The 99,965-nt window shown below is 69.4% G+C and carries 87 protein-coding genes, 1 tRNA gene and 3 pseudogenes; 53 read left to right on the plus strand and 38 right to left on the minus strand.

Annotated features, from left to right (window positions below; genetic code table 11):
* The first annotated feature begins 327 nt into the window (after positions 1 to 327).
* The 6 genes from IG08_RS0124480 (at position 328) to IG08_RS0124505 (ending at position 7,955) form a co-directional block, all read left to right on the plus strand.
* Positions 328 to 1,731, plus strand: coding sequence for an SLC13 family permease (locus tag IG08_RS0124480; protein WP_030606149.1), 1,404 nt, complete (start codon positions 328 to 330; stop codon positions 1,729 to 1,731).
* A 68-nt stretch (positions 1,732 to 1,799) separates the two neighbouring features.
* The gene (locus tag IG08_RS0124485; RefSeq protein ID WP_030606151.1) at positions 1,800 to 3,245 is read left to right on the plus strand and encodes an acyl-CoA synthetase; all 1,446 of its coding nucleotides are present in this window, start codon (positions 1,800 to 1,802) and stop codon (positions 3,243 to 3,245) included.
* Positions 3,238 to 4,566 (plus strand): carboxyl transferase domain-containing protein, encoded by a 1,329-nt coding sequence (locus tag IG08_RS0124490; protein WP_030606153.1) that lies wholly within the window; start codon positions 3,238 to 3,240, stop codon positions 4,564 to 4,566. Before IG08_RS0124485 ends, IG08_RS0124490 begins: the two co-directional genes overlap by 8 nt.
* Positions 4,567 to 4,811: 245 nt before the next feature.
* Positions 4,812 to 5,849, plus strand: a complete 1,038-nt coding sequence (locus IG08_RS0124495) for a rod shape-determining protein (RefSeq protein ID WP_030606155.1) — start codon at positions 4,812 to 4,814, stop codon at positions 5,847 to 5,849.
* A 3-nt stretch (positions 5,850 to 5,852) separates the two neighbouring features.
* Entirely contained in the window at positions 5,853 to 7,301 is a 1,449-nt protein-coding gene (locus tag IG08_RS0124500; RefSeq protein ID WP_030606157.1) for a GAF domain-containing protein, read from the plus strand.
* A 189-nt stretch (positions 7,302 to 7,490) separates the two neighbouring features.
* A complete protein-coding gene (locus tag IG08_RS0124505; protein WP_030606159.1) occupies positions 7,491 to 7,955 on the plus strand; it encodes a hypothetical protein in 465 nt (154 codons plus the stop codon).
* A gap of 51 nt (positions 7,956 to 8,006) precedes the next feature.
* On the opposite strand, the gene IG08_RS0124510 is transcribed toward IG08_RS0124505, so the two are convergent.
* The 3 genes from IG08_RS0124510 to IG08_RS0124520 all read right to left on the minus strand — a co-directional run bounded on the left by IG08_RS0124510 (position 8,007) and on the right by IG08_RS0124520 (position 10,535).
* Positions 8,007 to 8,924, minus strand: a complete 918-nt coding sequence (locus IG08_RS0124510) for a DUF4231 domain-containing protein (RefSeq protein ID WP_030606161.1) — start codon at positions 8,922 to 8,924, stop codon at positions 8,007 to 8,009.
* 301 nt (positions 8,925 to 9,225) lie between these two features.
* The gene (locus tag IG08_RS0124515) at positions 9,226 to 10,185 is read right to left on the minus strand and encodes a sensor histidine kinase (protein ID WP_030606162.1); all 960 of its coding nucleotides are present in this window, start codon (positions 10,183 to 10,185) and stop codon (positions 9,226 to 9,228) included.
* On the minus strand, positions 10,182 to 10,535 hold the full coding sequence (locus IG08_RS0124520; RefSeq protein WP_030606164.1) for an STAS domain-containing protein: 354 nt from the start codon (positions 10,533 to 10,535) through the stop codon (positions 10,182 to 10,184). Before IG08_RS0124520 ends, IG08_RS0124515 begins: the two co-directional genes overlap by 4 nt.
* Before the next feature lie 162 nt (positions 10,536 to 10,697).
* Between IG08_RS0124520 and IG08_RS0124525 the strand changes: the two genes are divergently transcribed.
* On the plus strand, positions 10,698 to 11,393 hold the full coding sequence (locus IG08_RS0124525; protein ID WP_030606166.1) for an ANTAR domain-containing response regulator: 696 nt from the start codon (positions 10,698 to 10,700) through the stop codon (positions 11,391 to 11,393).
* Positions 11,394 to 11,606: 213 nt separating this feature from the next.
* Here IG08_RS0124525 and IG08_RS0124530 read toward each other — a convergent pair whose 3' ends face one another.
* Complete coding sequence (locus IG08_RS0124530) at positions 11,607 to 12,173, minus strand: hypothetical protein (protein WP_052424864.1); 567 nt, start codon at positions 12,171 to 12,173, stop codon at positions 11,607 to 11,609.
* A 267-nt stretch (positions 12,174 to 12,440) separates the two neighbouring features.
* Between IG08_RS0124530 and IG08_RS0124535 the strand changes: the two genes are divergently transcribed.
* Both IG08_RS0124535 and IG08_RS0124540 read left to right on the plus strand, forming a co-directional pair.
* On the plus strand, positions 12,441 to 13,085 hold the full coding sequence (locus IG08_RS0124535; RefSeq protein ID WP_043455039.1) for a TetR/AcrR family transcriptional regulator: 645 nt from the start codon (positions 12,441 to 12,443) through the stop codon (positions 13,083 to 13,085).
* 25 nt (positions 13,086 to 13,110) lie between these two features.
* Positions 13,111 to 13,884, plus strand: a complete 774-nt coding sequence (locus IG08_RS0124540; RefSeq protein WP_030606173.1) for an LmeA family phospholipid-binding protein — start codon at positions 13,111 to 13,113, stop codon at positions 13,882 to 13,884.
* Between the two features lie 154 nt (positions 13,885 to 14,038).
* Here IG08_RS0124540 and IG08_RS0124545 read toward each other — a convergent pair whose 3' ends face one another.
* Positions 14,039 to 14,671, minus strand: coding sequence for a TetR/AcrR family transcriptional regulator (locus IG08_RS0124545; protein WP_030606175.1), 633 nt, complete (start codon positions 14,669 to 14,671; stop codon positions 14,039 to 14,041).
* Positions 14,672 to 14,863: 192 nt separating this feature from the next.
* Here IG08_RS0124545 and IG08_RS0124550 point away from each other — a divergent pair, with 192 nt between their 5' ends.
* Together IG08_RS0124550 and IG08_RS0124555 are read left to right on the plus strand one after the other, a co-directional pair.
* On the plus strand, positions 14,864 to 15,736 hold the full coding sequence (locus IG08_RS0124550) for an LLM class flavin-dependent oxidoreductase (RefSeq protein WP_030606177.1): 873 nt from the start codon (positions 14,864 to 14,866) through the stop codon (positions 15,734 to 15,736).
* A 240-nt stretch (positions 15,737 to 15,976) separates the two neighbouring features.
* On the plus strand, positions 15,977 to 18,370 hold the full coding sequence (locus IG08_RS0124555; RefSeq protein WP_030606180.1) for a M4 family metallopeptidase: 2,394 nt from the start codon (positions 15,977 to 15,979) through the stop codon (positions 18,368 to 18,370).
* 40 nt (positions 18,371 to 18,410) lie between these two features.
* Here IG08_RS0124555 and IG08_RS0124560 read toward each other — a convergent pair whose 3' ends face one another.
* The gene (locus IG08_RS0124560; protein WP_030606181.1) at positions 18,411 to 19,364 is read right to left on the minus strand and encodes an expansin EXLX1 family cellulose-binding protein; all 954 of its coding nucleotides are present in this window, start codon (positions 19,362 to 19,364) and stop codon (positions 18,411 to 18,413) included.
* Positions 19,365 to 19,573: 209 nt separating this feature from the next.
* Between IG08_RS0124560 and IG08_RS0124565 the strand changes: the two genes are divergently transcribed.
* The 4 genes from IG08_RS0124565 (at position 19,574) to IG08_RS0124580 (ending at position 23,869) form a co-directional block, all read left to right on the plus strand.
* Positions 19,574 to 19,873 (plus strand): hypothetical protein, encoded by a 300-nt coding sequence (locus tag IG08_RS0124565; protein ID WP_158812273.1) that lies wholly within the window; start codon positions 19,574 to 19,576, stop codon positions 19,871 to 19,873.
* Positions 19,874 to 20,041: 168 nt separating this feature from the next.
* The gene (locus IG08_RS55945; protein ID WP_030606185.1) at positions 20,042 to 21,220 is read left to right on the plus strand and encodes an FG-GAP repeat domain-containing protein; all 1,179 of its coding nucleotides are present in this window, start codon (positions 20,042 to 20,044) and stop codon (positions 21,218 to 21,220) included.
* Positions 21,221 to 21,330: 110 nt separating this feature from the next.
* Complete coding sequence (locus tag IG08_RS0124575) at positions 21,331 to 22,011, plus strand: class I SAM-dependent DNA methyltransferase (protein ID WP_030606188.1); 681 nt, start codon at positions 21,331 to 21,333, stop codon at positions 22,009 to 22,011.
* A gap of 205 nt (positions 22,012 to 22,216) precedes the next feature.
* Positions 22,217 to 23,869, plus strand: a complete 1,653-nt coding sequence (locus tag IG08_RS0124580) for a SpoIIE family protein phosphatase (protein ID WP_078655737.1) — start codon at positions 22,217 to 22,219, stop codon at positions 23,867 to 23,869.
* Positions 23,870 to 23,936: 67 nt separating this feature from the next.
* Here the strand turns inward: IG08_RS0124580 and IG08_RS0124585 are convergent, their stop codons facing one another.
* A complete protein-coding gene (locus tag IG08_RS0124585; protein WP_030606192.1) occupies positions 23,937 to 24,683 on the minus strand; it encodes a CbtA family protein in 747 nt (248 codons plus the stop codon).
* Positions 24,684 to 24,697: 14 nt separating this feature from the next.
* Positions 24,698 to 24,916 carry a CbtB domain-containing protein gene (locus IG08_RS0124590; protein WP_030606194.1) on the minus strand — a complete coding sequence of 73 codons (219 nt, stop codon included), beginning with the start codon at positions 24,914 to 24,916 and terminating at the stop codon, positions 24,698 to 24,700.
* 244 nt (positions 24,917 to 25,160) lie between these two features.
* Here IG08_RS0124590 and IG08_RS0124595 point away from each other — a divergent pair, with 244 nt between their 5' ends.
* The gene (locus tag IG08_RS0124595) at positions 25,161 to 25,748 is read left to right on the plus strand and encodes a histidine phosphatase family protein (protein WP_043455043.1); all 588 of its coding nucleotides are present in this window, start codon (positions 25,161 to 25,163) and stop codon (positions 25,746 to 25,748) included.
* Between the two features lie 30 nt (positions 25,749 to 25,778).
* On the opposite strand, the gene IG08_RS57370 is transcribed toward IG08_RS0124595, so the two are convergent.
* Positions 25,779 to 26,090: an acyl-CoA dehydrogenase family protein gene (locus tag IG08_RS57370; RefSeq protein ID WP_078655724.1), complete on the minus strand. Its 312-nt coding sequence runs from the start codon at positions 26,088 to 26,090 to the stop codon at positions 25,779 to 25,781.
* Between the two features lie 95 nt (positions 26,091 to 26,185).
* Between IG08_RS57370 and IG08_RS0124605 the strand changes: the two genes are divergently transcribed.
* Entirely contained in the window at positions 26,186 to 26,929 is a 744-nt protein-coding gene (locus IG08_RS0124605) for a sortase domain-containing protein (RefSeq protein WP_030606197.1), read from the plus strand.
* Positions 26,930 to 27,094: 165 nt separating this feature from the next.
* On the opposite strand, the gene IG08_RS0124610 is transcribed toward IG08_RS0124605, so the two are convergent.
* Entirely contained in the window at positions 27,095 to 28,132 is a 1,038-nt protein-coding gene (locus IG08_RS0124610) for a LacI family DNA-binding transcriptional regulator (protein WP_030606199.1), read from the minus strand.
* 195 nt (positions 28,133 to 28,327) lie between these two features.
* Between IG08_RS0124610 and IG08_RS0124615 the strand changes: the two genes are divergently transcribed.
* From IG08_RS0124615 to IG08_RS0124670, 12 genes are all read left to right on the plus strand, one after another.
* On the plus strand, positions 28,328 to 29,287 hold the full coding sequence (locus IG08_RS0124615) for a dihydrodipicolinate synthase family protein (protein ID WP_030606201.1): 960 nt from the start codon (positions 28,328 to 28,330) through the stop codon (positions 29,285 to 29,287).
* A 7-nt stretch (positions 29,288 to 29,294) separates the two neighbouring features.
* The gene (locus IG08_RS0124620) at positions 29,295 to 30,167 is read left to right on the plus strand and encodes an ABC transporter substrate-binding protein (protein ID WP_030606203.1); all 873 of its coding nucleotides are present in this window, start codon (positions 29,295 to 29,297) and stop codon (positions 30,165 to 30,167) included.
* A 19-nt stretch (positions 30,168 to 30,186) separates the two neighbouring features.
* On the plus strand, positions 30,187 to 30,906 hold the full coding sequence (locus tag IG08_RS0124625) for an amino acid ABC transporter permease (protein ID WP_043455053.1): 720 nt from the start codon (positions 30,187 to 30,189) through the stop codon (positions 30,904 to 30,906).
* Between the two features lie 2 nt (positions 30,907 to 30,908).
* Positions 30,909 to 31,658, plus strand: coding sequence for an amino acid ABC transporter ATP-binding protein (locus IG08_RS0124630; protein WP_275937272.1), 750 nt, complete (start codon positions 30,909 to 30,911; stop codon positions 31,656 to 31,658).
* Positions 31,659 to 31,693: 35 nt separating this feature from the next.
* On the plus strand, positions 31,694 to 31,987 hold the full coding sequence (locus IG08_RS54435; protein WP_106981018.1) for a (2Fe-2S)-binding protein: 294 nt from the start codon (positions 31,694 to 31,696) through the stop codon (positions 31,985 to 31,987).
* A complete protein-coding gene (locus IG08_RS0124640) occupies positions 31,980 to 33,347 on the plus strand; it encodes an FAD-dependent oxidoreductase (protein ID WP_052424865.1) in 1,368 nt (455 codons plus the stop codon). The genes IG08_RS54435 and IG08_RS0124640 overlap by 8 nt, the downstream gene beginning before the upstream one ends.
* Positions 33,344 to 34,507, plus strand: coding sequence for an NAD(P)/FAD-dependent oxidoreductase (locus IG08_RS0124645; protein WP_030606213.1), 1,164 nt, complete (start codon positions 33,344 to 33,346; stop codon positions 34,505 to 34,507). Before IG08_RS0124640 ends, IG08_RS0124645 begins: the two co-directional genes overlap by 4 nt.
* A gap of 13 nt (positions 34,508 to 34,520) precedes the next feature.
* The gene (locus IG08_RS0124650; RefSeq protein WP_030606214.1) at positions 34,521 to 34,901 is read left to right on the plus strand and encodes an allophanate hydrolase-related protein; all 381 of its coding nucleotides are present in this window, start codon (positions 34,521 to 34,523) and stop codon (positions 34,899 to 34,901) included.
* Positions 34,902 to 34,930: 29 nt separating this feature from the next.
* The gene (gene hydA / locus IG08_RS0124655) at positions 34,931 to 36,352 is read left to right on the plus strand and encodes a dihydropyrimidinase (RefSeq protein WP_030606216.1); all 1,422 of its coding nucleotides are present in this window, start codon (positions 34,931 to 34,933) and stop codon (positions 36,350 to 36,352) included.
* Between the two features lie 333 nt (positions 36,353 to 36,685).
* On the plus strand, positions 36,686 to 38,302 hold the full coding sequence (locus IG08_RS0124660; RefSeq protein WP_030606218.1) for an MFS transporter: 1,617 nt from the start codon (positions 36,686 to 36,688) through the stop codon (positions 38,300 to 38,302).
* A 408-nt stretch (positions 38,303 to 38,710) separates the two neighbouring features.
* A complete protein-coding gene (locus tag IG08_RS0124665; protein WP_030606220.1) occupies positions 38,711 to 40,111 on the plus strand; it encodes a DUF2252 domain-containing protein in 1,401 nt (466 codons plus the stop codon).
* A gap of 62 nt (positions 40,112 to 40,173) precedes the next feature.
* Positions 40,174 to 40,593 carry an SHOCT domain-containing protein gene (locus tag IG08_RS0124670; protein ID WP_030606223.1) on the plus strand — a complete coding sequence of 140 codons (420 nt, stop codon included), beginning with the start codon at positions 40,174 to 40,176 and terminating at the stop codon, positions 40,591 to 40,593.
* 45 nt (positions 40,594 to 40,638) lie between these two features.
* Here the strand turns inward: IG08_RS0124670 and IG08_RS61530 are convergent.
* Positions 40,639 to 40,767: pseudogene (locus IG08_RS61530) on the minus strand (pyridoxamine 5'-phosphate oxidase family protein); the annotation flags it as partial.
* Positions 40,768 to 40,796: 29 nt separating this feature from the next.
* On the opposite strand from IG08_RS61530, the gene IG08_RS0124675 reads away from it, so the two are divergent.
* The gene (locus IG08_RS0124675) at positions 40,797 to 41,735 is read left to right on the plus strand and encodes a sigma-70 family RNA polymerase sigma factor (RefSeq protein ID WP_030606224.1); all 939 of its coding nucleotides are present in this window, start codon (positions 40,797 to 40,799) and stop codon (positions 41,733 to 41,735) included.
* A gap of 56 nt (positions 41,736 to 41,791) precedes the next feature.
* Positions 41,792 to 42,349 carry a dihydrofolate reductase family protein gene (locus IG08_RS0124680; RefSeq protein WP_030606226.1) on the plus strand — a complete coding sequence of 186 codons (558 nt, stop codon included), beginning with the start codon at positions 41,792 to 41,794 and terminating at the stop codon, positions 42,347 to 42,349.
* A 368-nt stretch (positions 42,350 to 42,717) separates the two neighbouring features.
* Here the strand turns inward: IG08_RS0124680 and IG08_RS54440 are convergent, their stop codons facing one another.
* The 8 genes from IG08_RS54440 to IG08_RS0124720 all read right to left on the minus strand — a co-directional run bounded on the left by IG08_RS54440 (position 42,718) and on the right by IG08_RS0124720 (position 52,816).
* Positions 42,718 to 44,193, minus strand: a complete 1,476-nt coding sequence (locus IG08_RS54440; protein ID WP_052424866.1) for a glycoside hydrolase family 32 protein — start codon at positions 44,191 to 44,193, stop codon at positions 42,718 to 42,720.
* 62 nt (positions 44,194 to 44,255) lie between these two features.
* A complete protein-coding gene (locus tag IG08_RS0124690; protein ID WP_078655726.1) occupies positions 44,256 to 45,182 on the minus strand; it encodes a carbohydrate ABC transporter permease in 927 nt (308 codons plus the stop codon).
* Position 45,183: 1 nt separating this feature from the next.
* Positions 45,184 to 46,119, minus strand: a complete 936-nt coding sequence (locus IG08_RS0124695; protein ID WP_030606232.1) for a carbohydrate ABC transporter permease — start codon at positions 46,117 to 46,119, stop codon at positions 45,184 to 45,186.
* A gap of 104 nt (positions 46,120 to 46,223) precedes the next feature.
* Complete coding sequence (locus tag IG08_RS0124700; protein WP_234342969.1) at positions 46,224 to 47,504, minus strand: extracellular solute-binding protein; 1,281 nt, start codon at positions 47,502 to 47,504, stop codon at positions 46,224 to 46,226.
* Between the two features lie 124 nt (positions 47,505 to 47,628).
* On the minus strand, positions 47,629 to 48,663 hold the full coding sequence (locus tag IG08_RS0124705) for a LacI family DNA-binding transcriptional regulator (RefSeq protein WP_030606236.1): 1,035 nt from the start codon (positions 48,661 to 48,663) through the stop codon (positions 47,629 to 47,631).
* 74 nt (positions 48,664 to 48,737) lie between these two features.
* Positions 48,738 to 49,040, minus strand: a complete 303-nt coding sequence (locus IG08_RS0124710; protein ID WP_030606238.1) for a putative quinol monooxygenase — start codon at positions 49,038 to 49,040, stop codon at positions 48,738 to 48,740.
* Positions 49,041 to 49,069: 29 nt separating this feature from the next.
* Positions 49,070 to 51,631 (minus strand): GH32 C-terminal domain-containing protein, encoded by a 2,562-nt coding sequence (locus tag IG08_RS0124715; protein WP_030606240.1) that lies wholly within the window; start codon positions 51,629 to 51,631, stop codon positions 49,070 to 49,072.
* Between the two features lie 222 nt (positions 51,632 to 51,853).
* Positions 51,854 to 52,816 carry a carbohydrate kinase family protein gene (locus IG08_RS0124720; protein ID WP_030606242.1) on the minus strand — a complete coding sequence of 321 codons (963 nt, stop codon included), beginning with the start codon at positions 52,814 to 52,816 and terminating at the stop codon, positions 51,854 to 51,856.
* A 255-nt stretch (positions 52,817 to 53,071) separates the two neighbouring features.
* Here IG08_RS0124720 and IG08_RS0124725 point away from each other — a divergent pair, with 255 nt between their 5' ends.
* From IG08_RS0124725 to IG08_RS0124740, 4 genes are all read left to right on the plus strand, one after another.
* Complete coding sequence (locus tag IG08_RS0124725; RefSeq protein WP_030606244.1) at positions 53,072 to 54,088, plus strand: sugar ABC transporter substrate-binding protein; 1,017 nt, start codon at positions 53,072 to 53,074, stop codon at positions 54,086 to 54,088.
* Positions 54,089 to 54,224: 136 nt separating this feature from the next.
* The gene (locus IG08_RS0124730; RefSeq protein ID WP_030606246.1) at positions 54,225 to 55,220 is read left to right on the plus strand and encodes an ABC transporter permease; all 996 of its coding nucleotides are present in this window, start codon (positions 54,225 to 54,227) and stop codon (positions 55,218 to 55,220) included.
* Positions 55,217 to 56,053: an ATP-binding cassette domain-containing protein gene (locus IG08_RS0124735; RefSeq protein WP_030606248.1), complete on the plus strand. Its 837-nt coding sequence runs from the start codon at positions 55,217 to 55,219 to the stop codon at positions 56,051 to 56,053. The genes IG08_RS0124730 and IG08_RS0124735 overlap by 4 nt, the downstream gene beginning before the upstream one ends.
* 76 nt (positions 56,054 to 56,129) lie before the next feature.
* Positions 56,130 to 57,161 carry a LacI family DNA-binding transcriptional regulator gene (locus tag IG08_RS0124740; protein WP_030606251.1) on the plus strand — a complete coding sequence of 344 codons (1,032 nt, stop codon included), beginning with the start codon at positions 56,130 to 56,132 and terminating at the stop codon, positions 57,159 to 57,161.
* Positions 57,162 to 57,591: 430 nt separating this feature from the next.
* Here IG08_RS0124740 and IG08_RS0124745 read toward each other — a convergent pair whose 3' ends face one another.
* Positions 57,592 to 58,269 carry an SDR family NAD(P)-dependent oxidoreductase gene (locus tag IG08_RS0124745; protein WP_030606254.1) on the minus strand — a complete coding sequence of 226 codons (678 nt, stop codon included), beginning with the start codon at positions 58,267 to 58,269 and terminating at the stop codon, positions 57,592 to 57,594.
* Between the two features lie 166 nt (positions 58,270 to 58,435).
* Here IG08_RS0124745 and IG08_RS0124750 point away from each other — a divergent pair, with 166 nt between their 5' ends.
* The 10 genes and pseudogenes from IG08_RS0124750 (at position 58,436) to IG08_RS55955 (ending at position 64,677) form a co-directional block, all read left to right on the plus strand.
* On the plus strand, positions 58,436 to 59,140 hold the full coding sequence (locus IG08_RS0124750) for a TetR/AcrR family transcriptional regulator (RefSeq protein ID WP_030606257.1): 705 nt from the start codon (positions 58,436 to 58,438) through the stop codon (positions 59,138 to 59,140).
* Positions 59,141 to 59,233: 93 nt separating this feature from the next.
* Positions 59,234 to 59,438, plus strand: a pseudogene (locus tag IG08_RS61535) (ABC transporter substrate-binding protein); the annotation flags it as partial.
* A gap of 82 nt (positions 59,439 to 59,520) precedes the next feature.
* Positions 59,521 to 60,015, plus strand: coding sequence for a MarR family winged helix-turn-helix transcriptional regulator (locus IG08_RS0124755; protein WP_030606260.1), 495 nt, complete (start codon positions 59,521 to 59,523; stop codon positions 60,013 to 60,015).
* 155 nt (positions 60,016 to 60,170) lie between these two features.
* Positions 60,171 to 60,788, plus strand: coding sequence for a DsbA family protein (locus tag IG08_RS0124760; protein ID WP_030606263.1), 618 nt, complete (start codon positions 60,171 to 60,173; stop codon positions 60,786 to 60,788).
* A 39-nt stretch (positions 60,789 to 60,827) separates the two neighbouring features.
* Positions 60,828 to 61,634, plus strand: a complete 807-nt coding sequence (locus IG08_RS0124765; RefSeq protein WP_030606266.1) for an MBL fold metallo-hydrolase — start codon at positions 60,828 to 60,830, stop codon at positions 61,632 to 61,634.
* A 2-nt stretch (positions 61,635 to 61,636) separates the two neighbouring features.
* Complete coding sequence (locus tag IG08_RS0124770; protein WP_078655738.1) at positions 61,637 to 62,047, plus strand: nuclear transport factor 2 family protein; 411 nt, start codon at positions 61,637 to 61,639, stop codon at positions 62,045 to 62,047.
* An 895-nt stretch (positions 62,048 to 62,942) separates the two neighbouring features.
* Positions 62,943 to 63,158 carry a type II toxin-antitoxin system VapB family antitoxin gene (locus IG08_RS0124775; RefSeq protein WP_030606272.1) on the plus strand — a complete coding sequence of 72 codons (216 nt, stop codon included), beginning with the start codon at positions 62,943 to 62,945 and terminating at the stop codon, positions 63,156 to 63,158.
* Positions 63,155 to 63,565, plus strand: a complete 411-nt coding sequence (locus tag IG08_RS0124780; protein ID WP_030606275.1) for a PIN domain nuclease — start codon at positions 63,155 to 63,157, stop codon at positions 63,563 to 63,565. Before IG08_RS0124775 ends, IG08_RS0124780 begins: the two co-directional genes overlap by 4 nt.
* Positions 63,566 to 63,619: 54 nt before the next feature.
* Positions 63,620 to 64,108 (plus strand): class I SAM-dependent methyltransferase, encoded by a 489-nt coding sequence (locus IG08_RS57385; protein WP_158812274.1) that lies wholly within the window; start codon positions 63,620 to 63,622, stop codon positions 64,106 to 64,108.
* Between the two features lie 248 nt (positions 64,109 to 64,356).
* Positions 64,357 to 64,677: a response regulator transcription factor gene (locus IG08_RS55955; protein WP_052424868.1), complete on the plus strand. Its 321-nt coding sequence runs from the start codon at positions 64,357 to 64,359 to the stop codon at positions 64,675 to 64,677.
* Positions 64,678 to 64,753: 76 nt separating this feature from the next.
* Here the strand turns inward: IG08_RS55955 and IG08_RS0124790 are convergent, their stop codons facing one another.
* From IG08_RS0124790 to IG08_RS0124835, 9 genes are all read right to left on the minus strand, one after another.
* Positions 64,754 to 65,611: a hypothetical protein gene (locus tag IG08_RS0124790; protein ID WP_030606279.1), complete on the minus strand. Its 858-nt coding sequence runs from the start codon at positions 65,609 to 65,611 to the stop codon at positions 64,754 to 64,756.
* 107 nt (positions 65,612 to 65,718) lie between these two features.
* The gene (locus IG08_RS0124795; protein WP_234342970.1) at positions 65,719 to 66,549 is read right to left on the minus strand and encodes a hypothetical protein; all 831 of its coding nucleotides are present in this window, start codon (positions 66,547 to 66,549) and stop codon (positions 65,719 to 65,721) included.
* Positions 66,550 to 67,244: 695 nt separating this feature from the next.
* Positions 67,245 to 68,780: an amidase gene (locus tag IG08_RS0124805; RefSeq protein WP_030606285.1), complete on the minus strand. Its 1,536-nt coding sequence runs from the start codon at positions 68,778 to 68,780 to the stop codon at positions 67,245 to 67,247.
* Positions 68,781 to 68,857: 77 nt separating this feature from the next.
* Positions 68,858 to 69,562, minus strand: coding sequence for an ABC transporter ATP-binding protein (locus IG08_RS0124810; RefSeq protein WP_030606289.1), 705 nt, complete (start codon positions 69,560 to 69,562; stop codon positions 68,858 to 68,860).
* Positions 69,549 to 71,438, minus strand: coding sequence for an ABC transporter permease subunit (locus IG08_RS0124815; RefSeq protein WP_052424869.1), 1,890 nt, complete (start codon positions 71,436 to 71,438; stop codon positions 69,549 to 69,551). Before IG08_RS0124815 ends, IG08_RS0124810 begins: the two co-directional genes overlap by 14 nt.
* Complete coding sequence (locus IG08_RS0124820; protein ID WP_030606295.1) at positions 71,438 to 72,310, minus strand: ABC transporter permease subunit; 873 nt, start codon at positions 72,308 to 72,310, stop codon at positions 71,438 to 71,440. Before IG08_RS0124820 ends, IG08_RS0124815 begins: the two co-directional genes overlap by 1 nt.
* 24 nt (positions 72,311 to 72,334) lie before the next feature.
* Positions 72,335 to 73,585, minus strand: coding sequence for an urea ABC transporter substrate-binding protein (locus IG08_RS0124825; RefSeq protein WP_043455057.1), 1,251 nt, complete (start codon positions 73,583 to 73,585; stop codon positions 72,335 to 72,337).
* 103 nt (positions 73,586 to 73,688) lie between these two features.
* Positions 73,689 to 74,801, minus strand: coding sequence for a phenylacetaldoxime dehydratase family protein (locus IG08_RS0124830; RefSeq protein WP_052424871.1), 1,113 nt, complete (start codon positions 74,799 to 74,801; stop codon positions 73,689 to 73,691).
* Positions 74,801 to 75,898 (minus strand): carbon-nitrogen hydrolase family protein, encoded by a 1,098-nt coding sequence (locus tag IG08_RS0124835; protein WP_199820901.1) that lies wholly within the window; start codon positions 75,896 to 75,898, stop codon positions 74,801 to 74,803. The genes IG08_RS0124830 and IG08_RS0124835 overlap by 1 nt, the downstream gene beginning before the upstream one ends.
* A 180-nt stretch (positions 75,899 to 76,078) precedes the next feature.
* Between IG08_RS0124835 and IG08_RS0124840 the strand changes: the two genes are divergently transcribed.
* Positions 76,079 to 76,828 carry a TrmB family transcriptional regulator gene (locus IG08_RS0124840; protein ID WP_030606306.1) on the plus strand — a complete coding sequence of 250 codons (750 nt, stop codon included), beginning with the start codon at positions 76,079 to 76,081 and terminating at the stop codon, positions 76,826 to 76,828.
* A 190-nt stretch (positions 76,829 to 77,018) separates the two neighbouring features.
* On the opposite strand, the gene IG08_RS0124845 is transcribed toward IG08_RS0124840, so the two are convergent.
* A complete protein-coding gene (locus tag IG08_RS0124845) occupies positions 77,019 to 77,426 on the minus strand; it encodes a PIN domain nuclease (RefSeq protein WP_030606309.1) in 408 nt (135 codons plus the stop codon).
* On the minus strand, positions 77,423 to 77,656 hold the full coding sequence (locus tag IG08_RS0124850; protein WP_030606313.1) for a type II toxin-antitoxin system VapB family antitoxin: 234 nt from the start codon (positions 77,654 to 77,656) through the stop codon (positions 77,423 to 77,425). Before IG08_RS0124850 ends, IG08_RS0124845 begins: the two co-directional genes overlap by 4 nt.
* Positions 77,657 to 78,695: 1,039 nt before the next feature.
* On the opposite strand from IG08_RS0124850, the gene IG08_RS60230 reads away from it, so the two are divergent.
* Positions 78,696 to 79,283 carry a hypothetical protein gene (locus IG08_RS60230; protein WP_158812275.1) on the plus strand — a complete coding sequence of 196 codons (588 nt, stop codon included), beginning with the start codon at positions 78,696 to 78,698 and terminating at the stop codon, positions 79,281 to 79,283.
* A 431-nt stretch (positions 79,284 to 79,714) separates the two neighbouring features.
* On the opposite strand, the gene IG08_RS0124860 is transcribed toward IG08_RS60230, so the two are convergent.
* The 4 genes from IG08_RS0124860 to IG08_RS54450 form a co-directional block, all read right to left on the minus strand.
* The gene (locus tag IG08_RS0124860; protein ID WP_030606318.1) at positions 79,715 to 80,413 is read right to left on the minus strand and encodes a hypothetical protein; all 699 of its coding nucleotides are present in this window, start codon (positions 80,411 to 80,413) and stop codon (positions 79,715 to 79,717) included.
* Positions 80,414 to 80,633: 220 nt separating this feature from the next.
* Positions 80,634 to 80,816: a glycine zipper domain-containing protein gene (locus IG08_RS0124865; RefSeq protein WP_158812276.1), complete on the minus strand. Its 183-nt coding sequence runs from the start codon at positions 80,814 to 80,816 to the stop codon at positions 80,634 to 80,636.
* Positions 80,817 to 81,056: 240 nt separating this feature from the next.
* Complete coding sequence (locus IG08_RS0124870; protein ID WP_234342971.1) at positions 81,057 to 81,563, minus strand: hypothetical protein; 507 nt, start codon at positions 81,561 to 81,563, stop codon at positions 81,057 to 81,059.
* A 48-nt stretch (positions 81,564 to 81,611) separates the two neighbouring features.
* Positions 81,612 to 88,202, minus strand: a complete 6,591-nt coding sequence (locus IG08_RS54450) for an RHS repeat domain-containing protein (protein ID WP_158812277.1) — start codon at positions 88,200 to 88,202, stop codon at positions 81,612 to 81,614.
* Between the two features lie 312 nt (positions 88,203 to 88,514).
* Between IG08_RS54450 and IG08_RS62540 the strand changes: the two genes are divergently transcribed.
* Together IG08_RS62540 and IG08_RS0124890 are read left to right on the plus strand one after the other, a co-directional pair.
* Complete coding sequence (locus tag IG08_RS62540) at positions 88,515 to 93,590, plus strand: LamG-like jellyroll fold domain-containing protein (RefSeq protein WP_030606331.1); 5,076 nt, start codon at positions 88,515 to 88,517, stop codon at positions 93,588 to 93,590.
* A 365-nt stretch (positions 93,591 to 93,955) separates the two neighbouring features.
* Positions 93,956 to 94,165 (plus strand): annotated as a pseudogene (locus IG08_RS0124890) (IS3 family transposase); the annotation flags it as partial.
* A 626-nt stretch (positions 94,166 to 94,791) separates the two neighbouring features.
* Here IG08_RS0124890 and IG08_RS0124895 read toward each other — a convergent pair.
* Both IG08_RS0124895 and IG08_RS0124900 read right to left on the minus strand, forming a co-directional pair.
* Positions 94,792 to 94,860, minus strand: a tRNA-Met gene (locus IG08_RS0124895).
* 1,083 nt (positions 94,861 to 95,943) lie between these two features.
* The gene (locus IG08_RS0124900) at positions 95,944 to 96,348 is read right to left on the minus strand and encodes a three-helix bundle dimerization domain-containing protein (protein WP_158812278.1); all 405 of its coding nucleotides are present in this window, start codon (positions 96,346 to 96,348) and stop codon (positions 95,944 to 95,946) included.
* A gap of 277 nt (positions 96,349 to 96,625) precedes the next feature.
* On the opposite strand from IG08_RS0124900, the gene IG08_RS0124905 reads away from it, so the two are divergent.
* Entirely contained in the window at positions 96,626 to 96,838 is a 213-nt protein-coding gene (locus tag IG08_RS0124905; protein ID WP_030606340.1) for a hypothetical protein, read from the plus strand.
* 176 nt (positions 96,839 to 97,014) lie between these two features.
* On the opposite strand, the gene IG08_RS0124910 is transcribed toward IG08_RS0124905, so the two are convergent.
* Entirely contained in the window at positions 97,015 to 97,509 is a 495-nt protein-coding gene (locus tag IG08_RS0124910; RefSeq protein WP_030606344.1) for an Asp23/Gls24 family envelope stress response protein, read from the minus strand.
* 444 nt (positions 97,510 to 97,953) lie between these two features.
* On the opposite strand from IG08_RS0124910, the gene IG08_RS0124915 reads away from it, so the two are divergent.
* The 3 genes from IG08_RS0124915 to IG08_RS0124925 are packed head-to-tail and all read left to right on the plus strand — an operon-like array spanning position 97,954 to position 99,805.
* A complete protein-coding gene (locus IG08_RS0124915; protein ID WP_030606348.1) occupies positions 97,954 to 98,379 on the plus strand; it encodes an STAS domain-containing protein in 426 nt (141 codons plus the stop codon).
* On the plus strand, positions 98,376 to 99,047 hold the full coding sequence (locus tag IG08_RS61560; RefSeq protein ID WP_234342972.1) for a hypothetical protein: 672 nt from the start codon (positions 98,376 to 98,378) through the stop codon (positions 99,045 to 99,047). The genes IG08_RS0124915 and IG08_RS61560 overlap by 4 nt, the downstream gene beginning before the upstream one ends.
* Positions 99,044 to 99,805 (plus strand): ANTAR domain-containing protein, encoded by a 762-nt coding sequence (locus IG08_RS0124925; protein WP_043455113.1) that lies wholly within the window; start codon positions 99,044 to 99,046, stop codon positions 99,803 to 99,805. The genes IG08_RS61560 and IG08_RS0124925 overlap by 4 nt, the downstream gene beginning before the upstream one ends.
* The last annotated feature ends 160 nt before the right edge of the window (positions 99,806 to 99,965 follow it).

Below are 99,965 nucleotides of genomic sequence, written 5' to 3' on the forward strand. Positions count from 1 at the left end.
GCGGTCGGGTGGGCTGTGGATGAGTGGACGAGTGGCTGAACGGGCGGGTGGCTGAGTGGTCAATTGGTCGAGTGGCTGAGCCAATTTTGCGGGACCTCTTGACGGCTCGCGCGGGCGCAACCACGCTAACCAGCCATCCCCATGTGGCCTAGTGGCTCAGCCAATTGGCAAGTGGCTCAGCCTCTCCGCCACCGCACCACTGACCGACCGCACCACTGACCGACCGCACCACTGACCCACCGCGCCACTGACCCACTGCACCAATGCCCCAATTGCCCCGCTCACCCGCTCACCCAACCGTTCCGGGACCCAACGACGGGAGCCCGTATGTCCCCCGAACTCATCTCGATCCTCGTCCTCGTCGTGGTGTTCGTCATCGCCACGACCCGCTCAGTGAACATGGGCGCGCTCGCCTTCGCCGCCGCCTTCGGGGTCGGCGAACTCGTCGCCGACCTGGACGCGGACGGCATCTTCGCCGGCTTCCCCGGCGATCTGTTCGTCGTCCTGGTCGGCGTCACGTACCTCTTCGCGATCGCGCGGGCCAACGGCACCACCGACTGGCTGGTGCACGCCGCGATCCGGCTGGTGCGCGGGCGGGTGGCGCTGATCCCGTGGGTGATGTTCGCCCTCACCGGCTCTCTCACGGCGATCGGCGCGGTCAGTCCGGCCGCGGTCGCCATCGTCGCGCCGATCGCGCTGAGCTTCGCCGCCCGCTACGGGATCAGCCCGCTGCTGATGGGCGCGATGGTGGTGCACGGGGCGCAGGGCGGCGGCTTCTCGCCGATCAGCATCTACGGCACGATCGTCAACGGCATCGTCGAGCGCGAGAAGCTCCCGGGCAACGAGGTGTTCCTCTTCCTCGCCTCACTCGTCGTCAACATCGTCATCGCGGCCGTCATGTTCGTGCTCTTCGGCGGGCTCAAGCTGTGGAAGCAGGGGGCCGTGACGGCGGAGGACGCGCTCGGGAGCGGAGGCGCCACCGGGAAGACGGAGAAGGGTGACGCTCCGGAGGGCGGCACCGGCACCGAGCCCGACAGCACGAGCGGTACGGGCGCCACGCCCGCCGGAACCGGCACCGGCACCGGCACCGCAACCGCCGTCGCCACCCGCCCCGACGCCCCCGACACCACCCGCCTCACCCCCGCCCGTATCGCCACCCTCACCGCCCTGGTCGCACTCGTCGTCGCCGTGCTCGCCTTCGACCTCGACGCGGGCCTCACGTCGATCACCCTCGCGGTCGTACTGAGCACCGCGTGGCCGGAGGACAGCCGCAGGGCGGTCGGCCAGATCGCCTGGTCCACGGTCCTGCTGATCTGCGGGATGCTCACCTACATCGGCGTGCTGGAGGAGATGGGCACGATCAAATGGGCAGGCGAGGGCGTCAGCGGCATCGGCGTCCCGCTGCTGGCCGCGGTCCTGCTCTGCTACATCGGCGCGATCGTGTCGGCGTTCGCCTCGTCCGTCGGGATCATGGGGGCGCTGATCCCGCTCGCCGTGCCGTTCCTCGCGCAGGGCGAGATCGGGGCCGTCGGCATGGTGGCAGCGCTCGCGGTGTCGGCGACGGTCGTGGACGTGAGCCCGTTCTCGACGAACGGGGCGCTGGTGCTGGCCGCGGCACCGGACGTGGACCGCGAGCGTTTCTTCCGGCAGCTGATGATCTATGGAGGGATCGTGGTGGCGGTGGTACCCGCGGTGGTGTGGCTGGTGATGGTCGTGCCGGGCTGGGGGTAGTCACAGCAGGCGGCAGACAGCGACAGATGCCGACAGTTCGGCAGCTCGACAGTTAAGGAGCACGACGCGTGTCCTCTCTCTTCCCGGCCCTGACCGGCGGCCCGACGGGGCGTACCGCCCTGCGGTTCGGTGACCGCTCCCTGACGTACGGCGAGCTCGGCGCCGCCTCCGGTGCCCTCGCGGCACGGATCGGCGGGGCGGGGAGAGTGGCCGTCTGGGCGACACCGGCGCTGGAGACGGCCGTAGCGGTACTGGGGGCGGTGGAGGCCGGCGTCGCCGCCGTACCGTTGAACCCGAAGTCCGGGGAGAAGGAGCTCGGGCACATCCTGTCCGACAGCGCGCCGACGGTGGTGCTGACGGCACCGGGTGACGAACTCCCTTCGCCCCTGAGGCACTTGGAGCGCATCGACGTCGACGTGCACGCCACCGGACAAGGCCCCGGCGTGCACACCACCGACGCCGACCCCGCCCTCGTCGTCTACACCTCCGGCACCACCGGCCCGCCCAAGGGCGCCGTCATCCCCCGCCGGGCGATCACCGCCACCCTGGACGCGCTCGCCGACGCCTGGCAGTGGACCGGTGCGGACGTGCTCGTGCACGGCCTGCCGCTGTTCCATGTCCACGGCCTGGTGCTGGGCATCCTGGGCCCGCTGCGGCGCGGCGGATCGGTGCGACACCTGGGCCGGTTCAGTACGGAGGGCGTGACGCGCGAGCTGAACGACGGCGCGACCATGCTGTTCGGCGTTCCGACGATGTACCACCGCATCGCCCAAACCCTCCCCGACGACCCGGAGTTGGCGAAGGCGCTGGCCCGTGCCCGGCTGCTCGTCTCCGGTTCGGCGGCCCTGCCCGTGCACGACCACGAGCGGATCACGGCCGCGACCGGGCGGCGGGTGATCGAGCGGTACGGCATGACGGAGACGCTGATGAACACGAGCGTGCGTGCGGACGGGGAGCCGCGGGCCGGGACGGTCGGCGTGCCGCTGCCGGGCGTGGAGCTGCGGCTCGTGGAGGAGGACGGATCGCCGATCACGTCGTACGACGGCGAGACGGTCGGCGAGATCCAGGTGCGCGGGCCGAACCTGTTCACCGAGTACCTCAACCGGCCCGACGCGACGGCCGACGCCTTCACCACGGACGGCTGGTTCCGCACCGGGGACATGGCCGTGCGCGATCCCGACGGCTACGTCCGCATCGTCGGCCGCAAGGCCACCGACCTGATCAAGAGCGGGGGTTACAAGATCGGGGCGGGTGAGATCGAAAACGCGTTGCTCGAACACCCGGGGGTGCGGGAGGCGGCGATCACCGGGGAGCCGGACGCCGACCTGGGCGAGAGGATCGTGGCGTGGATCGTGCCGGAAGATCCCCAATCGCCGCCCTCCACTGATGAGTTGGCGGACCACGTGGCCCGCCGCCTCGCCCCGCACAAGCGCCCCCGCGTCGTCCACCACCTCACCGCCCTCCCCCGCAACGACATGGGGAAGATCATGAAGCGGGCGCTGGGCCGTGACTGAACGCGCGACCGCACGCGAGGTGATCGCCCTCGTCGCCGACGACTTCGGGGAACTCCCGTACCCCGAGCGGCAGTCCAAGCCCGACGGTCCGCTCGCCTGGCGGGGCTACGACGCCTCCCGTGCCCGCGCCGCCGAACGCACCGGCGAGGAGGAGTCCGTGGTCTGCGGCACCGCACACGTCGAGGGCACGCGAGCCGTGCTGATCTCCTTCGAGTTCGGCTTCCTGGGCGGTTCGCTCGGCGAGCGCACGGGTGACCGGCTGGAGGCGGCGTACACATACGCCCGCGAGCACCGGCTGCCGGTCGTCCCACTGGTCGCCACCGGCGGCAGCCGAATGCAGGAGGGCATGCTCGCGCTGACCCAACTCCAGCGCGTGGCAAGGCAGTCCGCACTCACCCGCGAGGCGGGGCTGCCGCAGATCGCGGTACTGCGCGACCCGACCACCGGAGGCGGCTGGGCCACCCTCGGCGCGGGCGCCGACGTGATCCTCGCCCTGCCTGGCGCCCAGGTCGGCTTCGCGGGCTCCCGCGTCCGGCCGCCGGACGCGGACCCGGCGGCGTACAGCGCCGAGGCGCAGGTGGCGGCGGGGGCAGCGGACGCGGTCGTACCGCCTCAGGACCTACGGCGGACCCTGGGCCGGTGGCTACGGCTGCTGACGGCACCATCCAACGAGGCAGCCCCCGTACCCGCGCCCCTCGGCGCGACGGACCTCCCCGCAACGGGCTGGGACGCGGTCCGACGGGCCCGCTCCCCCCAACGCCCGCGCGCCGACGCCTACTTGGACGCCTACTTCACCTATCGGGTCCCGGTCTCGGGCGACCGTTGCGGCGGCACCGACGAGGGCATGCTGTGCGGCTTCGGCGAACACGAGGGCCGTACGGTCGCGTACGCCGCGCAGGCCGGGACGGCGACCCGCCCCGCCGGCTACCGCACCGCCGCCCGTCTGATCCGCCTAGCGGACCGGCTGGGCATCCCGGTGCTGACCCTGGTGGACACTCCCGGCGCCGCCAACGACGCGGAGGCGGAGCGGCAAGGGGCGGGCGCCGCGATCGCCGACCTGTTCGGCGCGGTGGCCTCGGCCCGCACCCCGATCACCACCCTCCTGATCGGCGAGGGCGGCTCGGGCGGCGCCCTGGCCCTCGCCGCCCCCGGCGACACCTGGGCCACCCCGGACAGCTACTTCTCCGTCATCGCACCCGAGCTCGCGGCCGCGATCCTGAAGCGGCCGCCGGAGGAGATCGAGGCGACGGCCGACCAGCTCCGCATCCGCCCCCAGGACTTGGCGGAACTGGGTGTGATCCGAACAGGGGATGGCGTCTGACGTCGGAGAAACCGAGCGACGAGGGCCACCGCTGACCCCACGTCAGACTCTTTACGCTCCTCTTATATATGGATGTAATTCACAAAACCCCCATTCAGCCGCACCCCACCCGGCCCCCCACAAAAGGCGCCCCACCCCCGCCCCCCCGCACGATGCCACTGTGGCCCGCCGCCCGGCGGGCCATGGAACGAGGCCCGCCGGCCCACCGGCGGCCGCCACGGTCTGCGCTCTCGGGAGGACCTGCCATGACCGCCAGTCTGGAGCAGTTGCGTCGCTGCCATTTCGCCGTCGACCTGGGGGCGGCCCGGACCCGCGTCTATGTGAAGGGGGCCGGTCTGGTCGTCGACCAGCCGTCCGTCGCCGCCGTGAACACACGGACCGGCGCGCTGATCGCGGTCGGCGAGTTCGCGGAGAAGATGACGGGGAGGACCCCCGACTACATCCGTGTGATGCGGCCCGTCTCCGGCGGGACCGTCGTCGACATCGAGATGGCGCAGCGCATGCTGCGGCACCTGCTCGGTGACAAGATCCGGCGGACGCTGCGCCGCAAGCCCCGGCTGCGGGCCGCGGCCTGCACACCGCACGACGCCGATCCGCTGGCCCAGCGCGCCGCGATCGAGACCCTCGTCGGGCTCGGCGCCAGGCGCGTCGAACTCGTCGACACGCTCATCGCCGCCGCCGTCGGCTGCGGACTGCCCGTCGAGCGGCCCGAGGCCACCATGATCATGGTGTGCGGGGCCGCAGCGACCCAGGTCGCCGTGCTGTCCCTCGGGTCGATCGTCACCGCGGAGCGGATTCCGGTGGGCGGCGAGGCCGTGGACCACGCGATCGTGCAGCACCTGCGGCACGAGCACGAGCTGATGCTGCCGAGTCAGTCCGTACGACCGCTGCAGCTCGCCCTGTCCGGGAACGGGCTCACGCAGCAGGGGCCCGCCTCCACCGAGATCCACGGACGGGACGTCGCCACCGGCCTCGCCCGTTCCGTGCAGGTCGACACCGCCGCCGTACGGGACGCGATCGAGACCCCGCTGACCGCCGTGCTCGACGGCATCGGCAGGGTGCTGCGCAACTGCCCGCCCGACCTGGTGGCCGACCTCGCCGACCGCGGGATCATGATGGTCGGCGGCAGCGCGCTGCTCCCCGGCCTCGACCAGATGCTGCGGCACGCGACCGGCATGCCGGTGCACATCTCCGAGCGGCCCGACGTGTGCGCCGTACAGGGACTGGGCTACATGCTGGAGGGCAAGATCGAGCCGCTGGTGCTCGACCCGCTGGCCACCTGAGCCATGCCGGAGGAAGCGCCGCTGCCGCCCCTCCTCGAAGCCGTCCTCGGCGTCGGTACCGATCTCGAACTGCGCACCACCCTCCAGCACATCGTGGACAGCGCCGCCGAGCTGACCGGCGCCCGGTACGCGGCGCTGGACACGAAGGACCCCGGGCAGGACGGGCTGAGCGAGATCCTCCCTCAGACGTCGTCCGGGGGGACCCCCCTCTCGCTTCGCTCGCCCGGGGCCGTGCCCCGCTCACCCGACTCCCTCAGCGTGCCGATCCGCGTGCACGACGAGGAGTTCGGCACCCTCCACCTCTCGGGAAAACCCAGAGGCGCCCCCTTCGACGGCGAGGACGAGCAGCTCCTGCACGTCCTCGCCGCGCAGGCCGGCATCGCGATCGGCAACGCCCGGCTCTACGAGGCGGCCCGGCAGCGCGAGCGGTGGATCGAGGGCGCGGCGGCCGTCACGACCGCACTGCTCACCGGGGAGACCGCGGCCGACGCGCTGATGACGGTCGCCGAACAGGCCCGCATCCTCGCCGACGCCGCCGCGGGCGTCATCCTGCAGCGCACCGCCGAGGGCGGCATGGAGATCGTGACCGCCTCGACGTACGAGGATCCGGGCGACGTCGTCGGGACGACCATCGAGCCGGGCAGCCCGGTACTCGAACAACTCCTGGGCGGAGAGCCGGTGTTCATCGACGACTCGGCGACCGACCCGCGCATGACGACGCATGTACGGCACCGGTTCGGACCCAGCATGATGCTCCCGCTGCAGGCCGACGGGCAGCTGATCGGCACCCTCGCACTCCCCCGCCGGCCCGGCGACCGCCCGTACACCTCCGCCGAACGGCTCCTGGCCACCCAGTTCGCCTCCCAGGCCGCACTCGCCCTGGTCCTCGCCGGCACCCGGCACCGCCGCGAACGCCTCGCCGTCTTCGAGGACCGCGACCGCATCGCCCGCGACCTGCACGACCTGGTCGTCCAACGCCTCTTCGCGACCGGCATGATGCTGGAGTCGACGCAGCGCCGGTGCCGGACCGACGACGTCCAGGAGACCCTGGGACAGGCGGTGGACGAGTTGCAGTCCACGATCCAGGAGGTCCGTACGACGATCTTCGCGCTGCAGCAGCCGCCCGCCGACGCACCGGCCACCTTCCGCGGCAGGGTCCTCAAGGAGACGGCGGGCGCGGCCGCCCTCCTCGGCTTCACACCGTCCGCCCTCTTCACCGGCGCCGTCGACAACCGCGTCCCCGACCAGGTCGCCGGCCACCTCCTCACCGCCCTGCGCCGCGCCCTCGCAACCGCCTCCCGCCGCCCCCGCGTCTCCCGTATCGAGGTCGCGGTCGACGCGACGGCGAACCTCCCGGACGGCCGGGACGGGGTACGGCTGACGGTGTACGACGACGGTGCGACCGACGACGGAGGTGCGGGGACGACGGTGACGTGGCAGGCCCCGATGTGAGTACGTGCGCCCCTGCGCGCGCCCCGCGGGCCGACGCTACGGTGTCAGTAGTCCCCGACGGCTATGGGAGGCGTTCTCGTGACGACCGGAACCGCGACGACCCGAAAGGCCGGAACCGATTCCGCCGGAACCCCGCCGGCCCGCACCACCTTCACCCGCACCACTGTCACCCGCACCACCGTCACCCGGATCGGCGTGACCGGGCACCGTTCGATCCCCGTCTCCGCCCTGCCGTCGGTGCTTTCGGAGATGCGCAGGCAACTCGGTGGCGGCGATCTGGAGGCCGTCAGCAGCCTCGCGGCCGGCGCCGACCAGTTGTTCGCGGACATCGCCCTGGACAGCGGCGTCCCGGTGACGGCGGTGATCCCGGGCATGGACCACGAGGCCCACCTCGACGACGACGCGGCTCGGGCCGCGTACCGCAGAATCCTCGGTTCCTGTACGGACCGTGTCGATCTGCCGCCCGAACCGACGCACGAGGAGGCGTACTTGGCGGCGGGCCACTGGATCGTCGACCACTGCGACCGTCTGGTCGCCGTCTGGGACGGCCGCCCGGCCCGCGGCCTCGGCGGCACCGGCGACGTGGTGGCCTATGCGCGCCGCAGGGGTGTCCCGGTGACGGTCGTGTGGCCGAGTGGGATGCAACGGGACTGAACAGCAACACTCCTGACGGTTGATCAGTTACGGGACCGAGCCGGTCTGCCGTCACATCCCGAACCGGACCAGCCATTCCGTGTGCGCCGGGGACACCAGCCGTTCCGTCTCCGCCACCGCGTCGGCCCACCCCGCCTCCGTCACCGTGGTGGACATCGCGATCCGCGCCGTCTCCAGGTCCTGCTCGATCAGGGAGTGCGCGTAGGTGAGCGGCCGGTGCCGGCGTACCTCCTGCCAGGCGACGCCCGCCGCCGCGCCCGCGCTCAACAGCCCCGCCAGGTCCCAGCCTTCGATGAGCCCGATGCTCCTCAGCACGGCGGCGGTCAGGGCGAGCAGGGTCAGCAGCGCGGTGACGGTGGACCAGCGTGCCGAGGCGCGATGGGCCCGCGCCGCACGGTTGCGGTACCACACCGCCTGCTCCAGGAGGCGGTCGCGCAGGTAGATGTCCCGGCGCGTCACGAAGGGCTTCGCCCGCACCGCGCGCATCCGAGGCGTGATCTGGCCCGCGCCCCGTTCTCCGGCCCCGTCCCGGGTGTCCTCCCAGCCACATTTGCGTAACTCCCGCAGCCGCTCCTCGACGCGTTCGGCGAACAGCGCGTCCGGGTCGGCGACGCGGGAGTGGAACGGCCCCCCGTGCACCATGTACTGCCACGCCAGCGACTTCAGCAGTTCGGCGACGGCCCGGTGCGCCTGCCAGTGGGCGCGGGCCCGGCGGCGCGAGGTGTGCAGGCCGATGCCGATCGTCAGCCCGTACAGGGCGGCGGCGCACAGCGCTCCGACGTGACTGGGCACCTGCTCGGCCATGACGGCGGCAGCCGTGGCCAGCAGAAGCACGCTCAGGTGCTTGCGTACGGACTGGAAGGACTCACGCTGATGGCGTAACGCACGTTCGTCGCTCTGCCGGAACAGCGGTGGCAGGTCCTCCTCGCCCAAAGTCGTGCTCGGTACCGGAGTCGTTGCGGCCCCCATCGCGCCCCCCGAATTCATCGCGCGCCCCGTGTCCCAGCGTAGGAAGTCGGGGAAGGGCCGGGAAAGGGGATAGTCGGCCTCGCGTGGAGACGTCTCCACGGGTTGGCTGGTACAGGGTTCGCATCAAACCCACCCGTCCCAGGCCCGTCGGAACGGAGACGGCATCACCGTCCACGGCGGGGGCCGCACCGAGTTCGACGGAACCTTCGGCGGCCCGGTCATCGGCAGGGTCGTCAACCGCGCAGACCCCGAGCGCGATCGGTCCTGACCGGGCGACGGGCCCCGGCACGCCGCCCTCCGGTCAGCGGGCGAACCAGCACCGCACCGTCGTGCCCTCCCCGTCGGTGTGCACCCGCACCAGATCGGCCACGAGGTTGACCATGAGCAGCCCGCGGCCGCCGCGCTGGTCGCGGGCGGCCGGGCGGCGGCCGGCCAGGGGGTCCGCGAGGTGGCCCTTGTCGTGCACCTCGCACAGCACGTACCCGTCCTCGGCCCACACCCGCAGGGTGCCCGAACCGCCGCCGTGCACCACGCTGTTGGTGGCCAGTTCGGCCGTGACGAGGGCCAGGTCCTGCAGCCGGGTGCCGGTCAGGCCGAGACGGGCGGCCTCGTCGGTGGCGAGGTGACGGGCCGGCGCGAGCGAGTCCGCGGCGAAGGAGAGGGAGAGAGCGAGACTCGGCATGCCGAGCAGGGGCGGCAGCGGCTCGTTGTAGCGGGCTACGACGTCCTCGGGGGCGTAGGCCCGGCTGTCCCGTTCCGCTCCGGTGCCGGTGCCGGCGTGGATGACGGTGGGGTGGGTGGCGTACGCGTCGGCGATGACGTGCGGGTCCAGGCGCCGGGTGTCGTACGGGCACAGGATGCTCACCGTGCGCCCCCGGAAGGCCGCGTTGATCAGCGCCTCGTGCTGGACGCAGGCGGGGTACTCGGTCGTCGTGCGGCCCGCCCAGATCGGCTCGCCGATGATCCGCACCCGCCGGCCGTGCGGCTGGGCGTCGGCGAAGGCGCGCAGCACGCCGGGGATGATCCGGCCGGGGTTGCGCCCGGCCTCCCGCATGTCCAGGAGCCGTACGGCGTCGGCGTCGGCCCCGAGTCCGGTGCGGATCAGGTCGAGGTTCTCCCCCGGCACCGCCACGGCCACGGGGTCGCCGGCCGCGAGGCCCGCGCGGACGAAGGAGACGGTGCCGTCGAGGTATTCCTGCTCGCCGGCGTAGAAGAGGGCGGGGTGGAGGAAGGGCTCGAAGGTTTCGGCGACGGCACTCATGACATCGACACCTCGATCGCCGAAAGGTCGGGCCAGAACATGTCCAGCACCCTGCTGAGGGCGGGCGGCGGGCGGTGCAGCACGAGCCGCCGGCCGTCGTCCAGCTGTTGGGCGGCGGCCGCGAGCGCGCCGGTGCCGACGACGTCCACGAAGGTCAGGGCCGACAGTTCGAGGAAGTACACGGCCTCGTCCTCGCGCACGGCCCGCTCCAGCGCGCGTTCCCAGATCAGGTGCGTCGGGAGGACCACCTCTCCGGCCACCCGCAGCCCGTTCCGCTCGGTCAGCGGGAACACTCTCAGCGCCGGAACCGCCTCGGCGGCCCCGGAAGATGCCTGGTCACGGACACTCACACCGTTTCCCCCCCTCGTCCCGGACGAAAGCGCGCATACCCGCGAAGGATCCGGTCATTCCCCGGCACGGTGTGTACTGCGCCGAACGGCGGGCAGGCGCAGTTCCAGCACGCAATGTGATGAAGACGTGATGGAAACTGTCCGAACCCACAAGGCGGGGACATGACCTCAGCAGCTGCACGCACACCTCTCGCGGGGCGGCTGGACGCCCTGGTGATCGACGGCCGGGTGGACGCGGGCCGAGCGGTGCTCACTCCACGCGGCGAGCTCGTCCACGGATGCGCGGGCACTCTGGCCGGGACGCTCGCGGAGCTGCCGGCCGACATCCGTCGGGTCGAGGTGGACATGACCGGGGTGACCTTCATGGACACGGCCGGTCTGCAGTTCCTGGAACTGCTCGACGACTACAGCCGCTACCACCGGACACCGGTCAGGGCCGTGCGCTGGAACGAACAGCCGCGCCGCATCCTGGAGTTGGCCGGCCTGGACCCCACCGATCCGCTGAGCTCCGCGGCCCTCGCCCCCCGCCCGGCCGCCTCCTCCGTGGTGGTCCTGGAGCGGGCGCAGCAGCTGCAGTTGCTGCAGGAGGAGGTCCAGCAGCTCCGGCACGCGATCGCCTCCCGCCCGGTCATCGACCAGGCACGCGGCATCCTCATGGCGACCCACGCCTGTACGTCCGACGAGGCGTGGACCATCCTGCGGGAGGCCTCCCAGCTGTCCAACACCAAGCTGCGCACCGTCGCCGCGGCGGTCACCGCGAGTACCGGGACCGACCCCTCACCGCCGCCGGCCGAGCTCCGCGGCGCGCTGCGCACGGCGATCGCACGCCGCCGGCATGATCCGCCGGGCAGGCCCTAGTACGGCAACAGCCGCCCCGAGGGCGTCCTTCGGTCGATGGTGTCGTCGCGGGGAGGGGTGGGCCGGCGGTTGACTCGAACGCGGACCTGACGGTTCATGACAGCCTCCTCGTGTCGTGTCCGATGCGACCAGCCTCGTCTTCGCGGCATCTGTGCACATCGTGCCCACGGAGGCACTTGTCATGCCTCCGCAGCAGGAGCGATACGGGTCCGGCTACTCCCCGGGGAGGATTCCGGGCCCCTGCACCTTCGCGATGGCCGCGCCGAGCCGCGGCGCCGGCCGTCCCGCCGCCGCCGTGTCCTCACGGTCGGCCGCGTCGCGGGCCGCGTGCAGATCGGCCGTGACGGCGGCGGACGCGGTGGAGTCGTCCCGCAGCCGCTCCCAGGCGAGTTCGAGGCTCGTGACGTCCCCGGCGACCGCTCCCGCGTCACCGGCGGCGGCGTCGATGCCCAACTGCCTTGCCCACATGGAGAACCGCTCCAGGTCCACGGTCCGCACCGGCTCGTAGCGCAGCCGTAGGGCGGTCGTGTTCTGCATGACCCGCAGCGCGGCGCCCTTCGGGTCGGAGGATCCGAGTGCGTCGAGGTCGCGTGTCATCTGCCGCGCCGACAGCTCCGGTACGGCGTCGGAGTCCCGGTACGCCGTCCACGCGCCGCGTACCACGCGGACGTCCGCGTCGGTGACCTCGCCGTCCTGGACAGCGCGCGCCGTCTCGTCGAGGGCGCTGAGGCGGGCCGGCGGCGGGGCCTGCCTCGCGTCGGTGGGGACGGCGAGTGACACCGCCTCCAGGTGGCCGGCCGCGCTCCGACGCGCACCGGTGCACCCGGTCCAGCACGAACCGACGGGCGTTCACCGTGCCGCCGCGATGCGGTACGCAGCTCATCTCGGCGGAGTGACGAGCGGAGTGACGAGCGGAGTGACGAGCGGAGTGACGAGCGGGACGAGTTAATTGCCCATTGATGTGCAGGCTAGTTTATTGCTCATTGATGTGCAAATATCGCAGCGCCTGATGCCGATCCCCCTCCCCCGCCCCAGCGAGGTACCGATGTGACCAGCCCGTCCGCGCCCCACAGCACCCGGCGCCGCGCCTCGCGCACCACCCGCACCCGCATCCTGGAAGCGGCCCGAAGTGAACTCGGCCGCAGCCCCGACAGCAGCCTCGCCGACATCGCGGAGGCCGCCGGAGTGGCCCGTCGTACGGTCTACGGCCACTTCTCCGGCCGCTCCGCACTCGTCGAGGGACTCGCCGCGGAGGCCGGGGAGGCGATACGCCTCGCGGTCGCCGTCACTCGTGGACGGAACCCCGATCCCCCGAGCGCCCTGGCCGGCTTCGTCCTCACCATGTGGCCGGTCGGCGACCGTTACCGCGTGCTGATCGGCCTCGCCCACCAGGACCTCGCCCGCGACCGGATCCGCCGGCTCCTCGCCCCCGCCCGCGACTCGGTCGCCGCGATCCTCGCCGAGGGCCAGCGCCAGGGCGTCTTCCACACCAGCGTCCCGCCCGGCCCGCTCAGCAGAGCCGTCGAAGCCCATCTGCTGGCGCTCCTGGAGAGCGTCAACTGCGGGATCTGGGCGGACGACGGCACGAGCGCCGCCACCGCGGCCCTGATCGCCGCGGGAGTCGACAGCTCCGCCGCGGCCGCCACGGTCCACCGCCTGCACGGCACGGGGCCGACCCGATCACCCCTCTGAATCCCTGACCTCTGAAGGAGAGCTCATGCAGCAGCCCGAGTACATCGGCGACGCCCACCCCTCGTACGAGCCGTACGCCCCGTACCGACCCCGCTGGTACCGGCGGCCGGCGGTCATCGCGGCCGCCGCCCTGTGCGCGCCGGCCCTCGTCCCCGTCGTGGTCGACCGGCTCGCGGCGGCGCGGGTGGAGTCGCGTACCGCCGAGGCCTTCCAGCAGGGCATGGACACGCCCTTGCCGCCCGAGGTCCACGTCCGCGGCTTCCCCGTCCTGACCCAGCTGGCCTCCGACACCCTGCGGCACGTGGACATCACCGCGCACGACATACCGGCGTACGACGCCACCCGCCCTCTCCCGGTGAGCGAACTCTCCCTGAATCTGGACGACTTGACGAAGTCCGACGACGACAGCGAGGCCTACGCACGCTCCGCACAGGCCACCGCCCGGCTGTCCTACACGGACGTGTCGAGCGCCCTCGGCCTGGAGGTCTCGCAGGGCAGCCGCCCCGGGCAGATCCGGGCGAGCGTCCTGCTGCCGCCCGGCAACGAGGTCACGGTGACGACGACCGTCTCGGCGGCCTCCGGCAACCGCATCGCCTTCAAGGACTTCGAGATCACGGGCGGCGTGCTGCCCACCGTCGGCGAGGAGGTGCTGAGCAAGGTCTTCGACAAGCCGATCCAACTGCGGAACATCCCCGAGGGCCTGCACCTGCGCTCAGTCACCACCGCCGCGGACGGACTCACCGCCCGCTTCTCGGGCAAGTCCGTCACCTTCCGGCCCGACGGGGCGTCAGCCGCCTGACCTCAGGCCTCGGCCGCGACCTCCTCGAGGGCCTGCACCTGCGCCCGGTCACCACCACGGCGGACGGACTCACCGCCCGCTTCTCGGGCAAGTCCGTCACCTTCCGGCCCGACGAGGCGTCAGCCACCTGACCTCAGGCCTCAGGCCTCAGGCCTCAGGCCTCAGCAGCCTCGGCCGCGACCTCCCCGACCACGGCGCTCGCCCGCTTCTCCGGCACCCCCGCCGCGACGAGCGTGGCGACGGCGACCCGTGTCCCGTCGTCCTCCAGCGACCCGTCGTTGACCGCCTCCAGGAGGGCGACCGTCATGGCCTCCAGGCCGGCGCTCAGCACGGCGGACGGCAGCTGGGTGTGGAAGACACCGTCCCGCTGGCCCCGTTCCAGGATCGCCGTGGCCTCGGCGCGGGCCGGCGCCAGGACCTCGGCCACGCGCTCGACGCCCAGGTCCCGCCGGGCCAGCGCGAGGAGCATCCGGTAGTGGTCCCCCACGGGCCAGATGGCGAGCACGAAGTACGCGAGCGCCCGCTCGGCCGGCTCGTCCGGCCGCACCCCGGCGGCCACCGTGGTCCGCAGGGTCTCGGCGGCCTCCTCGGCCAGCGCCTCCAACAGCGCCGCGCGCCCGGGGAAGTGCCCGAAGAGAGTCCGTCGTACGACACCTGCGGCCCGCGCCAGCTCCTCCAGCGTGACGTCGGGATTCCGCCCCAGCTCCTGGCGGGCCGTGGCCAGGATGCGTGCCCGGTTGGAGCGCGCGTTGCGTCGCAGCGGCTCGCGGGCGACGGACTTGGTCACGGAGATCGACCTCGGAGGCGGAGGGGGGCGGAAAGGACACGTCCATTTTGACACGGTCGTCCGTCACTCCTGCCGGGCCGGTGACGGGGGTCGGCCGTCCCCATACGGCGTGGATCGCATCGCATTCCGAATACGGCGTTGACCGATATACGGCGTTGATCGGTTCATCGGCCGGAGCATAGGTTCCGACCCATGACGAATCTCCGGATCGGTGTCATGTACGCCCGCGACTGGGACCCGGCGGGGCTGCCCGGGTTCGCACGGCAGGCCGAGGCGCTCGGGGTGGACGACCTGTGGGTCGTCGAGGACCTCGGCTGGAACGGCGGGGTGTCGGCGGCGGCCGTGGCCCTGGGCGCGACGGAGCGGCTGCGAGTCGGCATCGGGATCGCCCCGGCGCCGTTGCGCAGCCCGGCGCTGCTGGCGATGGAACTGGCCACGCTGGCAAGGGTGTTCCCGGGGCGGCTGGTGGCCGGGATCGGGCACGGGGTGCGGGAGTGGATGGTGCAGGTCGGCGTCGCACCGCGCTCCCCGCTCGCCCTGCTGGAGGAGACGATCACCTCCGTGCGCGCGCTGCTGAGGGGGGAGAAGGTCGAGCTGGAAGGCCGCGAAGTGCGCCTGGACGGGGTCCAGTTGGTGCACCCGCCCGCCGAACCCCCGCCGGTGGTCGCCGGCGTCGTACGCCCCCGCTCCCTCGAACTGTCCGGCCGGGTCGCGGACGGCACCCTGATCGCCGAGGGCCACGGACCGCAGGACCTGGAGAACACCCGGGCGCTGATCGCCAAGGGTGGCGCCGGCGCCGATCACACGCTGAACGTGTTCGCCTTCTGCTGCGTGGGCGACGACCCCGACGAGGTGGCCCGGACCCTGCACCCGCACACCGAGGGCCACGGTGCCTGGCTGGGCCGCCCGCAGCAGGAGGTGTTCACCGTCTCCGGCAGCGCCCCACGGGCCGCCGAACAGATCGGCGCCCTGCAGGCGTCCGGCGCCGACACCGTCGTACTCCGCATCTTCGGACCCGAGCCGCTACGGCAGCTGGAAGCCGTCCTGAGGGCCGCCGAACACTGAGCACCTCACAGCAAACCCACAGATGAGAGGGGTCGCAGAGGGATAACCCTTGAATGACTCCCAAGCTCATGACATGACTCGGTCAATTCTGTCACTCTTCCTCCACCCTTTACGCAGGCCTTACACAGCCTGCGCAGGGGCGCGTTCCCGCACCGCCCTGCTCAGCTCGTCCCCGGACTGACGCCCCGTCTGCCCGGTCTGTCACCGGCCGTCGACGCGGCCGTCGCAGTAGGAGCAAGAGTGAGACGTATCCCCCCTCAGGCGGCCGCAGCCGGCGCCCTGGCGGCCACCGCCGCGTTCCTGGCCCTCGGCATACCGGCGATTCCGGCGGTCGCCGCCCCCGCCCCCCACGCCAGCCCCCTCCGCACCGGAGGCCTGGAGGCCGAACTCACCCCGGCCCAGCACACGGCGCTGCTGAAGAAGGCATCTGCGCAGACCGTGTCGACGGCCGACTCCCTGGGCCTGGGCTCGAAGGAGAAGCTGGTCGTCAAGGGCGTCGCCAAGGACAACGACGGCACGCTGCACACCCGTTACGAGCGCACCTACGCCGGTCTGCCGGTCCTCGGCGGCGACCTGGTCGTGCACACCCCGCCGGCCTCCGTGGCCGCCGGCACGGTGAGCAGCACCTTCAACAACAAGCGGACCATCAAGGTCGCCTCCACCGCCCCGACCTTCACCAAGGCGTCCGCCCAGACCAAGGCCCTCAAGGCCGCCAAGGCCCACGACGCCAAGTCGCCCGCCACCGACAGCGCCCGCAAGGTGATCTGGGCCGGCAGCGGTACCCCCAAGCTGGCCTGGGAGACCGTGGTCAGCGGCCTCCAGCACGACGGCACCCCGAGCCGGCTGCACGTCATCACCGACGCCGCCACCGGCAAGGAGCTCTTCCAGTACGAGGACATCAAGACCGGCACCGGCAACAGCCAGTACAGCGGCACCGTCACCATCGGCACCACGCTGTCCGGCTCGACGTACCAGCTGAACGACACCACGCGCGGCGCCGCCAAGACGTACAACCTCAACAACGGCACGTCCGGCACCGGCACCCTGATGACCGACTCCGACGACGTGTGGGGCACCGGCTCCGGCTCCAACACCCAGACCGCCGGCGTCGACGCCCACTTCGGCGCCCAGACCACCTGGGACTTCTACAAGAACACCTTCGGCCGCAGCGGCATCAAGAACGACGGCGTCGCCGCCTACTCGCGCGTCCACTACAGCACGGCGTACGTCAACGCCTTCTGGGACGACGACTGCTTCTGCATGACGTACGGCGACGGGGACGGCGGCACCAAGGCCCTCACCTCGCTCGACATCGCCGGCCACGAGATGACCCACGGCGTCACCTCCAACACCGCGGGCCTCAACTACTCCGGCGAGTCGGGCGGGTTGAACGAGGCGACCTCCGACATCTTCGGCACCGGCGTCGAGTTCTACGCGGCCAACTCGTCCGACGTCGGCGACTACCTGGTCGGCGAGGAAGTCGACATCAACGGCGACGGTACGCCGCTGCGTTACATGGACGAGCCCGACAAGGACGGCTCCTCCTACGACAGTTGGTACTCCGGCATCGGCAATGTGGACGTCCACTACTCCTCGGGCCCGGCGAACCACATGTTCTACCTGCTCTCCGAGGGCAGCGGTTCCAAGACCATCAACGGCGTCACCTACAACAGCCCGACCTCCGACGGGGTTGCTGTGGCCGGCATCGGCCGGGCCGCGGCCCTGCAGATCTGGTACAAGGCGCTGACGACGTACATGACGTCCAGCACCACGTACGCCCAGGCCCGCACCGCCGCCCTCAACGCCGCCACGGACCTGTACGGCAGCAGCTCCACCCAGTACGCCGGTGTCGGCAACGCCTTCGCCGGCATCAACGTCGGCAGCCACATCACCGTGCCGACGACCGGCGTCACGGTCACCAACCCGGGCAGCCAGTCCTCGACCGTCGGCACCGCGGTGAGCCTGCAGATCTCGGCCAGCAGCACCAACAGCGGCTCACTCACCTACGCCGCGACCGGCCTGCCCACCGGTCTGTCGATCAGCAGCTCGACCGGCGCGATCTCCGGCACCCCGACGACGGCGGGCACCTACAGCTCGACCGTCACGGTGACCGACAGTACGGGCGCGACCGGTACGGCGTCCTTCACCTGGACGGTGAGCGCGAGCGGCGGCGGCAGCTGCACCTCGACCCAACTCCTGGGCAACCAGGGCTTCGAGTCGGGCAGCACCACCTGGACCGCGTCCAGCGGCGTCATCACCAACTCCAGCAGCCAGGCGGCCCGCACCGGTTCGTACAAGGCCTGGCTCGACGGCTACGGCTCGACCCACACCGACACGCTGTCCCAGTCGGTGACGATCCCGAGCGGCTGCACGGGCACGACCTTCACCTTCTACCTGCACATCGACACGGCCGAGACCACCACCAGCACCCAGTACGACAAGCTGACGGTCACCGCCGGATCGACCACCCTGGCCACCTACTCCAACCTCAACGCGGCCAGCGGCTACGTCGCGAAGTCCTTCAGTCTGTCGGCCTTCGCCGGCACCACCGTCGCCCTGAAGTTCAGCGGCGTCGAGGACTCCTCGCTCCAGACCAGCTTCGTCATCGACGACACGGCCGTCACGACCAGCTGACCGGCACCGCTCTCCGACCCCGCCGCACCCTGCGGCGGGGTCAGTGCTGTGCGAACTGGACGCGGGTCGACTGCACGACGTCCGGCCGCACCGCGATCCCGTCGACGGTCAGCTGTTCGCCGTAGATGTCGGTGATCCGGATCGCGCCACCGCACCCGCTGCCCTGCTCGGAGAGGAAGTAGTTGTACTCGGTACGGGGCAGTTGGCTCCAGCCGCTGCCGGTGCGCACCTCCAGTCGCGCCACCGGGTTGCGGTGACCGATCACCTGGATTCCGCACCAGTAGGCGCTGGACCCTGTCTTGTACCGGATCGAGAGCGTGTCGGACGTGTCGGGGCTCAGCAGGGTCCAGGTGATCGGGATCCGGCCGGCCACGGGGTCGGCGAGTTTGGCGAACGCCTGGGCGCTGAGGTCGAGTTGACCGGGTGCGCACTCCCCGGGGCACAAGTTGGTGATCCGGACCGTGATGGTGGCGCCGCTCGCCGCCCGGACGCGGACGTACGCCCCGCACGCCTTGGACGTCTCGTAGTCGGTGGTGTTCATCGCCGCGGTCATGACGTTGTCGGTCGGGCCGAACAGACAGGCGCCGTTGCCGTCCGCGGCGTCGTAGAAGGTGGCGACTCCGTCGTAGGTGACGTCGGGCTTGATCCGTCCCGCGAGCGGCGCCGCGCCGGAGACCGCCCGCGGGGCGCTCGTGGCCGAGGGCCGCGGTGAGGCGCTGCTCGCGGTGGCCGTCGATGTGGTGGCACGGGCCGTCGCGGTCGGGGAGGCCGAGGACGGCTTCCGCGTCGGCGTCGCGGACGGCGACTCGGTCACCTCGCTGCCGGCGACGGACGTCACGCGGCCACGCCCGTCGTCGGTCTCGCGGTCGGGGCGGAAGTCGGTGCGGAACACCATGACCAGGAACCCGACGAACGCGACGACCACCATGACGGCGGCGAAGACGAGAACAGAGTGCCGCTTGCGCGGTTGGCGGTGCTGAGAAGAGGACTCCACACCGGTCAGTGGTCGCCGGGTCCGAAAAGGTTGCCGGGAATCCAAAAATCCCCGCACTGTCGACAGTTGAGGCTGCGAGTACAGAACAGAGCCTTGCTACCGCCACAGTGTCGACACTATGAAGGTGCGGCACACCCGTCGTCCAACAGCCACGACAGAGGGAGCCGTCCATGAAGCCCGCCGAAGGAAACGGCGTCAACGGTGTGACCATGAGAGCCCGTGTCAGAACCCTCGGCGCCCTCGGAGCCGCGGCCCTCGCACTGCCCGCCACCCCCGCCCGGGCCGCGTCGAGCCCCGGCACCATCTCGAACGGCGTCCTCGTCACGCTGACCGGCGGTTCCACGTGGACGGTGACCGGCACGTCGTATCTCAGCGTCCTGACACTCGACGCGGACTCCGCGGTGACGGCCCGTGCCGGGAGCACGGTGACGATGACGGTGGACGACGTGCCGACCGCACTCGCCCCGGGGCAGACGTACACCGGGGCGATCACGCTGACCGTGCAGTGACGGTGCGGGCGCTGCACGAAACCGGCGCTGTAAGAAACCGGCGCTGTACGAAACCACGGTCCCGTGACACGTGCGTCACAGCCCCGCGCCCTAGATTTCCGTGCCCATGACAGAGCCCCGATTGACAGAACCCCGATCGTCATCCACGCAAAGGACACCCCTCCCCTCATGAGCAACCACAAGAAGCGCAGGTCCCGCCGCGTCCTGGTCCTCGGCACGGCGGGCGCCTTAGCCTTCGGCGCGAGCGTCGCGGCCATGGCGTCGTCGGCGACGGGCACCGTCGCGACCCAGGCCACCGACTGCTCGTCCGGCATCGTCTTCACCCCGTCGGACACCCCTGCCGAGGTCGGCGACAACCCCCGGCACGTGGTGACCGGCGACCTCGACGGCGACGGGAACACGGACGTCGTCGCGGCCAACAACGACGCCGACTCGCTGTCCGTGCTGCTCGGCAACGGCGACGGCACCTTCGGCACCGCCACCACGTACGCGGTGGGCGACAAGCCGTACCAGTCCGTCATCGCCGACTTCGACGCCGACGGCAACCCGGACACCGCGACCGCCGACTTCGACGGCGGCACCGTCAGCGTCCTGCTCGGAACCGGCGGCGGCGCCTTCGGGACCGCCACCCAGTACACCGTCGGCTCGGGCGCCCGCTCCCTCGTTCCCGGCGACCTCGACGGTGACGGGGACCTGGATCTGGCGGTGGCCGAGGAGGCAGGCGGCGGCGTCAGCCTGCTCACGGGCGACGGTTCCGGATCGTTCACCGTCGAGATCGAGGCGGTGACCGTGACGAGGCCGCACGGCCTGGTCCTCACCGACTTCGACGACGACGCCGACCTGGACATCGCCACCGCGAGCGTCGCCACCGCCGGAGGCGTCAGCGTGGCGCTCGGCAACGGCGACGGAACCTTCGGCGACGTCACGCAGTACGCCGGCGTCGCCCGCCTGTACTCCATCACCTCCGGTGACTTCGACGGCGACGGCCGGACCGACCTGGCCACCATCAGCAACGGCTCCAACACCCTGGAGATCTACGGCGGAAACGGCGACGGCACCTTCGACGACGCCGTCGACCACACCACGTCCGCCCTGCCGGTCTCGGTCAACGCCGCCGACGTGGACGGCGACGACGTCACGGACGTACTCGTCTCCTCCCTCAACGGGGACTCCGTCTCCGTCTTCCAGGGAACGTCGGGCGGTGGGCTGACTGAGCTGGTAGAACTGGCGGCCGACGGCGCCTACGAGGCGGCGGCCGCCGATCTGACGTCCGACGGCACCCAGGACCTCGTGGTGGCGAGCAGCGGCAGCGACCAGGTGGACGTCTTCACCGGCTCCTGCGGCTGAGAAATCCCCCGCACCTCCACCGGGCGTCGGCCCCGCCGGTGGGGGTGTAAGACCCCTAAGTCTGTATAACTGTGAAAAAATTAGAGACTGGGTGCCAAAGGAGATTCGTCGTGAGCAACTCCGCCGACAAGCTCGGCTACGGGAGCCTGCAGCTCGACCGCACCGGCCAGGCCGAGGCCTTCGACGCCATCGGAGACCGCTATGACGAGGCCTTCCCGCACAAGGAGGGCCAGGTCGCGTCCGCCGAGTGGCTCATCAGATCCCTGTCGGCCGGGTCCCGGGTGCTGGACCTGGGGTGCGGCACCGGGGTCCCGACCGCCCAGCAGTTGGCGGAGGCGGGCTTCGAGGTCGTCGGTGTCGACCTTTCGGACCGGATGGTCGCGCTCGCCCACGAAAACGTGCCGACCGGGGGGTTCCACCAGGCGGACATCGCCGACCTGCGGCCCGGCGGCCCTCTGGACCTCGGCGGCTTCGACGCGGTGACGGCCTTCTTCGCGCTGCTCATGCTGCCGCGCGCCGAGATCCCCCTCGCCCTCGAGACCGTCCACCATCTGCTGGTTCCGGGCGGCCTGTTCACGCTGTCGATGGTCGAGGCCGACGTGGACGACTTCTCGATCCCGTTCATCGGAAGCACCATCCGGGTCTCCGGCTATCTGCGGGAGGAACTGCGCGAGGTCGTCGAGGCGACGGGTTTCGAGATCGTCGAGGAGTCCTCGTACACGTACGCTCCGGCGACCGCGGACGTCCCGCCCGAGGTGCAGATCTTCCTGCGCTGCAGACGGCGCGCCTGACGATCCCTGATCCGCCCGCCCGGCGCGGGCCCGCACGGCCGGAAGGACACGCGTGACGCAGCATCTCGGAGCGGACGGAGGCACGTCACCGCTGTCCGGCGACCTCGCCGAGGCGGCGCACACCCCGTCACGCCGGGATGCCGGCGAGCCGCAGACCGACAGGCTCCGCTACCTCGACGCGGCGACCCGGCAGATCGCCCGCGGCATGAACCTCGACGAGACCCTGTACGAACTGTGCCGGGCGGCCGTCCCGGCATTCGCTGACACGGCGTTCATCCATCTGTACGCTCCGCTGCCGGTCGGCGACGAGACGGCCACCGCCCCCGCCGTCCTGCGACTGCACACCACGGACCACACACCCCCGCGGGACCCGGCCGCCACCCAGGGGTCCGGGCCGCCCCCGCCGGGCGCCGACATCGTCCGGGCGGCGGAGGTCGTGCACCCGGCCGCCACCGGCCCGCTCGCAGGGCTGCTGCGGGCCGGACGGCCGGTGTTCGGGAACTCCCCGGGCATAGCCCCCGCGGTGGCCGAGCTGCTGGGGGCGGCGAACGCCCCCCGGGCGGCGCCGCCCGGACGACGGCTGATCATCGCCCCGCTGCACGGCCGCAGCCATGTCATGGGCAGCATCGTCCTCGTCCGCGGACCCGGCCGACCGGACTTCACCTACGACGACCTGCTCGTCGCCTCCCAGCTCGCGACCCACACCGCTCTCGGGATCCAGAAGGCGGTGCTGTACGCCCGCGAGGCCTCCGTCGCGGACGCCCTGCAGCGCACGATGCTCCCTCAGTCGCTGCCCGAGCCGGCCGGAATCCTGCTGGCCAGCCGCTATCTGCCGGCCTCGCGCACCGCGCAGGTCGGCGGCGACTGGTACGACGCGATCCCGCTGCCCGGCAACCGCGTCGCCCTGGTCATCGGCGACGTGATGGGCCACTCCATGACCTCGGCCGCGATCATGGGCCAGCTGCGCACCATCGTGCAGACCCTGGCCGGGCTCGACCTGCCCCCGGACGAGATCCTGCACCACCTCGACGAGCAGGCGGAGCGGCTGGGCAGCGAGCACACGGCGACCTGCCTGTACGCCATGTACGACCCCGTACTGCGCCGGCTGCTGATCTCCAACGCCGGCCATCTGCCGCCGGTGCTCCTGCACCCCGACGGCAGTACGGAGGTTCTCCAGGTCCCGCCCGGGGCGCCGATCGGCGTCGGCGGTGGCGGTGGATTCGAGTCCACCGAGCTGCACGCGCCGGCCGGGGCGACCCTGGTGCTGTACACCGACGGCCTGGTCGAGTCCCGTGACTCGGACGTGGGGACCGGGGTGGAGCGGCTGCGGGAACGGTTGCGGACAGCCGCCTCGGGGTCCGCGCCCCCGCCCTTGGAAGACCTGTGCGACCAGGCGCTCGGCAAGCTGGGCGAGGGGGACCGGGACGACGACATCGCGCTGCTCGCCGCCCGCTTCGAGGGCATCCTGCCGGAGACCGTCGCGCACTGGTACATGGCCCCTCGTCCGCAGACCGCGGGACAGGCCCGTCGGCTGACCCGCAGGACACTGCACGAGTGGGGTCTCGACTCCATGCTGGAGTCCACCGAGCTCATGGTCAGCGAGGTGGTGGCGAACGCCGTGCGCTTCGCCTCCCGGCCGATCACCCTACGGCTGCTCCTCACCGACGTACTGCGCTGCGAGGTGGGTGACGACTCGTCGCTGGTGCCGAGGATGCGGCACGCCCAGCTGAGCGACGAGGGCGGCCGGGGCCTGTTCCTGGTCGACCAGTTGTCACAGCGCTGGGGGGCGACGAGGGTGAGCACGGGCAAGGTGGTCTGGTTCGAGCAGTCGCTGCCGGGCGATCAGGACTCCGGCTGACGATCACTCGTGGAGAACGGCGGGGTCTGCCGGGCGCGCCCCCGGTAGACCCCGCCGTACACACTGTTCAGGCGGCCAGTGTGGAGACCCGGCCCCGTGCGGACCGGGGTTCGAGGACACGTTCGGCCAGGTAGCCGAAGAGCAGCCCGAACGCCGCCCACAGCACGGCCTGGATGCCGATCGAGGCGAGCCGGAACTCCCACAGGTCGGTCGCCGGGAAGCCCTTGGGGGTGTTGTCCCCGTGCGGCAGGACGACCATCGCGATCGCCACCGCCGCGACGAAGGCGGCACCGGCGGCGATGGAGGCGTTCCAGTTGCCCCACGCCGGGGCCAGCCTGCGCCCCAGCAGGACGGCCCCGATGCCCAGGAGCACGCTCAACACGATCATCAGGACGAACAGCATGGTGCGCTTGCCGATCGTGTCCGGGTTGCCGACGGCGGGCGGGTTCGCCGGGTACTTCAGGATCGGTACCAGGTAGACCAGAAGGAACCCGGCGAGGGCGGTCAGCGCCGCCGTCGCCCGGGCACCGAACCGGCCGATCCGGCCCAGCGCGAAGCAGAACGCGAGCGCCGCGATGCCGCCGATCGCGACGCCGAAGACGAGCACGCCCGTGGCGAGCCCGGCCGTCGACTGGACGGAGCGGCTGACGAGTTCCTCGCCACCGTGTTCATGGGAGTTGGCCTCTTCGAACGCGATGGCCGCGTCCACCGAGCCCTCTCCGACGAAGTAGCCGAAGAGGAACGCGAGCACGCCGGCGGCAAGACCGGCGAGCATGCCGCGCACCAACAGGATGCGTACGGAAACGGAGTTCATTTGGGGAGACTCCGTCAGTGGCAGGGGAAGCCGAGGAGGTGGCGGGCGTCGTGCACCCACTCGTGCACACCCTCACCGGAGACCAGCGCGGTGGCGCCCTGTTCGGCGCCGACGAAGTACAGCAGGACCAGCATCAGAACGCCGACGAAGACGGCCCAGGGGGCGATCTCCCGCAGCGGCAGCGGCGTGAGGGTCTGGGTGGTGGGGGTGGGGGCGGCAGTGGACTGCGCCATGGCGAGACCTCCTCGGGAACATCGCGTCCCGCATCGTGGTGGAGCACTCGACGACAGCGTTGGGTCTGACTCACCGCCCTCTCCCGCTGGGAGGGGTGGCACACAGTGGCGCGACCGTGCCGGGCTTGCACCGGCTTCCGTGGCGCTGTCGTCCTTGTCGCCCCAGATGGTAGGGGCAACGGAGACGTCGGCCAACATGGCGTAGGCCACCTACGCTGTACCGACCTCGCGGAAAGGGCCTCTCATGACCGTCCGGCTCACGCTGTTGTGCACCGCCGCGTCCACCGAGCGCGACGTGCGCTTCGGCGCGGACGCGCCCCTGGACGAGCGGGCACTGCGCGGGGTCCGGACGGCCGTCGGCTCACTGCCCGCGGCCGACGCCCGGTGCACCGGACCTTCACAGCGGTGCAAGCAAACAGCACAGGCCCTGGGTTGGGACGCCGTCACCGTGGAACCGGCGCTGCGGGACCTGGACTTGGGCAGCTGGCAGGGCCGAACCCCCGACGAGATCGCGACCGTCGACGGCATCGGACTCGCCGTATGGATGTCGGATCCGACCGCGACCCCACACGGCGGCGAATCCGTGACGGCCGCCTGCCACCGAATCGCCACCTGGCTGGATTCCCTGCCCGCCGACGCCGGCCGGGTCCTGGCCGTGGTCGAACAGTCCACGGCCCGCGCCGCGCTGGTCCATGCGCTGGGAGCACCGCACCAGTCGTTCTGGCGCATCGACGTCCCGCCGCTGTCGGCCGTCCACCTCACCGGCCGGGACGGCCGCTGGAACCTGCGGATGGGGGCCGTCTTCGCCACGCCGGCCGGGGAGGGCACCTGACCGGCGATGTCGACAGGGCCGCGAACCCGCTCAGCGGTAGGCGGACCGGCCGCTGAGGGTCTGCCCGATGACCAGCGTGTGGATCTCGCCGGTGCCTTCGTGGGTGGGCACGGACTCCAGGCCGACGCTGAGCTGCTCGGGGCGGATCCGGCCCTGGTCCTTCAGACGGCCGAGGTGGAGGGCGAGCAGCGCGGCGCCGCCCAGGGAGAGGCTCGTGTCGGCGAGCTTCTTCCGGGTGAGCTGGAAGGCACTGAGCGGCTTGTCGAACGGGACGCGCGCGTCGGCGTATTGGATGGCCGCCCGGAGGGAGCCACGGACCGGCCTCCAGAGACCTTCGCACAGGAACTCCTCGGCCGCGCATGCCGTTTACCACCCGTAGGACGGCCACTCCCCCGCACACTGACGCGACGCGCCCCCGGCTACCGAACCCGAGTGCCATGCCCCGATCCCGAGCTCTTCCCACCGCTCTCACCGGCACGGTCATCGCCGTACTCCTGGGCTGCTCGACGAGCGACGGCGCAGCCGAAGAATCCGCGGCTGCCCCGCGTCCGGCACCCACCGCGTCCACGCAGGCGGCCACCCCCGCCGGGCCCGGACCGGACACCCCCTCGGCCAAGCCCACTCCCCGCAGGACCAGCACCACCGCACCCCGGACCGCCCGGATCACCATCCCCGCAATCGGCCTCAGGAACCTGCGCGTCATCCCCTACAGGGGAACGACCGACGACAGGGCAGGCACCCGGATCCAGAACCACGGCGACGGCGCCAGCCCGTACGGCAACCATGGCGGTGTCGGCCCCGGCGAGGTCGGCAACTACCTCGTCACAGCCCACCGCCTCTCCGCCGGCGGCCCACTGCGCGAGCTCCCGTCCCTCGACGAGGGCGACCTCGTGTTCGTCACGTCCGGCGACACGGTCCACACGTACGAGATCACCGAGACCAGGGAGACCTCTTTCCGCTCCGCACGCTCACTCGCCGAGCAGCGGGCGGCGGTTCCGGGCTTCCCGGGCAGGCACCCCACCCAAGCCATGATCACCATCTCCACGTGCGCGACACCCGAGGACAACGCGGCCGGCAATCGCTGGCGCGACGACAGGGGAAACCCCGAACACCGCATCGACAAGATCGGCGTACTGACGACACCACAGGCTTCGTCACAGAGGCTGCCGAGCACGCCCTGAAGAGACCGGCCGACCCCACCGGCCAGACCGCCGACGCCGCATCACCTCAGCCGAGCGAGGCGTGTCCTGTGGGTGCGTACCGCGGCCACCAGGAGCCGGATCGCCGCCGCTCGTCCCCCGACCCGGTGGCGCACGACCCGGGCTGGACGCTTCCCCGGCCGGCCATCACCCCGGCCGCCCCGGAGGCATGGTCGAACTGCGTACCACCAGCCGGGAGCCGACGCGGATGAGCCGGCCGACACCCTCCGGGCCGGGCTCGCCGTGGTCGGGGCGGCTGTCGATGCGGCGCAGGATCTGCTCCGCGGCGAGCTCGCCGAGGTCACGGGCGCCGTTGTCGACGACGGTGATCGGCGGGTGCCAGTACGGAAACCAGGGCGCCTCCTCGTGGCACACGAGAGAGAGCTGCTCCGGCACCCGGACGCCGAGCTGCACCAGGGCTCCGAGCGCCCCGAACGTCGCTTCGTGGTTGGCGCTGTACAACGCGGTGGGCCGGTCGTCCGCGGCCATCACCCGCATGACCGCCTCCGCGCCGAACGGCACGGTGTACGGGCCACGCGCGCAGAGGTCGGGTTCGGGTTCGAGTCCGGCGGCGGTCAGGGCGGCGGCGAATCCCGCGTAACGGTCGCGTCCGGAGTCGACGCCCGGCGGGCCGCCGATGAAGGCGATGCGCCGGTGTCCGAGGCCGAGCAGATGCTGGACGGCCAGTTCGGCGCCGTCCCGGTCGCCGGCCATCACGGAGTCCCCAGGGGTGCCGTCGGGTGTGCGCATCAGGTTGACCACGGGGATGCCGGCCGCGCTCACCTGCTGGACCGTCGCGGTGTTCTCACCGGTGCCCACGATGATCAGGCCGTCGACGCGGTGGTCCAACAGCATGTCCAGGTAACGGCGTTCGCGCACCGGATCGGAGTCGGTGACGCACAGCAGCACCTGGTAGCCGCACTCGTCCAACCGCTGCTGGAGCACCCCGGTGATGGTGTGGAAGGAGGCGTTCACCAGGTTGGTGATCACCAGCCCTATGAGGTTGCTGCGCCGCGTACGCAGTCCGCTGGCGATCCGGTTCGGGCGGTAGCCGAGGCGTTCCGCCGCGGACTGCACCGCGCGCTTCGTCCGGTCACTGACCCGACTCGACCCGCTCAGCACCCTCGAGGCCGTGCTCTTGGAGACCCCTGCCGCCTCGGCCACCTGGTCCAAGGTGACGGCCACCGGCCCACCCCCGATCATGAAATCGATCCCACACAGCCCTTCGTGCACGCCGAGCCGTGATCGCCATCATGGCAGATCCCGTGAAGTCGGTGGCGTAAACAATGCGTTTCACGAGCAGTTTCCAGCCAAAACGACATTGACCTCCACCCCGATCCGCTGCCACCGTGCTGTGCAATCGATCCCACGGAGTACGCAGTGACCCCTTCGACCGCTTCGGGTGCCGTCCCCTGGCGCGGCTACTGGCCGGCCGCGCCCACCCCCTTCGCCGCCGACGGCTCTCTCGACGAGGACGCCTGGCGCGCACTCCTCGGGCTGTACGCCGACCACGGCGTCCACGGGGTCCTGGTGAACGGCACGACCGGCGAGTGGTTCACCCAGACCCCCGAGGAACGCCGCCGGGTGGCCGAGATCGCGGTCACCGAACTCTCCGGACAGCTACCGGTGGTGATCGGCTGCGGCGCGTACACCGCGGCCGAGTCCGCACGGTACGGCGCACACGCCCGCTCGATCGGCGCGGACGGCATCCTCACCACCCCGCCGCCCTACGTCCATCCGAGCCAGGACGAGATCCACGCCTTCTACGCCGCCCTCGCCGGGGCGGTCGACCTGCCGCTCATGGTCTACAACTGGCCGCGCGGCACCGCCGTCGACATCACGGTCGACACCCTGGTCAGGCTGGCCGAACTCGACACCGTGGTGGCCGTCAAGGACAGCTCCGGCGACGAGCTGAAGGTCGCGGACACCTGCGCCGCCCTGGCCGGGAAGGTCCAGGTCTTCGGCCGCTTCATCCACCGCCGGGGCATGGCCGTCATGGCCGAGTTCGGCGGCGCGGGCAACATCGACGGCGGCGGCCTCGGCGCCCCCTTCGCCGTCCCCTTCTACGAGGCCTACTGGGCCGGTGACCTCGACCGGGCCCGGGAATGGTCCGCACGCTACGAACGGCTTGTGAACCTGCTCGTCAACGACGACTACAGCTCACGGTTCGCCTCACCCACCTCGCAGCTCAAAGCCGCCATGCGGCTGCTCGGGCAGCCCGGGGGGCACGTACGCCCCCCGCTGCTCCCCCTGGAGGACCCGTCCGCGCTGCTCGGCCTGTCCGAGGCGCTCGACGAGGCCGGGCTGCACCCCTGTTCCACCAGCACCGGAAAAAGGTGAACCGACCGTGCGCAGACTTCTCATCGCGGCCTCCTCCGCCGCCCTGCTTCTGACCGTGGCGGCCTGCGGCAGCGAGGACTCGTCCTCGTCGTCCGCCGCCGCGTCCCCGACCGGCTGCACGCCCAAAGTGGGCAAGGCGGACCTGGTCAAGGCGGGCACGCTGACGATCTCGACCAACGCGACCCTGCCGCCCATGCAGTACCTGGACGCCTCCAACAAGATCGTCGGCATGCGGGTGGACCTCGGCAACGAGATAGCCAAACTCCTCTGTCTCACCCCGAAGTTCGTCAACATCCCCTTCGACGCGCAGATCCCCGGCGTGCAGTCCGGACGCTGGGACATGATCGACACCGGCATGTTCTACACACCGGAGCGCGCCGAGACCGTCAAGCTCGTCCCGTACGAGATCCAGGGCGTCTCCGTCTCCGTCGCCAAGGGCAACCCGAAGAAGATCACCTCCGAGGACGACCTGTCCGGCAAGACCATCGCCGTGGAAGCCCCGGGCTACGAGTTCGACACCCTCACCGCGCTCAACAAGGAACTGAAGGCCGCCGGGAAGCCGCAGATCAGCGTCCGCACCTTCACGACCACCGCCGACGCCTACCAGGCACTGTCCGCGGGCCAGGTCGAGGGCGTGGCCATCGTCGAGTCGGTCACGAGCTACTACCAGAAGGACGGCCGCTTCGAGACGGCGGTCAAGGGCATGAACCCCGCCCCGCTCGCCCTCGGCTTCGGCAAGCAGAAGCCCGCCGACGCGGTCGCGGACGCGCTCAACACCCTGCGCGACAACGGCTACTTGGCCACGTTGTTCAAGAAGTACGGCGTCACGGCCTACACCGGCGACCTCAAGGTGACCACCGGCGCGATCAGCGCGAAGTAACCAGCGAAGGGCGAGAGCCATGTGGTCCTGGGATGCCTTCTTCTCCTTCCTCAGCAATCCCCAGCTCATTCAGGGAGCCTGGACGACGATCTGGCTGACCACGGTCAGCATGGCGCTCGCCCTTCCGCTCGCCGTGCTCGTGGCCCTGGGCAGAGCGTCCCGCATCGCACCGGTCCGGGCGGTCACCGGCTTCTACGTGTGGCTGATGCGCGGCACCCCCCTGCTGGTCCAACTGGTCATCATCTACACCGGGTTGCCCCAGCTGGGCCTGCGCCTCGGCGTGATCAGCGCGGCCCTGACCGGCCTGGTCCTCAACGAGGCGGCGTACCTCTCGGAGATCGTCCGCGCCGGGGTCCTCTCGGTCCCGCGCGGTCAGTCCGAGGCGGCCCGCGCGCTGGGCATGCCGCCCTGGAAGGTGTTCCGGGTGGTGGTCATGCCGCAGGCGCTGCGGGTGATGGTCCCGCCGCTCGGCAACAGCTTCAACGGCCTGCTCAAGACGACCACGCTCGTCTCGGTGATCTCCGTCGAAGAGCTGCTGCGCCGCACCCAGTTCGCCGTCCAGACCAACTTCCGGGTCCTGGAGGGCCTCACCGCGGCGGCCCTGTACTACCTGGCGATGACCACCCTGTGGGGACTGGTCCAGCGGTGGCTGGAGGTCCGGGTCGGCCGCGGCCACGAGAGCAGGCCGACCAGCGGCCGCCGCATGAAGAGCGCGGTCCTCGAATTGGAGACCCGATGAACATCGAGACGGTCGTCGAAGCGCGCCAGGTCCGCAAGTCGTACGGCGGAGTCGAGGTCCTCAAGGGCATCGACCTGACGGTCCGGCAGGGCGAGGTCGTCCTCGTCCTGGGTCCGTCGGGCGGCGGCAAGAGCACCTTCCTGCGCACCCTGAACCACCTGGAGACCCCGGACTCGGGCACCGTCAGCATCTGCGGCGAGCGGATCGGCTACGGCGAGAAGGGCGCCCTGAGGGAACGGCGGATCGCCGTCCAGCGGCGGCGTACCGGCATGGTGTTCCAGCAGTTCAACCTGTTCCCGAACATGACCGCGCTGGACAACGTGGCATCCGGTCCGGTGCATGTGAACGGCGTGTCCAAGGCCGAAGCACGCGCCGCCGCCCGCGAGTTGCTGGCGATGGTGGGCCTGGCCGACAAGACCGGCTCCTACCCTTCCCAGCTCTCCGGCGGCCAGCAGCAGCGGGTGGCCATCGCCCGCGCCCTGGCCATGCGCCCGGAACTGCTGCTCTTCGACGAACCCACCTCGGCGCTCGACCCGGAGATGGTCGGCGAGGTCCTCGACGTCATGGTCCGGCTCCGCGAGGAGGGTATGACCATGATCGTCGTCAGCCATGAGATGGGCTTCGCCCGAGCGGCGGCCGACCGGGTGGTGTTCATCGCCGACGGCCTGGTGGTGGAGGACAAGTCCCCGGACCTCTTCTTCTCCGCGCCGGAACACGAACGCACCCGCCAGTTCCTGGAGCGGATTCTTTGAACCCCCCACCCCCCTTGAGCCCTGTGAGCACAGCCATGAGCACCAGCCCCCTGCCGGAGACGGTCACCGTGACCATCGACGGCATCCCCAGCCAGGCCTGGGCGGGCCAGTCCGTGACCGCCGCCCTGGTCACGGCCGGCATCTGGCCGCTGCGCCGCAACCCGGTCGACGGCCGGCTGCGCGGCCCGTTCTGCGGAATGGGCGTCTGCCTGGAGTGCGAGGTGACCCTCAACGGCCGCCCCGGCTCCCGCAGTTGCACCGCGCACGTCACCGACGGCATGGACATCCGCACCCACACCGAGCCCCTGCCGACGGTCGCACATGGCTGACGTCATGGCGGAGTCGGAGACGGACGTCGCGGTGATCGGCGGCGGGCCCGCCGGACTGCACGCGGCGCTGGTCCTGGCTCGGGGCGGGCTGAGCGTCGTACTGCTCGACGAGTCCGACACCCTCGGCGGCCAGTACTACAAGCGCCGGGCCGAGCAACTCGCCGCCGCCTTCGGCGACTTCCGCCCGCGCGGCACCGAACTGATCCGCCAGGTGCGGGCCGCCGGGGTCGTCTGCCGCACCGGCACCCTGGTCTGGGGCGCCGAGGACGCCGGCCGCACCCTGTTCACCTCCGACGTCCACACGGGCGCCCTCGGACGCCTGAGCACCCGGGCCACACTCGCCGCCACGGGCGCGTACGAACGCTCCCTGCCCTTCCCCGGCTGGACGCTGCCGGGCGTGGTCACCCCCGGGTTCGCCCTGCACCTGGCCACCATGGACCGGGTTCCCGTGGGCAGCCGGGTCGTGCTGGCCGGGACCGGCCCGTTCCTGCTCCCGGTCGCCTGCGCGCTGCTGGAGGTGGGCGCCCGGATCGAGGCGCTGATCGAGCTGAACCACCCTTACCGTCCCCGGGCCTCGGTGATCGGCGGCGCGCTGCGGCAGCCGGCACGGCTCGCGGAAGCCGCCCGCTATCTGCTGACCCTCGCCCGCCACGGCGTCCGCGTCGAGCAGGGCTCCCGCGTACTGGCGGCATACGGCGACACCCAGGTCACCGCCGTGGACATCGGCCACGAGGACGGCAGCGTACGGCGGTTGGAGACCGACGCCCTGTGCGTGGGCTTCGGCTTCCGCCCCAGCACCGAACTCCCCCGGCTCCTTGGCTGCCGAACCGAGCCGGACCCGACGGGCACGGAACAGCTCCCGGTCGTGGACGCGGACGGTGCGACCTCGGTGGACGGCTTGTACGTCGCCGGGGACTGTGCCGGTATCGCGGGAGTGCACGCGGCGGGCGTACGAGGACAGCTCGCCGCCCACGCGATCCTGCGCCGCTTGGCACCCGGACGCGCGCCCGTGCGGGTGGCCGGCCTCCGTCGCCGGGCCCGCGCCCTGGACCGTTTCGCGGCACTGGCCGACCGCCTCTACCCCATGCCGGCCACGGCCGACATCCCCGACGCCACCCAGGTCTGCCGCTGCGAGAGCGTCAGCGCAGGCGAGATCCGGCAGGCCGCCGCGACCGGCTGGAACGACCTGCACGGCACCAAGGCCGCCACCCGCGCCGGCATGGGCCCCTGTCAGGGACGCGAATGCGGCCACATCGTCGCGGCGTTGGCCGGGCGGGGCGAGGCGGAGTGCTTCGCGGCCCGTATGCCGATACGGCCGCTGCCCATGGCCGCGACGGTCGAAGGGCAGGACGTCCGGTGACCCAGCCCGACGTCGTCGTGGTCGGCGCCGGCATCCTCGGCGCCAGTGCCGCCTTCCACCTCGCCGAACGCGGCCACCGGGTCGTGGTCCTGGAGCGCGGCGCACCCAACCGCGAAGGCTCCGGCACCACCGCGGGCAACCTCCACATCCAGGCCATCCACACCCGCCGCCCGGGCCAGGAGGTCCCCGTCGACAGCGCCCGTCTGCTGCCCCTCCAGCGCCGGGCGTCCGACCACTGGTCGCAGATCGAGGAACGGCTCGGCGCGGACGTGGAGCTGCGGCGCGGCGGCGGCTTCATGGTCGCCGAAACCGCCGTACAGGAAGAGGAGTTGAGGGAGAAGCACGAGTGGGAGCGGCGGGCCGGCATCCCCACCGAGGTGCTCACCGGTGACGAGGCCCGCAAGCAACTGCCGCTGCTCTCGGACCGTGTACGCGCCGCCAGTTGGTGCCCGCTCGACGGCTACGCCAACCCGCTCCTGATCACCCCCGCCTATCTGACCGCCGCCCGCCGCCTCGGCGCCGAACTGCACGCCTTCACCCCGGTGACCGGCATCCGGCGGGTCGGCGACGACTACAAGGTGCGCTCGGGCGACCGGAGTTGGACGGCACCCGTGGTCGTCAACACGGCCGGACCGTGGATCACCGAGATCTCCGCGCTGGCCGGAATCCACATCCGTATGTCACCGGTCGCGATCCAGATGCACGTGACCGTGCGGGTCCCGCCGGTCATGCATCACCTGGTCCAGCACATCGGCGAGGGCATGTCGGTCAAGCAGGTCAGCGCCGGCAACCTGCTGATCGGCGGCGGCTGGCCGGCCGCCGAGCTGGACATGGCGGGCCGCAGCACCGTCAGCGTGCCCAGCATGGCCGGCAACCTCGCCCAGGCCGGTCGGATCCTGCCGTTCCTCGGCGACCTGCGGCTGCTGCGCATGTGGGCCGGCCCGCTGGCCGCGACCCCGGACGAGATGCCGGTGATCGGCGAGGTCCCCGGCCACCCCGGTTTCTTCGTCGCGGGCGGCACCTACGCGTTCACCCTCGCCCCGGTGTGGGGCGACACGCTGTGCCGCCAGATCGCCGGGGAGCCCCCGGCCGACCCGGTGGACGACCTGGGCCCCGGCCGTCTGCTGCACGACGCCGCCACCACTCCCGTATCGCCCTGAAAGGCACTCACTCATGACCTTGAAGATGTTCGTCAACGGCCAGGCGATGTCCGGAGGCACCCTCAACCACGCACTGCAGGACGCCCGCCTGCTCGGCCCCGCTCGCACGGCGCCCGCCTACCGCTTCTTCTCCGTACGCGACGAGTTCCCCGGCCTGCACCCGGTCACGGAGGGCGGCGCCGCGATCAACGGCGAGGTGTACGAGGTCAGTTACGAGGTGCTGCGCGAGCGGCTGCTGCCCGAGGAGCCCGCGGAACTCGAACTGGGCGTGATCGCCCTGGCGGACGGCTCGGGCTCCTTCTCGATGCGCATGCGCGCCTCCGCACTGACGGCCCCCGGCGTCGTCGACATCACCGCCCACGGCGGCTGGCACGCCTACCTCGCCACGCTCTGACCCGTCGTCCCACTCGCTGGAGGTCCGCCATGTCCCACCCCTCATCGATCGAACCCGTCGACCTCGTCGTCCGAGGCGGCACCGTGGTCAACGCCGACTGGCAGGGCGCCGCGGACGTCCTGGTCGGCGGCGGCAAGGTCCTGGGGGTGGTGGAACCGGGCGCGTACCGTTCCGCGCAGCCGCCCGGCATCACCGAGATCGACGCCTCCGGACGCCTCGTACTGCCCGGCGGTGTGGACCCGCACTGCCATGTCGGCTTCACCTCGGGGGACTTCACCTCCCTCGACGACTACCGGCAGGCGACCACGGCGGCCGTCTTCGGCGGTACGACCACGATCGTGGACTTCGCCATCCCGCGCCCCGGCGAGAACCCGGCCGACGTCGCCGCGGCCCAACGCGCCAAGGCAGCACAGGGGTTGTGCGACAGCGCACTGCACGGGTGCGTGGTCGAGTGGGACGACACCGTGCCGGAACAGCTGCGGTCGCTGGCCTCCGACGGCATCGTCACGGTGAAGATGTTCACCACCTACCGCGGCGAGACCATGGCCGACGAGAAGACCATCCTCAACGTGATGACCACGCTGCGGGACCTCGGCGGCATGGTCGTCATCCACTGCGAGGCCGACCACATCATCTCCGACGTGCAGGAACGCGGTGAAGCAGCCGGCGCGATCAGCGCCTGCCACCACGCCGGCACCAGGCCGGAACTGGCCGAGAACGCCTCGGTCGCCGAGATCCTCGCCATCGCCGAATCGGTCGCGGCCCCCGTGTACTTCGTGCACCAGTCCACGCCCGAGGCCGTCGACCTGGTGGCGCGCGCCCGCAGCCGGGGGGTGCGTGCCTTCACCGAGACCGTCGCCCACCATCTCGTCCTGGACGACACCGCGTACGCGGGCCCGCACCCGGAGCGGTTCGTGTGCTGCCCTCCCCTGCGCGGCGCCGACACGGTCACCGGGCTGCGCTCCCGAGTGCTGATGGGCCAGGTGGCCACGATCGGCAGCGACCACTGCTGCTACGACACGGCCCAGAAGGAGTCGGTGAGCCACGACGTACGGGCGATGCCCAACGGTCTGCCGGGAGTGGAGACCCGCATGCCGGTGATCTTCAGCGAGCTGGTGGTCAAGGGCGGCCTGCCGGCGGGCCGCTTCGTCGAGTTGATGTGCGCCAACCCGGCCCGGCTCAACGGCCTGTACCCCCGCAAGGGAGTCATCGCGCCCGGCTCGGACGCGGACCTCGCGATCTGGGACCCCACGGGCACCCGGACCGTCCGCAGCTCGGGCCTGCACATGGCCACGGACTACACGCCGTACGAGGGCATGCCGGTCACCGGCTGGCCGGAGACCGTCGTGGTGGGCGGCCGTCCCGTCGTCGAGGCGGGCCGGCTGACGGACACCGAACCCCGGGGCCGCCACCTGCGCTCCGGCCCCTTGAGCCGGTCCCTGGTCTGCTGATCCTGCAGGTCCCCTCGACGCGGCCAACGGCGCGACAGCCGGCTGGTCGAGTCCGCGCCGGGCCGGTTCACGCTCGTGGTGGGCGTGCCCGGGCCGGACGGCGGGCCATGAGCAGGAGCTTCGACCGGCGCCACGGGAGCCGCAGTCGGATCAGCGGCTGCTTCCAGGAGAGTTCGCCCTGCCCATGGGCATCCCCTCCTGGTCCGGCCGTCCCGGCCAGGACGGGGAGCGCCCACCAGCAACGGGCGTCCGCCAGTAGAACCAGTCCGCCAACCGGCTGACCTCCGCGGCACGTCACGGATAGCCCTCCGAGACAGTTGGGACAATCCGCCCATGACGTCCCCTGCAGGCACTACTGAGAGTTCGGCAACAGCGCGACTCGTTCTGCTGACACTCGCTGCCGGTCAGTTCCTGATGGCGCTCGACAGCTCTGTCATGAACGTCTCGATCGCGACGGTGGCCGAGGACGTGGGCACGACGGTGACGGGTGTCCAGGGAGCCATCACGGCCTACACCCTGGTCATGGCGATGCTCATGATCCCCGGCGGCAAAACAGGGGCACTGATCGGCCGCAAACGCGCCTTCATGATCGGCTGCGGCATCTACGGCTGCGGCTCTCTGACCACAGCGCTCGCGCCGAACCTGCCGGTGCTGCTGTTCGGCTGGTCGTTCCTCGAGGGAGTCGGAGCGGCGCTCATCCTGCCCGCGATCGTGGCACTCGTCGCCGGCAACTTCACCGTTGAACGCCGTCCCGCCGCCTACGGACTCGTCGCGGCTGCAGGGGCCGTGGCCATCGCGCTCGGACCGCTCATCGGGGGCGTCGCGACAACGTACTTCTCCTGGCGCTGGGTCTTCGCCGGCGAGGTCCTGGTGGTGCTGGGCATCCTGGTGCTCGCCCGCCGCATCACCGATGCCGCGAGCGACGAACGCCCGCGCATCGATCTCGTCGGCACGATGCTGTCCGCTCTGGGGCTGGGGGTCTTCGTCTACGGCGTACTGCGTTCCGGCGAATGGGGCTGGTTCCGGCCGAAGCCCGACGCGCCTTCGTGGCTCGGCATCTCACTTGTCGTGTGGCTGATGCTGGCAGGTCTGCTTCTGATCTGGCTCTTCCTTCGCTGGGAGGCCCGCCTCGTGGAACGGGGCAGGGAGCCGCTCGTCGACCCGGCCATGCTGCACAACAAGCAGCTCACCGGCGGGCTGACGATGTTCTTCTTCCAGTACCTCGTGCAAATGGGCGTGTTCTTCGTCGTACCGCTCTATCTGTCGGTCGCCCTGGGGCTGTCCGCGCTGTCGACCGGTGCCCGCATCCTGCCACTCTCACTGACGCTGCTGGCGGCCGCGATCCTGATCCCGCGGTTTCTCCCGAACGTCTCGCCGCGGCGGGTGGTGCGGCTCGGGATCCTCGCATTGTTCGCAGGTGCGGTGGCCCTGATGGCCGCGCTCGACGTGGACGCCGACGCGGCCATCGTCACCGTCCCCCTCCTGCTGATCGGGCTCGGCATGGGAGCGTTGGCGTCCCAGCTCGGTTCTGTCACCGTGTCCGCGGTACCGAAGACACAGAGCGCAGATGTCGGCGGCGTGCAGAACGCCGTGACCAACCTCGGCGCATCGATGGGTACGGCACTCGCCGGGTCGATCCTGATCGCCACACTCACGACGTCGTTCCTGACCAGCGTGGACCAGAATCCGGCCGTCCCGGCCGACGTCAAGAGCCAGGCTGCCGTCGAGCTCCAGAGCGGCGCGCCCTTCCTGTCGGACGCCCAGCTCAAGGCCGCCCTCGCCAAAGCGGGCACGAGCACCGAGGTGACTCAGGCGGCACTCGACGCGAACGCCGACGCCAGGATCGACGGTCTGCGGGCCGCACTCGCCATCCTCGCCCTCACCGCTCTCCTCGCGCTGTTCTTCACCCACAGGATCCCGAAGACCCAGCCCCGTTCGACGGAGTCCTAGCCGCCGACGGCAGGACGGCGGCGAACACCACCCAGCCGCCGACACCGCTCCCGAGCGGGCCCTGGTCGCATGACTGGCCAGCGGGTGTCGCCCGGTCCGGCGACTCGATGAGGGGCCGCAGGAAATCACGCCCTCGGTCATCGTGTACGTCGGTCCCGGCGCGAATGGCGATGGGGGTACGCGGTACGGCGCCCCCCCACGCCGGCCCATGTGGTTCCTGGCTGGTGAGCCCACGCCGCGAAGACGGGCGGGGTGGAGGCGGCGGTTCCGTCACGGGGCCGTCCCGTCGCTGGGAACGCTGATGGCCGAGATGCCTGCTGGTGCGGAGTGTGGAACGGTGGGAGAGGGGCTGAGAGCCCGGTCCGGCGCAGGTGCTCCACAGGGCCGCTCCGCCCAGGAGGTGGCGTCATGGCTGACCAGGTCAGCGGGAGCCTTCCTGAAGAACGGGCAGCGCGGGGACGGGCCGCCCGGGCGGACGCGCCGCGCTCCGCCCACGCGGAGTACCAGCCCTCGGCGAAACGACCGGACCCGGTGGACATCATCGAGGCGCAATCTGCCGCCCGGCTGCCGGAACTCGTGCCCATCCGCTACGGCCGGATGCTGGAGTCCCCCTTCCGCTTCTACCGGGGTGCCGCCGGCATCATGGCCGGTGACCTGGCCGACACCCCCCGTTCGGGAATCACCGCGCAGCTGTGCGGGGACGCGCATCTGCTGAACTTCCGGCTGCTCGCCTCGCCCGAGCGACAGCTGATGTTCGACATCAACGACTTCGACGAGACCCTGCCCGGCCCCTGGGAGTGGGACGTCAAGAGGCTGGCCGCGAGCCTGGCCATCGCCGGACGCGAGAACGGCTACACGGATGCGGAGCGGGCCTCCGTCGTACGCGCCGCCGTACGGTCCTACCGCGAGCGGATGCGCGGCTTCGCCGGCCAGGGCAACCTCGCTGTCTGGTACACGCAGGTCGGCATGGACGTGCTGCAGGCGCTGGCGGACCGGAAGCTGGGCGCGCGGGCCCGCGCGCGTACCCGGCGGGCCATGGCCAAGGCCCGCGGCCGCGACAGCCTCCAGGCCTTCGCGAAGCTCACGCAGGTGGTCGACGGGCGGCGCAGGATCACCCCCGACCCGCCCCTGATCGTGCCGATCCAGGACCTGCTGCCGGGCGCCGAACGCGACGCCGTGGAGGAACAGCTGCGCGAGCTGATCGAGCGGTACGGCCACAGCCTGCAGTCCGACCGGCGCCATCTGCTGCGGCAGTACCGGGTCGTCGACATGGCCCGCAAGGTCGTCGGGGTCGGCAGCGTCGGCACCCGCTGCTGGATCATCCTGCTGCTCGGCAGGGACGACGAGGACCCGCTGCTGCTGCAGGCCAAGGAAGCCGACCCGTCGGTGCTGGCCCCGTACGCCGGGACGAGCGCCTACGACAACCAGGGCCAACGGGTCGTCGCCGGGCAGCGCCTCATGCAGGCCACCAGCGACATCTTCCTGGGCTGGGAACGCGTCATCGGCATGGACGGACGCCAACGCGACTTCTACGTCCGCCAGTTGAGGGACTGGAAAGGCATCGCCGAACCTCAGCTCATGGTCCCCAAGGACATGCGTGCCTTCGGTGAAGTCTGCGGCGCCACCCTCGCCCGCGCCCACGCCCGCTCCGGAGACCGCATCGCCATCGCCGCCTACCTCGGCGCCGGCGATGCCTTCGACCGCGCACTCACGATCTTCGCCGAACGCTACGCAGACCAGAACGAACGCGATCACCAAGCCCTCACCGACGCCGTGCACACCGGCCGAGTCGCCGCCCAGAGCGCATAGGACCCACCGAGGGCCGGAGACGACTGTCGCGCCGCACGGCACGGCAAGGCAGGAGGACGACCATGAGCGACAACCTGTATCTGGCGTACGACTATCCGCTGCTGGGCGCGTTCTGGACGATGATGTGGATCTTCCTCTGGATCCTGTGGATCATCCTGCTGTTCCGCGTCATCGGCGATGTCTTCCGCGACGACTCGCTGAGCGGGTGGGGGAAGACGGGATGGACCTTCTTCGTGCTCATCACGCCGTTCCTCGGAATCTTCGTGTACCTGATCGCCCGGGGCCGTGACATGGGCAGGCGCGAACAGCAGGCCGCCAGGGCACGGCAGGAGGCGCTCGACGCGTACCTCCGGCAGACCGTCGAAAGCACGGGCACGGTCGGCCACGCGGACGAGCTGGCCAAGCTCTCCGAGCTGAAGAGCAAGGGCGACCTCACCGAGGCGGAGTTCCAGCACGCCAAGGAGAAGGTCCTGACGTCCTGAAGGACGCCCTGCCACCACTCCCACGTGCCCCATCCCTTGGCCCGGGACGAGGGCGACGTCGGGGTTTGACCTGACGTGATCGAAGAGCCCGGCCCATGGCCCCGTCAGGACCCGGAAAGCTCCGTCCTCCCACAGAAACCACACGGGGCGCACCGTCGGGCCATTGGTCGCGATGCGCGCGGGCCGTACACCATGATGGGCCCGTGGACTTCGAGCCGTACCGGGGCGAGTTGGTGGCGTACTGCTACCGGATGCTCGGTGCGTTCGATGAGGCCGAGGACGTGGTGCAGGAGACGATGCTGCGCGCGTGGAGGGCCCGCGATCGGTACGACGGCACGCGGGCGTCCGTGCGGACCTGGCTGTACCGGATCGCGACCAACGCGTGCCTGACGGCGCTGGAGGGGCGCGGGCGGCGGCCGTTGCCGTCCGGGCTGGGCGCGCCGAGCGATGATCCCGGGGCACCGCTCATGCCGGCGCTCGACATTCCCTGGCTGCAGCCGTTTCCCGACGCGCGGTTCGACGTGGGGATGCGGGCCGACCTGCGGCTCGCGTGGGTGGCGGCGATGCAGGTCCTGCCGCCGCGGCAGCGGGCCGTGCTCGTGCTCCGCGAGGTACTGGAGTTCAGCGCCGCCGAGGTCGCCACGCAGCTCGGGACCACGGTCGCGGCGGTCAACAGCGCGCTGCAGCGGGCCCGCGCCGCCCTCGCGGACGTGGGGGACGTGGTCGAGGTCGCCGAGCCGGACGATCCCGAGGTACACGCGGTGATCCAGCGCTACATGCGGGCGTTCGAGGCGGCCGACGTCCCCGCGCTCGTGCGGCTCCTCACCGACGAGGCAGTCCTGGAAATGCCGCCGGTTCCGCTGTGGTATCAGGGCAGCGGCGACTACGGCCTGTTCATGCACCGCGTGTTCGAGATGCGCGGGACGGGCTGGGGCGTACAGCACCTGACCGCCAACGGACAGCCCGCGCTCGCCGCGTACGCGCCGGAGCACGGCGGCGGGCATCGGCTGCACACGCTCCAGGTCCTCACGGTCACCGGTGGCAAGGTCGCGCACAACGTCGTATTCGCCGACCCCCGCGTGTTCGCGGCATTTGACCTGCCCGAACAGATTTCTTCCGACGAGTTTCCCCGGGCGCGATGAGTCGAGCCGATGCCGCCGGTAGGTACGGGTGAGCATCGATCGAAGGGACACCGGACGTGAGCGTCATCGTCATTGAGTTCATCACCCTGGACGGAATCGTGTCCGACCCGGACGGGTCCGGCGGCACACCGACCGGCGGCTGGGCGTTCCGGCATGGGCGCGAGACGGTCGCCGGGGACAAGTTCCAGCTCGGGGGCACCCTGGACAACGGCGTCATGCTGCTGGGACGTACGACCTGGCAGTTGTTCTCGCGGCTCTGGCCGGGACGCGACGACCCGTTCGCCGCGCGGATGAACGCCGTGCCGAAGCTGGTCGCCTCCCACACCCTGACCAGCACCTCGGCGTGGCAGAACTCGCAGATCGTCGACGGCGACCTCGTCGACGCCGTCAAGCGTGAGCGGCGCGATGTGATCGTCACCGGCAGCGTGAGCGTCGTACGCACGTTGATGGCCAAGGACCTGATCGACGAGTACCGGCTCCTGATCTTCCCCACGATCCTCGGTACCGGCGAGCGGCTCCTTCCCGCCGGCAGGCCGCCCGCGTACCTGGAATGCCTGTCGGCCGAAGAAGCCGGCGCCGCCGTCCTCGCGCGGTACGGGAGGGCGGCACGATGACGGGTTCGCTTCGGCCTCAGGACCGCTGAGCAAGGACGGGATGCGGCCGCCGGACACCCACGGTCCTGTTGGCTCCCGGTACCTCGGCTGTGCTGCGACAGGGCCTTGTGGTGAGGCCATCCTGAGGCGTTCAGACCGGGTATGCCGGGTCGACCTGCCCTTGTCTTTGGCGGTCTGTCCCTGTCCTTGCGTCCCGAACGCGTCCCGAATTCGCCTCATGGAGGCTCCGCCCCGATGTTCGGGGCGGAGCCTCATTGGCCGTCAGGTCCCTGTGTACTCGCCACGTCCCTCACGGCGGCAGGTCGATGACACCGGAGGGCCGCATGTCAGAGGTGCGCAGTACATCAGCGACTTCTCGCGTCGCACCGTCACCGGGCCGTCATGTCGCCCTGTCCTTGCGCCGCCAGGAGCGGTTCCCGATGGATTCCGCCGGGGTCCAGATCCCACGCCTCGACGGTGAAGCCGCCGGCGCCGGGCCCTGTGCTGTGGGCCTGGAGCCGCCATGGCCCGTCGCCGATCGGATAGAACCTGAGGGTGAGGACCTGCCCGGTAGCGAGATAGATCTCGGCGATCGAGCCATCCACGATGACGCGGAGTTCGACGGGCGCCCCGGGGACCTTCGCAGCAGGGCAGGGCAGGCTGTACGCGCCTGCTCGTGCCCGTACGTCCAGAGATGCGTGGCCGCGGTCGACGGTGAGCCGACCGGCGGCGGGGTCGAGGCTGATGTCCAGGTACTCGGTGCCGTCCGCGGAGGTGACCAGACGCAGGCCGGTCGTACCGGCGGGGTCAGGGGTCAGGGTGGCGGTGAGGTCGAAGCTGCGGCTGACCGGACCCAGTTCAGTCGGCCCGGATCGGGTGACGTTTCCGGTGCGGTGCAGGACGCGTTCGCCGCGCAGAGCGAGCAGTTCGCGGGCGGGGCGCTGGCTGACCGTGCCGTCGTCGGCCAGGGTCAGTTCGCGCGGGAGGGTGAGGGCGCCTGCCCAACCGGCTTCGTGTGCCCAGGAGTCGTCGCGCGCCTCCCACGCCCAGCCCCACAGCAGCCACCGGTCTTCTCCAGGGGCCCTGAGCAGGGCAGGGGCGTAGAAGTCCGGGCCGTGGTCCAGCGGTACCGGGGCCGCGGTAGCCGGGAAGCGGCCCTCTTCCTCACGGCCGGTGTGGACCGTCACGTGGCTTGGGCCGCCCTGCGGGGTCCAGTCGCTGACGATCAGGACCCCGCGGTCACCGAAGGTCGCATACTGAGGGCACTCCCATCCGACCGGATCGCCCGTGGCGGCGAGGCCGCCGGCGTGGAAGGGACCGCGATAGACCCAGTTCTCCAGGTTGTCGGACTCATAGAGCAGTGCCGCTCCACGGCCGTCGGCGAGGGCCGAGCCGACCAGCATCCGCCAGCGGCCGTCCTGCTGCCAGACGTAGGGATCCCGGTACATGGTGGTGTCGGCGGGCGGTTGCGGGATGAGCAGCTCCGGCCGCTTCGTCCAGCTGTGTCCGCCGTCGTACGACTCGGCGGTGGTGACCGGCTGCCACCAGCGGCCGGTGCGGTTGGCGGAGTAGAAGGCCAGCAGTCGGCCGTCGACGGAGATGGCGTTGCCGGAGAAGCAGCCGTCGGCGTCGTCGCCGCCGGGGGTGGGAGCGAGGGCGACCGGGAGCTGTTCCCAGGTGATCAGGTCGGGGCTGCGGAAATGGCCCCAGTGCATGTTCGCGTGCTGCGGGCCGTGCGGGTTGTACTGGAAGAACACGTGGTAGTGGCCCTCGTGGAAGACCAGGCCGTTGGGATCGTTGATCCAGTTGCGGGGCGGGCGCAGGTGTACGGCCGGCAGGTGGGGGTCGGCGGGCGGCGTGGCCACACGGAGCCTTTCGAAGGGTGCGCGGGACGCACAGGGGTGGCAGAGAAGAGCGGGTGTGGGGGTCAGCCCTTGACGCCGCTGGAGGCGATGCTGCTGACGAAGGCCCGCTGGAAGGCCACGAACAGCGCGAGTACCGGCACGGTGATCATCGACGAGTAGGCCATGATCTCGCCCCAGGAGGGGTTGGTCTGGACGAAGTAGTCGATGCCGATCATGACCGGCCGCAGGTCCTCGCTCTGGACGACCATCAGCGGCCACAGGTAGGCGTTCCACATCGGCAGGAAGGCCAGGATGGCCACCGTGGCGATCGCCGGACCGGACAGCGGCATGACGATGCGTCGGTAGATGCCGAACCAGCTCGCCCCGTCGAGGACGGCCGCTTCGTCGAGTTCCTTGGGGATGCTCTGGAAGTACTGGTGGAAGAGGAAGATGAACATGGCGTTGGCGACGAACGGCAGGATCTGGACCTGGTAGGTGTCCAGCCAGCCTTCGGTCACGATGAGCCGGCCGCCGTCCAGTTGCAGCCAGGGCAGTTTGTTGACCCACCAGACCATGGGCAGGGCGAAGGTCTCGAACGGCACGATCAGCGTCGCGATCACGGCGGTGAGGACGATTTTCTTGCCGCGCCACCGCATCCGGGACAGGGCGAACGCCGCGAGGCTGTTGATGAAGATGCTCAGTGCCACGGTGATGGCGGAGATCCCGATGGAGTTGAGCAGGAAACGGACGGCGGGCACCCGGTCGAAGACACCGGTGTAGTTGTCCAGGGAGAGATGGCCGACGGGCAGGAACGCCTTGATGCCGTCCAGGTCGCCGAAGATCTGCTGGTCGGGCTTGAACGACGACACCAGCATGAAGACGATCGGGAACGAGAAGAACAGCGCGAGCGCGATGCGCGCCGCCTGGAGTCCGATCCGGCGCGGCGACGGCCTCCGGCGGCGGCCCGGGTGCGCGGGCGCTGGGGCGGGAGCAGGCGATACGGAGGTCATGTCAGTCCTTCTCCCGGGTGAGGAAACGCTGGACGAGAGAGACGGCCAGCACCAGAACGAAGAAGACGAGGGAGATCGCGGACGCGTATCCGGTCTGCTGCTGGCTGTATCCGGTCCGCACGGCCTGGTAGACGACCGTGCTGGTGGAGTCCAGGGGCCCGCCTTGCGTCATCACGCTGATCTGGGTGAACAGGGCGAACGCGTTGATGGTGATGGTGATGAGCACGAAGGTGCGGGTGGCACTGAGGCCGGGCCAGGTCACGTGCCAGAAGCGCGTCCAGCGGGTGGCCCCGTCGATGTCGGCTGCCTCGTACAGGTCCTGCGGGATGGTCTGCAGTCCGGCCAGCCAGATGATCATGTGGAAGCCGACGCCCTGCCAGACGGACATGACGATGATGGCAGGCATGGCCGTGGACGGGTTGTTCAGCCAGTCCGGTCCCTGCACGAGGCCGAGGGTGAGGTGGGAGATGAGCTCGTTGATCAGCCCGGTCTTCTGGTACAGGAGCGTCCACAGGATGGAGACCACGACCATCGAGGTGACGACCGGGAGGAAGTAGACGGTGCGGAAGAAGTTGACGCCTTTGACCTTGGCGTTGACGAGCAGGGCGAGCACCAGCGCCAGGCCGCCCTGCAGCGGGACGACGACAACCGCGAAGTAGAAGGTGTTCCGCAGCGACTTGTAGAACAGCGGGTCGTCCAGCAGGACGCGGAAGTTCTGCACTCCCGTGAACTGGGCCGGGGTCGGGGACACCAGGCGGGCGTTGGTGAACGCCAGCGCGAAGGCCAGCACCACGGGGATGACGATGAACATCACCAGCAGGAAGACGGCGGGGCTGACCATGCCGAGTGCGGCGAGGCTCTCCCTGCGCCGCGCGCGCCGCTGCGTTGCACGTCGGGTCGGGGGGACGTCGGCGGCAGCGCCGGGTCGGGTGGACATTGACGACATTGTTGTAGCCATGGGACATCCAGGCAGGTAAGCATCCCGGCGGATGACGGAGAGGATGAACCGCATCCGCCATACGCCGGGACGGGCGGACGCGGTCAGCTGCCGGTGGAGTAGTTGTTCGTCGCCAGGTTGTTGTCGATCTGACTGACGGCCTGATCGAGGGCGCCCTTCACATCGGCGCCGGCCATGATGTCCATCGCTGTCTTGGAGAACACGGTGGAGATGTAGGGGTAGGCCGGGGTGACCGGGCGGACCACCGCGAACTTCTGCGCTTCCTTGAGGAAGATGTTGAACTGGCCGCCCGTTTCGTAGCCCTTCACCTGCTGCGCTGCCGCGTCGGTGGCGGCGATGGTGTTGGTGGCCTTGGCGAAGTCCACGAAGTACTTCGTCTGCCGGGAGAAGTTCAGGTAGGCCTGAGCGCCTTCCTTGTTGGCGCAGGTCGAGCTCATGCCCCACTGCCAGGAGGCTCCGCCGATCTTCGGTCCGTCTCCGAAGTCGACCGGCGGGAGGATCGCCAGGTCGCTGCCGAACTTGTCGGTGTTGGCCTGGGCGGACCAGCTGCCGTCCCACTGGATGGCGGTCTTGCCGTTGCGGAAGTCGTCGGCGGGACTCTTGCTGGACTTCTGCGGTGCGTAGCCCTTCGTGACCATCGAGCGGAACCACTTGCCCCACTCGACGGCGTTCTCGCCGTTCAGCGCACCCTTGGCGGTCTTGTAGGCCGAGCGGTCGATCAGGTCGCCGCCGAAGCTCTGCAGCAGCGGGGAGTAGGCATACGGCCACCACTCACCGGGGTCGCCCGTGCCGAGGTCCAGCGTGTTCTTGAACTTGCCGCTCGCCTTCAGCTTGGCGAGCGCGTCACTGAACTCGTCCTTGGTCCAGGGCTTGTCGAGGGTGGGGATGCGGATGTCGTACTTCTTCAGGACCGACTTGCGGGAGTACATGGTCAGAGCCACGTCGTAGAACCCGAACCCGTAGGTCTTGCCCTTGTACGTGGCGACCGTACTGGGCAGCTGGTCCTTGACTGCAACCTGACCCTTGGACAGGTCCAGCGGCGCGAGGTACCCGCCCCAGGCCCAGTTCGGCACGTTGGGCCCATCGACGTCGAGGAGGCACGGCAGCTTCTTGGCGGAGGCCGCGGCCACCACGGAGTCGTTGTAGGAACCTTGTGGGAACGCCTGGATCTTGACCTTGTACTTGCTCTGACTGGCGTTGAAGTCCTTGACGACCTGCTTCACGACGCCGTACTCGGCGGCGTTGCCGGCATTGTGCGTCCACAGGGTCAGCGTGTTGCCGTCGGCGCCCGACGAGCCGGTGCTCCCGCTGCCGCCGCACCCGGCCACGAGCGCTGCCGCGGCGAGGGCGGCTATGCTCGACACCGCGAGGCGCCTGGTTCTCGATTCCACTGGGTTCCTCCAAATTCACTGGGCACGGTCCTGACAGGCCGTGCCGGCGGCCGGTGGTGACGGCCGCCTGTATCGGTGGTGCTTCGCCGCTCCGAGGTCAGAGTCGGGGCGGCGAAGCGACCGATGCCCGTGCCACCAGCGGGCAGGGCAGCATTTCCTGAGCAGCCGGACCAGTCCCCTGGCCCTTCGTGCCCGTGAGCGCGAGTAGCTGTGCGACAGCCCGCGCCCCCATCTCGTAGTGCGGCAGGGCGACGGTGGTCAGCCCGGGGAACATGCCGTCACAGATCAGTTCCTGGTTGTCGAACCCGATGACGGACAGGTCGGTGGGGATCGACAGCCCCAGTTCGGCGGCGGCGTGGTAGACGCCCATCGCCATCCGGTCGGCGAAGCAGAACAACGCGGTGGGTCGTTCCGCCGCCTGGAGCAGCGTGAGTGCCGCTCGGTACGCGCCGGCGGCGGAGGCGGTCTCGGCCACCACCAGCCGGGGATCGAAGGCGACGCCGGCTTCCGCGAGGGCCTGTCGATATCCCTCCAGGCGTCCGTGGGTGGCCGGGATGTCGTCGACGTTGTTGAGGAAGCCGATCCGGCGGTGGCCGTGGCGGAGCAGTTCCCGCACCGCCGTCGCCCCGCCCTGAACCTCGTCCGGCACCACCGACGGCACGGACGGGTCGTCCGCACGTGCGTCGAGCAGCACCGTGGGGACCGAGCGCAGCTGCTCCGGCACCTCCACGACCCGGTGGTACATGGACGCGTACAGCACCCCGTCGACCTGGCGCTGAAGCAGCAGTTCGATCTCCCTGCGCTCCAGCTCCCGGTCTCCGCCGGTGTTCAGCATGAGCAGCAGCAGGTCGTGCTTGGCAGCCTCCTCCTGCGCTCCGAGGATGATCCGGCCCGCGTGGGGGGTGGTGGCGATCTGGTCACTGACGAAGCCGATGGTGCTCGACCGCTTCAGCCGCAGGCCACGGGCCAGCCCGTTGGGCGCGTACCCCAGTTGCCGGGCCGTCTCCAGAACACGCTGCCGGGTCTCGGTGTTGATCCGCTTGCCCTCGACCTCGTTGAGGATGTGGGAAACGGTCGTGACCGAGACTCCGGCGGCTGCCGCCACGTCCTTTATCCCGATCCGCCTGCCCATGTGGTGCCCAATCGTTTTGGCAAGTGAGTGCGGGATGAGACTGCGCCTCGGTGGGGGCCCATGTCAACGCCTCGTTACGAATTCGTCGCCAGCGGGTTCAGGAACGTCAGCACGGAGGCGTCCTCTTCGATCAGCGGGGTGAGGGCGGCGTTGAAAGGGCCGCCGTACGGGGCGTTCAGGTGCGCCTGGAACGCGTCCTCGTCCCGGTACACCTCGAAGATCCAGAAGGCGCGCGGGGCAGCTGCCTTGGTGTAGACGTCGAAGGCGATGTTGCCTTCTTCCTCGCGCACCTTCAGGGCGTAGTCGCCGATCAGGCGGGCGACCTCGCCCTCGGCTCCCTCGCGGGCGGTGAACTCGGCGAGCAGGGTTTTCTTCACGGTCTCGTTCTCCTTGTCGGCTGCGGGCGTCACTTGTGGGCGGAGCCGAGGTGCCAGATCACGGCCTTGTCCAGCTTCACCGAGCCGTTCTCGGCGAAGACCTGCACTCCCTGGCTGCCGGGGTCGGGGAAGATCTGGTCGGTGATCGCAGCCTCGCCGCTGCCGCCGAAGACCTCGACGGACGACCAGTCGACGAGGATCCGCAGCTTCACCTTGCCGTTCTCGGCCTTCAGGGGTGCGGTCTGGATGCCGGGGAAGGTGCTGTTGAAGTCGACGGCGCCGGAGTGGGTGCGGTCGACGTACAGCTCCTGTGTCGTGGTGTCGTAGCCGATGACGGTCTCCTCGCCGCCTGCTCCCGTGCGCACCTTCAGGCCGAACCGGTCGGCGTCCTCGAGGGAGAACGTGGCCTGGATGTCGAGCGCCTTGCCCTTGGCCGCGGGGCCGATCAGGGTCTTGGACGCGTTCTTGACGGTGACGTCGGACGCGGACACCGCGTGCGGCTGCCGCAGGGACGCCACGCTGCTCACCGGCTGGCTGATCAGCCGGATGCGGCCGTCGACCGTACGCAGGGCCATCTCCCGGGGGATGCTCTGCGCGCCGCGCCAGGGCGACGTGGGGATGGCACCGCTGTAGTCCCAGTTGTTCATCCAGCCGATCATGTACCGCTTGCCGCCCGGCGCGTTCTCCCAGGAGACCGCCGCGTAGTAGTCCTTGCCGTAGTCGGCCCAGTCGGCGCGCTGCACGACGGACTTCGCGGCCGTGTCGGCGGCGGTGAATTGGTCGGCGAGGAGGTGGCCCCAGCCGGCGGTGTTCATGTCGACGATCTGGATCTGCGCCTGCTTGCCGGCGTAGGGGCGCATGTCGAAGGAGGCCCAGTCCAGGGTCTCGCTGTTGGAGCCGGTGGCACTGCGGACGACCTTGCCGTCGACGATCAGGTTGACGGACGTCTCCTGGGAGACGGGCTGGGCCTGGGTGTCGGAGAGCATGATGTGGTCGACGTTGAGGTGGCCCCAGCCGCCGCTGTTGTCGTCGACGATCTTGATCTGGGCCTTCTTGCCGGCGAGGTCCTTGACGTCCCAGGAGGCCCAGTTGAGTGCCTCGCCGTCCTGTCCTGTGGTGCTGCGGACCACCTGGCCGTCGACGAGGAGTTCGACGGCGGTCGGGTTGTCGGAGCCGACGGGGTGGTTGCCGCCGCCGACCAGGAAGTTGACGTAGTCCTTGTCGATGGTGAACTCGGGCGACGTCAGGGTGCCGGTGGTGGCGTCGCCGTTCAGGTAGCTGTTGACCAGGCCGCTGCCCAGGAAGCCCGAGACCTCCTGCTGGTTGGGGAGGGTGCCGGCGGCAGGTGCGGTGCCGAAGGCGTCCCCGGTGGTCGTCCAGTCGCCGTAGGTGCCGCCCTCGAAGTCGGCGAGGACCGTGCCCGCGGGCGGATCTCCCTGCTCCATGACGGTTCCGTCGACGTGCGGGTGCCGACCGCCGCCGACCTTGAAGTTCAGGTACTTGCTGTCGACGGTGAAGGAGGGCGAGGTCAGGGTGCCGGTGCCGGCGTCACCCGAGTGGAAGCTGTTGGCGAGGCCCTTGCCGTCGAAGCCGTCGACCGTGCCCTGACCCTCCACCGCGCCGGCTGCTGGAGCCTGGCCGAACGCGGTGCCCGTGGTCGTCCACGAGCCGAAGTCGGTGCCCTCGAAGTCCTGTACCACCGTGCCGGTGGGCGGGGTGTAGGTGCCCTTGTCGTCGGCGGTGAACTTCTTGCCGTCGAAGTCGCCGACGAAGTACTGGGCGGCCGAACCGCCCGCGATGCCGCCGGGGTTGATGTTGACGACCAGGACCCACTTGATCTTCTTCTTGTTCCCGTCGACCGCGAGGGGGAACAGGTCGGGGCACTCCCACACGCCGCCCGTCGCGCCGGACGGCCCGAACTCGCTCTGCAGCTTCCAGTCCTTGAGGTTCTTGGACGAGTAGAAGCGCACCTTGTGCTCGGCGGACATCGACACCGTCATCAGCCAGCTCTTCGTCGGCGCGTACCACTGGACCTTGGGGTCGCGGAAGTCCTTGGAGCCGATGTCGATGACGGGGTTGCCCTGGTACTTCGTCCAGGTGCGGCCGCGGTCGGTGCTGTAGGCGAGCGACTGGGCCTGCACGCCCGTGTCCTTGTTGTAGCTGGTGTAGACCGCCACCATGGGCGGGTTCTTCTTCGTGCCGAACCCGGTGCTGTTCTCCCAGTCGACGACCGCGCTGCCGGAGAACACCATCTCCTTGTCGTCGTACGACAGAGCCAGCGGCAGCTGCTTCCAGTGCACGAGGTCCGTGCTCACCGCGTGGCCCCAGGACATGTCGCCCCAGGAGTTGCCGTTGGGGTTGTACTGGTAGAAGAGGTGGTACTCGCCCTTGTAGTACACGAGGCCGTTGGGGTCGTTCATCCAGTTCTTCTCCGGCGTGAAGTGGAACTGGGGCCGGTAGGTCTCGGAGAACGGCGGGGTGTCGGCGGCTGCGGCCTGGGGGGCGAGCGGGGCTGCGGACAGGGCGCAGACGGTCGCCACCGCCGCCATCATCCGTACGCGGGCATGCCGGGATACACGTCTTGGGCTCATGGTGTCTCCTGTGCTGTGGCCGTCCACCGGGCGGAGCCTGTGGCTCTGGCGTGGACCGACCGAAAAGTGACGCCCTGGTCGGCGTCGTCGTCCACGCCGCCGAACCAGGAGTGTCATCGTTGACTTGTGTCATCGATGACATCGAGTGGCCCGATGATGAGCGGAATCCGTCCGATGCGTCAACGGCTCAGGCGGAATTGCCCGGCGCGGCCCACCCGCCCGTCAGGCGCCACCGGCAGCCGCGAGCTGCTCCAACTGCTTCTGCCACGGCGGATTGGGACCGGCGACCGAGCAGGTCAGGGCCGCGACCCGAGTGCCGAACCGGCAGGCTTCCGCGACATCGTCGAGACCGAGACGACCCAGTCGGCCACCGAGGAGTCCGCGGTCGCCGAGGTGGTGCAGCAGGCCGGCGGTGAACGAGTCACCCGCGCCGACCGTGTCCACGACCCGCGTGGCCACCGCGGGCACCCGCAGCCGTTCGCCGTCGAGCGAGGCCAGGGCGCCGTCGGCGCCGAGCGTGATCACGACGAGCCGTACCCCCGCCGCATGCCAGATGTCGCACGCCTGCTCGGGCGGAGTGCCCGGCAGGAGCAGTTTCAGGTCATCCTCGCTCAGCCGCAGGATGTCGGCGAGAGCGCACCAGTGCGCCAGCCGGGCACGGTAGACCTCGGGGCGCACCAGCAGCGGCCGGACGTTGGGATCGATGCTGATGGTGGCCCGCGGAGCCGCCGACGCCAGGAACTCCTCCACCACCGCCCCGCCGGGCTCCCGAACCAGCGCCAGCGACCCGGTGTGCACACAGGCCGTCTCGGACAGATCCACCCTTGCCAGTTCGCCTGGAGTCCACTGCCAGTCGGCCGTGTTCTGCGCATGGAACGAGAACGCGGCCTGCCCCGCGGCGTCCAGCTCCGCCACGGCCAGCGTGCTGGGTTCGGCGGCGGCGACGGCGTACGACAAGTCCACGCCGGACGCCTCCAGATGGGCGCGGAACAGACGGCCGAACACGTCGCCGGACAAGCGGGCGAGGAAACGGGCCGACGTGTCCAGCCGGGCCAGCGCCACCGCCGTATTCGCAGGTCCGCCGCCAGGCAGCACCCGCAGCGCGAGTTCGTTCGAGGCGTTGGCCGGTTCGGTGAAGGCGTCCGCGACGCACTCTCCCAGAACGGTGATCTGACGCGGGCTCATGGGCTGCTCTCTCTCGGAATGGCCCGGAAAGACCGGGCAATTGGGCGGCGCGGCGACACAGCCACTGACCGGCCATGCGGAGCCGACGGCCACGGACGTTGCCGATTTGTGACGAGCAGAGGGCATTGACGTTGCCGGATCCGGAGTCCATCATCCTGGCCAGGCAGTGTCAACGATGACATAAGTCAACGATGACACCCGGGCGCATGCTCTGATCCCAACCCCGTGCCGCCCGCTATCCCACAGGAGTCGATGATGTCTCGCACCACTCGCCTGTCCTCCTCCCTCCTCAGAGTCGCCGCGGTCACGGGCGTCGCGGCCCTCACCCTGACGGCCTGCGGGTCCGGCTCCGGATCGAGTTCCTCGAGTTCCGGTTCCGGCGAGGTCAAGGTCGGTCTGATCACCAAGACCGACACCAACCCGTTCTTCGTGAAGATGAAGGAGGGCGCGGAGAAGGCCGCCAAGGAGAACGGTGCCCAACTGTCCACCGCGGCGGGCAAGTTCGACGGGGACAACGCCGGGCAGGTCACCGCCATCGAGAACATGGTCGCCGCCGGGGTCAAGGGCATCCTGATCACCCCGAGCGACTCCAAGGCGATCGTGCCCGCGATCGAGAAGGCCCGCGCCAAGGGTGTCCTGGTCATCGCCCTGGACACCCCGACCGACCCGGAGAGCGCCGTCGACGCCCTCTTCGCCACCGACAACGTCAAGGCCGGCGAGCTGATCGGCGAGTACGCCAAGGCCGCGATGAAGGGCAAGACGGCGAAGATAGCCGCGCTCGACCTGGCGCCGGGCGTCTCCGTCGGCGTGCAGCGGCACGAAGGATTCCTGAAGGGCTTCGGCGCCACCGACAAGGACGTCGTGTGCGCCCAGGACACGGGCGGCGACCAGGCCAAGGGCCAGACGGCGATGGAGAACTGTCTCCAGAAGGAGCCGGACATCAACGTCGTCTACACCATCAACGAGCCGGCCGCGCTGGGCGCGTACACCGCGCTGAAGGCCAAGGGCCGGGAGAAGGACGTACTGATCGTCTCCGTGGACGGCGGCTGCACCGGCACCCAGGCCGTCAAGGACGGCAAGATCGCCGCGACTTCTCAGCAGTACCCGCTGAAGATGGCCGCCGAGGGCGTCAAGGCAGTCGTGACGTACGCCAAGGACGGCAAGAAGGCGTCCGGTTACACCGACACCGGCGTCACGCTGATCAGCGACAAGGCGCAGGACGGTGTCACGTCGAAGGACACCGCCTACGGCCTGGAGAGCTGCTGGGGCTGAGCGACCCGCCTGATCCGTACACCCCCGCAGCGGGGCGGCCGTCCCTTCCTCCCTGACCGGGGGACGGCCGCCCGCTCGTCCTCTTGTCCTCCGACCAGGAAGGACAACGACCACTGTCTTTCGACAAGGACTTCGCATGACAGCCACGACCACCCCGTACTCGGAGCTCAAAGCACCGACCACGGCCCGCCGACTGCTCACGGCGCCGACTACCGGCCCCCTGGTCGCCCTCCTCCTGGCCTGCGCCTTCTTCTCCCTCTCGACCGACCAGTTCCTGACCGGCGGGAACTTCTCGCTGATCGTGCAGCAGGTCATGGTCGTGGGCACCCTCGCCATCGGACAGACCCTGATCATCCTGACCGCGGGCATCGACCTGTCGTGCGGCGCCGTGATGGCGTTCGGCAGCATCGTGATCGCCAAGATGGCAGCCGAGGGCTCCCTGCCCCCGCTCGTCGCCATCGCTCTGGGCATCGGCGTCTGCGGCGGGTTCGGGCTGCTCAACGGGTTGTTGGTGCAGAAGATCCCGCTGCCGCCGTTCATCGTCACCCTCGGCATGCTCAACGTGGCGTTCGCGCTGACCCACATCTACTCCGAGGAGCAGACGGTCACCAATCTGCCCGGCCCGCTGACGGCCCTCGGGGAGACCTTCCCGCTGGGCCACACGGACATCACCTACGGCTCCCTGGTCACCATCGCCTTGTTCCTCCTCCTCGCCTACACGCTGAGCAGCACCGGCTGGGGCCGGCACGTGTACGCCCTGGGCAACAGCGCCGAGGCCGCCCGGCTGAACGGCATCCGTACCTCCCGCCTCACCATCGGCATCTACACCGTCGCCGGCCTGCTGTACGGCATCGCCGCCCTGCTGCTCATCTCCCGCACCGGAGTCGGCGACCCGCAGGCCGGGCAGACCGACAACCTCGACAGCATCACCGCCGTGGTCCTCGGCGGCACCAGCCTCTTCGGCGGACGCGGCTCGGTCCTGGGCACCTTCATCGGCGTCCTCATCGTCGGCGTGTTCCGCAACGGTCTCCAGCTGATGGGCGTCGCCTCCATCTACCAGACCCTGATCACCGGAGTTCTGGTGATCCTCGCGGTGACCGTCGACCAGCTCTCCCGGAAGAAGGCCCGATGACCGCCACCTCCTCCCCCACGCCCGTGCTGCAGGCCCGCGGCCTGTTCAAGCGGTACGGCCAGGTCACCGCCATCGACGGCGCCGACTTCGACCTGCTCCCCGGCGAGGTCCTCGCCGTCATCGGCGACAACGGCGCCGGCAAGACCAGCCTGATCAAGGCCCTCACCGGCGCGGTGACCCCCGACGCGGGCGAGATACGACTCAACGGCGAGCCCATCACCTTCTCCGGCCCGCAGAGCGCACGCGCCCACGGCATCGAGACGGTCTATCAGGACCTCGCCGTGGCCGCCTCCATGGACATCGCCTCGAACATGTTCCTCGGGCGCGAGCTGCGCCGCCCCGGCGTCCTCGGCAGTGTCTTCCGCATGCTGGACAAGAAGCGAATGCGCCAGGAGGCCGCCGAGCACATGGCCGACCTGAAGATCGGCCTCCGCTCGCTGACGCAGTCGGTGGAGACGCTCTCCGGCGGACAGCGGCAGGCCGTCGCGGTCGCCCGTTCCGTCGCCTGGGCCCGCTCCGTCGTCGTCATGGACGAACCCACCGCAGCCCTCGGCGTCAAGGAGTCCGGCCAGGTCCTCGACCTCATCCGCCGGGTCCGCGACAAGGGCATGCCGGTCGTCCTGATCAGCCACAACATGCCGCACGTCTTCGAGATCGCCGACCGGATCCACGTCCACCGCCTCGGCCGGCGCGCCGCCGTGATCAAGCCCTCCGACTACTCCATGGCCGAGGTCGTCGCCATCATGACCGGCGCTCTCACCGTCGACGCGGCCGGAGATACTGTCGTAGCGGATTCGGAGGCCGCGAAGGCCGCCGGAGTCCAGGCCACCTGACAGCACGACCCCGCTCTCGCAGTTTCCGGCCGAGGCCGCGGCCGGAAACGAGAGCCCTCAGGAGACGGTTTCCTCCATGGCAGCGAACCGCCGCCCTACCCTGGCCGATGTCGCCCGCGAAGTCGGAGTCAGCGCCAAGACGGTCTCCCGAGTCCTCAACGAGGACGGACCCGCCTCCGCACAGACGAGGGAACAGGTACTGGCCGCAGTGGCCAAGCTCGGCTTCCAGCCGAACCTCATGGCCCGCAACATCCGCGTCGGCGGACCCGACACCACCATCGGCCTGGTCATCCCCGACCTCGCCAACCCCTTCTTCGGAGCCGTGGCCCGTGCCATCGAGGACACCGTCCGCGACCGCGGACTGACCCTGCTCATGGGCTCCTCCGCGGACGACCCCGAGCGCGAACGCGCCCTGACGGACAAGTTCCTCGCTCGCCGCGTCAGCATCCTGATCGTCGTTCCGTCCGTCGGCGCCGACCACTCCCACCTCAAGTCCCACCGTACGGCGGGACTGCCCGTGATCTTCCTCGACCGACCCGGAGTCGGCCTCGCCACGGACTGCATCGTCAGCTCCAACCGTGCCGGAGCCCACGACGGCGTCGCCCACCTCATCGCCCACGGACACCGGCGCATCGGCTTCGTCGGCGACCTCCCCCCGAAGCTGTACACCCGCCGTGAACGTCTGGCCGGCTACCGCTCGGCGCTACAGCAGGCCGACATCCTCTACGATCGCTCGCTCGTCGCCAGCGCCCACGACCAGCGGGGGGCCGAAGCCGCGACCGCGCAACTCCTCGGCCTGGCCGATCCCCCCACGGCCTTGTTCGCCGGCAACAACATCATGGCGCTGGGCATCGTCGCCGAACTGGCCCGCAGCAAGCGCAAGGACGTCGCCTTCGTCGCCTTCGACGAGGTGGCGCTCGCCGAGGCACTCGATCCGGCTCTTACGGTCGTCACTCAGGACGCGGAAGAACTCGGCAGAACAGCAGCGGCCACCGCGCTGACCCGCCTGGACGGGGACCGCACTCGAGCCCGCACCATCACCGTTCCCACCCGGCTGATCGTCCGGGGCTCGGGCGAACTCCCTGTCGCCGCGCTGCAGGAAGCGTGACCTGGAGATGGCACTGCCCTGAGAGCCTCGGCCGTTTCTCCCGCACCGTGGTCGGGCGCCGGCCCCTCGATCCAAAGGGCGCGCAGCACCCTGATCGCCGGCCGCCACTCCGTCAACCACCACAGCGGTGTCGGGCAGGAAGGCGCCGAGGCAGCCACTTTGCCGTTGGCGTATGCCTCTACCACTCCGCCCCACCGGGTTGATCCGGTGGGCGGAGTGGTGGGAGATGCGACGTGCGGGTGGGGCGAGTGGGATGTTGGTGAGCCAGATGTCGAGGAAGTAGCGCCGTGGGTCCATTGGCTGTCGGAGCAGAACCCTTCTCTTCGATCGCGCCGTGGCACACGCACGCTGCAGCGCGATCGGGTTCGGGTTCGGGTTCGGGTTCGGGTTCGGGTTCGGGTTCGGGTTGAACGAGGTACCGGGCGCGGTCTCAGCGGCTGAAGACGAGTTCGGCCCGGTCACGCTTGGTGGTGTGCAGGTCCCAGTAGACCGGGGAGATTTCCTCGGGCTGGGCCGTCGGGAATCCGGGGACGACCGACATACCGATCGACACGTCGATGCCGACATGGGCGGCCTGCACGCCGGTGCCGTCCAGCTCCCTGTGCAGGTTGAGCGCCCAGTTCCGCAGCGCCGCAGCAGCGGCGTTGACGTTGCCGACCTGCGGGACGGGGTCGATCGAGCCCGCGCCGGTGGTGTAGAGCAGGGTGCCGGAGCCGACCTCGCGCATCGCCGGCAGGACCGCATGGGTGGCGGCGATGGCGCCGTAGAGCTGGAATTCGATCTCGTGTTGCACATGGGCGGGTTCGGTCTCGATCGGCGTGGTCAGCACAGTGGAGCCCATGGTGCCCACCGGGGAGTACTCCAGGACGTCGATGCCGCCGAACTGCGCGGCGGCATCTTTGAGGGCTTGAGTGAGGGCGTCGCGATCGAGTACGTCCGCGGGGAACGCGGCAGCGGTGATGTCCTCGGCGGTGAGCGTGCCGACGAGATCGTCGAGCTTGGTGCGGTTGCGGGAGATCAGGGCGACGTCGAAACCCTGCGAGCCGAAGGTACGGGCGATGGCCAGACCCAGCTGAGGGCCGGCTCCGACAATGGCGATGCTGGTCACAGCGATCCTTTCGTGGAACGCCGTCCGAGGAGACGGACGGCGTCGAAGAGACGGGAAATTACGGAAAGGGCTATCCGTTTCGAGATCCGGATAGCCCTTTCCGGTTCACTGCAACCACCGTAGCACGAGAAATGGATAGGCCTTTCCGATTGCTAGACTGCCCGTCATGAACCCCGGCGACCAGCACCCCGACGCCCCCGCCGCCCAGCCTGTGCGCAGTGACGTCGAGCGCAACCGCGGCAGGATCCTCGCGGCCGCGCGCTCCGTGTTCGGACGCGACGGCCTGAGCGCCTCCATGGCCTCCGTGGCGCGCGAAACGGGCGTCGGGATCGCCACCGTCTTCCGCCACTTCCCCACGAAGGAGGAGCTGGTCGCCGCCGTCTTCTCCGACCGCATGGACACCTACGCCGACGCGGTCGCCACCGCCCTCGACGACCCCGACCCCTGGCACGGCTTCACCGGCTACATCGAGGCCGCCTGCGCGATGCAGGCCGCCGACAACGGCTTCGCCGACGTCCTGACCATGACCTTTCCCACCGCCAGGGCCATGGAGGAGCGCCGCAACGAGGCATACGAGGGCATGGTGGAGCTCATCGGCCGCGCCAAGGCCACGGGCCGGCTGCGTGAGGACTTCGACCCCTCGGATCTGGTGCTGCTGCATATGGCCAACCTCGGCGTGGTCAACGCCTGCGGCGATGCCGCTCCCGATGCCTGGCGACGCGTCGTCGCGCTGATGATCCAGTCCTTCGAGGCCCCGGCGCGAGCCCCCCTGCCCTCCCCGCCCGAGCACGACGCCCTCTACAAGGCCATGCTCCGCACCGCCCCGGCGGCAAGACCGCGCAGAAGCCCGACCAGAACAGCTGACCCCTGAGCACCCTCCGTCAACTGACGGAGGGTGCTGCCAGCAGGTCCTGGCAGGCGGCCGGGGGGGAAAGCGAGGTTGTGCAACCGGTCGCGGCGGCGGGGCCGGTCCGTCCACACCGACACCACTCCCCCGACGGGCTTGAAGCCGCTCCGGGAGTACCCCAACACCCACGCGGACGGCTTCCCCCGCTTCATGTCCGACCGCGCCGAGGCCGAACGCCGGGAAGGAGACCTTCACCCTCTACTTCGGTGACTTCAAGGGCGGCCCGACACCAGGCCGGCTCGGCCTGCATCCCGGGACGTAGCGCCTCATGTCCATGGTCGCACCGACCCTCGAAGGCATGATCGGTACGGTGGCACCGGGACAATCAGAGGGGCGACGCGACCGTGGGCGAGCAGGCGGAGATCACGACGGCGAAACAGGCCGCGGACCACGAGCTGATCCTGGCGTTCGGCCGGCTGCAGGGCGCGGCCAACCGGCTGGAGTACATCCTCGGCCGGGCGCTCGAGGTGGAGTGCGGCATCAGCCACCTGATGTTCGAGGTGCTGCTGATCCTCGGCCGGGCGGGCGAGCCGGGACTCTCCATGCGGGCCATCGCCCAGGAGCAGGTCCTGACCACGGGCGGCGCCACCCGGCTGGTGGACCGGATGGAGGCGGCCGAACTGGTCGAGCGGGCAGCGGATCCAGGCGACCGGCGCGCGCGCCTGGTCCGGCTGACCGCATTGGGCGAGGAGACCGTCGTACGCGCGTCCCGGGTCCACCTGGAGAACATCAAGCGGTACCTCGTGGACCCCCTGCCCGCAGCGGACCGGAAGCGGTTCTCGGAGGATCTCCGCATCCTCAGCCACACGGCTCGGGATCTGCTGCCCCGCCTGCCCTGACCTGCGAAGTGGCGACACCGTTGGTGTAATGACGTTGCCAGTCGTCCTCGTGTGCCCCACCTCACACGAACCTTGAAATATCTGACTCGTCAGTTACTGTTCTGTCAGATGAATCGCCCGCAACCGGCGGGCGCGCATCCCTGCCGAGGTCCTCGATGAAGCTCGTCTATGTCTTCGACGCCTACTGCGGCTGGTCGCACGGGTTCTCCGGAACACTGAGCGAAGTCGCTTCCCGTCACCCCGAACTGCCGGTCGAGGTCGTCTCCGGCGGCCTGTTCACCGGGTCGCGCCGGGTACCCGTCCGCGAGTTCGGCTATGTCCAGGGCGCGAACGCCAAGATCGCCGAGCTGACCGGCGCCGAGTTCGGCGAGGCGTATGAGCGGCTGATCGCCGACGGCTCCTTCGTGATGGACTCGGAGGCCGCCGCGCGCGGTGTCGCCGCCCTGCGCCAGGCCGCACCGGCCCGCGCCGTGGAGCTGGCGATCGCCCTGCAGCGGGCCTTCTACGTCGACGGCCTGAGCCTGTCCGAGGCAGCCACCTACCGGAAGATCGCCGAGGAGGCCCGACTGGATGCCGACGCTGTGGTCACCGCCTTCGAGGGATCCGAGGTTCGGGTCGCGGCGGGCGCCGACTTCCACCGGTCCGCCTCGCTGGGCGTCACCGGCTTCCCCACGCTGCTGGCCGTCGACGGCGACTCCGTCACTGCCGTGGCCCACGGCCACGGCACCGCCAACGAGATCGACCAGCGGCTCGCGGCGCTCCCCACCCACTGAACCTCCCGCTCCCCACTCCCTCCCCGCAAGGAGTCATCGATGAGCACCCTCTCCTTCAAGATCCTCGACCTGGACTTCCCGGCCGGCAGCAAGAACAAGACCGCCACCCTCGTCACCGGCGAGCACGAGGCCCTCCTGGTCGACGCCGCCTTCACCCGCGCCGACGGCCACCGCCTCGCCGCCGAGATTCTCGACTCCGGCAAGAAGCTCACCACCGTCTTCGTCAGCCACGCCGACCCCGACTTCTACTTCGGCGCCGAAGTCATCGCCGACGCCTTCCCCGACGCGACCTTCGTCGCCACCCCGATCGTCATCGAGCACATCCAGCACTCCTACGAAGGCAAGCTCAAGGCGTGGGCCGCGCTCGGCCCGAACCTGCCCACCCGGCTGGTCGACCTCACTCCGCTGACCGGCGACCTCACCCCCGAGGGCCACCGCTTCGAGCTCAAGGGCGGCCCGGCCGCGCTGCCGGACCGCCACTACCTGTGGCAGGCCGAGCACCGCGCCCTCCTCGGCGGCGTCCTCCTCTTCCAGCAGGAGCACGTCTGGGTAGCCGACACCCCCACCCCCGGCGACCGTGCCGCGTGGATCGACCTGCTGGACGAAATGGCCGCCCTCGACCCGGAGTTGGTCGTCCCCGGCCACCGCCTGCCCGCAACCCCGGCCGACGCCTCCGCCATCACCGCAACCCGCGAGTACCTTCTGGCCTTCGAGGAGGAGCTTGCTACGGCGGCCGACGGTGCGACGCTGACTGAGGCGCTGGTCAAGCGTTACCCCGACAACGGCATGCTGATCGCCGCCCAGATCGGCGCGAAGGTTGCCAAGGGAGAAATGAAGTGGGGCTGACCATGGCCGAGTTCGCGACCTCCACGGCCCCCGCCGATGTCGTACGGCGTCAGTACCTGGCGTCTGCGGCAGGTGACTTGGAGGCCCTTCGGGCCACCCTCGCCCCCGACGTCGAGTGGACGGAGATGGCCGGCTTCCCCCTCGCCGGCACCTACCGCACCCCTGACGGCGTCACGTCCCACGTGATGGAGAAGCTCGGCCAGGACTGGGACAGTTGGACCGCCCACGACGACACCTACGTCGTCGACGGCGAGAACGTCGTCGTCCTCGCCCGCTACACCGCGACCAACAAGGCCACCGGCAAGCCGATCGACATCCGCGTCGCCCATCATTTCGTGGTGCGTGGTGGGCTCATCGTCCGCTTCGAGCAGTTCGTCGACACCGCCCTCGTCCGCGAGGCGATGGCTGGCTGAGCGGTTCGGATCCGGGCGTCGGCCACACGGGGCGTGGGCGACTCGCCCTCGGTAACGACGCCCGGATCAACCGCGTGGACGAACCGGACGACCATGTCTGACGGCCGAACGGCCAGGTGGGCCACCTCTTTGGGCGGCCTGTGCGCCGAGAGCGGGACACTGTTCCCTTGACCGGTACGCGGACACTGAGCACCGCGCCGGAAGTGACGGTCGGGCTCCTCACCCCGTACCGGGCCGTGGTGACGAAGAAGCGGTGGTCGCCGAGATGCGGGCACACCGACGTGGGGTGCGGGGCACGGACGGTCACGGTGTGGAGCAGGCGGCCGTCGGGGATGCGATCGACTCCCCTCCGACTGCAGCGGGCTCGCGGTCAGGCCGGCGGGACGCAACCGCGTCCACGGCACTCGCGTCGATGTCGGCGGAGGGCGACAGCGGTCCCGGATTCAGCGAAGGCACGGGCAGTGGCCAGGCCCGTTCCGGAGCCGACACCGGTGACGAAGGCGACCTGACTGCCGGCCCGGTTCTCAGCCGGCAGCCCCGTGGACCGCAGCCCATGCCGCGCAACCAACGGATGAATCACTCGGAGACACCGTCGGCCTGGACACGGCCGCGCCGCCCCGGCCCCTGTACGGCCCCTGGGTCATGGCATCGGCCCTCAGGGCAGTCGCCCGTACGGAGAGCGGCAACCTCGATCACGCGCTCCGCCGCAGGTCAGAGGGGTGGGAACTCCCCCGTCCACGGCCGGACCCCAAACCGGCGAGCAGCGGATTGAGTCCGTTCAGGCAAAGTTGACGATCCGACACTCGGCGCAGGCCACTCAGCAGTCACAGCGGCGCGCGATATACAATCGATCATGTATATTGATATACATCACCGTGTACATGAGGAGGTCATCTTGAGCCGCACTGTCATCGACCTGGACGACGAGGCACTGGAAGCCGCCGCCAAGGAACTCGGCACCACCACCAAGCGAGACACGATCAACACCGCCCTGCGCGAGATCACCGCCCGCTACCGGCGCCTGCGCGCGCTCGAAGACGCCCGGCAGCTGGTGGCCGAAGGCGCCCTGGACATCGACATCCTCCTGGACAAGAGCCAGTACCGGCCGTGACAGTCGCCGACTACCTCATCGACACCTCCGCCCTCGCCCGCGTCCTGCTCGGCCAGAACACGACCGAGTGGGAGGACCGGATCACCGGTGGACTCGTCGCGATCTGCGACATCACGGAACTCGAGGTCCTCTACTCCGCCCGCTCGGCCGGGGACCACGCACGGCTGAAGGCGGCACTCGACGCCCACTACGCGTGGTGTCCGATGCCCGACGGCATCTACCGCCGCTCCCGCGTGATCCAGGAGCAGCTCACCGCGAAAGGCGAACACCGCAGCGCCGGCCCGGTCGACCTCCTCGTCGCCGCCACCGCCGAAGAGGCAGGACTCACCCTGCTCCACTACGACCGCGACTTCGACACCATCGCCCGGACGACGGGGCAGCCGGTACGCGCGATCGATCTCAAGTAGCAGAGCCCCCGCGGGCGCTCGCTTGGAATCTGCTGACGCGGACACCAACTGGCCGTGACCGCGCCGTCATGCGGGCGAAGGACGTCGGCGACTCCACATCGTCGGCGTCCGCGAGCACTGTCGCCTGCGCGACTGGCAGGCGACGTACACCGAGCATCCGCAGGCATACGCACACAGCCCTCGGGAGCGGCGCGGTACGCAGCGAACACCTTCCGTGCCGCCGACGCCCACACGGTCCTCGAACTCGGTGCCGGACACAGCAGGGACGCGCTGTTCATCGCCCGTAATGGCTTCACCGTGCACGTCACCGACTTCAGCACCACCACACTCGGCCAACTCAGCGCCGCGGCAAGAAAGTCCGGCCTCGCCGACCGGGTCACGGCCGCCGTCCACGACATACACGACCCGCTGCCGCCACCCGACGCTTCGGTGGATGCCGCGTTCGCCCGCATGCTGCTGAAGTCGGTGGCGTGGACGGTCCGCCACACCAGCGACGCACTCCTCCATCGGCGTCGACGTCTCCCACGGCGAGAACATCGATGAACTCGGCGGCTGCCCCGTGGCACTTCCTCCAGGAAGGCGAACTGCCGCGTCGACCATGGCGGAATCACCCAGACCAAGCGACAGCCGACGACGCTCTACGGCGAGGTGGGCGCCCGCTGCGGCGCGGCCTTCTGGGAGGGCCACTCCCTGCTGCTCGGCGCCCCGCTGGAAGCGGCGGCGGGCCATGGCCGGGGGGCACGCGCGCCTGGCTCAGGGGGCGCCGGCTCGCCGAGGCGGGCGGCAGCGGAATGCTGGTCGGCCTCGCCGACGCCACCCGTCCGCCCGGTGGCGGCTCCGAGGCTCCGTACGGTTCCCCGGACCGCGCCGAACTCACCCAGCGGCTGGCCGCCCTGACCGCCCGGGAACTGGAGATAGCCGAACTGGTGGCGCACGGGCTCACCAGCCAGGCCATCGCGGACCGGCTCTACGTCAGCCGGCGTACCGTCGAGACCCATGTCTCCCGCGCTTTCCGCAAGACCGGGGTCTCCTCGCGTACCGCCCTGGCCACGCTGATGGCCCGCCGCCGCACCGGGAGCCGTTTCGGGGACGCCCGCGCGGAGCAGGACTGAGCGTGGCCCAGGTGCCCTCGGCGTTGATCAGTGAGCCTCTGCGAACCGGCCACCGCGGTCTCGGCCGGGAAGCTGCCTACCTGACGTCGACGAAGTCGCCGGGCGCCGTCGCGGAGCCGGTCGTGGTGGTGCCGGCGAACACGAAGCGGTAGTAGCCGTCGGAGCCGGCCTTGGTGGTGGTGCTCAAGGTGCCGGTGCTGCTGGTCTTGACCGTCTTGAGGGTGGTGTAGGTGCTGCTGCCCTTCTTGCGGAACTGCAACTTCACCGGCTGGGTCGCGTATCCGGCGTACTTGCCCGTGGTCCAGTTGGCGCGACTCAGCTTGCCCGTGACCGTAATGGTTTTGCCCTTCTTCACCGGCTCCGGGGAGGCGTTGGCGGTCAGCTTGGCGGCACGCTTGATCTTGGTCCTGGCGACATCGTCGTCGTAACTGGCGTTCGCGTAGAGGTCGTAGGCGCCCAGGAAGAGTTTCCAGGTCCCCGCGGTGCCGTTGCCGTCCTTGAAGGCGACCGCGGGGTCGATGGTGAAGATCGTCTTGCAGCTGTAGCTGTAGCCGTTCTGGACCGGCGTCTCCGTGCAGGTGGGGTAGTCGTCCGACTCCAGGCCGCCGGTGATGGTGTCCGTGCTCGAACTGTCGGTGCCCTGCCACAGGAAGGCCTGGGTGATGGCTACACCTTCCTCGTCGAAGGCGGTGAACGTGACGGGAACGGCCTTCTTGCCCGTTACGCCGAGAACGATGTCTTTGCCCTTGTTGACGACTCCGTTCTTGAATGTGGTGCCGCCCAGCGCGTCCTTCGGCTGGACGCTCTGCGAGGCGAAGGCTCTGAGATCCGTCGCCGCCCCAGGGTGCTCCGCTGCCTGGGCGGCGCCCGGAAGAACGAGCGCCGAGAGTACGACGGCGCCGGAAAGGACGGTGGCCGCAGTGCGTATACGCATGTGATTCCCCCAAGGTGAGGTCGGGTGGCCCTGCCGAACCTGCCTTATGGCAGGGCCCGTTGATGTGGTGAAGAGGGCGGTGCCCGCCCGGATCCCGCGGAAGGGGCTCAGGGCGCGGGAGAGCGGAGGACGTCGTCGATGTCGAAGCTGTGGTCGGGCGTCGGGTAGAGGTCTGTCGGGTAGAAGTCCGTCGGCTGGGAGCCCGGTGTGGGTACATCGGCCGGGTCGGCGGTGGGCTTGCCGTCCGGGCTGCACACGTGCGGTGCCGAGGGTTGGGACAGTTCGTGGTCGGCGACCCGCTGCGACCGGAAGTCCACAGTGGCGCGACCCCAGAGGTCCTCTCCGCCGCCGACCTCGACCTCCTTGGGCAGTTCCTTGCTCGTCAGCGGCTTGCCCACGGTGATCGAGAGGAGGGCGCCCTCGCAGGGGCTGCGGTCCGTCGCGTAGAGGGACGCGGGCAGGGCGATCTTCTGCTCGACGCTCGCGTCCGTATGGAGTTCGACGCGCTTCACCCGGCGGATGTCGAAGTAGTAGTCGGGTCGAGTCCCGTCCGAGAGCCGATCGCCGTCGGCGCCGTTCGCGACTCCGTACACCAGTTTCCAGAACTCGACCTGCACGGTGATCTTCCGGCAGAGCGGCCCGTTGTACCCCGGCAGGCTGGAAACCCTCAGCCCGTCGCTCGCATAGTTCTCCTTGGGCGTGTCGACGACGAGCCGAACCCAGTCCCTGGATTCCTCGGCCGTCCACCCCTTGTTGTCGTGGCAACCGGACGCCCCGGTCGGATACGGAGGAGTGAGAGACGGGGTCGGCGAAGGGCTCGACGACTCGGTCACCCCCGTCGCGCTCTCGGACGGGTCCCCGGAAAGGGAGGTGCCGTTGGCGCTCGAACAACCCCCGGTGAACAGGACGACCACGGCGAGGGCCGCGACGACAGGCACGACGGAGTCTTTCCGCCCGGGTATGCGCCTCGGTACGCACCTCATCGGTCGAACCGGTTCCTGGCTTCCACGGTGCTGAAGCCCCGCAGCACGACGAGGGCGAAGGCGATACCCGCCTGGCCCCATACCCCCACCAATGCCGGCCTGACACTCTTCGGCATCTGCGCTCTCACGCTCGGTGTCGTCATGAACGCAAGAAAACGGCATATGTGCCAGGGACACGTCGGTAGGAGTACGTAGACCATGTACGTATGTGCCATCGCCGCCCGACCGCACGGTCGAAGCGCCCCTGGACGCGGCCGGGCGTCGGCATGCCGCCTGGTACTCGACTGCCTTGCGCGGTCCTTGTCCGTCGGTTCCTGCCCTTGTGGTCCCTCCGTGGTCCCTGCCGCTCCTTGAAAGCCTGCCCCGATACGGAGTCCCGGACGTCGCTCCAGCTCAGCGGATGCGGTCGGCCCATGTCGCAGCTGATTCAGTTTTCAGCGGCATGCAGGCTCCTCCCTGGGTGCCGGACAGAGCCTCATGACCGTCCGGAGTCACGGTCCCGATTTCGCGTTCGGCCGGTCCACCGTGCTGCAGCAGGATCACAGACGCACGTGACCTCTCGGCTGTGAGCAGCGGATCGGGGAACGCCTTGGCAAGGGTGACGGCCGGCCCAGGTGCGGAACCGTCGGGTCCAGGGCCGAGTCTGAGGTCTATCCCCGTTCAGGCGCTCCTGGGAATCCTCCGACCGCTCGCTCGAACGCGCGGGCCGCCCGCAGCACGGTCGGCTCGTCGAACTGGTTGCCGACCAGCATCATGCCGACGGGCAGGCCGTCGACCACGCCCGCAGGCACGCTGATCGCCGGGTGCCCGGAGGTGTCGAACGGTGCCGTGTTGCCGAGCATGTCCACCGCGCGACGGACGTGCTCGCGCAGCGGCGCATCGGGGGCGGGGAGGCGGGTCGCCCGCATCGGGGTGGTCGGCAGGCACAGCAGGTCCACCTGGGTCAGCGCGAGGTCGTAGGCGGCGCGCAGGACCGGTGCGAGGTTCTGTGCCTTGGCGTAGGACGTGGCGTCGCGCTGCTCGATCATGTACTGCCCGAGCAACGCGATGTACTGGACGCTGGGTGAGACCTCACCGAAGTGTTCACGGCGGCCTGCCGCGTACGCGCTCATCACCGACGGACTGTAACGGCCACGGTGGTTGAGTCCGTATCCGTTGCCGTGCATCATCTGCCAGACCGCGCCGTCGGTCGCGATCACGCTCCACACGGCCATACCGAGATCGAGGTGTTCCGGCACCGAGATGTCCACGATCTCGGCACCCGCGGACGCCAGGTGCTCCGTCGCGGCTCGGACCGTGTCGTCGACCTCGGCCTCGCTCCCCGGTTGTCCGAAACCCTCCCGTACGACCCCGACGCGCAGCCCCGCGACGCCGCTGTCGAGCCCCTTGGTGTAGTCGCGTGCCGACGGCAGCCCCACCTGACGCGGGTCCAGCCCGTCCGCTCCTGCGATCACCGACAGGAGCAGGGCGGTGTCGGTCACCGTCAGCGCCATGGGACCGAGGTGGTCGAGGGTCAGCTCGATGGGGAAGGCCCCGGTGTAGGGAACCAGCCCGTGGGTGGGTTTCAGCCCGACGATTCCGGACCAGGAGGCGGGCATACGGACCGATCCGCCCTGGTCACCGCCGACGGCCATGTCGACCTGCCCGGTCGCGACGAGCACCGCGCTGCCCGAGCTGGAGCCGCCGCTGCTGTGCTCGGGGCTCCAGGGGTTGCGGACCGGCCCGGACGCCGCGGTGTGGCTGCCCCCGGAGAAGCAGAGGTCCTCGCACACCGACGTACCGGTGATGGTGCCGCCGGCCTGGAGGACACGACGTACCACCGTGGCGTCCTCGTCGGCGATGTACCCCTCAAGAGTCTTGGATCCGTTGGCCATGGGCAGGCCGGCCACGGCGACATTGTTCTTGATGGCCAGGCGCTTGCCCGCGAGCGGGCCTTCGGCGGACTCCGTGATCTCGGCACACGCCGCCCAGGCTCCCAGCCCGTTGTCATCGGGGGACGGACGGCTCCAGGCACGGGCCGGCGCCTGCGGGGCTCTCGCGGCCCATTCCCGGTCCACGGTCTCGTAGCTCGCCAGACCCTCGTCGATCAGCCCGCCGAACTCGGCCAGGGCGTCATCGGTCAGAGTGATGCCGAAGTCCTCGGCGATCCGCCGCAGTCGCTCCGGCGCGGGGCGCTCAATGGGCACGGTCGTCTCCTCGTCTGTTCCGAATCCTCATACGCCGAAATGCACCGAAACACACCGCATCCTCATGCGCCGTATCCTCATACGCCGAGGAACTCGTGCTGAAGTGCCCGGTCGCCGAGCAGGTTCTGCGCGGGGAGGTCACGGACGATCTCCCCCTTGTCCATCAGATACGCATGCCGGGCGATCTTGGTGGCGAAGTCGAGGTTCTGCTCGACGAGCACGACCGTGATCCCCCGCTCGCTGTTGATCCGGCAGACGGTTTCGGCGATCTGGTCGACGATCGACGGCTGGATGCCCTCCGACGGTTCGTCGAGCAGGAGCACCCGCGGGTTGGTCATCAGCGCGCGGCCGAGTGCGAGGATCTGCTGCTGGCCTCCGCTGAGACCGCCGCCGCGCTCCGCACGCTTGGCGTGCAGCACGGGGAACTCTTCGAGTACCTGCTCCAGGGCCTGTGCCCATGCTCGCGGCCTGGTGCCGTACGCCGCGACGCGGAGGTTGTCGAGCACCGTGAGGCCCGGGAAGATGTCACGCCCCTGCGGCACGTAGGCGATACCGGCGCGGGCCCGCTGGTGTGTCCGGGTCCGGGTCAGATCGCGCTCGCCCAGCCTGATCGTTCCGCTGGTCACCGGCACGGCACCGACCATGGCTTTGAGCAGGGTGGATTTACCGACGCCGTTGCGGCCGAGCACGGCGACCATGTCGCCGTCCTCCACGGTGAGCGACAGCCCGTGCAGGACCGTGGTTCGTCCGTAGCCGGCCCGGATGCCGTCAATGTGCAGCATGGGAAGTCCCCCTTCCGAGGTAGATGTCCAGGACTCGCTCGTCCGCGCGCAACTGCTCGATGCTGCCGCTGGTGAAGATGCGCCCCTCGTGGAACATCGTGACCGGGGCACCGAGTTGACGGACGAACTCCATGTCGTGTTCGACGACGATGACCGTCGCGGTCCTGGCCAGGTCGTGGATGAGTTCGACGACCCGCATGGTCTCCTCGCGGGTCATCCCGGCCGTGGGCTCGTCGAGGAGCACGACCTTCGGATCACTGGCCATGACCATGCCGATCTCCAGCCACTGCCGTTCACCGTGCGACAGCTCGCCGGCCGGCTGACGCGCCTTCTCGGACAGATGCAACCAGGCCAGGGCGCCCCGGGCACGCACGTCCGCCTCGCCGATGTCGCGCTTCGCGCCGTACGCGGCGAGCCACACGTTCTCGAAGGCCGTGAGTTCCCCGTACAGGCTCGGCACCTGAAGCTTGATGCCGATGCCCCGGCGGGCGCGCTCGTCCGGGCGCCGCAGGGTGATCTGCTCGTCGCCGAGCAGGACCGTTCCCGAGGTCGGCCGGTACCGGCCGGCGAGCATGTTGAAGAAGGTGCTCTTGCCGGCGCCGTTCGGCCCGATCAGGCAGTGCACGCCGTTCGGTGCGACTTCCAGCGAGGCGCCGGCGAGTGCCGCGACACCGCCGAACCGCTTGTGCACGTCCACGGCCGTGATCGAGGTCGCCTTTCGTGACTCCCCGCCGATGACGGTGTCGTCGATGACGGAGTCGTCGATGACGGAGTCGCCGAGCGGAGAGCCGGTCCGTCCCGCCGGGCCGGCGGCGACGGAGGCACGCCCGAGCGCGGGCACAAACCTGCGTGCCAGCGCGGACAGGGTGGGCAGGACCCCCTCGGGCAGCAGCACCACCACCGCGATCAGGAGAGTGCCGAGCACGATCGGGGTGGCGGACCCACCGCCGCCGCCGAGGGCGTCCGACACTCCCTGGACGATGGCCACGCCGACGAATGCGCCGAGCAGCGATCTCCGGCCTCCGACGAGGACCCAGATCGGCACCAGGGCGGCTTGCGGAAGGCTGAACACGTTGGGATTGACGGAGGTGCCCCAGGCGGCGAAGAGGCCGCCGGCGAGTCCGGCGATCGCGCCACCGATGGTGAACGCGACCAGCTTGTAGCGACGCACGTCGTAGCCCAGCAGCTCGGTCCGCAACTCGTTCTCCCGCAGCCCGGCGAGGATACGGCCGAAGGGACGGCGCAGCAGCAGGTGGATGCCGAAGCCGATGAACGCGGCCACCGCGACGCAGGTGAACAGCAGCCCGTTGGGGCTCACCATCTGGCCACCGCCCGGAAGCATCAGGGGTGGCACGCCGACGATGCCGTTGTACCCGCCCAGGAGCGCCTGGCCGATGTGGTAGCTCGGATCCGCCGTGCTGGACATGAAGGTGAGCAGTACGAGGGTGAAGGCGAGCGTGATGATGGAGACGTACACGTCCCCCACGTTGCCGTAGAAGATGAAGTAGCCGAGCGTGGCGGCGACGACCGCGGCGATGACGACGGCCGCCACGAGCGCGGTGGTCGTCTCGCCGGTCTGCGGGAACAGGTCGATGCCGAGGACGCCGTAGGCGTAGGCCCCGATGCCGAAGAACGCGGTCTGTCCGAAGCTGAAGATGCCCGCACGGCCCCACACGAAGGTGAAACTCAGGGCGAGCAGACCGAAGATCACCCACAGGCTCCAGTCCAGCGCGCGGAACGGGGCCACGGTCGTGGCCAGCACCGCACCGGCGAGCGTGACGGCGACAGCACCGGGAATCTCGACGGGAACGTGCTTGCGCAGCCTGTGCCATATCGGCGCCACGGAGCCGGACAGGGTCCGGTTGTTGGTCGACATCATCGCTTCCTCTCCCAGTACCCCGAGATACCGGTCGGGAGGAACCGGAGAATCACGATGGCGACGACAAGCAGGGCAGCTGTGCCGAGGACCGACGTGGTCAGGTTCGACACCAGTGAGTTGACGCCGCCGAGCAGTCCGGCCGCGCTTGCCGTTCCGGCGACCACCCCCGGTCCGCCGACGACGACGGTCATGAACGCGCGGCCGACGTACGTCTGTCCCATGCTGGGCACGACGGCCGTGATCGGCGCGAGGAGCGCACCGCCCGCTCCCGCCAGCGCGGATCCGAAGCCGAACGTGAGCATGTTGGTACGCCGTACGTCGACGCCGACCGCGGCGGCCATGTCCGGCAGCATCACGGCGGCGCGCGCCATGGTCCCGTACCGCGTGCGGGTGAGTACGAGATACGTGAGCCCCAGGAGCAGGACGGCCGCTCCGACGAGTACCAGCGAATACTCGGAAACCGAGTAGTCACCGATACGGATGCTGCCCAGCGGCGTCGGGATGCCGTTGCTGGCGGGGCCGTAGATCAGCACCACGACCTGGACGAGGATCAGGCTGAGCCCCCAGGTCGCCAGCATGGTCGCCGGCATCCGGCCGTACAGGTGCTGGATCAGCAACCGCTCGACCACGACACCGATGGCTCCGACCGCGAGTGCTGCGAGCACCATGGCGACCCACAGGTTCAGTCCGTGGCGGACGCCTGTCAGCGTGAAGAACGCGCCGAGCATCAGGAATTCGCCGTGGGCGAGGTTGATCACGCCCATCATCCCGAAGAGGACCGCGAGTCCGAGCGAGATGACGGCCAGGAGGGCGATGCTGCTGAGCAGGGAGAGGGTGAGATTGGCTAGCTGGTCAGGTTGCACGGTCATGCCCTTTGTTCTGGCTCACGGCGCCTACGGGGTGAACTGCTTGTTCGTCGTCGGGTTCTTCCGCAGATCGCAGACCGAGTTCTCGTAGGCCGGGGGCACGTCGGCGTTGGTCGTGAGGACCTTGAACCCGTGCTTGTCGTTGGCCTCGGCGATGCTGACGTTCTGCGTCACGTGGTGCGAACCCGGGTTCATCGTGACCTTGCCGCTGGGCGAGTCGATCGACAGTCCGGACTCCAGGGCGGCGATGACCTTGTCCCGGTCGAGGCTGCCGGCCTTCTCCACCGCCGCGGCCCACAGGTGCCAGCCGTTCCACACGGTCACCGCGGAATTGGGTACGTAGGGATAGTCCTGGCCGTACTTCGCGTGCCACGTACTGACGAATGCGGTGTTCTCCGGCGTCTTGAGTTCCTGGAAGTACGGGAAGGCGACGGTGACGCCCGTGCTTTCCTTCGGGGCCAGCACGATGTGCTCACTGCCGTCGCCGAACGTCGTCGAGACGATCTTCATGCTCTTGTTGAGGCCGGTCGACGCGAACTGCCGGTAGAAGGCGGTGTGGTTCCCGCCGACGAGCAGGGACACCACCACGTCGGGCTTGGCGGCCTGCAGGTTGTTGATCACCGCGCCGAAGTCCGAGCTCTCCAGCGGGATGAAATCGGTGCCCACGACTGTGGCGCCGGCCTGCTTGGCGTACTTCTTGGCCCAGTCGGCGGAGATGTGCCCGAAGTTGTAGTCCGCCGCCACGATGTAGATCTTCTTGCCGAAGTTCTTGGTGGCGTACGGGATCAGCGGTGCCAGCTGCTGGGACGGGACCGGACCGGTGTTGAAGACGTTCTTGTCACAGACACCGCCTTCGTAGAGGTTGTTGTAGAAGTAGAGCGTCTTGGAGCGGTCGACGATGGGCCGGATCGCTTCACGGGAGGCGCTGGTGATGCCGCCCATGACTACGGAGACCTTGTTCTCCAGGGTGAGCTTGTTGGCGTACTGGGTGTACTTGGCGTTGTCGGACTGCGCGTCGTAGCTGATGAGCTTCAGCTGTCTGCCCAGCACACCGCCGTGGCTGTTGATGTCCTTGATCGCGAGGTTGGTCGCGTCGATGTTCGGCTTGCCGATGACGTTGAGCGGCCCGGTCGCGTCGAGGATGCTGCCGACGGGGATGGGGCCCTTCGAGTCCGAGCCCGCGTCGGTGGCGCTGTTCGCGCCGCAGGCGGCAGTCAGCAGCAGCGCCGAGGCGGCTGCCACGGTTCCGAGACCGATTCGGGCATGGGGGTATCGCATTTTGGTACCTCGATCTTTCGGAGGTGCGTGAGGAATCTGAATTGCCGTCACCACACGACTCGCGTTTGTCTTGCCACTGTCGGTCGCGGGGAAGGAGAACTGATTACCCGTTGCCGGAAGCAGGCGAGGGGTCGTTGTCGCTGCTCGGCTCCAGACGCGAGGAATGCGGCAGCAGGCCCGTGCCGTCGGCACAGTTGAGATATTCGAAAAGGGTCCCGCCCGGCAGGACGAACAGCTCGTGCCAGGTCACGACGTCCCGGCGGTCGCCGTAGCGTCGTTTCATGGCGATGGCGTGCCGGTAGATCTCCAGATGTGTCTCGTGCGACGCGGACCACGACTCCAGATCCGCCAGGGAAGAGAACACCGCGCATACCGAGGTTTCCCGCCGAGGCTCTCCGGTGTCGGAGAGATTGGTCATCCGCCGGAGGTACAGACAGCCGCTGCGCGGATTCCCCTCAAGGTGGTCCATGCCGCGGTCGAGCTTCGCCCGGAGGTTCCGTTCGTAATCCTCGGCCTGCTCGGGTTCGGAGTCGTGCCAGAACTGACCGGACCGCAGAACGGTGAGGTTGTGCGGCACCACCACCGACACGCGGCGACCGGCGCTGCTCGGGCCGGGCTGCGGCGGTGGCAGGGCCGTCGGCGCGTCCAGCTCGTCGATCGCGGACAGCGGAATACGGTCCCTGGCCGCCCCGAAGTAGCCGTTCGTCGTGATGGGGGCGAGTTCCGCGTCCGGTGTGCGCCCGAGTCCGATGCGGTATCCCGGATCCGAACAGATGGTCTCGTGGCGGTCGTAGGGGCAGGCCAGCCGCTCGCGCCAGTAACCGACGTCTTCCGTGACCCGGGCCGGATCGTCCCACCACGCCCGCCAGGACGAGCCCGTGGTCCAGGCGGCGTGCTCGGACAGGGACGTCCAGTACGCGACGACGATGGTGGCCGGCCGCTGCGCCTCGTCGGTACAGACCATGACCTCGTGTGCCGGAGGGCCGTTCGGTTCGCCGAACCACCGGCGCATCTGATCGACGAACTCCCGGGCCCCCGCGCTGCCGGGCGCGGCGCCCTGCAGACCGAAGTACTCACTGACCAGCATGGGCACCGGGTGGCGCCAGCGCAGCGCGAACCGCGGTGCCGCCGGCACATGGCCTTCCGGTCTCCGTGCGGGAATGCTGCGCTGGTAGGAGACCTCGAAGAACGAGGGCGAAACCTGGTTTCCGTCCATCAGATACGCTCCAGTCCGACAGCGTGTTGACCATCGCTCGTCGTCACCCCACCGATTTCCCGCGCCGACGGCTCGGCCGGAGAATCGGTCAGGATCCTGGTGGTGGCCGCACCCTCACTGACAATGGTCACCGGCCTGTGCCGAGTACTGTTCACTGTCAGCTGGAAAACATCGAAACGGTTGTACGTGCCGATGATGTCGTGCGCCAGCTTGAGTGGAATGGCTTCCTGAAGGTCCAGCTCGGCGTAGACAATTCCTTCTTCACCGACGAGCGGTCCGGCGATCACATCTCCGCGCGGCCCGATGACGAGCGAAGCCGTCGGCGTACTGGTCAGGGTCCGGGCGATCTCCTTGTCACCCTGGGCCACATGCTCAACGGCCGCGGCGTCGAGGGCCGTGGCGGCGACAACGGTGAACACCTTGCCCTCAAAGGAGTGCGCGGCGGCCCGGAGGCGAATACTGTCCGCCAGATCGTATTCCGGCTTGCCTTCCCGCAGGTCGAACGGCCAAGCCGGCGGATAGCTCGCTATGTGCACCTGCTCGCCCTGGGCGAGCAGGGCGTAGCGGGCGAGTGTGTTGGTGTTCTCCCCGCAGATGAGCACGCCGACAGAGCAGTCATCGATCGACACCGGATGCAGGTCGTAACCATCTCCGTGCGACCACGTCAGGCGCTCGTACCAGGTGGCCACCAGCTTCCGGCGGTGATTGACCAGCTGACCGCGCCGATCGAAGACCAGATTGGTATTGAAGACCTGAGCCACGTTGTTCGGCGCCAACTCGTTGACACCGATCGACAGCGAGACGTCGAACCGTCTGGCGATGGCGGCGAGCCGCTCCGTGTGCGGTCCGGGGACAGTCACCGAGGACGCGACGAGTTCCTCGTAGAACGCGTGCTGCCGGACAGCCGGGAGAACCCCGCCCCACAGCGGGTATCCGGCGACGAAGCTCTCGCCGAAGACGACTAGGTCAGCACCCTGGCGGGACGCTTCGGAGACCAGTTCCGTCACCTTGTCCAAGGTCCGTTCGACGTCAAGGAAGACGGGTGTCGCCTGGACGGCCGCCACAGTGATCTTCTTTCGACCGCATTCTTCGCTCACATCAGCTCCCGGGCCGATCGCGTGTTAAATCGATGTGTCGAGAAGATCTGACATAGTGTGGACCGTGCTCTCGATGTCGATAAAGCTAGCACCGGTACCAGCAGGTAAGGACACATCAGTGTCACGAAAGTCGCCAATTGATATAGTCGAGATCTGTCGACAATAGAAAGAGGGGAAACCGTGCGAGAGGAACTCGAGCAGGCAGGGCTGGATTCGAAGGAGGCCCAGCTGTACCTCGCCGTCCTCGCTCTCGGGCAACCGACGGTTGCCCAGGCTGCCCAGGCGGCCCAGGTCAGCCGGACCAACGCCTACGACGTTGTGCGCAGACTGACTCAGCGAGGGCTGGTCACGGTGACCGAGATCGGACCCACAGGAGAGCGGGCGGGCCGTGGCCGCGGCGTGCTCCGCGCCGCGGACCCTGAGCAGTTCCTCACCGAGTGGCGGGCACGGGGAAACGTACTGCGGGAGCTCGTTCCACGCCTCAAGGCCGTCATGAGCACCGAGACCGCCAGACCGCGCGTGCGTTACCTCGAAGGTCAGGCCGGCATCACGGCGGCTCTGTGGGAGACGCTGACGTGGGATGTCCCGCTGAAGGGGATCTTGTCGATGATGGACCTGCTGCAGGTTCCGGGTCGGCAGACGATGGAGGAGTACATCGCCAAGCGCCGCGATCTTGGCATCACCCTCAACGTGGTCCGATCCCCCGAGAAGGAGACCGAGGATCTCTGGCCGTCACGTGAACAGGACCTGCGCGACGTGCGCTTCGCCCCGCCGGAGCATGTCTTCACGATGACGATGGTCATCGGTTCGGACTCGGTGGCAGTGATCTCCTCACGACGAGAGAACTTCGCCATGATGATCGACAGCCGCGAGTACGCCGAGCTTCAGTCCGGCCTGTTCGACTCTCTGTGGTCGGCGAGCACGCGCTGAGCGTTGGCGATTCGGGCCACCGCTCGCCGTGCGACAGAGCTTGGGATGCGCGGCGATGGTGTGGGCCCGGGTGGGCACGGGGTGCTGTCCAGGTCCCCACGGTGTCCTTGCCAGTTCGGGCGTCATCAGCAACTTGGGCTTCGGTCACGAAAGGGGCCCGGAAACCGACATCGTGGACCGGTCCAAGAGATCAGGCTCGTACGTCCCGCTGCTGAAGTTCCTTGAGTACTCCGGCCACCGTCACGAAGTCGTTGTCCACGTGGAGGACGGTGTGCCCGTGGTGGACAGCGGTCGCACACACCAGCAGGTCGATCGCTCCTGCCGCACGGTGCCGCCCCTGCTGCGTCAGCTTGTACTGGGCGGTATCGACCCAGCGCCAGGCGGTCTTCGGAACGGGAGAGAGCAGGCAGAGTGCGTCCAACTCCTCCGCGAGCTCGTCCCGGTGGGACGGACTGGTTGCCGAGTAGAGAAATTCGGCACGCGTCGGCTCGCACAGGTGGAACACCCCGGCGGCGATGTGCCCCTCCCACGGCGCCAATGCCCCGGGTGTGCGGAACAGGTGCCACAGGGCGGAGGTGTCGAGCAGGTATGTGATCACTCGAAGGCCTCGCGTCGGGCACGCTTGCCTGCGTCATGCGCCGCCGCGGCCTGCTCGAACTCGCCACGCGCACCACGCGCGGCCAGCTTCTCGGCAGCATCGAGGCGCTTGATCCGGGCCACGTAGTCCCGCAGGGCCGCGTTGACCGTCTCCTTCTTCGTCGTGACACCCATCAGCCGCATGGCCTCGGCGAGCGCCTCGTCATCGAGATCAATCTGTGTGACGGACATCGAGCACCTCCAGCATCCACGATGTATGCCACCAAGATACATCGCCAACATTGGGGTCACCACCGGCCAAGTACCCGCCGGAGATGGCGAGGCAGGATCCGGGCAGTTCCCGACCCGTCACCAGCGACTGACCACCTGTCGCGGCCCACTCAGGGCACTGGCCGCCGTCGAGCACTCGATCACCTGGAGGGCACCCGCCACGACCTCACGGACCCCGCCCTGCGCGACGCCGACTTCAGCCGGGCCTTCCGCACCGCCTACGGACTGCCTACGGACTGCCGCCCATCGAGTACCGGCTCCAGGCCCTGGCTGTACAGGAGTAGAGGGGAGTAGGGCTCGATATCTGCGTGCGGGAGTTCGGGGCGCGGGGACGACCAAGGTCGGTGTTCGAAAGTCATGATGATGAGGATGACGAGGGGGTACGGATGGGGCTGTGCGGATGCTGCTGCCCGGGGCGCGGTTGATGGCGCGGATCGGTGGGTGGCCGGGGGAAGCCGTGCTGGGAGGCGTGAGTTGCGGTGCGCCCGGCCCTGTGGGTGCTGAGGCTTCCGCCGAGCGGCGGGGGGCGTGGGCCGGGGAGGCAGTCGCTCTGCACCGTCGGCGACCCCGGCACCGGGACGGTCCGCCCCGTGCGCTCGCGTTGTACGCCAAAACGCTGAGTGACAGCGGCCGTTACGAGGAGGCGATCACCGCGGCGGACGAGTCCCTCGCCGACGCCGATGCCCGGAGGTCACCGACGCAGACCGGCTACACGCTGCGCAGCCGCGCCCTGGCCCTGCTGGGGGTGGGCCGGCTCGATGAGGCACTGGTCGCGGCGCAGAGAGCGTGGCCGTGTACTGGGACGCCGTGCCGCGGCACAGGGACGGCCGCTGGGCGGCACTGTCGACGCGCTGCACGCCTACGGATCGGCGCTGAACCGACTCGGCCGCGTCGAGGACGCCGGGGCCGCCTACCAGGAGGGCGCCGGTCCGCTGCGGGACATGTCCTGGACTGCCTCGCCCATCAGCTCGGTGAACTGGCCCTGCCTGTGGAGGAGTTGTTGGTCCTTGAGGAACTGGTACAACTCTGGTCCCGGCTCACCGACAACGACCCCGACCGATACGAGGCATGGCTCGCCAGGGCACTGGACAACCTGGCACACCGACACGAGGAGGACGGCGCCCCTCAGGAGGCGGTCGAGGCCACCGTGAAGAGTGCCGACGCATACCGCCGCGCCGTCGGACGCGATCCGCAGAGCCATGAACCGGAACTGGCCCTCGCCCTCACCAACCTCAACATCCGGCAGTACGACACCGGCAGCCCCGACGCCGCCGTGACAAGCGGCCGCGAGCCACTGGCGATCACCCGCCGGCTGGCCGCGGCCGACCCAGACGCCTACCGCCCGCTGACCTCCTACGAATACTCGCCGCCGTACTACGCCTGGCCGGGCAGGACACAGAGGCGACGGCCTGCTACGACGAGGCCCGCGCCGTCGAGAGAGAAACGACTGCAGACACCGAACCGGAACCGTAGGGACGACCGGCCACTCGCTCAGGCCACATGCGGCGACTTCCCCGGCCGCGAGCCAAGACATCCACCTAGGTCGGAACAGTTCGAACTACCGTTGGCGGCAACGCTGTTGAACTGACACACAGCGGGTTCACTCCGTTGGCCCAAAGCTCTGAACCCGACCGCCCGATGAGTCGTTTCCGCAGGTCACGGACCTGCATAGTGGGGCGGGTGGGACTCGAACCCACGGCCGACGGATTATGAGTCCTTTGAGGATCTTGGCGACCCTTGTCGATCAATGCCAATCTTGGCCATTTTCCCAGCTCAGAAGGGGTTTGGCACCTCACCCCTTCTCAGCCCTTGTCAGTCTTTTCCGATCCTTGTGTCCAACCTGCGTCCAGAACGCGTCCTGGAAGGACAAGCCCAACCAGCTTCCGAGACGATCGCCCCAGCTCGGGAGTACGCCTCGAACTCGCCCGCAGCGGATTTCCCTTCCAGCGCGCAGAGGCGCCGCCCCTCCACTCGGGGCGAAGCCTCAATAGCCGTTTCCGCAGGCCAGACGTCGCCTGGTCAGCTTATCCAGCTCAGCCGCCATCTTCCTGAGTGAGCTGGAGAGGTCGGGCGCACTGCAGTTTCGGGCGCACGGCGTGGAGGATGCCCCCCGTCACGGGCTCCCCCGCTTCGTGCCGGCCAGAGCATGGTTCGGCGTACAGGCGGGACATGAGTACGGCGTGGCCCGGAGTTCATGGTTGCCGCGGGACGACTTCGGTGACGGCCGAGTCGGCATCCGGCACGAAGGACACCGTCGAGGCCTACACACGCCCCCTTATCAGCGAACTGGCGCCAGGTAGGGCTCTGGCCGGTGCTGTCGAGGCAGAGGCTGTTGAGAGTGCCGGCTCCGGTGCGGACGACGGTGGCGCCGCCGGTGACGGTGCCCGCCGAGTCGTCGAGGGTGATGGTGATCTGCTCGCTGCCGACGCAGAGGGTGGTGGTGGTCGGGTCGGTCTGGAGGAGCAGGTTGCCGTCGGCGTCGTAGATGTAGCTGGTGGAGCCGGTCGAGCCGCCCGTGGTGCTGGTGCCGGTCAAGGGGTTGGGCTGGGCGCTGGAGTAGCCGCTGGTGGTGACGGTGTGCCGGGTCTGGGTGAGGCGGTTGCCGACGGCGTCGTAGGGCCAGCTGGTCCAGTAGGCACCGCCGGTGATGCCGTCGCCGACGGTGCTGTGGTCGCCGCCGGTGGGAGTGGCGGCGCAGTTGTCGGTGGCGGTCGACACCGGGCGCGGGAGCCCCGGCGCGGATCTGCCACACAGGTGGCGTTGAGCAGGGAAACGTGTTCGAGCCTACGCCGAGCATCAGGCGCGAAGAGTCGCGCGAAGGCCATCGGGGACGGGGGCGCCGCAGGATCGTCTCAGTGGCGGACAACGCGCACCCATGATCGGGTGGAGAGCGCGGCGAGGGCAACGGCTCCAGCGAGCGCCATCCAGGACGTCACAGTCAGAACCAGTTTCCGATATCCGAGATGATGTTGTTCGTCACATTGCTGGTGACGAACCCGGCAGCCAAGCCTACGACCGCTCCGACCGCGCCTCCGACAACCGTACCTTCGGGACCGACGAACGAGCCGATGATCGCTCCGGTTTCGAGGCCGGACTCCGCCATCGTCGCCGATATGTACATGTCGGCACCCGCTTGCGGGACACTCGTCAGGGCTGCCCGCGTACGGGACTGCCCTTCCCCCCGGTCCGTCATGTAGTTGTACCCGTAGGCTCCCACGCCTCCCGCTCCAGTGAGTGCCCGCGCGGCCCCGACCGACGTCAGTCCAGGGCGGAGAAGGGTGTCTCGCCCAAGGCAGACAGAGAGGGTGCGGCGGCTGGCCCGTGTGAGCCCGGGAGTGAGATTCCCCCGGGCTCCCGATTACTAACCGATCGCCCCCATCACTCCCCCTACGATCGCGGCCACCACGCCGATCGCCAGAACGAAATCCGCCGGCCGACAAGGTCTCACGAGAGTCCGTTTCACCGGCTCCGCGTCCGCGACGGGTTTCGGCTTGCGTGGCAGCCGTTCCCTGATTTCCGTGGCAGCCAGTTCCGACGTTGCAAACCGGTAATCCACCAAGGACCCGCCGAACACCACGGGGACAAGGGACTCGTCGCGAATCGTCACGATCTTGAGACTCGCCCCCCGCCCCGCCACCACTTTGCGAATTCCGTCATATCTGACTTCTTGGGCCCCGATGGGATTGATGACGACGAGCGACTCCGCGCGCAGCACGACCGCACAGGTTGCCAACCGTAGAAAGAGTGTGGTCACCGCGCAGAAGGCCGCCGTGGCGACCCACACATCACGGTCATAGCCATGTTCCATGCTTGACTGCACACCCCAGGGATAGATTCCCCAGACCGCGGCAATGAAAAGCCCGTTCAAGATCGGCCATGATCGCCGCCGCAGGACTCGTTCCTTCGTCAAATCGCTCTAACACCCCACATGACCATGGAGAGCGCTGTCCGCGCCTTCTCCGCACACACCCCAACCCACCTGCCCATTCACTGCCATGTTCAGAGCCGACCTGCCCTTGTCCAGTATCCTTGCCGTCTCGGTCACATAGCCCCTCCGGCCACCGCCGACTCCGGTCCCCAGACCCATCTTCGTCCGGTACAAAGGAACCTCGACCTCGGCACGTTCAAACGCGTTGCCGAGAAATGCCTCTCTCCATGTGGCGGCGCCCAATCCCTTCGCCAGGCCGCCCCCCACCAGACCACCCGCTGCCGTCCAGAGAAGTGACTTCGCGAACCCGGTTCCGTCGAACTCGCCTGTCCGGTACCAGTCCCCCCCATAACTGATCGCGGCGATACCGACGCCGATGCCGACACAGAGCCCCGCCGAAGCCACGATGCAGGCTCCGAAACTCACGGCAGGCAGCACCCTGTTCTTCCAGCCGTCCCACGTGCCGAAGGTCTGCTTCGTCCAGCTCCAGGACTTCGACCACCAGGACCTGTGCGGCTGGGGCTTGGGCGCGGGCGGGGTGTAGCCGGTGTCGGTGACGGGGTTGCTGTAGTGGCTGCTGATGGAGGCCGCCGTACCCTTGGAGACCACCGTGCCCCGGCGGTAGTCGGCGAGGCCGGTCTTCGGGTCGTAGCCGACCTCCTTCTGGACCTTCTTCGAGCAGTTCGCCAGATCGTACTGGCAGGAGTTGGGGCGCGAGCCGATCTCCTGGCCGGTGGGGTCGGAGAAGGTGACGGGGTTGTCCGAGGCGTAGGCGTATCCGCCGAGTTCCTGCGGGCTGTCGTCCTCGAAGACGGGGTCGAGGCTGACGAAGCGGCCGAGGCCGGGGTCGTATTCGCGGGCGCCGACGCCGGTGAGGCCGGTGGTGGTGTCGGTGGTCTTGTCGAGGAAGGTGCGGTTGTCGGGCCAGCTCGCGGTGGTGCCGCGGGGGTTGCCGTAGGGGTCGAACTGGCGCCAGGTGGGGGTCTGGGCGGTGTAGTCGAGGTAGAGGCTGTTGGTGCCGTGCTGGTCGGCGGCGAGTTCGAAGCCGTAGGCGGTGCCGGTCCCGGTGCGGACGATGGTGGCGCCGCCGGGGACGGTGTAGTAGCGGACTCCGGTGGCGGTGCCGGCGGAGTTGTCGAGGGTGATCTGTTCGCTGCCGAGGTAGAGGGTGGTGGTGGTCGGGTCGGTCTGGAGGAGCAGGTTGCCGTCGGCGTCGTAGATGTAGCTGGTGGAGGTGCCGGCGGTGGCGTCGGCGACCTTGGTCAGCTGGTCGTCGTTGTTCCAGGTGAGAGCCTGGTCGGCGGTGCCGGTGTGACGGGTGGTGGTGTTGCCGTCGCTGTCGTAGCCGTAGCTGGTGGAGCCGGTCGTGCCGCCGGTGGTGGTCGTGGCGGTCAGGGTGTTGGGCTGGCCGCTGGAGTAGCCGCTGGTGGTGACGGTGTCGCTGCCGGTTCCGGAGACGGTGTGCTGGGTCTGGGTGAGGCGATTGCCGACGGCGTCGAAGGTCCAGCTGGTCCAGTAGGCGCCGCCGGTGATGCCGTCGCCAACGGTGCTGTGGTCGCCGCTGGTGGGCGTGGCGGCGCAGTTGTCGGTGGCGGTCCACGCGGTGGTGAGGCGGTCGAGGGTGTCGTAGGCGTAGCACTGGGTCTCGGCCGTCGTGCTGGAGCCGGAGCGGGTCTCGGTCTGGCGGGTGATGTTGCCGGACAGGTCGTAGGTGTAAGCGGTCTCGTCGACGCTGGACGGGGTGGCGGTGGAGCGGGTGACGAGCTGGTCGGTCAGATCCCCGGTGTGGGCGTCATAGGCGTCGGTGACGGTGGCGTAGGACGTGGAGGAGCCCAACTGGACCTGCGCGACCTGGTCGTTGGCGCTGTACGTGGTGCTCTGGAGGTAACTGTAGGCACCGGCCAGGGCGTTGGGTTCGTCGTCGTTGTTGTAGCCGTGGGTGACGGTCTCGGCGGGCAGACCGCCGCCGATGGCGTAACCGTCGGTCCACAGCAGGCCGTTGACGCTGGTGTACGAGTGCGTGATCTTCCAGGTCTTGCCGAGCACTGAGCCCTGTGCGGCGGAGGGGACGATGGTCTCCTCGCCCAGGGATTCACCGAAGACGTTGAAACCCACGGCTTGTTGGACGTAGGCATAGCCGCCGCTGTAGGAGGTCGCCGTGGTGACATGGCCGACCGGGTAGGTCATGCCGGAGACGGCGGTGTTGGCGTTGTCGTAGACCCAGGACGCGGTCTGGTTGCCGGGCGAGCTGGTCGACGTGTACGCGGTCTGGTCGGCGGTGGCGGCCGCGTACCGGCCGGTCTTGCGGTCGAGGGCGTCGTAGGTGAAGGAGGCGTAGTCGCCGCGGGAGTCCTTGGTCTGGAGCAGGTTGCCGTCGGCGTCGTAGGTCATGGTGGAGGTGCCGGCGGTGGGGTCCGTCTTGGCGGTCACCTCGTCGGCCAGGTCGTAGGTGCTGGTCCACGTGTCGCCCTTGGCGTCGGTCGTGGTGGCCTGCTGGCCATGGCCGTCGTAGCCGTAGGTGGTGGCGCTGGTTGTGCCGCCGGTCAGGTAGAAGGTGCCGGTGGTGGTGTTCAGCGGGGTGGTCAGCGACGGGTTGGCGGTGTACTCGTCGAGTTCGCTGGTACGGCCCAGCGGGTCGGTGCGGGTGGTCTTGATGACGCCGCCGGCGGGCGGGATGACGGTGGTGGCGTCGCCGTTGTAGACCGTGGTGGTCGTCGAGACGAGCGAGCCGTTCTTCTCGGCGATGTCGTAGACCTGCCGGCCGAGCCCGTCGTAGGTGAACACGTCCTGGTCGGCGACCTGGTTGTCGGCCACCGACTTCAACGACAGCGCGGGGGTGGTGGCGGAGTCCCAGTAGTCATTGTTCTGCTTCGCCGTCCAGCCGCGCGAGTCGTACAGGGTGTCGTCGATCAGACGGCCACCCTGCGGGGTATAGGCCTGCGTCTGCCGGGGGCGGCCCAGGGAGTCGACGATGCTGGCCGAGGTGAGGTAACCGCTGTTGTCGTTCAGCGTGTTGCTCACCACGCCGGACAACGAGGTGTTCGACAGCGTGTAGGTGTAGGTCCCGTTCGCCAGAGAGCTGGTCGCGCGGGAGTTCTTCCACACCGAGGTCGTCCGCCCCAGCGCGTCGTAGTGCGTGGTGGTCACCACGTGGTCGGCGTCCGTGGCGGTGAGCCCCAGTCCGCGCTCGGTGTCGAACGTCGTGCTCGTGGTGTGGGCGACCCCGCCCACCGTGGGCTGGGCGACGCTCTGTCCGGTGGTCAGGTAGGCGGAGTCGACCGTGTAGGTGGTCGTGGTGGTGTTGCCGTTGCCGTTGGTGGTGCTCGCCAGGCGGTGGTACGTGCTGTCGTAGGTGTTGTGCGCGGTGGTCCGCCAGGTGAACGCGCCCGCACCGTAGTCGGTGGCCGTGCGCGTCATGGTGACCAGGCCCATGGTCGGGGCGGTGGACTGCGGGAAGGCGGTGGCGAAGGTGGTGTCGTCGTAGAACGTCCGGGTCGCGGAGACCACCTGGTCCGGGCGGTTGACACTGCTGGGCGCGCCAAGGGTGTTCAGCCCGCTCGGCACGGAGGAGGCGGAGCCCTCGGTGAAGCCGGAGCAGGCCACCGAGTCCTCCTCGGATCCGGAGATCAGGCCGACGAGGTTGGCGCCGGTGTTGGCGGGGGCGTAGGTGGTGGCGGTGCACTGGTCGTAGTGGGAGTCGATCGGCACGGTGTGCTCGTAGCTGTAGGTCGCCAGCGCGAAGTCGTCGTCGGAGCGGGTGGCGTCGTAGGTGGTGTCGGTCTCGGTGTCGCGCCAGCTGGTGGTGCCGCCGTCGGACACGCGCTGGCGGGTCCACTCCTCCGCGTTACCGGTCGCGTTGGCGGTCAGGTCCGGCAGCCCGGAACGGGTACGGGTCGCGGTCGCCGCGGAGATCCAGTACGAGGTGATCGTGGAGTGGTCGACGCCGCCGCCGTCACCGAGGTAGGACGTGGACTCCAGTACCCGCCCGGCCAGTTGGGCGGAGTCGGTGTGGTGGCCGCCCTGGGAGTCGGTCAGCGAGATGCTGCGGGTCGAGCTGGAGGAGAGCCAGTCGCCGTCCATGCCCTGGTAGTAGGAGTCGACCTGCTTTGTCTTAGCGTCTCCCGAGCCGTTGCCGGTGGTGGTGGTCACCTGCTGGTAGCCGCGCCACTGCCCGTACGTGCGGTACTTCGGCTTGGTGTTCTCGTCGTCGTCGTAGTGCCAGGCCGCGCCGCTGTAGGCGTAGTCGGTCTCCTTGGTGGCCGAGCCGCCGGTGGTGTCGGTCTCCAACACCACCTGCACCGCATACTTGTTGAACCAGTCCAACATCGGGCTGATGTAGCCGCTGGGCGTCCAGTACTGCGGGGAGCAGGACGCGGTGTTGGAGGACGGTGTGGCGGAGGTCGAGCACGCGGTCGGCAGTGTGTAGGAGACGCCGGTCACGCCGCCCATCTCGTTGGTGATCGCCGTGATGCGGTAGCGGAACAGGCCCGGGTAGGTGGCCGTGCTCACCCGGTTCTCCAGTGCCGAGCCGGTGAACTGCACCGGCGGCATTGTGATCGACGAGGTCGAGCCGCCCGCGGTGGTGTCCGCACCGGTGCGCTGCACAGAGGACAGCCACAGCGTCGCGCTGGTCGCGTCCCCTGTCGACGGCTCCGTCTGGGTCAGCGCGTAGGAGTCGACGGTCGTGTACGCGCCTGCGGAGGCCGAGTACTGCTGGGTGGTGATGGAGCTGAGGCGGACGGTGGAGAAGTACGACGGCCCGTGCGCGCTGCACGTCGCCCCGGAGGCGCAGCTCAAGTCGTAGGGGACGTCCGGGTAGTACGAGGCGTTGGACGAGGTCTCCGCGCTGCCGCAGTTGCTGCTGGTGGAGGTGCAGCGCACCGACGTGCCGTAGACGATCCGGTCGGGGACGGTACCGTAGGGGCCGGTGACCGTGGTAAAGCCGTAGTCGACGTGCGCGAGGTAGGAGTCACGCACGTACTTGACCTCGGAGGCCCCGTTGTAGGCACCGTAGTAGTTGGTGTCCTGCTTGTAGTAGTACGCCATCGCCGCACCCGTGGCGGTGGTGACGTAGTCCAGGTGCCACTTGGACGCCATGGTGCAGTAGCTGCTGGTGGCCGTGGAGTCGTAACAGGGGTCGCCGGAGTGGGCGGAGTACACCCGCTGGGAGTCCACCGAGTTCGTCGTGTCGTCACCGGAGGCCCAGCCTGGCAGTTCGTTGCGGCCGAAGTAGTACTTGGTACCGTCCCGCTCCGTGATCACCCAGTACGAAGTGTCGTACGTGCCGGAGCCGTTGGACGAGCCGGTCACCTTGCTGACCGTCGCGCCGTTGTCGTCGGCCAGCTTGTAGGCGGAGGTGTCCTTGTCGTAGACGATCGCGGTCGAGGACCCGTTCAGGGACAGGGTCAGGATCGGGCCGTCATAGCACTCGTCGGAGGTAGTCACCGATCCGGCGCTGCCCTCCGGGGAGTCGTCGCAGGGGGTGAACTCCTGGGCTACGAAGGAGTCCTGGGTACTCCAGCCGTCGCCCACCCAGGATGCCTGGGCCTGCGTGTTCGCGGTCTTCGCGTCCACGCTGCCCGAGTCATAGGACAACGAGGCGTCCGGTGCCAGCGACGTCGAGGCGCCGGGCACCTCCACCTTGTAGGTGTAGGTGAAGTCGCCCGACGAGCCCGACTGGGCCCAGGAACCGGCCGAGGACAGGGTGGAGGCGTAGGTGCCGCCCGCCCCGCCCTCCTGGCCGGTGGAGTCGGTGGCCGCGATCACGGTCGCCGCGCCCGAGGTCGAGGCCGTCTGAGCCGAGGCGACGGCGGAGGCCGAACCGCTGTAGACGGCCGGACCCGCCGCCCCTGACGCGAGCCGGCCGGCTCCCGTCGAGGCGGGCTTCGCCGAGAATGACGCAGGGAAGGTGACGGCCGCCGACACAGCGGTGTTCCTGGTGTCGTTGCGGGAGGTCAGAGGGGTCTGCTTGCGGCACTTGGCCAGTTGAGGGGTCGTCAGTGCGCAGGCGGGCAGTTCCACGAGACGCAGGCGTGAGGCGTAGTTGCCGCCGACGGCCTGGCTGAACGCGGCGTAGTCCAGGCCCACGTTCACCCGGCCCGAGCCGACCGCGGTCACCCCGGAGCTGGTGAGGGACCAGACGGGGCCGGAGACGCCCAAGCGCGTGGACAGCGACCTGGGCCGGACCTGGACGCCCAGCGTCCTGGGGCCGCTGTAGGCGCCCTTGCTGGGCGCGACGGCCTGCGCCCACACGGGCGTTCCCGACGCGGTGGCCTTGGAGCCGTCGGTCGCCGAGTGCTTCGGCGCCCCGAGTTCCAAGGTCGCGGTCCTGGCGGCCGGCCACGCGGTCCGGGTCGGCACGGCCGTGTGCCGGGTGGTGTCCGAGGTGCGCACGTTCTTGTGCGGAACGGACTTCAGGCCCGTGACGGAGCTGCCGAGGTCCGGTTTCGGCTTCGCGGCCGTCCTGGGGGTGGAAGGGGGTGTGCTCGTCGTCGACCCGAAGGCCGGACCCACACACAGGGACCAGGCCAACAGCGCCGTCCATCCCACCGCCACCAGCCGCGTGCGTCTACCGGACACCGGATCCCCCCTAGTCACGACCATCATGCCGAACTGAAGAAATACCCGAAAGTTCAATCGCGGAGAATATGGGGTTGGAAAAAACCAACCCATGAAGAATCCGCGAACGGCGACAGATCCAGACATCCACGACGCATATTCCGTGTGACCTGAATCACATCGACTCGCATACGGCCTCAACTCCCCATACGGTGACGCGGCCTTGGATATCCGCGATGCGGGCCCATTAACGGGCCGATCACCAAGAGTTTCTCAACCGGATTTTGCAGAATGCTTGGACTTCTTTAGCAGCCCAGGAATTGGGGGAAAGAAATGCAAAAGAATGGGTCGGCTTCTCCGCCCCGCTCATGGGCGCGCCTCGCGGTCGTCGGCGCCACCGTTCTCGCGGTCGCCGGCGCGGTCGGCAGCCCCGCTCTCGCCATCGCCGCCGTCCCGGCGCACTCCCCCACCGCCACTCGGGCGCCGGCCGGCTCCTCCCTGGGCCTGACCGAGGACCAGGCGCTCGCGAAGGCCCGGTCCACCGGAAAGTCCGTCCAGGCGAGGGCCGCCACGACGGAGTCCTCCACGCTCACCGCCAACCCAAACGGCACGCTGACGCTCAGACAGACGATCGCGCCCGTACGCAAGTTGGCGGATGGGCGATGGAAGAGCTTGGACGCGACGCTGTTCCGGCACGCGGACGGCACGATCTCCCCCAAGGTGTCCACCGGTTCCCTGACCCTCTCCGGCGGCGGCGCGGACGACCCCCTGGCCACCATGCGGGCCGGCAGCGGCTCCCTGGCCGTGTCGCTGCCCTCCGCGTTCGCGCTCGGCACTCCCACCCTGTCCGGCCCCACCGCGACGTACCACGATGTGCTTCCCGACGTGGATCTCGCGGTCACCGCACAGGACACCGGCGGGTTCAGCGAGGTCCTGGTCGTCAAGAACGCCACGGCCGCCGCGAACCCCGCCCTCACCGCCCTGACCCTCGCCACGAAGGCCACCGGGGTCACTCTGACCGGCGACAAGGCCGGTGACATCACCGCCAAGGACCGCGCCGGACGGCTCCTGTTCTCCGCCACCGCCCCCACCATGTGGGACTCCACCCGGCCCGCCGCGAACACCCCGAAGGCGACCGACCCGCACACCGGCCAGACCGTGGACCGGCACAACGGCGCCCCCCTCGCCTCCAGTCCGGCCGCTCCGGGCGACGCGGCCCGCAAGGCGAGCCTGAAGGCCACCTACCGCCCGGGCCGCATCGGCCTGTCACCCGACCGCGGCCTGCTGACCGGCGAGCACACCACCTACCCGGTCTACATCGACCCCACCTTCACCGCATCCGGCCAGACCGACACCGTCCAGGCGTGGGCGTTCGTCGACAACGAGTGGCCCGACACCGCCTTCTGGAAGCCCGCCTCCTCCAACCCCGGACCTCTGCACGTCGGTTACACCGACTGGACTTCCGACGTCTCCACCAACCGGTCGTTCTTCCAGACCAGCGTCCACAGCGCCCTGTGGAACTCGACGGTGCTCTCCTCCGATATCTCCTTCTACGAGAACTGGTCGGCCTCCTGCACCGCCAAGGCCCTCGACCTGTACTGGACCGGCTCGATCTCCTCGTCCACCACCTGGAACAACCAGCCCTCCCGGCTCAGCAAGATCGGCTCGCAGTCCGTTGCCCACGGCTGGTCCACCTCCTGCGGCCCCGCGGACGTCACGTACTCCCTCACCTCGCTGATGCAGCGGGCCGCCGACAACCACTGGTCGAAGGCCACCTTCGGCCTGCTGGCCGCCGACGAGGGCGACGACCTGGCGTGGAAGCAGTTCAGCAAGCAGGCCACGATCACCACCACCTACGACCACACCCCCACCACCCCGACCTCGCTGACCACCAGCCCGGCCACCAACTGCACGGCCACCACGCCCACTTCACTGGGCCTGGGAGATGTCACCCTGCGCGCCGCGGTGTCCGACCCGGACGGCACCACCAGCCCGCTCACCGCCAACTTCACGCTGAAGAACATGGCGAGCGGCACGACCTACACCCGGGCGATCAACGCCACCAGCGGCACCACGGCAAGCACCCTCTACTCCCACACGGCCTCCGGACCCTTCAACGCGCTCACCGCGAAAACCGAGTTCGCCTGGTATCTCACCGTCACCGACCAGCATCTGACGAGCAGTCAGTCCAAGATCTGCCACTTCTACTACGACCCCACCGCACCCGGCGCCCCAACCGTCGCACCGGTCACCTCCACCACGAGTGAGTGCACCGAACTCACCGACAGCCCCTCGGGCGACAGCCTGTGCGCCGTGGGCACATCGGCAAGCTTCACGATCACGGACACCAACACCACCACCGCGCCCGGCAGCTACCGCTACCAGCTCAACGGCGGCAACCCCGTCAGCGTCACCGCGTCCAGTACCGGCCCCTACACCGCCAACATCTCGCTGAAGCCGACCACCCAGACCGACGTCCTGACCGTCACCGCCGTCGGCACCAGCGGCAACGTCGGCGACACCTACGACTACCGGTTCATCGCCCAGGCCCCCGCCACCGCCACCACCGACGACCTCAACGGCGACGGCAACGCCGACCTGCTCACGGTCGGCGGCAAGAACTCCCTGCCCGCCGGACTCTGGCAGGCCACCGGCAACGGCGGCGGCAAGGTCAACGCCGTCGCCCGCAACATCGGCATCGACGGCAACGGCGTCTCCACCACCCAGACCGCCACCTCCTTCACCGGCACCCAGGCCGTCACCGGCCACTTCTTCACCGGGGACGGCTTCAACGACGTCCTCGACTACGGCTACGACACCTCAACCGGCGCCATCAGCGGCGAGATCCTGCGCGGCCAGGGCGACGGCACCGACCTCCAGCCCGTCGACTCCCTTCCCGTCACCAACGCCACCGGCGTCTTCGCCCTGACGACGACCACCTTCAACGACGACGGCACCACCACCGACACCACCACCCCGGCCACCTCCATCGCCACCGGTGGCGGGCTCTACTACACCGTCAACGGGGAGACCCCCACGGGCTATCCGGACCTCCTCCTGGTGATCAACGGCTCGCTCTACGACGAGAACTCCGTGCCCGCCACAGGTCTGTACCCCGGTGCCGACCAGGCCACCGACCTGGCCGACTACAACCCCTACTGCCTCGCCCAGAACACCGCCACCACCACCAACTGCACCACCGGCTGGAGCGGCTGGACCCTCACCAGCACCCTCGACGCCAACGGCCTGCCGGAGCTGTTCGCCCGCGACACCAGCACCGACACCGGCGACCCCTCCCACGGCCAGCTCTGGTACCTCAGCCCCGCCAACCTCCAGACCCTGACCTACGACGCCCTCTCCAACGGCGCCACCGACACCACCCTCACCTCCGTCGAGGCCGCCGCCTCCGGCTGGGACTCCGCCAGCCAGCCCACCCTCCAGGCCGCCGACATCAACAACGACGGCACCCCCGACCTGTGGACCCTCGGCAGCACCGGCACCGCAACCGCCCATGAGATGACCCTCTCCGGCACTACCGCCACCTTCACCACCCCCACCGGCCAAGCCCTGAGCACCGACACCCACGACTGGCCCCTCAACGACTACGACACCACCGCCCTCACAGCCGACGACAGCGGCACCAGCGCCATCACCCTCACCGGCACCAGCGGCGTCACCGCACCGGAAGGCGGCCTCTTCGACCCCGACGTCGCCCTCGACGCCGGCGACCACGACTACCTCCAGGGCGCCAAGGCCCTGGACCTGACGAAGTCGTTCACCGTGTCCGTCTGGGCCGACCCCACCGCCTACGGCGGCGCCGTGCTCTCCCAGAGCGGTAGCGCCGACTCCGGCATCCTGCTCTTGCCCACCACAGACGGCTGGCAGTTCGGCCTCAACACCGGTGCCGGCACCGCGTGGAGCTTCGACACCGTCACCGGCGGCACCGTCCACCTCGGCACCTGGGCTCACCTGACCGCCACGTACGACAAGACCACCGGCGTGATGAACCTCTACGTCGACGACGTCTTCGTCGCCACCGGAAACCACACCGCCCCCAGCACCGGCGCGAGCGGCAACTTCCAGCTCGGCGACGCCCTCAACGCCTCCGCCCGCACCGACTACTACAGCGGCGAACTCGCCCGCGTCCAGACCTGGACCGGCTCCGTCGTGCCCCCGGCCCAGCCCTACACCCCGGCCGGCTACCACCAGGCCGTCACACCCACCCGCATCCTCGACACCCGTACCAGCAGCGGCCTCACCTACACCAGTGGCATCACCGCCGGGGCCAGCACCGTCACCTCCGACTCCGTCACCCAACTGAAGATCGCGGGCGACAGCGTCACCTCACCCGTCAACGGCGCTCCCACCACCATTCCCGCCTCGGTCACCGCGGTCGCCGTCGACGTCACCGCCACGGCGCAGACCGACCACGGCTACGTCACCACCTACGCCGACGGCACGCAGCGTCCCGTCACCTCATCCACCAACTTCACCGCCAGTACGACCAGAACCGGCTACCAGATCGTCCCCGTCGGCAACGACGGCAAGATCGACCTCTACACCCACATCGACACCAGCAGCGGCACCACCGCCCTGATCGTCGACCTCACCGGCTACTTCACCAGCAGCCCATCCCTCACCGGCAACCAGACCTACGCCCCGCTCACCAGCGAGGTCCGCGCCCTGGACACCCGCTCCAGCGTCGCCCACACCACCCTTTCCAGCACCGGAACCGTCGCTGCCGGCACCAACTTCACCCTCCAGATCACCGGCCTGAACGGCGTACCGGCCAACGCGACGGCCGTCGCCGTCAACCTCGCCGCCGCCAACGCCGCCGACACCGGCTTCCTCCAGGCATACGCCACCGGATACGCCCCCACCGCCGACACCAGCCTCAGCTACAACCCCGGCAACGCCATCGCCTCACTCTCCGGCGACGTCCCCATCGGCACCAACGGAACCATCACCATCTCCGTCCACAGCAGCGCCGCCGCCGTCATCGCTGACATCAGCGGCTACTACACCACCAGCACCACCGGCCAGAAATTCCACACCACCAACCCCACCCGCCTAGTCGACACCCGCAGCGGCATCGGCGGAAGCTCCAGCCCCGTCACCTCCCTCGGCACCTACACCCTCGCCACCAGCACGACCCAGCAAGTCACCATGGCCACCACCCCCACCCTCGCCGCCATGCTCACCGTCACCAACTCCACCGGCAGCGGCTACGCCATCGCCTACCCCACCGCCGTCGGCAAACCCGCCACCAGCAACCTCAACTGGGGCACCGACGACACCCTCGCCAATCTCACCCTCACCCCCACCGACGCCAACGGACAGATCAGCATCTACAACAACAGCGACGGCACCGCCGACTTCATCGTCGACACCAGCGGCTACCTCAGCTGACCGACACATTTCCGTGAAACACCGAGGCCGGGCACCCGACAAGTGCCCGGCCTCCCCGGCCTCATCCCTGAGGGGCAGCCAAGAGCAGCGCCGGCATGCAGTGCGAACGCTGGTCCACGCTCGGGGTCGGCCACTACCGCCTGCTTACATCGCCGCGGGTAAGGGCGAGGGCTCACAGGGGCCGGTAAACCTGCGTTCCCGGCCGTTTCCTCTGCGGGCCGTTTCCTCGGCCATCGCCAGACGCTCGCTCACCAGCCACCTGCTGCCACTGAACACCCACCACCGGCCCGGAGACACCGTCCTCTGGACACGGTCGCGCCATCCCGGCCCCTGTACGGCCCCTGGATCTTGGTACCGAGCCTCCAGACAACGCGGCAATGGAGTCGTTCTTCAGCCTGCTGCAGAAGAACGTCCTCGACCGCCGGAGCTGGACCACCCGCGAGGAACTGCGGATCGCAATCGTGACCTGGATCGAACGGACCTGCCACCGCCGCCGCAGACAAGCCGCACTCGGCTGGCTCACCCCTGTCGAATTCGAGACCGTCATGACCACACCGGCCCTCCAGGCCGCGTGACCGCACCTGTCACCGGAACCTGCATCAGACCCCCTGTCCATCGGCACCTGAGACACACTCCCTCGCCAAGCAATGTCGTACCCGGAGTACGCCTCCCGCGGGCGGTGAACGGGCATCGGAACAAGGTCAGCTCCCGGCAGTCCGTAGTCCGAGCAACCGAACGGGGTACGTCGGCAACCCGCGGCTTACATGCCCCGCCGAAACCGTGAGGCACTGGGGGGCGACTCCCTGGTGCGATCTGGGGCCGTTTCAGTACGGGCCGTTTCTCCCCCACGCCGACCGGCCACGTCGGCAACGGCACGATCCAGGCGAGCCCAGTTGCCACCACACCGCGCCTACCCTGCTACGCCCCTGGGCAGAGTGGATGACTCGGCACCGGAGCGACCCCTTCCGGTTTCCCCGCGTCCAGCCAGCGTCCAGAATCCAGTGCCCAACCAGCCACAGGAGCCATGTACCGCAAGTTCAACCGCTACGAACTGGAACATCCGTGCAGGTCAGGGGGCATTCGCACTATCGACACCGGCAACGAGGCTGAACTCACGCGCAGCGGATTCATTCCGTTCAGGCAAAGTTGACGATCCGACAGGACAAAATGAACGTTTCCGCAGGTCACAGCCCTGCACAGGTGGGGCGGGTGGGACTCGAACCCACGGCCGACGGATTATGAGTCCATTCGTGATCTTCCGATCAGCCCCCGAGCCTTCCTAGATCTTCATGTTTCCGCAGGTCAGAAGGCTAGGCATGGTCGCCCCTCGCCATGACCTTCCTGATCCTTCTCGGCCTTTCCGTCCACTGGGCGTCCACTACGGGTCCGCCCAGCGGTGTTCCACGACGATTCCGGTACACCACCGGGAGCGATGACGCAGGCAGGGGCGCAGCGCATCAGGAGTTTCGAAGTATCGGGCAACGGAGTGCCTTACCGGCGAGACGGGCTCCATCCGCTTCGCCCGCGGGTTGAGCCATCCGGCGTCGCCAACGTAAATCCCACGGAACGGTTGGGACATTGGGAGACACTTAGGAGTCCATCCACCCCAAAAGTCGGTCGCATTGCGCAGATCGATGCCGTGTACGACCGCGGAGACCGGCTTACTTCGCTGACGGAGGGGTTCAGGGCCAGTTGGCCAGTGAGCCCGCAATTCCGGCGAGGAGCAGAACAACTCGACGTCCGCTACGGCTTCTTCAATCTTGGGTAGCCCGTTCGAGTAGATGGCCGGATCCGCGAGATGAGCCAGGAATCGAAGCTTGGTATCACGGCCACGATGTTCGTCGTCCAGAGTCGACAGGAACACTCCCGCCGTGAGGCCCGGTCGTTCTGCTGTCGCTTCGATGGCAACCGTGGTTCCCGCACTTCCGTCACGGCGGTACAGGACGGCGTCCGAGTACCCGACGTCGTCGAGGGCCTTGGTTACGTAGTCACGGAGGGCCCGGAGTTCGGCTGCTTCCAGCCCTGCTGGCCACGCCCACTCGACACGGATGGCGAGGATCGGGTGTGGGTTGCCTGCGGGAAGCTGCTGAACCTGTCCATCCACACGGACCGACTCGCCCATGGATGTCCTCGCAGGGGCATGATCGGCCCCCAGACTGCCCAGGCCCACGGGCTTGCACCGGCTCACCGCACATACTCACCGGCAGACGGGCACACCTGCCAGTAGGCCGACAGGCCCTCCGACCCGGGCTCACGCGGGGTTGGCGGAGGCGGTCGGCCTGGACCGAGGGGCTGGCCTGACAGATGATCAAGCAGGCCTGCGTGTCGAGTGTGCCTTCCGTGGGCGCTGCGCCTATGCCGAGCGGGTCAGAGCGACTCGAACCCTTCGATAGGCCCTCGTCATTGAGTGGCCTCGTGTTCCGTCGGGGTGCTCGCGAAGGAGAGCCGTGGGATCGGAGCGTCGGGTGAGTTGTCGTAGCTTGGTGCGGCTGTTGTGCTCGACGAGGATGGGCACGTAGTTGGGGATACGGGCGTTGCTGAGCGGGTGGTAGCAGTCCTGCACCACATCCTGCACGGTGGCAGCCGTCAGCAGGTTGGCGTAGGAGGCCGTCAGTCGGTCCGTCAGCTCCTGGATAGTGTCGGGCACTGCGGTTTCGGCCGTGTTCGCGCCCATGGGGCGCTCCTCACTGTCGCAGATGGCCGACCGCGGCATCCGATCAGTGTCCGGGTGCTCGGTGTCGGCCTGTCCGCTTCCCACGCTTGCACGGATCGTGTCCGTGGAACGGCCCACCGGATGTGTTCATCAACTCGCCATCTCGGATCGGTCGGCCTGCGGGCCGGGCGACCGAAGGCCCTCGGTATCAGCAGTCCCGGTTGCCTCGTTCACAGCATCAGCGGGGCAGACGACGGGATGTCGCCGCCGGCTCCGGCACGGGATTCACGCGACTGATCGGCGCCGTCCGGGGCACCCGGCGGGGAGCGGCGCAGTCACCGAGATCGCGTGTGGTGCGTCGTCCACCGGTAGGAGTAGACAGATGCTCGCATTCGTGGCCGCCGCACTCTTCGTCATCGCCTTCATCATCCGTGTCACCGAGACGTCGACCGAGGCGGTCTTCAGCCCGACGAGCCTCATGCTTGCCGGGCTCGCTTTCCTCGCCGTGCACTCGGCCGGCGTGGGGTCCGGCTGGTCCGCCCGGCGAAGCTCCACCCGGGGAAGCTCCACCCGGAGAAGCGGAAGTCGACGCTGAGCAAAGCGATGTGTTCCAGCGTCGTGCCGGCGGATCCGAACGGGAAGCGGCCGGGTATTGCCCATCAGCGGGGCTGAGTTGCGCCCGGATCAGGCGATCACCGCCTGTCGTCGGTGGCTGTACCTGTGCCGTGGAGGAGCGATGGGGTGGCGTCCTTGCCGCTGCCCGCCTCGCGGCTAGAGCACGCGGTCCTCGCTGGTCTGCGGCGTGTCCTCGTCCGGCAGGTGCACGTCGTTGACGGCGATGTTGACCTCGACGACTTCCAGGCCCGTCATCCGTTCCACCGCCGCGATCACGTTCTCGCGGACCTCCGCGGCGACGTCGGCGATGCTGATCCCGTATTCCACGACGACTTGGAGGTCGATGGCGGTCTGTTTCTCGCCGACCTCGACCTTGACGCCGCGTCCCGCGCTCGCGTGGCCGCCCGGGACCCGGTCGCGCACCGCGCCCATGGTGCGAGTGAATCCGCCGCCCAGTGCGTTGATTCCGGGGACCTCCCGTGCGGCGATCCCGGCGATCTTCTCCACCACCCCGTCCGCGATGGTCGTCCGGCCGCGTGTCTCCGGCGGTTCCTGAGGCCCGGACCCCGCGACCTGCACCGTCGCGCCCATGCCGATGCGCGGCTCATCGGGATCGGAGTTCTGCAGGGTTGAACCGTTCGGCTCCGTCATGTGAAGCCACCTCCTCGGGCAGTCGACGGACTGCCATACCTGAGCGGCTGTCGGCCGCCGCCGTCGTGCCGCTCTCCCAAGTTCCGTGCAGGGCACCGGACATGAGCGCGCCACTGGCCTTCGGCACCGTCCACATCCTGGGACTGGGCGGCTTCGGGCCGTCCGCCGCATCGGGTTGCGGACTATGCTGCTGTACGGACGTCCCAGACCCCGGCGGCTTGTCGTTGCTCGACACAGATGGCTGCGGGGAGCGGATCTTTCGTCCGTCACCCGGCGCATCCCTGGAGGGAACTGGGTGGATCCGTTGTCCTGCCGCACAGGCTGCCGGGTCGGCCGTTGCTCCGTCTCCGCCGAACGTACGCCCCTGTCGGCAGCGCGCCAAGGGGGCCGGGAATCCCGGCGTCACCGCGTGCTCTGCCGGATGGTCTTCTGAACCGAGGCGTCATGCCCCTTCCACAGCTCACCGTCCACCGCCATGATCTACGCAACCGGGCGCTGATCACCCTGGCCGGTGAGATCGACCTGGAATCGGCCCCGCTGGTGCGCACGGAATTGGCTCGGTGCCTGAGCGACGGCATCCGCATCGTCGATGTCGACCTCACCCCCGTGACCTTCTGTGACTGCAGTGGCCTCAACGCTTTCCTCTACGCTTCACAGCGGACCACGGAGGCCGGCGGGACCCTGCGACTGCACCACCCGCCACGGACACTGAGCCTGATCCTCGACTTCACCGGCTGCGGGTTCCTGCTCCTTGGCGTTCCGTTCGGGCATCCGGCACCTCCTCCCGGGGATGTGCCGGCCCCGACCGCCCAAGCTTCGCCGCAGCGGTCCGTTCCGCTTGCCGCTGTCCTCTCGGGTGATGTGCGGTGACGGCCTGGTCAGGACGAGGGCAGCGGTACAAGCCCGACGCCGGTGAGCCGTCCATCATGGGCGCGGTGCGGTTACGTCGGGTGAACCGCTGGCAGGCGCAGGGTGTGAGCGGGGAGCTCGCGGATCTGTACGTCGACTCCCGCGAGACGTCCGCCGCTGAGGCGCACCGCAGCCGCAGCCGCCAGGACTTCCTGAACCGTCTCACCGGCGACATCCGGCGGCCGGGGTTCGCCATGGTGATCGCGGAGACGGACCGCCTGGTGGGATGTGCCTTTGGCTTCCCGGTGGGCAGTGACGGCTTCTGGTGGCTCGGGTTCGACGGAACACTGCCGCGCAGCATCGAGCAACTCACCGAGTCGGGCGGAGTCTTCGCGATCACCGACCTCCTGGTCCGCCCGCACCCGCAGGACCAGGACCGTGACGTGGCATGCCGGTTGCAGGAGCGGCTCCTGACCGACCATCAGGCGACGCTCGGCGCCACCCTGGTGGATCAGGCCGAACACCCGACCCTCGCTGCGCTCCGTTCCTGGGGATGGCTGGACGTGGGAGAGATCTGGAAGCCGATCAGCGCCACGCTGCTCCGGGTGCTGGTCCTTCCGGTCGGGGAACGAACCGGGGCGAGGCTGGAGGGTCTTGCGTACGATGCCTGGACCCGGTGGCCCGGGTGAGGTCCGACAGTCGGTCGGCCCGCATCCAGGTGCTGGTCGCCGAGCAGGCGGCGCGACGCGGTGGCCGGGTCGGTGTGGTGGACGTGTGCACCGCGGCCGTGGCCGCGCTGCCGGTCGGCGGGGCCGGACTGTCGGCGATGTCCCGCACCACAGCGAGCCATCCGCTGTGCAGCACCGACACCATCAGCGAACAACTGGAGGAGCTGCAGCTCACGTTGGGCGAGGGCCCCTGCGTCGATGCCTTCACGCACGGCTCGGCCGTTCTGACGCCCGATCTGCTGACCGGCGCGCTGCAGGACCGGTGGACCGTGTTCGCCGATGCGGCCCTGGAAGCCGGAGCGCGCGCCGTATTCGCACTCCCCCTGCAGATGGGGGCGATCAGCCCTGGAGTTCTGGACCTGTACGCCGACGTGCCGACCGTCCTGGACGCCGAGGAGCTGGCCGACGCACTGGCGTTCGCCGATCTCGCGACGCTGCTCCTGCTTGATGCGCGGATCGACGAGACGGGCGGACCGGTCGACGGAGCACTGGCAGATCGCGGCTTCGAGGACCTGGGCGGATACCGGGCGGAGATCGACCAGGCCACCGGCATCCTCACCGTCCAGCTCGGCGTCGGCATCGACGAAGCCTTCGTCCGGCTACGCGCCTACGCCTATACGCAGGGCCGCCGGCTCGCCGACGTGGCCGCCGACGTGGTGGCCCACCGGCTCCGCTTCCCCCCGGACACGGAACCCGAACGTACCGACGAGGAAACCTGATGCACCGGTGCCGTCCGACGAACGTGCCGCACTTCCCGCCCCCTTCCGGCGGGACTAGTCTCAATCGAGGGTGACACGATGAATCAGCAGCTCCTGGCCAAGACCTTCGTCGAGCTGGCGGACAACCTGGTCGCCGACTTCGACCTGATCGACTTCCTGC

Source organism: Streptomyces fulvoviolaceus (genome assembly GCF_000718165.1).
GTDB lineage: Bacteria > Actinomycetota > Actinomycetes > Streptomycetales > Streptomycetaceae > Streptomyces > Streptomyces fulvoviolaceus.

Bases quoted from the DNA above. Each gene is read 5' to 3' on its own strand.
- IG08_RS0124510 (WP_030606161.1), bottom strand. From the start codon at position 8,924: ATGGGGGCCGCAACGACTCCGGTACCGAGCACGACTTTGGGCGAGGAG.
- IG08_RS0124790 (WP_030606279.1), bottom strand. From the start codon at position 65,611: ATGCGTATACGCACTGCGGCCACCGTCCTTTCCGGCGCCGTCGTACTC.
- IG08_RS0124595 (WP_043455043.1), top strand. From the start codon at position 25,161: ATGACCGTCCGGCTCACGCTGTTGTGCACCGCCGCGTCCACCGAGCGC.
- IG08_RS0124590 (WP_030606194.1), bottom strand. From the start codon at position 24,916: ATGGCGCAGTCCACTGCCGCCCCCACCCCCACCACCCAGACCCTCACG.
- IG08_RS0124730 (WP_030606246.1), top strand. From the start codon at position 54,225: ATGACAGCCACGACCACCCCGTACTCGGAGCTCAAAGCACCGACCACG.
- IG08_RS0124735 (WP_030606248.1), top strand. From the start codon at position 55,217: ATGACCGCCACCTCCTCCCCCACGCCCGTGCTGCAGGCCCGCGGCCTG.
- IG08_RS0124720 (WP_030606242.1), bottom strand. From the start codon at position 52,816: ATGAGCCCGCGTCAGATCACCGTTCTGGGAGAGTGCGTCGCGGACGCC.
- IG08_RS0124495 (WP_030606155.1), top strand. From the start codon at position 4,812: ATGACCGCCAGTCTGGAGCAGTTGCGTCGCTGCCATTTCGCCGTCGAC.
- IG08_RS0124525 (WP_030606166.1), top strand. From the start codon at position 10,698: ATGACCTCAGCAGCTGCACGCACACCTCTCGCGGGGCGGCTGGACGCC.
- IG08_RS0124865 (WP_158812276.1), bottom strand. From the start codon at position 80,816: ATGTACATATCGGCGACGATGGCGGAGTCCGGCCTCGAAACCGGAGCG.
- IG08_RS0124650 (WP_030606214.1), top strand. From the start codon at position 34,521: ATGACCTTGAAGATGTTCGTCAACGGCCAGGCGATGTCCGGAGGCACC.
- IG08_RS0124810 (WP_030606289.1), bottom strand. From the start codon at position 69,562: ATGCTGCACATTGACGGCATCCGGGCCGGCTACGGACGAACCACGGTC.
- IG08_RS0124690 (WP_078655726.1), bottom strand. From the start codon at position 45,182: ATGACCTCCGTATCGCCTGCTCCCGCCCCAGCGCCCGCGCACCCGGGC.
- IG08_RS0124815 (WP_052424869.1), bottom strand. From the start codon at position 71,438: ATGTCGACCAACAACCGGACCCTGTCCGGCTCCGTGGCGCCGATATGG.
- IG08_RS0124765 (WP_030606266.1), top strand. From the start codon at position 60,828: ATGAGCACCCTCTCCTTCAAGATCCTCGACCTGGACTTCCCGGCCGGC.
- IG08_RS55945 (WP_030606185.1), top strand. From the start codon at position 20,042: ATGAGCAACCACAAGAAGCGCAGGTCCCGCCGCGTCCTGGTCCTCGGC.
- IG08_RS0124830 (WP_052424871.1), bottom strand. From the start codon at position 74,801: ATGGACGGAAACCAGGTTTCGCCCTCGTTCTTCGAGGTCTCCTACCAG.
- IG08_RS0124670 (WP_030606223.1), top strand. From the start codon at position 40,174: ATGAGCGACAACCTGTATCTGGCGTACGACTATCCGCTGCTGGGCGCG.
- hydA (WP_030606216.1), top strand. From the start codon at position 34,931: ATGTCCCACCCCTCATCGATCGAACCCGTCGACCTCGTCGTCCGAGGC.
- IG08_RS0124825 (WP_043455057.1), bottom strand. From the start codon at position 73,585: ATGCGATACCCCCATGCCCGAATCGGTCTCGGAACCGTGGCAGCCGCC.
- IG08_RS0124695 (WP_030606232.1), bottom strand. From the start codon at position 46,119: ATGTCCACCCGACCCGGCGCTGCCGCCGACGTCCCCCCGACCCGACGT.
- IG08_RS0124760 (WP_030606263.1), top strand. From the start codon at position 60,171: ATGAAGCTCGTCTATGTCTTCGACGCCTACTGCGGCTGGTCGCACGGG.
- IG08_RS0124750 (WP_030606257.1), top strand. From the start codon at position 58,436: ATGAACCCCGGCGACCAGCACCCCGACGCCCCCGCCGCCCAGCCTGTG.
- IG08_RS0124770 (WP_078655738.1), top strand. From the start codon at position 61,637: ATGGCCGAGTTCGCGACCTCCACGGCCCCCGCCGATGTCGTACGGCGT.
- IG08_RS0124625 (WP_043455053.1), top strand. From the start codon at position 30,187: ATGTGGTCCTGGGATGCCTTCTTCTCCTTCCTCAGCAATCCCCAGCTC.
- IG08_RS0124715 (WP_030606240.1), bottom strand. From the start codon at position 51,631: ATGAGCCCAAGACGTGTATCCCGGCATGCCCGCGTACGGATGATGGCG.
- IG08_RS0124905 (WP_030606340.1), top strand. From the start codon at position 96,626: ATGCTCGCATTCGTGGCCGCCGCACTCTTCGTCATCGCCTTCATCATC.
- IG08_RS0124665 (WP_030606220.1), top strand. From the start codon at position 38,711: ATGGCTGACCAGGTCAGCGGGAGCCTTCCTGAAGAACGGGCAGCGCGG.
- IG08_RS0124850 (WP_030606313.1), bottom strand. From the start codon at position 77,656: ATGTCCGTCACACAGATTGATCTCGATGACGAGGCGCTCGCCGAGGCC.
- IG08_RS0124585 (WP_030606192.1), bottom strand. From the start codon at position 24,683: ATGAACTCCGTTTCCGTACGCATCCTGTTGGTGCGCGGCATGCTCGCC.
- IG08_RS0124500 (WP_030606157.1), top strand. From the start codon at position 5,853: ATGCCGGAGGAAGCGCCGCTGCCGCCCCTCCTCGAAGCCGTCCTCGGC.
- IG08_RS0124820 (WP_030606295.1), bottom strand. From the start codon at position 72,310: ATGACCGTGCAACCTGACCAGCTAGCCAATCTCACCCTCTCCCTGCTC.
- IG08_RS0124515 (WP_030606162.1), bottom strand. From the start codon at position 10,185: ATGAGTGCCGTCGCCGAAACCTTCGAGCCCTTCCTCCACCCCGCCCTC.
- IG08_RS54435 (WP_106981018.1), top strand. From the start codon at position 31,694: ATGAGCACCAGCCCCCTGCCGGAGACGGTCACCGTGACCATCGACGGC.
- IG08_RS0124580 (WP_078655737.1), top strand. From the start codon at position 22,217: ATGAACCTCGACGAGACCCTGTACGAACTGTGCCGGGCGGCCGTCCCG.
- IG08_RS0124660 (WP_030606218.1), top strand. From the start codon at position 36,686: ATGACGTCCCCTGCAGGCACTACTGAGAGTTCGGCAACAGCGCGACTC.
- IG08_RS55955 (WP_052424868.1), top strand. From the start codon at position 64,357: ATGCTGGTCGGCCTCGCCGACGCCACCCGTCCGCCCGGTGGCGGCTCC.
- IG08_RS0124540 (WP_030606173.1), top strand. From the start codon at position 13,111: ATGCAGCAGCCCGAGTACATCGGCGACGCCCACCCCTCGTACGAGCCG.
- IG08_RS0124640 (WP_052424865.1), top strand. From the start codon at position 31,980: ATGGCTGACGTCATGGCGGAGTCGGAGACGGACGTCGCGGTGATCGGC.
- IG08_RS0124565 (WP_158812273.1), top strand. From the start codon at position 19,574: ATGAGAGCCCGTGTCAGAACCCTCGGCGCCCTCGGAGCCGCGGCCCTC.
- IG08_RS0124705 (WP_030606236.1), bottom strand. From the start codon at position 48,663: ATGGGCAGGCGGATCGGGATAAAGGACGTGGCGGCAGCCGCCGGAGTC.
- IG08_RS62540 (WP_030606331.1), top strand. From the start codon at position 88,515: ATGCAAAAGAATGGGTCGGCTTCTCCGCCCCGCTCATGGGCGCGCCTC.
- IG08_RS0124605 (WP_030606197.1), top strand. From the start codon at position 26,186: ATGCCCCGATCCCGAGCTCTTCCCACCGCTCTCACCGGCACGGTCATC.
- IG08_RS0124910 (WP_030606344.1), bottom strand. From the start codon at position 97,509: ATGACGGAGCCGAACGGTTCAACCCTGCAGAACTCCGATCCCGATGAG.
- IG08_RS0124740 (WP_030606251.1), top strand. From the start codon at position 56,130: ATGGCAGCGAACCGCCGCCCTACCCTGGCCGATGTCGCCCGCGAAGTC.
- IG08_RS0124915 (WP_030606348.1), top strand. From the start codon at position 97,954: ATGCCCCTTCCACAGCTCACCGTCCACCGCCATGATCTACGCAACCGG.
- IG08_RS0124550 (WP_030606177.1), top strand. From the start codon at position 14,864: ATGACGAATCTCCGGATCGGTGTCATGTACGCCCGCGACTGGGACCCG.
- IG08_RS0124480 (WP_030606149.1), top strand. From the start codon at position 328: ATGTCCCCCGAACTCATCTCGATCCTCGTCCTCGTCGTGGTGTTCGTC.
- IG08_RS0124725 (WP_030606244.1), top strand. From the start codon at position 53,072: ATGTCTCGCACCACTCGCCTGTCCTCCTCCCTCCTCAGAGTCGCCGCG.